Origin of the sequence: Cellvibrio zantedeschiae, from assembly GCF_014652535.1 — a bacterium.
GTDB classification, from domain to species: domain Bacteria; phylum Pseudomonadota; class Gammaproteobacteria; order Pseudomonadales; family Cellvibrionaceae; genus Cellvibrio; species Cellvibrio zantedeschiae.
On the sequence record NZ_BMYZ01000001.1, the window covers coordinates 1,497,580 to 1,612,922 of the forward strand.

At 44.2% G+C, this 115,343-nt stretch carries 108 protein-coding genes and 1 tRNA gene (1 of these 109 running past the window's edge); 67 read left to right on the forward strand and 42 right to left on the reverse strand.

Translation table 11 applies throughout. The annotated features are described in order from the left end of the window. Positions 1 to 410, forward strand: partial view of a 1-aminocyclopropane-1-carboxylate deaminase/D-cysteine desulfhydrase gene (locus IE104_RS06590; RefSeq protein WP_229837658.1) — the 3' end only. Its footprint begins 544 nt before the window's first position; only the last 410 of its 954 coding nucleotides appear in the window; the start codon falls outside the window, past its left edge; the stop codon is at positions 408 to 410. Between the two features lie 57 nt (positions 411 to 467). Beyond that, on the forward strand, positions 468 to 1,601 hold the full coding sequence (locus IE104_RS06595) for a cyclic nucleotide-binding domain-containing protein (protein ID WP_229837660.1): 1,134 nt from the start codon (positions 468 to 470) through the stop codon (positions 1,599 to 1,601). A gap of 97 nt (positions 1,602 to 1,698) precedes the next feature. On the opposite strand, the gene IE104_RS06600 is transcribed toward IE104_RS06595, so the two are convergent. After that, positions 1,699 to 2,031 carry a DUF2845 domain-containing protein gene (locus IE104_RS06600; protein ID WP_189416889.1) on the reverse strand — a complete coding sequence of 111 codons (333 nt, stop codon included), beginning with the start codon at positions 2,029 to 2,031 and terminating at the stop codon, positions 1,699 to 1,701. A 166-nt stretch (positions 2,032 to 2,197) separates the two neighbouring features. Here IE104_RS06600 and fliS (IE104_RS06605) point away from each other — a divergent pair, with 166 nt between their 5' ends. The 4 genes from fliS (IE104_RS06605) to IE104_RS06620 all read left to right on the forward strand — a co-directional run bounded on the left by fliS (IE104_RS06605) (position 2,198) and on the right by IE104_RS06620 (position 5,010). After that, positions 2,198 to 2,587, forward strand: a complete 390-nt coding sequence (fliS, locus tag IE104_RS06605; RefSeq protein ID WP_189416890.1) for a flagellar export chaperone FliS — start codon at positions 2,198 to 2,200, stop codon at positions 2,585 to 2,587. Position 2,588: 1 nt separating this feature from the next. Continuing rightward, positions 2,589 to 2,864 carry a hypothetical protein gene (locus tag IE104_RS06610; protein ID WP_229837661.1) on the forward strand — a complete coding sequence of 92 codons (276 nt, stop codon included), beginning with the start codon at positions 2,589 to 2,591 and terminating at the stop codon, positions 2,862 to 2,864. A gap of 56 nt (positions 2,865 to 2,920) precedes the next feature. Next, positions 2,921 to 3,325, forward strand: a complete 405-nt coding sequence (fliS, locus tag IE104_RS06615; protein ID WP_189416891.1) for a flagellar export chaperone FliS — start codon at positions 2,921 to 2,923, stop codon at positions 3,323 to 3,325. Between the two features lie 239 nt (positions 3,326 to 3,564). Continuing rightward, positions 3,565 to 5,010 (forward strand): sigma-54-dependent transcriptional regulator, encoded by a 1,446-nt coding sequence (locus IE104_RS06620; RefSeq protein ID WP_189416892.1) that lies wholly within the window; start codon positions 3,565 to 3,567, stop codon positions 5,008 to 5,010. 65 nt (positions 5,011 to 5,075) lie between these two features. On the opposite strand, the gene rhlE is transcribed toward IE104_RS06620, so the two are convergent. Both rhlE and IE104_RS06630 read right to left on the reverse strand, forming a co-directional pair. Further along, entirely contained in the window at positions 5,076 to 6,455 is a 1,380-nt protein-coding gene (gene rhlE, locus IE104_RS06625) for an ATP-dependent RNA helicase RhlE (protein ID WP_189416894.1), read from the reverse strand. Between the two features lie 177 nt (positions 6,456 to 6,632). Next, entirely contained in the window at positions 6,633 to 7,205 is a 573-nt protein-coding gene (locus IE104_RS06630) for a TMEM165/GDT1 family protein (protein WP_229837664.1), read from the reverse strand. Positions 7,206 to 7,533: 328 nt separating this feature from the next. Between IE104_RS06630 and IE104_RS06635 the strand changes: the two genes are divergently transcribed. From IE104_RS06635 to IE104_RS06645, 3 genes are read left to right on the forward strand one after another with little or no spacing between them, the layout of a single operon-like run. Next, positions 7,534 to 8,034 (forward strand): pyridoxamine 5'-phosphate oxidase family protein, encoded by a 501-nt coding sequence (locus IE104_RS06635; protein ID WP_189416895.1) that lies wholly within the window; start codon positions 7,534 to 7,536, stop codon positions 8,032 to 8,034. 35 nt (positions 8,035 to 8,069) lie between these two features. Beyond that, positions 8,070 to 8,318, forward strand: coding sequence for a hypothetical protein (locus tag IE104_RS06640; RefSeq protein ID WP_189416897.1), 249 nt, complete (start codon positions 8,070 to 8,072; stop codon positions 8,316 to 8,318). Between the two features lie 38 nt (positions 8,319 to 8,356). Further along, positions 8,357 to 10,369, forward strand: coding sequence for an AsmA family protein (locus tag IE104_RS06645; RefSeq protein ID WP_189416898.1), 2,013 nt, complete (start codon positions 8,357 to 8,359; stop codon positions 10,367 to 10,369). 2 nt (positions 10,370 to 10,371) lie between these two features. Here IE104_RS06645 and IE104_RS06650 read toward each other — a convergent pair whose 3' ends face one another. Continuing rightward, positions 10,372 to 11,016 (reverse strand): acyltransferase, encoded by a 645-nt coding sequence (locus tag IE104_RS06650; RefSeq protein ID WP_189416899.1) that lies wholly within the window; start codon positions 11,014 to 11,016, stop codon positions 10,372 to 10,374. Positions 11,017 to 11,320: 304 nt separating this feature from the next. Between IE104_RS06650 and IE104_RS06655 the strand changes: the two genes are divergently transcribed. The 3 genes from IE104_RS06655 to IE104_RS06665 all read left to right on the forward strand — a co-directional run bounded on the left by IE104_RS06655 (position 11,321) and on the right by IE104_RS06665 (position 14,266). Further along, the gene (locus IE104_RS06655; protein ID WP_189416901.1) at positions 11,321 to 12,016 is read left to right on the forward strand and encodes a TIGR01621 family pseudouridine synthase; all 696 of its coding nucleotides are present in this window, start codon (positions 11,321 to 11,323) and stop codon (positions 12,014 to 12,016) included. Between the two features lie 305 nt (positions 12,017 to 12,321). Next, positions 12,322 to 13,458 carry a methyl-accepting chemotaxis protein gene (locus IE104_RS06660; protein WP_189416903.1) on the forward strand — a complete coding sequence of 379 codons (1,137 nt, stop codon included), beginning with the start codon at positions 12,322 to 12,324 and terminating at the stop codon, positions 13,456 to 13,458. Position 13,459: 1 nt separating this feature from the next. Continuing rightward, on the forward strand, positions 13,460 to 14,266 hold the full coding sequence (locus IE104_RS06665) for a nitrate- and nitrite sensing domain-containing protein (protein ID WP_189416904.1): 807 nt from the start codon (positions 13,460 to 13,462) through the stop codon (positions 14,264 to 14,266). 25 nt (positions 14,267 to 14,291) lie between these two features. Here the strand turns inward: IE104_RS06665 and IE104_RS06670 are convergent, their stop codons facing one another. Next, positions 14,292 to 14,765, reverse strand: a complete 474-nt coding sequence (locus IE104_RS06670; protein WP_189416905.1) for a DUF6882 domain-containing protein — start codon at positions 14,763 to 14,765, stop codon at positions 14,292 to 14,294. Positions 14,766 to 14,945: 180 nt separating this feature from the next. On the opposite strand from IE104_RS06670, the gene IE104_RS06675 reads away from it, so the two are divergent. After that, positions 14,946 to 15,386, forward strand: a complete 441-nt coding sequence (locus tag IE104_RS06675) for a polyribonucleotide nucleotidyltransferase (protein ID WP_189416907.1) — start codon at positions 14,946 to 14,948, stop codon at positions 15,384 to 15,386. A gap of 34 nt (positions 15,387 to 15,420) precedes the next feature. On the opposite strand, the gene IE104_RS06680 is transcribed toward IE104_RS06675, so the two are convergent. The 6 genes from IE104_RS06680 to IE104_RS06705 are packed head-to-tail and all read right to left on the reverse strand — an operon-like array spanning position 15,421 to position 22,686. Next, on the reverse strand, positions 15,421 to 17,139 hold the full coding sequence (locus tag IE104_RS06680) for a BatD family protein (protein WP_189416909.1): 1,719 nt from the start codon (positions 17,137 to 17,139) through the stop codon (positions 15,421 to 15,423). 31 nt (positions 17,140 to 17,170) lie between these two features. Further along, a complete protein-coding gene (locus IE104_RS06685) occupies positions 17,171 to 19,123 on the reverse strand; it encodes a vWA domain-containing protein (RefSeq protein ID WP_189416910.1) in 1,953 nt (650 codons plus the stop codon). Next, complete coding sequence (locus IE104_RS06690) at positions 19,120 to 20,139, reverse strand: vWA domain-containing protein (protein WP_189416912.1); 1,020 nt, start codon at positions 20,137 to 20,139, stop codon at positions 19,120 to 19,122. The genes IE104_RS06685 and IE104_RS06690 overlap by 4 nt, the downstream gene beginning before the upstream one ends. Then, positions 20,132 to 20,725 (reverse strand): DUF4381 domain-containing protein, encoded by a 594-nt coding sequence (locus IE104_RS06695; RefSeq protein WP_189416913.1) that lies wholly within the window; start codon positions 20,723 to 20,725, stop codon positions 20,132 to 20,134. Before IE104_RS06695 ends, IE104_RS06690 begins: the two co-directional genes overlap by 8 nt. Before the next feature lie 5 nt (positions 20,726 to 20,730). Continuing rightward, positions 20,731 to 21,696, reverse strand: coding sequence for a DUF58 domain-containing protein (locus IE104_RS06700; RefSeq protein WP_229837666.1), 966 nt, complete (start codon positions 21,694 to 21,696; stop codon positions 20,731 to 20,733). A 30-nt stretch (positions 21,697 to 21,726) separates the two neighbouring features. After that, positions 21,727 to 22,686 (reverse strand): AAA family ATPase, encoded by a 960-nt coding sequence (locus IE104_RS06705; RefSeq protein WP_189418344.1) that lies wholly within the window; start codon positions 22,684 to 22,686, stop codon positions 21,727 to 21,729. A gap of 256 nt (positions 22,687 to 22,942) precedes the next feature. On the opposite strand from IE104_RS06705, the gene IE104_RS06710 reads away from it, so the two are divergent. The 4 genes from IE104_RS06710 (at position 22,943) to IE104_RS06725 (ending at position 31,217) form a co-directional block, all read left to right on the forward strand. Next, on the forward strand, positions 22,943 to 27,808 hold the full coding sequence (locus tag IE104_RS06710) for an NAD-glutamate dehydrogenase (protein ID WP_229837667.1): 4,866 nt from the start codon (positions 22,943 to 22,945) through the stop codon (positions 27,806 to 27,808). 39 nt (positions 27,809 to 27,847) lie between these two features. Next, the gene (locus IE104_RS06715; RefSeq protein ID WP_189416915.1) at positions 27,848 to 29,863 is read left to right on the forward strand and encodes a methyl-accepting chemotaxis protein; all 2,016 of its coding nucleotides are present in this window, start codon (positions 27,848 to 27,850) and stop codon (positions 29,861 to 29,863) included. 14 nt (positions 29,864 to 29,877) lie between these two features. Continuing rightward, positions 29,878 to 30,099, forward strand: coding sequence for a DUF2835 domain-containing protein (locus tag IE104_RS06720; protein WP_189416916.1), 222 nt, complete (start codon positions 29,878 to 29,880; stop codon positions 30,097 to 30,099). Between the two features lie 95 nt (positions 30,100 to 30,194). Continuing rightward, positions 30,195 to 31,217 (forward strand): quinone-dependent dihydroorotate dehydrogenase, encoded by a 1,023-nt coding sequence (locus IE104_RS06725; RefSeq protein WP_189416918.1) that lies wholly within the window; start codon positions 30,195 to 30,197, stop codon positions 31,215 to 31,217. A gap of 127 nt (positions 31,218 to 31,344) precedes the next feature. Here the strand turns inward: IE104_RS06725 and rmf are convergent, their stop codons facing one another. Beyond that, entirely contained in the window at positions 31,345 to 31,578 is a 234-nt protein-coding gene (gene rmf / locus IE104_RS06730) for a ribosome modulation factor (RefSeq protein ID WP_189416919.1), read from the reverse strand. Between the two features lie 288 nt (positions 31,579 to 31,866). On the opposite strand from rmf, the gene rlmKL reads away from it, so the two are divergent. The 3 genes from rlmKL (at position 31,867) to msrQ (ending at position 35,847) form a co-directional block, all read left to right on the forward strand. Beyond that, entirely contained in the window at positions 31,867 to 34,122 is a 2,256-nt protein-coding gene (gene rlmKL / locus IE104_RS06735) for a bifunctional 23S rRNA (guanine(2069)-N(7))-methyltransferase RlmK/23S rRNA (guanine(2445)-N(2))-methyltransferase RlmL (protein ID WP_189416921.1), read from the forward strand. A gap of 97 nt (positions 34,123 to 34,219) precedes the next feature. Beyond that, a complete protein-coding gene (msrP, locus tag IE104_RS06740; protein ID WP_189416922.1) occupies positions 34,220 to 35,230 on the forward strand; it encodes a protein-methionine-sulfoxide reductase catalytic subunit MsrP in 1,011 nt (336 codons plus the stop codon). 14 nt (positions 35,231 to 35,244) lie between these two features. Next, the gene (gene msrQ, locus IE104_RS06745; protein ID WP_189416923.1) at positions 35,245 to 35,847 is read left to right on the forward strand and encodes a protein-methionine-sulfoxide reductase heme-binding subunit MsrQ; all 603 of its coding nucleotides are present in this window, start codon (positions 35,245 to 35,247) and stop codon (positions 35,845 to 35,847) included. Positions 35,848 to 35,849: 2 nt separating this feature from the next. On the opposite strand, the gene IE104_RS06750 is transcribed toward msrQ, so the two are convergent. From IE104_RS06750 to earP, 6 genes are all read right to left on the reverse strand, one after another. Continuing rightward, a complete protein-coding gene (locus IE104_RS06750) occupies positions 35,850 to 36,563 on the reverse strand; it encodes a LytR/AlgR family response regulator transcription factor (RefSeq protein WP_189416925.1) in 714 nt (237 codons plus the stop codon). Then, on the reverse strand, positions 36,563 to 37,597 hold the full coding sequence (locus IE104_RS06755) for a sensor histidine kinase (RefSeq protein WP_189416926.1): 1,035 nt from the start codon (positions 37,595 to 37,597) through the stop codon (positions 36,563 to 36,565). The genes IE104_RS06750 and IE104_RS06755 overlap by 1 nt, the downstream gene beginning before the upstream one ends. A 250-nt stretch (positions 37,598 to 37,847) precedes the next feature. Further along, entirely contained in the window at positions 37,848 to 39,050 is a 1,203-nt protein-coding gene (locus IE104_RS06760; RefSeq protein ID WP_189416928.1) for an acyltransferase family protein, read from the reverse strand. Positions 39,051 to 39,068: 18 nt separating this feature from the next. Then, on the reverse strand, positions 39,069 to 39,341 hold the full coding sequence (locus tag IE104_RS06765; RefSeq protein WP_189416930.1) for a hypothetical protein: 273 nt from the start codon (positions 39,339 to 39,341) through the stop codon (positions 39,069 to 39,071). A 268-nt stretch (positions 39,342 to 39,609) separates the two neighbouring features. Then, positions 39,610 to 40,176 carry an elongation factor P gene (gene efp, locus IE104_RS06770; RefSeq protein ID WP_189416931.1) on the reverse strand — a complete coding sequence of 189 codons (567 nt, stop codon included), beginning with the start codon at positions 40,174 to 40,176 and terminating at the stop codon, positions 39,610 to 39,612. 113 nt (positions 40,177 to 40,289) lie between these two features. Then, positions 40,290 to 41,423 (reverse strand): elongation factor P maturation arginine rhamnosyltransferase EarP, encoded by a 1,134-nt coding sequence (gene earP, locus IE104_RS06775; protein ID WP_189416933.1) that lies wholly within the window; start codon positions 41,421 to 41,423, stop codon positions 40,290 to 40,292. A gap of 70 nt (positions 41,424 to 41,493) precedes the next feature. On the opposite strand from earP, the gene IE104_RS06780 reads away from it, so the two are divergent. Continuing rightward, positions 41,494 to 42,036 (forward strand): DUF2058 domain-containing protein, encoded by a 543-nt coding sequence (locus IE104_RS06780; protein WP_189416934.1) that lies wholly within the window; start codon positions 41,494 to 41,496, stop codon positions 42,034 to 42,036. Positions 42,037 to 42,119: 83 nt separating this feature from the next. Then, a complete protein-coding gene (locus IE104_RS06785) occupies positions 42,120 to 43,589 on the forward strand; it encodes an inorganic phosphate transporter (RefSeq protein WP_189416935.1) in 1,470 nt (489 codons plus the stop codon). A gap of 113 nt (positions 43,590 to 43,702) precedes the next feature. Here IE104_RS06785 and IE104_RS06790 read toward each other — a convergent pair whose 3' ends face one another. Continuing rightward, entirely contained in the window at positions 43,703 to 45,532 is a 1,830-nt protein-coding gene (locus IE104_RS06790) for an ABC transporter ATP-binding protein (protein WP_189416937.1), read from the reverse strand. 163 nt (positions 45,533 to 45,695) lie between these two features. Here IE104_RS06790 and IE104_RS06795 point away from each other — a divergent pair, with 163 nt between their 5' ends. Beyond that, positions 45,696 to 46,088: a hypothetical protein gene (locus tag IE104_RS06795; RefSeq protein ID WP_189416938.1), complete on the forward strand. Its 393-nt coding sequence runs from the start codon at positions 45,696 to 45,698 to the stop codon at positions 46,086 to 46,088. 12 nt (positions 46,089 to 46,100) lie between these two features. Beyond that, positions 46,101 to 46,622, forward strand: coding sequence for a hypothetical protein (locus IE104_RS06800; protein ID WP_189416940.1), 522 nt, complete (start codon positions 46,101 to 46,103; stop codon positions 46,620 to 46,622). A gap of 40 nt (positions 46,623 to 46,662) precedes the next feature. On the opposite strand, the gene IE104_RS06805 is transcribed toward IE104_RS06800, so the two are convergent. The 3 genes from IE104_RS06805 to IE104_RS06815 are packed head-to-tail and all read right to left on the reverse strand — an operon-like array spanning position 46,663 to position 48,603. Then, on the reverse strand, positions 46,663 to 47,517 hold the full coding sequence (locus tag IE104_RS06805; protein WP_189416941.1) for a pirin family protein: 855 nt from the start codon (positions 47,515 to 47,517) through the stop codon (positions 46,663 to 46,665). Between the two features lie 59 nt (positions 47,518 to 47,576). Then, the gene (locus IE104_RS06810; RefSeq protein WP_229837668.1) at positions 47,577 to 47,948 is read right to left on the reverse strand and encodes a 4a-hydroxytetrahydrobiopterin dehydratase; all 372 of its coding nucleotides are present in this window, start codon (positions 47,946 to 47,948) and stop codon (positions 47,577 to 47,579) included. 52 nt (positions 47,949 to 48,000) lie between these two features. Continuing rightward, positions 48,001 to 48,603: an FMN-dependent NADH-azoreductase gene (locus IE104_RS06815; protein WP_189416942.1), complete on the reverse strand. Its 603-nt coding sequence runs from the start codon at positions 48,601 to 48,603 to the stop codon at positions 48,001 to 48,003. Between the two features lie 153 nt (positions 48,604 to 48,756). On the opposite strand from IE104_RS06815, the gene IE104_RS06820 reads away from it, so the two are divergent. The 7 genes from IE104_RS06820 (at position 48,757) to IE104_RS06850 (ending at position 56,726) form a co-directional block, all read left to right on the forward strand. After that, positions 48,757 to 49,692, forward strand: coding sequence for a LysR family transcriptional regulator (locus IE104_RS06820; RefSeq protein ID WP_189416943.1), 936 nt, complete (start codon positions 48,757 to 48,759; stop codon positions 49,690 to 49,692). Positions 49,693 to 49,769: 77 nt separating this feature from the next. Then, on the forward strand, positions 49,770 to 51,779 hold the full coding sequence (uvrB, locus tag IE104_RS06825; protein ID WP_189416945.1) for an excinuclease ABC subunit UvrB: 2,010 nt from the start codon (positions 49,770 to 49,772) through the stop codon (positions 51,777 to 51,779). A 63-nt stretch (positions 51,780 to 51,842) separates the two neighbouring features. Further along, entirely contained in the window at positions 51,843 to 52,274 is a 432-nt protein-coding gene (locus IE104_RS06830; RefSeq protein ID WP_189416946.1) for a hypothetical protein, read from the forward strand. Then, positions 52,274 to 52,966, forward strand: a complete 693-nt coding sequence (locus IE104_RS06835; protein WP_189416948.1) for an HTTM domain-containing protein — start codon at positions 52,274 to 52,276, stop codon at positions 52,964 to 52,966. The genes IE104_RS06830 and IE104_RS06835 overlap by 1 nt, the downstream gene beginning before the upstream one ends. A gap of 116 nt (positions 52,967 to 53,082) precedes the next feature. After that, on the forward strand, positions 53,083 to 53,700 hold the full coding sequence (locus IE104_RS06840; RefSeq protein WP_229837669.1) for a hypothetical protein: 618 nt from the start codon (positions 53,083 to 53,085) through the stop codon (positions 53,698 to 53,700). Then, a complete protein-coding gene (locus IE104_RS06845) occupies positions 53,666 to 55,312 on the forward strand; it encodes a methyl-accepting chemotaxis protein (protein ID WP_189416949.1) in 1,647 nt (548 codons plus the stop codon). The genes IE104_RS06840 and IE104_RS06845 overlap by 35 nt, the downstream gene beginning before the upstream one ends. A gap of 88 nt (positions 55,313 to 55,400) precedes the next feature. Further along, positions 55,401 to 56,726 (forward strand): RsmB/NOP family class I SAM-dependent RNA methyltransferase, encoded by a 1,326-nt coding sequence (locus tag IE104_RS06850; protein ID WP_229837670.1) that lies wholly within the window; start codon positions 55,401 to 55,403, stop codon positions 56,724 to 56,726. A 72-nt stretch (positions 56,727 to 56,798) separates the two neighbouring features. Here IE104_RS06850 and IE104_RS06855 read toward each other — a convergent pair whose 3' ends face one another. The 7 genes from IE104_RS06855 to IE104_RS06885 form a co-directional block, all read right to left on the reverse strand. Beyond that, positions 56,799 to 58,886 (reverse strand): alpha-L-arabinofuranosidase family protein, encoded by a 2,088-nt coding sequence (locus tag IE104_RS06855; RefSeq protein ID WP_229837672.1) that lies wholly within the window; start codon positions 58,884 to 58,886, stop codon positions 56,799 to 56,801. A gap of 322 nt (positions 58,887 to 59,208) precedes the next feature. Further along, positions 59,209 to 60,084, reverse strand: a complete 876-nt coding sequence (locus IE104_RS06860; RefSeq protein ID WP_189416952.1) for an alpha/beta hydrolase — start codon at positions 60,082 to 60,084, stop codon at positions 59,209 to 59,211. A gap of 17 nt (positions 60,085 to 60,101) precedes the next feature. Further along, entirely contained in the window at positions 60,102 to 62,438 is a 2,337-nt protein-coding gene (locus IE104_RS06865) for a bifunctional serine/threonine-protein kinase/formylglycine-generating enzyme family protein (RefSeq protein WP_189416958.1), read from the reverse strand. 44 nt (positions 62,439 to 62,482) lie between these two features. After that, the gene (locus IE104_RS06870; protein ID WP_189416959.1) at positions 62,483 to 63,349 is read right to left on the reverse strand and encodes a PP2C family protein-serine/threonine phosphatase; all 867 of its coding nucleotides are present in this window, start codon (positions 63,347 to 63,349) and stop codon (positions 62,483 to 62,485) included. Between the two features lie 178 nt (positions 63,350 to 63,527). Continuing rightward, on the reverse strand, positions 63,528 to 66,440 hold the full coding sequence (locus tag IE104_RS06875) for an insulinase family protein (RefSeq protein ID WP_189416961.1): 2,913 nt from the start codon (positions 66,438 to 66,440) through the stop codon (positions 63,528 to 63,530). A gap of 10 nt (positions 66,441 to 66,450) precedes the next feature. After that, positions 66,451 to 67,095, reverse strand: a complete 645-nt coding sequence (locus IE104_RS06880) for a tRNA-uridine aminocarboxypropyltransferase (protein ID WP_189416962.1) — start codon at positions 67,093 to 67,095, stop codon at positions 66,451 to 66,453. After that, positions 67,088 to 67,393 (reverse strand): GIY-YIG nuclease family protein, encoded by a 306-nt coding sequence (locus tag IE104_RS06885; RefSeq protein ID WP_189416964.1) that lies wholly within the window; start codon positions 67,391 to 67,393, stop codon positions 67,088 to 67,090. Before IE104_RS06885 ends, IE104_RS06880 begins: the two co-directional genes overlap by 8 nt. Before the next feature lie 33 nt (positions 67,394 to 67,426). On the opposite strand from IE104_RS06885, the gene IE104_RS06890 reads away from it, so the two are divergent. The 9 genes from IE104_RS06890 to yajC all read left to right on the forward strand — a co-directional run bounded on the left by IE104_RS06890 (position 67,427) and on the right by yajC (position 74,414). Beyond that, positions 67,427 to 67,753: a nucleotide pyrophosphohydrolase gene (locus IE104_RS06890; protein WP_229837682.1), complete on the forward strand. Its 327-nt coding sequence runs from the start codon at positions 67,427 to 67,429 to the stop codon at positions 67,751 to 67,753. Positions 67,754 to 67,763: 10 nt separating this feature from the next. Continuing rightward, a complete protein-coding gene (locus IE104_RS06895; protein WP_189416967.1) occupies positions 67,764 to 68,579 on the forward strand; it encodes a methyltransferase domain-containing protein in 816 nt (271 codons plus the stop codon). 94 nt (positions 68,580 to 68,673) lie between these two features. Next, positions 68,674 to 70,431: a hypothetical protein gene (locus tag IE104_RS06900; RefSeq protein ID WP_189416969.1), complete on the forward strand. Its 1,758-nt coding sequence runs from the start codon at positions 68,674 to 68,676 to the stop codon at positions 70,429 to 70,431. Between the two features lie 11 nt (positions 70,432 to 70,442). Next, complete coding sequence (locus IE104_RS06905; protein WP_189416970.1) at positions 70,443 to 70,973, forward strand: hypothetical protein; 531 nt, start codon at positions 70,443 to 70,445, stop codon at positions 70,971 to 70,973. Positions 70,974 to 71,046: 73 nt separating this feature from the next. Further along, on the forward strand, positions 71,047 to 72,087 hold the full coding sequence (locus tag IE104_RS06910) for an agmatine deiminase family protein (protein WP_189416972.1): 1,041 nt from the start codon (positions 71,047 to 71,049) through the stop codon (positions 72,085 to 72,087). A 57-nt stretch (positions 72,088 to 72,144) separates the two neighbouring features. Then, a complete protein-coding gene (locus IE104_RS06915; protein WP_229837812.1) occupies positions 72,145 to 72,843 on the forward strand; it encodes a GGDEF domain-containing protein in 699 nt (232 codons plus the stop codon). A 22-nt stretch (positions 72,844 to 72,865) separates the two neighbouring features. Next, positions 72,866 to 73,339, forward strand: coding sequence for a thioredoxin-dependent thiol peroxidase (gene bcp / locus IE104_RS06920; RefSeq protein ID WP_189416975.1), 474 nt, complete (start codon positions 72,866 to 72,868; stop codon positions 73,337 to 73,339). 192 nt (positions 73,340 to 73,531) lie between these two features. Next, positions 73,532 to 73,975: a helix-turn-helix domain-containing protein gene (locus IE104_RS06925; protein ID WP_189416977.1), complete on the forward strand. Its 444-nt coding sequence runs from the start codon at positions 73,532 to 73,534 to the stop codon at positions 73,973 to 73,975. A 91-nt stretch (positions 73,976 to 74,066) separates the two neighbouring features. After that, positions 74,067 to 74,414: a preprotein translocase subunit YajC gene (gene yajC / locus IE104_RS06930; protein ID WP_189416979.1), complete on the forward strand. Its 348-nt coding sequence runs from the start codon at positions 74,067 to 74,069 to the stop codon at positions 74,412 to 74,414. An 8-nt stretch (positions 74,415 to 74,422) separates the two neighbouring features. On the opposite strand, the gene IE104_RS06935 is transcribed toward yajC, so the two are convergent. The 6 genes from IE104_RS06935 to rne form a co-directional block, all read right to left on the reverse strand. Beyond that, positions 74,423 to 74,755 (reverse strand): TusE/DsrC/DsvC family sulfur relay protein, encoded by a 333-nt coding sequence (locus tag IE104_RS06935; RefSeq protein ID WP_189416981.1) that lies wholly within the window; start codon positions 74,753 to 74,755, stop codon positions 74,423 to 74,425. 1 nt (position 74,756) lies between these two features. Continuing rightward, positions 74,757 to 75,065, reverse strand: coding sequence for a sulfurtransferase complex subunit TusB (tusB, locus tag IE104_RS06940; RefSeq protein WP_189416983.1), 309 nt, complete (start codon positions 75,063 to 75,065; stop codon positions 74,757 to 74,759). A 1-nt stretch (position 75,066) separates the two neighbouring features. Beyond that, a complete protein-coding gene (tusC, locus tag IE104_RS06945; protein WP_189416985.1) occupies positions 75,067 to 75,441 on the reverse strand; it encodes a sulfurtransferase complex subunit TusC in 375 nt (124 codons plus the stop codon). 2 nt (positions 75,442 to 75,443) lie between these two features. After that, entirely contained in the window at positions 75,444 to 75,836 is a 393-nt protein-coding gene (gene tusD, locus IE104_RS06950) for a sulfurtransferase complex subunit TusD (protein ID WP_189416986.1), read from the reverse strand. A 124-nt stretch (positions 75,837 to 75,960) separates the two neighbouring features. Further along, a tRNA-Ser gene (locus IE104_RS06955) sits at positions 75,961 to 76,051 on the reverse strand. A gap of 163 nt (positions 76,052 to 76,214) precedes the next feature. Beyond that, the gene (rne, locus tag IE104_RS06960) at positions 76,215 to 79,028 is read right to left on the reverse strand and encodes a ribonuclease E (RefSeq protein ID WP_189416988.1); all 2,814 of its coding nucleotides are present in this window, start codon (positions 79,026 to 79,028) and stop codon (positions 76,215 to 76,217) included. An 875-nt stretch (positions 79,029 to 79,903) separates the two neighbouring features. On the opposite strand from rne, the gene rluC reads away from it, so the two are divergent. Then, on the forward strand, positions 79,904 to 80,902 hold the full coding sequence (rluC, locus tag IE104_RS06965) for a 23S rRNA pseudouridine(955/2504/2580) synthase RluC (protein ID WP_229837683.1): 999 nt from the start codon (positions 79,904 to 79,906) through the stop codon (positions 80,900 to 80,902). Positions 80,903 to 80,946: 44 nt separating this feature from the next. After that, the gene (locus IE104_RS06970) at positions 80,947 to 81,591 is read left to right on the forward strand and encodes an HAD-IA family hydrolase (protein WP_189416991.1); all 645 of its coding nucleotides are present in this window, start codon (positions 80,947 to 80,949) and stop codon (positions 81,589 to 81,591) included. Here IE104_RS06970 and IE104_RS06975 read toward each other — a convergent pair. After that, complete coding sequence (locus IE104_RS06975) at positions 81,584 to 82,186, reverse strand: Maf family protein (RefSeq protein ID WP_189416993.1); 603 nt, start codon at positions 82,184 to 82,186, stop codon at positions 81,584 to 81,586. The two genes, IE104_RS06970 and IE104_RS06975, sit on opposite strands and share 8 nt — an antisense overlap. Before the next feature lie 125 nt (positions 82,187 to 82,311). Between IE104_RS06975 and IE104_RS06980 the strand changes: the two genes are divergently transcribed. The 12 genes from IE104_RS06980 (at position 82,312) to IE104_RS18980 (ending at position 93,697) form a co-directional block, all read left to right on the forward strand. After that, entirely contained in the window at positions 82,312 to 82,848 is a 537-nt protein-coding gene (locus tag IE104_RS06980; protein WP_189416994.1) for a YceD family protein, read from the forward strand. 60 nt (positions 82,849 to 82,908) lie between these two features. Then, a complete protein-coding gene (rpmF, locus tag IE104_RS06985; RefSeq protein WP_189416995.1) occupies positions 82,909 to 83,091 on the forward strand; it encodes a 50S ribosomal protein L32 in 183 nt (60 codons plus the stop codon). A 23-nt stretch (positions 83,092 to 83,114) separates the two neighbouring features. Further along, a complete protein-coding gene (gene plsX / locus IE104_RS06990; RefSeq protein WP_189416997.1) occupies positions 83,115 to 84,134 on the forward strand; it encodes a phosphate acyltransferase PlsX in 1,020 nt (339 codons plus the stop codon). Positions 84,135 to 84,145: 11 nt separating this feature from the next. Continuing rightward, positions 84,146 to 85,084 carry an ACP S-malonyltransferase gene (fabD, locus tag IE104_RS06995; protein ID WP_189416999.1) on the forward strand — a complete coding sequence of 313 codons (939 nt, stop codon included), beginning with the start codon at positions 84,146 to 84,148 and terminating at the stop codon, positions 85,082 to 85,084. A gap of 39 nt (positions 85,085 to 85,123) precedes the next feature. Further along, positions 85,124 to 85,867: a 3-oxoacyl-ACP reductase FabG gene (fabG, locus tag IE104_RS07000; protein ID WP_189417000.1), complete on the forward strand. Its 744-nt coding sequence runs from the start codon at positions 85,124 to 85,126 to the stop codon at positions 85,865 to 85,867. Positions 85,868 to 86,068: 201 nt separating this feature from the next. After that, positions 86,069 to 86,305: an acyl carrier protein gene (acpP, locus tag IE104_RS07005; RefSeq protein ID WP_189417002.1), complete on the forward strand. Its 237-nt coding sequence runs from the start codon at positions 86,069 to 86,071 to the stop codon at positions 86,303 to 86,305. 165 nt (positions 86,306 to 86,470) lie between these two features. Beyond that, positions 86,471 to 87,709: a beta-ketoacyl-ACP synthase II gene (gene fabF, locus IE104_RS07010; protein WP_189417003.1), complete on the forward strand. Its 1,239-nt coding sequence runs from the start codon at positions 86,471 to 86,473 to the stop codon at positions 87,707 to 87,709. Positions 87,710 to 87,788: 79 nt separating this feature from the next. Further along, positions 87,789 to 88,646, forward strand: a complete 858-nt coding sequence (pabC, locus tag IE104_RS07015) for an aminodeoxychorismate lyase (RefSeq protein ID WP_189417005.1) — start codon at positions 87,789 to 87,791, stop codon at positions 88,644 to 88,646. Positions 88,647 to 88,688: 42 nt separating this feature from the next. Beyond that, a complete protein-coding gene (gene mltG, locus IE104_RS07020) occupies positions 88,689 to 89,741 on the forward strand; it encodes an endolytic transglycosylase MltG (protein ID WP_189417007.1) in 1,053 nt (350 codons plus the stop codon). An 89-nt stretch (positions 89,742 to 89,830) separates the two neighbouring features. After that, the gene (locus tag IE104_RS07025) at positions 89,831 to 91,543 is read left to right on the forward strand and encodes a glutamine--tRNA ligase/YqeY domain fusion protein (RefSeq protein ID WP_189417008.1); all 1,713 of its coding nucleotides are present in this window, start codon (positions 89,831 to 89,833) and stop codon (positions 91,541 to 91,543) included. 30 nt (positions 91,544 to 91,573) lie between these two features. Then, complete coding sequence (cysS, locus tag IE104_RS07030; protein ID WP_229837814.1) at positions 91,574 to 92,971, forward strand: cysteine--tRNA ligase; 1,398 nt, start codon at positions 91,574 to 91,576, stop codon at positions 92,969 to 92,971. Positions 92,972 to 92,992: 21 nt separating this feature from the next. Beyond that, positions 92,993 to 93,697, forward strand: coding sequence for a tetratricopeptide repeat protein (locus IE104_RS18980; RefSeq protein ID WP_229837689.1), 705 nt, complete (start codon positions 92,993 to 92,995; stop codon positions 93,695 to 93,697). A gap of 9 nt (positions 93,698 to 93,706) precedes the next feature. On the opposite strand, the gene IE104_RS07040 is transcribed toward IE104_RS18980, so the two are convergent. Beyond that, a complete protein-coding gene (locus tag IE104_RS07040) occupies positions 93,707 to 94,507 on the reverse strand; it encodes a cytochrome C assembly family protein (protein WP_189417017.1) in 801 nt (266 codons plus the stop codon). A gap of 238 nt (positions 94,508 to 94,745) precedes the next feature. On the opposite strand from IE104_RS07040, the gene ffh reads away from it, so the two are divergent. Next, entirely contained in the window at positions 94,746 to 96,134 is a 1,389-nt protein-coding gene (gene ffh, locus IE104_RS07045) for a signal recognition particle protein (RefSeq protein WP_189417019.1), read from the forward strand. Between the two features lie 57 nt (positions 96,135 to 96,191). Here the strand turns inward: ffh and IE104_RS07050 are convergent, their stop codons facing one another. From IE104_RS07050 to IE104_RS07060, 3 genes are read right to left on the reverse strand one after another with little or no spacing between them, the layout of a single operon-like run. Then, positions 96,192 to 96,611 carry a secondary thiamine-phosphate synthase enzyme YjbQ gene (locus IE104_RS07050; protein WP_189417021.1) on the reverse strand — a complete coding sequence of 140 codons (420 nt, stop codon included), beginning with the start codon at positions 96,609 to 96,611 and terminating at the stop codon, positions 96,192 to 96,194. A 9-nt stretch (positions 96,612 to 96,620) separates the two neighbouring features. Next, a complete protein-coding gene (locus IE104_RS07055) occupies positions 96,621 to 96,926 on the reverse strand; it encodes a hypothetical protein (RefSeq protein WP_189417023.1) in 306 nt (101 codons plus the stop codon). A gap of 42 nt (positions 96,927 to 96,968) precedes the next feature. Beyond that, the gene (locus IE104_RS07060) at positions 96,969 to 97,316 is read right to left on the reverse strand and encodes a HopJ type III effector protein (protein WP_189417025.1); all 348 of its coding nucleotides are present in this window, start codon (positions 97,314 to 97,316) and stop codon (positions 96,969 to 96,971) included. A 172-nt stretch (positions 97,317 to 97,488) separates the two neighbouring features. On the opposite strand from IE104_RS07060, the gene IE104_RS07065 reads away from it, so the two are divergent. The 8 genes from IE104_RS07065 to IE104_RS07100 all read left to right on the forward strand — a co-directional run bounded on the left by IE104_RS07065 (position 97,489) and on the right by IE104_RS07100 (position 106,209). Beyond that, complete coding sequence (locus IE104_RS07065; RefSeq protein WP_308429271.1) at positions 97,489 to 99,189, forward strand: NAD-dependent malic enzyme; 1,701 nt, start codon at positions 97,489 to 97,491, stop codon at positions 99,187 to 99,189. A 43-nt stretch (positions 99,190 to 99,232) separates the two neighbouring features. Then, the gene (locus IE104_RS07070) at positions 99,233 to 99,928 is read left to right on the forward strand and encodes a YecA/YgfB family protein (protein WP_189417027.1); all 696 of its coding nucleotides are present in this window, start codon (positions 99,233 to 99,235) and stop codon (positions 99,926 to 99,928) included. Positions 99,929 to 100,023: 95 nt separating this feature from the next. Beyond that, positions 100,024 to 100,386: an MmcQ/YjbR family DNA-binding protein gene (locus IE104_RS07075; protein ID WP_229837690.1), complete on the forward strand. Its 363-nt coding sequence runs from the start codon at positions 100,024 to 100,026 to the stop codon at positions 100,384 to 100,386. After that, a complete protein-coding gene (locus tag IE104_RS07080) occupies positions 100,379 to 100,966 on the forward strand; it encodes a helix-turn-helix domain-containing protein (protein ID WP_189417029.1) in 588 nt (195 codons plus the stop codon). Before IE104_RS07075 ends, IE104_RS07080 begins: the two co-directional genes overlap by 8 nt. Positions 100,967 to 101,123: 157 nt before the next feature. Continuing rightward, the gene (fadB, locus tag IE104_RS07085) at positions 101,124 to 103,277 is read left to right on the forward strand and encodes a fatty acid oxidation complex subunit alpha FadB (RefSeq protein WP_268247514.1); all 2,154 of its coding nucleotides are present in this window, start codon (positions 101,124 to 101,126) and stop codon (positions 103,275 to 103,277) included. A 12-nt stretch (positions 103,278 to 103,289) separates the two neighbouring features. Further along, entirely contained in the window at positions 103,290 to 104,468 is a 1,179-nt protein-coding gene (gene fadA / locus IE104_RS07090; protein WP_189417042.1) for an acetyl-CoA C-acyltransferase FadA, read from the forward strand. A 244-nt stretch (positions 104,469 to 104,712) separates the two neighbouring features. Beyond that, positions 104,713 to 105,879 carry a PilT/PilU family type 4a pilus ATPase gene (locus tag IE104_RS07095; RefSeq protein WP_189417043.1) on the forward strand — a complete coding sequence of 389 codons (1,167 nt, stop codon included), beginning with the start codon at positions 104,713 to 104,715 and terminating at the stop codon, positions 105,877 to 105,879. A 69-nt stretch (positions 105,880 to 105,948) separates the two neighbouring features. Beyond that, on the forward strand, positions 105,949 to 106,209 hold the full coding sequence (locus IE104_RS07100; RefSeq protein WP_189417044.1) for a hypothetical protein: 261 nt from the start codon (positions 105,949 to 105,951) through the stop codon (positions 106,207 to 106,209). Between the two features lie 67 nt (positions 106,210 to 106,276). Here IE104_RS07100 and glgA read toward each other — a convergent pair whose 3' ends face one another. Both glgA and glgB read right to left on the reverse strand, forming a co-directional pair. Next, complete coding sequence (glgA, locus tag IE104_RS07105) at positions 106,277 to 107,728, reverse strand: glycogen synthase GlgA (protein ID WP_189417045.1); 1,452 nt, start codon at positions 107,726 to 107,728, stop codon at positions 106,277 to 106,279. An 11-nt stretch (positions 107,729 to 107,739) separates the two neighbouring features. Next, a complete protein-coding gene (glgB, locus tag IE104_RS07110) occupies positions 107,740 to 109,950 on the reverse strand; it encodes a 1,4-alpha-glucan branching protein GlgB (protein ID WP_189417046.1) in 2,211 nt (736 codons plus the stop codon). 415 nt (positions 109,951 to 110,365) lie between these two features. Between glgB and glgC the strand changes: the two genes are divergently transcribed. From glgC to IE104_RS07130, 4 genes are read left to right on the forward strand one after another with little or no spacing between them, the layout of a single operon-like run. Beyond that, positions 110,366 to 111,637 (forward strand): glucose-1-phosphate adenylyltransferase, encoded by a 1,272-nt coding sequence (gene glgC / locus IE104_RS07115; protein ID WP_189417047.1) that lies wholly within the window; start codon positions 110,366 to 110,368, stop codon positions 111,635 to 111,637. Continuing rightward, a complete protein-coding gene (locus IE104_RS07120) occupies positions 111,627 to 113,354 on the forward strand; it encodes a glycoside hydrolase family 57 protein (RefSeq protein ID WP_189417049.1) in 1,728 nt (575 codons plus the stop codon). The genes glgC and IE104_RS07120 overlap by 11 nt, the downstream gene beginning before the upstream one ends. Positions 113,355 to 113,410: 56 nt before the next feature. After that, positions 113,411 to 114,943 carry a 4-alpha-glucanotransferase gene (gene malQ, locus IE104_RS07125; protein ID WP_189417050.1) on the forward strand — a complete coding sequence of 511 codons (1,533 nt, stop codon included), beginning with the start codon at positions 113,411 to 113,413 and terminating at the stop codon, positions 114,941 to 114,943. A 32-nt stretch (positions 114,944 to 114,975) separates the two neighbouring features. Continuing rightward, a complete protein-coding gene (locus IE104_RS07130; RefSeq protein WP_189417052.1) occupies positions 114,976 to 115,335 on the forward strand; it encodes a hypothetical protein in 360 nt (119 codons plus the stop codon). Positions 115,336 to 115,343 lie beyond the last annotated feature (8 nt).

A 115,343-nucleotide genomic window follows, 5' to 3' on the forward strand; every position in this document is an offset into this window, starting at 1 on the left:
GCGGTACAGCAAATACTCTGGCGGGCGTTGCAGCAGGACTGCAGCGAGCTGGGGATTTGGCGCAAAAGGTTATAGGTTTTTCGGTGCTTAAAGACGCAGGAGATCGTGGCTTCCAAAGCTTGGGTGCGCAGGTCATTAATTATCAAAAAGCAATTAATGAATCCACCTCCAATTGGTGTTTGATCAATGGATTTCATGGTGGTGGATATGGAAAGAAACTCCCCACTAATATGCGCCAGTTTATGACAGGCTTTGAGTGTGAAACTGAATTGCAACTTGATCCGGTGTACACAGCAAAAATGTGTTGGGGCGTTGCGCAATTATTGGCTAAAGATTATTGGCAAAGCGGTAGTCGGTTGGTGTTGATTCATACCGGCGGGCTACAAGGTAGACGTGGTTTTGATTTATAAAACCACTAAAGTGTTTAAACGAATACTCTCTATTGCTGTACAGCGAAGGAATATTTTATGCAACCGCAAAAAAATATGATGCCCATGCGTGTTGAGTTTGATTTATCCTTAACTCGCACTCTGGTTCCGCTCAAAGACATGAGCGAGGCCCATCTATTGGAATTATTGAGTAATTCGGATTCAGATGTTATTTGCGCAGGGCAAACTATTTTTACTCGCGGTAGTTATGACGCCCACCATGTTTATCTTCTGCATGGCAACGTGAGTTTGGTTGATGAAAATAATGTAACCACGCTTATCAAAGGCCGTTCAACTTTGCTGCCAATTGCTCATCACCAACCGCGCTTGGTAACGGCCGTGGCAGAATCTGATTGCAGCATTCTACGGTTGGATAGTGATCGTTTGGACAAGCTTTTGGCCTGGAGTCAGGTTGCAGATTATTTGCAGCTCAACATTTCTCGCCAACGTGATTTGGATGAAGATATTGATTGGATGATGACTGTATTGAAATCCAACTTATTCTTTAAAGTTCCGCCGATTAATGTAGAAGAAATTTTCTCGCGGTTAACGCCACAAGTTGTTTATGCGGGCGACGTTGTTATTCGCCAGGGCGAGCTCGGTGACAAATGTTATTTTATTAAGGAAGGTGAAGCTGAGGTTTGGCGGCACAATGAATCCGGTCGCCAACATCTTGCGAGCATTGGTGTAGGTCGCTGTTTTGGTGAAGACGCTTTGGTGAATGAAGCAGCTCGTAATGCGTCAGTAATTATGGCAACCGATGGTGTGCTAATGAGCTTGAACAAACAAGATTTCTTTCGTTTGTTGAAAGAGCCACAAGTTGCTTCTGTGACTTTGGAGTCATATGAGGAGCGAATCTCCGCAGGGGCCGTTGCAGTTGATGTTCGCAGCGAAGAAGAATACTCAGAGTTACATTTAAATTCTGCTGTAAATGTCCCTTTGAATTTGTTGGGCATTAAATCTCGTATGCTGGATAAAAATCGGCCTTATATTTTTTACTGTAATACAGGGCGCAGAAGCCGTGCCGCAGCACATTTATTAACGCAGCAAGGCTTTCAGGCATTTGCGTTGGATGATTGTGTTAATTTATTTGCGCAATCGCGTTGGCAAACATTATTGGATGATTCTGCAGATTTCCTGCTGCGCGATGGCATTGCTCAAAAGGGCGTGTAATTTATAAATTGCACAGCTTTAATCTAAGGTGCGAAATTTTAGGAACGTAGTTTAGAATTAAAAAAGGCCGCATTGCGGCCTTTTTGTTTGCGAGTATTTATTCAACTCTGTCTCCGTAGCGCATTTCTCGCAGCCTGCCTTGTGAAAAATATAAATTGGTCCAAAACTGGCCTTTGCCGGGATTGTACGTCCACACGTCGATATTTTCACAGCGCTCTATAAGGTCGTAATTTCCATTTGATTGTTTGATTTTGATTGGCGTTCGTTCGCAGTAACTATCTTTCAGAACAGGTTCGCCACATTTGCGATACACATCCACCTTGGCGTCGCCTACTTCCACAATGTCGCCATTACAGCGTAATGACTCAGCCTTGACTACATGACTCAAGAGCAGGGCAAAACATACTGCAAATCCACTGATCACTTTCATATTGCATCCTTAAATTTGGGCTTGTAGTTAGTCATAACTTTAAATCGGATTTCGGAAGCGATTAGCCAGGAATTTCCTCCTAAAGAAATTTCTGGCTATGCCGCTAACTTAGTAGGCAGGTAGTTTTACCCTAATAACCTTAATGTTCACTGAAGAGAGAAGTCTTATGAACGCATACCAGGCGGCGCAACACTATTCATCCGTTAAAAACCAAGGCAGCGTTCTGGATGCATCTCCCCACAGGCTTATACAAATGTTGTTTGAGGGTGCGCTTGAGCGTATCGCCCAGGCAAAAGGTGCAATGTTGCAAAACCAGGTTGCGCGCAAAGGTGAATTGATTAGTAAAGCCATCAATATAGTTGGTGGTTTGCAGGGAAGCCTCAACGACAAAGAAGGTGGCGAGCTGGCCGCTAATCTTGAGGGGCTTTACGATTATATAGTTCGTCGGTTAATCAAGGCTAATTTGAGTAATGACCCGGAGATTTTGGATGAATGTGGCCGTCTCTTGGGTGAATTAAAGTCTGGTTGGGATGCCATTGCTCCCGAGGTGTCTTGATATGCGACTTCAACTGGTCGAACCAATTGATTACGCGGGGCAGGCGGGCGTTATGCAAGTTCGCAGCCTGCAACATGCCTTAAATGTTGCTTTAGAGGCTGAGGATTGGGAAAAGGTACGCCGTTTGGACCAGAGTTGCGCGGTTGTGATTGATAAGGTTATCTTCGCAAATGAAGGGGACACCAAAGCGATTGCCGAAGCTTTAAATGAGCTAAAAGGTGTATACGCAAGTCTCATTGTCCAATGTAAACGTGAAGTTGCTTTAATGGCGCATTGATTTAGTGCTAGGCTTAGCGGTATAACTAACAGCTTAGCCAGTAAAGGAGCGCCACATTGTCTAATTACAATTCGCAAGAAGCCCTTAAACAATACCGTCAACTGGGGCTGGAAACGCAAATCAACAACGCCAGTCCACATCGTTTGATCCAGCTTTTGATGGAGGGTGCACTTGAGCGTTTAAATGGCGCTAAAGCCGCTATAGATCGCGGCGATACAGCCACTAAAGGCGCGTTGATTGGCAAGGCAATGGGTATTATCTCTGGTTTACGAGCATCCCTCGACATGAGTGTTGAGGGTACTGAATTGCCGGAGCGCCTGGATAACCTTTACGATTATATGGGGCGCCGTTTGTTAGAAGCGTCTGCGTTTAATAAAGCAGAAATAGTTAGCGAAGTTATCGAATTATTGAAAACCATCAAGTCCGGTTGGGATGGAATAGAACCACAAGCTGCACCTTGATAAGCCTTTCTTTCTGCACGCCCTAAGCACTTACTTTGGTAGGTGTTTAGCCTTCTTCTCGTACAATTCAGTCAAAAAATCAGCGCTTTTTAAGCCGACCGCAAAAATCTTTTATTTATTCCTGCCATTAATTTGACTCGCTTCGTATCCTCGTCTAAACCTAAGCATTAATAGTCATATCTCCGACATTCATCGGATTAAAATCTAGCCTATCTGCATATTTACAAGGGTCATAAGACATGTGGCGTAACAACAAAGTCTTAGTCATTGATGACAGTGAATCGCGCCGGCACGATTTAAAAGTGTTATTAGAGTTTCTAAGTGAAACTACCTTAACGGCAGGTTCAAAAACCTGGCAGGAACTCGTACAAAATGAAAATAAAGGAGAAGATTACATCGCCGTTTTTGTAGGTGATTTCTTCCAATCAAAGCAAAGTTTTGAGCAGCTGCTTAAAAGTATTCGAGACTGGAATGATGAGTTGGCGGTAGTCTTAACGGGAGAAAATATTCCCAGTGAAGACGGCCTGGAAGACTCTCTGCGCCACATGATAATTGCCTCTCTCAGTATTCCCCCCACTTACAATAAACTTGTAGATACATTACATAGGGCTCAGCTTTATCGCGAAGCTCAATCCAGTAGTAAACGCCAGCCAACACGCCGCCCGGTGCATTTGTTCCGCAGCTTGGTGGGAACCAGTCGCGAAATCCAAAATGTCCGTGAGATGATGGCGCAGGTTGCGGAAAAAGATGTTTCTGTTTTGATTACGGGCGAGTCAGGTACGGGGAAAGAAGTTGTAGCGCGCAATCTTCATTACAATTCGCCACGCCGTGATAAACCTTTTGTTCCTGTAAATTGCGGCGCGATTCCAGCGGAATTACTTGAAAGCGAATTGTTTGGTCATGAGAAGGGCGCGTTTACCGGTGCAATTAATTCTCGCGCAGGTCGATTTGAGTTGGCGGAAGGTGGCACTTTATTTCTGGATGAAATTGGTGATATGCCCCTTAACATGCAAGTAAAAATTTTGCGTGTGTTACAAGAGCGCTGTTACGAACGTGTAGGAAGTAATAAAACTCAAGCTGTTGATGTTCGCATTATTGCGGCGACTCATCGCAACCTTGACGGCATGATTACTGATAACACCTTTCGTGAAGATTTGTTTTATCGCCTGAATGTTTTCCCCATTGAATTACCTTCATTAAAAGAACGCTCAGAAGATATTCCGTTGCTAATTAATGAATTGGTTACTCGCATGGAAAATGAGCAGCGCGGTTCAATTCGTTTTAATTCGGCAGCAATTATGTCTTTGTGTCAGCATGAATGGAGCGGTAATGTCCGCGAGCTTGCGAATTTGGTTGAGCGTATGGCAATTATCCATCCATATGGTGTAATTGGTGTGCAAGATTTGCCAGCAAAATATCGCCATGTAGATGTAAGTGCGGAAGATTTTGCTCCCGTTACCCAATCTGTTGGCCAGGCTAACACGGGTTACGTAAATATGAATGACAATCCTTTGTTGCCCGACCAAGGCATAGATTTGCGGGAATACATTACCAATTTAGAAATGAGTTTAATCCAGCAAGCCTTAAATGATTGCGGTGGTGTAGTTGCACGTGCTGCAGATAAATTATGTATTCGCCGTACCACACTCGTTGAAAAAATGCGTAAATACGAATTACAACGTTAGGCAACGATTGATTGTGAGCCATAAAAAAACCGCTAAGTTATAGCGGTTTTTTTATGGGCATAGAATTAACCGATTTTGACTACAGGTTTTTTCGGTTTACTTCTGCGTGTGGCACCTTGCGGTTTTTTTGCAGAAGGATTGTTGCCGCCGCTTGATTTTCCACCATTCCCGGCAGTTTTAGGTTTTGGTTTTGCGCCCAATGTTGGTCTGCGCGAACCACCATTATTACTGCCGCCATTTCCACCGCCATTGTTGCGACCAATGGTCATGCTGCGGCCTAACACTATGGGTTCAGGTTTAATACTTGGATCGGGTTCAAATCCTTCTATCACTTCTTTTGGAATGTCGCGCTTAATTAATTTTTCAATGTCACGCAGAAATTTATCTTCATCAACGCATACTAAAGAAACTGCAACGCCTTCGCTTTCTGCACGGCCTGTACGGCCAATACGGTGTACATAATCTTCTGGCACGTTTGGCAGCTCGTAATTTACAACGTGGGGTAACTGATCAATATCAATACCACGTGCAGCAATATCTGTAGCGACTAATGCGCGAATAGCACCTTTCTTAAAGTCGTCCAAAGCTTTGGTGCGTGCGCCCTGGCTTTTGTTACCATGAATCGCAGCGGCACTAATGCCATCGGTAGATAACTGTTCAGTTAATTTATTCGCACCATGTTTAGTGCGCGTAAAAATTAATACTTGCTGCCAGTCGCCTTGTTTAATTAAATGCGTTAGTAATTCGCGCTTGCGATTACGATCAACGGGATGCACAGTTTGCTCAATGCGTTCGCTTGCAGTATTGCGACGCGCAACTTCAATCAAGGTGGGTTTATTTAATAATTTATCCGCAAGATCTTTAATTTCGTTTGAGAAGGTTGCAGAAAATAATAAATTTTGGCGTTGCTTTGGCAGTAAAGCTAAAACACGTTTGATGTCGTGAATAAAGCCCATGTCTAGCATGCGGTCGGCTTCGTCGAGTACCAAGACTTCAACTTCTTTTAATACCACGGCATTTTGTTGAACCAAATCCAGCAAGCGGCCAGGAGTCGCTACCAAAATATCCACGCCGCCGCGTAGCTTCATCATTTGTGGGTTAGCGCTTACACCACCGAATACAACGGTTGAGCGAAGTGGTAAATATTTTCCGTAAGTGCGCACGCTTTCAAATACTTGTGCGGCAAGTTCGCGGGTTGGAGTAAGAATAAGTGCGCGTACCGGACGACGGCCAGTAACCACTTTAGGATTAGCGCTGAGTTTTTGTAACAAGGGCAGGGTGAATCCTGCGGTTTTACCGGTGCCGGTTTGAGCGCCTGCGAGTATATCGCCGCCTTTGAGAACGGCTGGAATCGCTTGGGTTTGAATGGGTGTTGGCGTGCTATAGCCTTCTTCGGCAATAGCACGAAGAATATCGGCGTTTAAGCCGAGGGAAGCAAATGACATAGTGTTTTCCTGTAGCTCGGCCTCCCGCATTGGGGATAGGTCTGGCGAGCAAGAGATTCCAGTTGGCGTGGCCATTAACCAGAAGAGAGAGGCGACGCTGACCTAGGAGCGTCGGGACGCGCATAGTACAGACATTGACTGCGTATAGCTAGCAGTCAATTCCGTGGGGTGCCGTGATTAACCTAGGTAGGCTTTTGCGATAGTCGCAAAGGCAAGTAAAAGAAATAATACGAAGGCACATCTATGGGCGAGCTTAAGGGGAATGCGTTGCATCAGCCACTTGCCCGCGAAAATGACGGGAACATTGGCAATCAACATACCGAAGGTTGTTCCTGCAATCACCCAGGCAACCTGCGTTTGGTATTGTGCGGCGAGTATCACCGTGGCTATTTGGGTTTTGTCACCAATTTCGGCAAGGAAAAACAACACGCAAGTGGCGACTAAAGGACCATATTGGCTGAATTTGCTCAGGTCATCGTCTTCTTTATCAGGCACCAACAACCAAATCGCCACTGCCACAAAGCTGGCGCTGATGATCCAGGGGATTAACTCTGCGGGTATTTTGTCGCCCAGCCATGCGCCAACCCAAGCGGATAAAGCATGATTCAAAAGAGTAGAGAGCAGCACTCCAAAGCTAATAACGTAAGGTCTGCCATATTTGGTAACCAGAAAGAGTGCAAGGAGCTGGGTTTTATCGCCTATTTCGGCAATGGCAACTGCGAGGGTAGAGCTAAGGAAGGCTTCCATCATAAGATCCGGGCGGGAATTTTAACCAGAGACATAGCAACCGTCCCGCCTATGGCGGTAGCTATGTCTCAGGTCTCATCAATCCAACGTAATTCGTTGGACGCCTTTACCATGCTATATGAGCAAGTTTGTTGATAAAGGCACCGGTTTTACACCGGTAGATTACTCCCCCGAGAGAAGTGCGCGCATTCTACTGCGGGCGCCTCGTTTACTCAACATCTGTCACTTCAATATGACCTCAGTGGGTTAACGTACAGAGATCTAAAACCAGTTTCCTTATGGTTATAAATAAGTAAATTCAGATTTTTTATACGTAATGGAGTAAATGAAAATGTCCCAGGTTACTGAAGGTGCGATAAAAGATTTGCGGTCAAAAATTTCATCCATACGTTTTGGCATGCTCACCACGCTTAACGATGACGAGAGTTTATCCAGTCGTCCCATGACGCAACAGAGTCTTGAGGATAGTGGCATCTTATGGTTTTTCATATCTGATACTTCACAGCTTGCAGCTGATATTAATCGTCATCCAAAAATTAATGTTACCTTCGCAAATCCTTCAGACAGTATTTACGTCGCTATTTCCGGGCATGCAGAAATAATAAAATTTAAAGAGAAAGCCGCAGAACTTTGGAACCCTGCTGTAGCTGTTTGGTTTCCGGAAGGTTTAGATGATCCCCATCTCTCGCTAATTAAACTTTCAATTTATAACGCTGAATATTGGGATTCACATACCAATAAAATGCTGAAAATATTTTCTATTGCGAAAGCTGCTTTTGTTGGTGAGCCTCCTGCAGATATTGGTGAACATCAAAAAATTAATTTTAAGTAATTCGGCTTTGAGCCCAAGTGAGCTTGGAGAAAAAAATGTCAGAAATAACTCAAAATGCAATTTTTGCTAGAGAAGTACAACGCAGGGTGGATGATTTAATTGCCTGGATTGTTGAAAATTCTCCCGACAAAGAACATCAGCTATCTATTAGTAATTTTCGGGATGTACGCCAGACTTTATTTGGCCTAGCCACCAACGGCTCTAACGTCTTGCAACACATTGAACCAGAACCTGAGCAGGGCGGAGCACAATATATAAACGATAATCCCGCTCCTTGGCCCTAAGTTGTCTTCACATTGATTTGAGATAATTAAGGAGCTATATGTTTTCTAAGTCAGTGCGGCATCACAAATTACTAACAGTAATCGGCGTTTTCATTTCAGTTCTTCTTATTGCTGTTTTGGTTTTAATATTATTTTCTGAACCGATTATTAAATCTTTGGTTCAAGGAAAAGGCAGCGAAAAATTAGGGCGGCAGTTAGTCATTGAAGGGGCATTCGACATTGATTGGCATTGGGGTTATACCCAAGTCAAAGCAGAAAAAATTCGCCTGTCAAATGCACCGGGTTATCCCGAAAAAAATATGATGACGATTGAGGGGCTCTACTTTAGTTTCAAAACCTTAAACATATTAAAAGGTTCGCTTGAATTTGGCGATGTAGTTTTCAACAAGCCTTTCCTTGTTCTCGATAGAAAAACAGCTACTGAGTATAACTGGAATTTTCCTGTCTTCTCTGATGCGAAGGTTTTGGATGAAACTGTGCTTCCAGATAATCGTTACGAATTTCCGGCGTTTCAAACCCTGGAGTTAAAAGCTGGCCAATTCATTTACCGCGACGCTGTTAAAGGCATGAATCTTGATTTAAAGCTTGATTCTGTTAACGGACAAGATGATAAAGAAAACGACAAGAACAAACGTGATTCGAAACAGCTAGCTGCTGACAAGGCGTTCAGAATTGCGGGTTCTGGTTCTATGCAAAAACAAAAGTTTTTAGTTGAAGCCTCCGGTGGTTCTCTGGACAGCTTGCGAGACTCTAGCAAAGACTATCCCCTTAAATTGCAAATCACTATGGGCGCTACAAAAGTTTTAGTTGATGGGGCTTTCAAAGACCCCGTAAAACTTGCAGGTGTTAATGCTTCCCTTGATATTCGCGGCAGCAATATGGCGGATTTGTTTTACTTAACCGCAATTCCTTTGCCTATTACTCCTCCATATGTATTAGAAGGGCGTCTGACAAAATCAGGAAATGTGTGGGCTTATGAAGGTTTTAAAGGCAAGGTTGGCGGTAGCGATTTGGCGGGTAACCTGTCTTATGATTTGGGAAGTAAGCGAGGTTTTTTAAAAGCTAATTTAGCTTCCAACCTAATGGACAGTAAAGATTTGGGCGGCTTCATAGGTTTAAGTCCGTCAGGGGAAAATGCAACACCAGAACAAAAAAAGGCAGCAGCAGAAAAAAAAGCAAGCCCAAAGCTTATTCCAGATGTTCCTTTAAAGCTTGAACGTCTGCGCGGTACGGATCTCGATGTAACCTTGAAAGCCGAAAAAATTGTTGCACCAGGAATACCTTTTAAAGGAATGGAAGTTCGTTTTTATTTAAAAAATGGATTATTAGATTTGGATCCTTTTAAAGTTGTGTTAGCAGATGGAACAGTCGATGGGAAAATTGAAATTGATGCAAACAAAGATGTTCCTCCGATGAAAATGAATTTGGGTTTGCATAAATTGAGTTTGGGGCAATTTTTTGCTAACACACGGTTTGCCAAAACCACAGAAGGTGTTTTCGGTGGAAAACTCAATTTAGCCGGAACGGGATCATCTTTAGCCGATGTGCTAGCTACGAGTAATGGTGAGTTCACAATCATAATGTCGGGCGGAAAAATCAGTCAGCTGTTAATTGAAGCTTCTGATTTGGATATCGCACAGGCCTTGCCACTATTTTTAGGGAAAGATAACTCAACAAGAATTCGCTGCGGTGTGACCGACTTTGATGTAAAAGACGGATTGCTCACGTCCAAAGTAGTCGTCCTTGATACCAATGATTCGCTGCTAACGGGCAAGGTCAGTATCAATATGAAAAAAGAAACAATTAGTGCGCGTTTAGACGCAAAGCCTAAAGATTCGAGTATTTTTTCTGCACAAATTCCAATTACCTTATCAGGCCAGCTCAAGTCACCAGCGGTAGGCTTGGATGGTAAAAAAGTAGGCTCAAAAGGAACAGCTGCCGCAATTTTAAGCGGTATTCTTGCGCCCTTTGCCGCGATCTTACCTTTTATAGAAATTGGCGATGCCGAAAATGCAGATTGCAGAGCGCTGATAACAAATGCGCGTAGGTAATATTATTTTTTATCGCGCCTGTCACCTGTAACGCGGGCAGGATTGCCCGCGACAATTTTGAATGCTTCAATATCTTTAGTAACTTGACTGCCCATACCAACCACCGCACGTTCATGTATGCTAACCCCATCTACCACGCCCACATTTGCACCCAACCAAACATCCTCCCCAATATAAATTCCGTGCGAGCGCGTGGGTTGTTCGCTAATTAATCTGTCTGCTGCCATGCCATGATTAAACGCGTATAATTGACAATAGGCCGCCACGCGAACGTTATTAGCAATGTGGATGCCTTTGGTTCCGCCATCCATAGTAACGTGATGATTGATGGAAACATTTTTACCTAGCGTAACTGGGCCATGAATTACTGCATCAGCCGCGATGTATGAGTCGTCACCGATAATGATAGGGCGACCGGGCTCAGCGAAGAGCTTTGCTTCCGGAGCTATAAAACAGTTGTTGCCGATTTTAATCGTTTCCATCATCTGGAAATAAGCTTGCACCTCCCGTTGCCATTCAATTGCCCAAGCCTTATGCGTTGGTTTTAGTTCAGCGTAAAGCCAGGGCATATAGCTTAACCGCAACTTGTGTTGAGTGCGGTAAAATTCCAGTGGTGGTTTGGAGAGATTGCTTTCGATGTCATTCATGGTTAATAGGCGCAAAAAAATATTTTCTGCATTATAAATTTATATGTAGAAAAAATGTGAGGATATTTCCGGAGCTGGACCATGATGAGTTTGGGATAGGGTATCCGCAGGTTGCAATGGTTAGGTAAATCCTTGATCTTCACAGTCAGGATTTAAGGAGCGTTTACATGAACGCTCTTGGGGGTTACCCGTTACTGTGCAACACTGCGGACACTTGTGTTAATTATAGTTAGCCGAGTTTTGTTGGCGAGTACCGGCTTAGTTTTTTATGCCGCAATAAAGTCACTGGATAGACGAATTATTTATGAATGAGTTTTACGAGCTGGTAGAAAATAACGAACATTTTTTGGTTGTTTATAAAAAACCTAATACTAGCTTTCATAGCGAAGATGGTGAGCGCGGCTTATTCGAGACGGTAAAGCAAACCCAAGGTTTGTCAGAGCTTTATCCGGTCCATCGTTTAGATAAAATCACTTCAGGTTTGTTGGTAATGGCGAAAACAGCCGATGCAAATCAGGAATTGGTTGATCAATTCAAGAACCGACAGATTGAAAAATATTACATAGCGATTAGCAAGAAAAAACCTAAAAAGAAACAAGGCCTTATAAAAGGCGATATGGGGTCGGCGAGGCGCGGAGCCTGGAAGCTTTTGCCTACCTTTGAGAATCCTGCCGTAACGCAATTTTTTAGTGCCTCCATAGGTAACGGCATGCGGCTTTTTATGGTCAAGCCACATACAGGTAAAACACATCAAATTCGTGTCGCTCTTAAAAGCATTGGCTCACCCATATTGGGCGATGCTCTATATGCTGACGCTGCAGATTGCGAAGGAGTTGATCGAGTCTATTTACATGCTTTCAGTCTTGCTTTTTCCCTGGGTGGGCAAGATTACCGCTTTACTGAAGCGCCGCGTGAAGGTGAAATTTTTGCAACCCCTGAATTTGTCATAGCTATGAATTCATTCCAATCTCCCTGGCTTTTACATTGGCCCCGCATCTAATAAGCATAAAGCTTAAAAAAAGCAAAAAAATATAAACACTTTTTTTCTCGTCCTAAACAATTCCACTGGCATGAAAGTTGAAGTTAATACATTTGTATTTACTTCCAGCTATTTCTGCGTTTGCGCGCACCAAAAGGCTGCAGTTGAATCGGTAGTGCGAACCAAAGAAGTGCTTGCGATTTTTTTTTGAGTTCCGAAATAAGTCACTTTTTTAATTATGGGTGGCTTAGCGAAATCTCGTTGTGCATTTTATTTTAATAAATTCAATGGGTGTTGTTTAGCCGTGTCCTGAATAGAGAGGCAATATGTGGATAAGTATTAAACAAGCTTTATTGATATTTGGCTTGGGGCGAACGCTCGTAGTTTTAGCATTATTAAGTTGTAGTTTATTTTTATTAGAACTAACAGCCTTTTCTAAAAATCTGATCTGGGCAAATTACACGTTCCTCATATTTCTTGGTGGATGCACCTTAATATCCTTGCTGGATGATGTTCGCGGGCTCCACCTGTATTTGATGTATTTAGGCGATAAAAAAAATCTGGAATGGAACAGCTATGTCAATGGCTTTTTGTCGCCCTTGCGTGAACCGCTGCATGAAATTTTGAAACCTTATCGCCGCACTTTAGATGCAAATCGTGATGCATTAAAAGAGATGGCATTTTCCTCCGCTGAGCTCGCTGCCAACGCTCGCCAATATTCAGAGAGTGCTGCAAATCAATCGGCAGCCACTACTTCGAGCGCTGCCGCTATTACAGAAATGAGTTATTGCTTGGATGATATAGCACAACGTATAACATCAACCCGTGATCGTGCTACAGAGGCTTTGCAACTCACCGAAAAAGGTAGCGCTGCATTGCGCGATGCCAATAGCGAAGTAGCGCAAGTTGCCGAGCTGGCGAAAGATACCGAACGACGTATAACGACGCTGGATGAGTTAATGCGGTCAGTTACTAGCATGTCACGAATCATTGGCGAAATTGCAGAACAAACTAATTTGCTTGCATTAAACGCTGCAATTGAAGCTGCGCGGGCCGGTGAATATGGGCGCGGTTTTGCGGTTGTAGCCGACGAAGTGCGTGGTTTAGCTATGCGCAGCCAGGGTTCTGCAACAGAAATATCAACCAGCATTGCAAAAGTGCAGGCAAATATGCAGCAAGTTCTTTTCAGTATGACCTCTGTGCTTGATAAAACGGTTTACTGCCAAAGCAGCGTTCAAAATGCAGATTCTTCACTAAAAGAAATTTCTGCCCGGACTAATGAAGTATTTTTATTGGTAGATGCAATAGCAGTGGCGGCTTCGCAACAAAGTGTGGCGGTAAGGGAGATTTCCGGTCACGTTGAGACTGTGGCTAATCATGCTCATGACAATAGCCAGCGCGCAGGGCAGGCTGCTGAAATTGCGGAGCATTTACATCGCTTAACTCGCCAAGCGGAGCTATAAAATGAGTTTACCTTTTTCATTTATTTTTATCTTTATAGTAGTGCCGTGCATAGCCTTATTCACTGCTATTTATGGTGTAGTTAAACGCAAAAAAATGGAAGAAGCTTTATTTAGAAGCGGCATTAGCTATTTAAAACGTTTACGTAGCCTGTTGATGTACATTCAACAGCACCGCGGCTTAACCAATAGCTTTCTCAGCGGTAACTTTTCAGTGGTTGAGGATATACAAAAGGTTGAAGTTTTAACCGCGCGCGAAATTTCTGAAATATCAACGATAAATGGTTGGATTAAAGAAAATCCAAAATGGGATAGCATTATCGATCACTGGCAAAGAATTCATGCACATTATCAAACAGTTGAAGCTGAGGTTAATTTAAAACAACACAATACCTTGATTGCCAATTTACTTTACCTGATTGATGATCTGGCTTATGCCCATCATTTAGGGAAGCTTGGGCTTATTGATGCAACAGAGACTGACTGGCGAAATCTGTTATTTATTGCGGAGTATGTTGGGCAGGCGCGTGCTTTGGGAATGGGCGTAGTTAGTAAAGGATTTTGTACCAGTGTATTGCGGATTCAGTTAAATCATTTGGTGGTAAAAATTGAATCCAATATAAATCCGTCCTGGTCTGAAAAAATACAAAAAGATTTTCGCAATTTTTTAAATGTTATTGAAGGGCAAGTGATTGTGGATACACCCACCATTTCTCCCGTTGAATACTTCAAGTTAGCGACAGGCTGCATTGAACATGTGTTGGTTGAATTTGATAGGCAAGTGGAAAAAATCCAATTTCATCGCACTTAATCATGCGCTATCCGTGCGGCTTGTATTAGTTAATCACTTTAACTTCAGTTATCGCAAAAAACATATTTACGTTGCGAGCAGATGAGAATGCGCGATAACAGCCCATGGCATTCAAGTGTTTTACCGCCATGGCTGCCAATTCCCAAGCGAGATACTCATCGGCTTCAACGGGTTCTTTTTCGCCAAAAATCACCAAATCGGTTATTTCTTCCAATTCTTTTATGCGAATTGAATCCGCTTTAAGTGCAGGGTTAATGGAATCGTAAGCCCAGGCCCATTTCCAGGTTCCGGCGGCAGGAGAGTAACTTCCTATGTCGATAATGTCTGCCTCAATAACAAGTTGATCATCCTGATTAAAAAATTGTAACTTGGCTTTGTCATTTTCAAACATCCAACGTTTGTGGCTACCGAATCCATAAGCAGATGTTAAGTGGGCTTGTTTCTCTTTTAGCTCGGCACTTGCATTGGTCAAAAAAAGTTCAAATTCTTCGTCTTTCATAATCTGTCCGTTCATCGGGTGCTAATAGGCGCGACTATATAGATTTAACTAATGTTTTCATACCGAAAATGCCAAATATTGCCGTTTTTTAAGAGCTATAATAAGGCAGACTTCACAGGGCTTGGCGCCTTAAACCTGTGGTTTTTGGCTTCGCGATTTAATCACTAAGAGGATCTATTTATGGCCGTAAAAACATTAAGTAAAGCAATTGTCATGAGCTTGAGCGTGGTGATGGTATTAGAGCTGACTGCCTGCGGAACTGTGTTTTATCCTGAGCGTAAAGGTACCAAGTCCGGTTCAATTGATCCCATAGTTGCTGTGGCAGATGCTGTGGGGCTATTGTTTTTCTTCATTCCCGGGATTATCGCGTTTGCGGTGGACTTCAGTAACGGCACAATTTATTTGCCTCACGGTAAACACAGCAGCTTGACGCCAGAAGAATTAAAGTCAGTGTCGCCGAATGGAAAAGTGGATAAGAAAGCCTTAAGTGAATTGGTTAGCAAAAAGGTGGGCTTAGCAGTCAATCTAAACTCAGCTGATCTCCAGGTAAAAGCGTTCAGCTCTGAAGCATCATTATTAACTTATTTGAATGCTAATGGTTTAACTCTGGCAAGTTTGTAAGTTGAAAAAAACGGCGCTTGTTAGCGCCGTTTTTTTAATTGTTGTAAAGTGGTTTTAATCCTTCAGACTTTTGCTTCAGATTTTTTTCCTTCCGGCATTCATTTAATAGTTGTAACAATTCGTTAGGTTCCCAAGCATCATCAGGATGGTTGCTGTAAAGTAATTCATCCAGTTTTTTTAACGCTTGTGTCAAGGCGGGTTTAGCCCCCAATTTTGCTACATCATCCAGGGAATGAATTGATTCTTTGGGCCATTGAAATTTTGCCCAACTCAACAAGCCTTTACGTAAACCGGGAGCATCCCTGTTGCTGGCTGCGTGCTTGAGTAGATCCCAAATATGTTTTTCTTTTTCCGAGAGCTGCGTGTTAGCTTCGCTTTGTTCGTTGATCAAAGCCTTTATTCGTTTACGTAAGCTAAGGACATATACCAAAAGTCCCAAAGATAAAAGTGCAAGGAAAATAGAGAGCCCCAACAGCCATGATGGAGTTTGAGTGACGACTTCTTTAGGGGTTACAAGTGCGTTCTTATCTGTTGTGTTTAATGTAGTAGCTGTTGGCTCTTGTGATGATTGAACTGCTGAGCTGCCAAGAACGTTCAAGATTTTTGCCGGTAATGTTGCAGAGCGCATAGTCTGGTTTTTACTATCCCACCAATCTACTCTTACTTCTGGCAAGATAAATTCCCCGCCGCGGTTGGGAACAATAGCCACTGTTTCAATCCGTGTGCCTTGAATCCCTTTGTCGGTTTTAGCTTCACTGTTTTGCGGTTGATCTGGATAAAACGTCAAGCCATCCACATTACTCGCGGGTAGCGGTGCAATTTGGCCGCCTGTTAAACCATCTGCAGAAATAGTGATAGTGCGTGTAACGGGTTCACCCATTTTTAAATGATCAAGGCTGGCACTCCAGGTTTCGTGAAGTGTCAGATTATTTGCTGGCTGCCAGGATGTTCCCTGAGCAATCGGCGGCACAGCTTTCACTGTAATATTTTTTTCTTCAGTGGGTAGACGCAAAATATTTGCACGATTGCGCCCAAAGGGATCGCTCCATAAATCTCTCTGGGTATTTGGCATGACTGAATAAATAACGCTGGGAATTATTAATTGCCCGCTATTTTGTGGAAATACAGCGTAATCGCTTTCAACAATTAAATGCTGCTTGCCATTAATATTTGCCACATATTGTTTAGGCTTATCTGACAAGGGGACAACCACGGCATCTTTAATTTCCAATGGTTGCATTTCTGCGCGACTTAAATCGACTTGTGAAATTAATTTTATTTTTACCAAGAGCTGTTCCTGAACGTAGATATCAGTTTTATCAATCTCTACTGATACCCGTACATCCTCGTCGCCGGTTGATTGCGATTGGCTTTGCTTGGTCACTCTAACTTCGATTGCATCGCTAATTGCACCATCGACATTAAAGGAGGGAATTAGCAATGTTCCAACTCGTTTTGGTGCGAGAGTTAACTGCCATACTTTTTTGAATTCAGAGCCCGCATTGGAGATGGATGCGAATTGGCTGACATTGTTGGATAGGATTTCAAAATCATTCTTAAGGCTTGCGATATCCGGTTGACCATTCGACTTGGCGTCAGCCGAAATCGTCAGCGTGAATGTTTCTTGAATACCAATAGTATCGCGATCAACGCTAGCGACTAATTGAGCGGCATTTGCAATGCTTGATACAAAAAAAGTGAGTATCAGCAAGCTGCGCCAAAAGAAAAGATATTTAAATGCTCGTGTAATCATAATCTTTACAGCCATATATTGACAAAGTTATCTATAAACGTTGATCAGCATTATTTTCTGGCGATTGTAACTCACCGTTTCGCTGCTTTTGGCGATTTAAATCATATTGGTACCTGAATTTGTTTCGCAATAATCCACCCGGATCATCAGGTACGCGACGCAACCATTGTTCAAGAGCTTGTTTTTGTTCCTCGGTTAAATTGCTCTGATCAATGCTAGCCTGCGGCTGCGCAGCTTGCGCCGAAGAACCGGCAGATGAAGCTTGAGCCGTTGATTGCTGTTGTGCACCAGCACTTGAGGATTGCCCGTTTTTTTCCTGATTACTGGCGGCGCTACTTGCAGCTTGCGATGAATGTTGGTCAGTTTGTTTTTGCTGATCACTGTTACCGCTTGAGCTTTGGCTATTTTGTTGTTGATCGTCTTTTTGTTTGTCGTTTTGCTGTTGATCTTTGTGTTCTTGATCTTGTTTGCTTTGGTCTTGCTTGTCCTCGTCTTGGTTATCTTTGTTTTCACCATCCTTTTTATCTTGTTGATTTTTGTTGTCGTCCTTATTGTCTTTATTTTGGTCTTTGTTCTGTTTGTTTTGATCTTGTTGCTTTAACAGTTGCTCGAGCAACTCGCGGTTCTTTTTTGCATCAGCCAAATTAGGATCACGCTTGATAGCTTCATCATAAGCTTTAATAGCATCTTGTAATTTTCCGGCTTTTGCCAAAGCGTTACCGCGATTGTAGTGCCCATCAGCTGTGTCAATTTTCGAGAAGGACTCTGCTGCCGCTGTGTAATCACCGGCGCGATATTGGGCACTCGCTTTCCAATCTGGTGATTTAAATTGTTCGGCAGCTTTTTTTGCGTCGCCATTTTTTAATTCGCGCTGTGCCTGCTGATCTTTAGTGAGCCATAGATCATCCCAACCCAAGGCATAACTTTTGGAAGGAGTGAATCCTAGTAGGGGAACTAGCAATAGAGATAATAAAACTCCACGCCTGAAACAAAAAAGTACAATTGGCAGGAGCAGGAATACCAACCAGTAACCCTGATCTATCCATTGATCAAAATCTCGTTCGATCTTCGGTGTGTCTGTATCGTCTTTTGACTCGCGCGGTTTTAGATATTCAATGTCTTTGTTGGAGTTAACTAGTTCGTGATAGCGGCTATTTAGGCCTTGTGCCAGTTGTGACAATTCGGTGCTATTCAATTGAGTGGTAAGAATTTTCCCTGATTCGTCTTTCAAGAATCCGCCATTGGTGATTGGTATAGGCGCAGGCTGGGTGGTTCCCACACCTAAAATGTCCAAATGAATTTTTTTGCCCGCTAACAAACGTTTAATTTTATTGAAAGCTTCTGGCACAACTCCGTCGGTAACCAAGAGCAGGTCGCCTTGGGTTGCCCCAGCGTCGTGCAGCAGCTGAATACCACGTTCAACGGCTGCTTCGGTATTGCTGCCTTGCAGCGGCATAATATTGGGGTGCATTGATGACAACAAACTCACAATCGTTGAGTTGTCATCACTTAATGGTGTGACGGTATGAGCTTCGCCTGCGTAGGCGATTAATGCTGTCTGGCCATCTTTTCTTTCACGCAAAATGTCTGCAATTTTCAAGCGCGCGCGCGCGATGCGTGACGGTTTTATGTCTTCACTGATCATTGAATAAGACAAGTCTAATAAAATAACCAACGCATTTTGATTTTTTTCTACAGGAGTAGGGCGCTTAACCCACGATGGACCTGCTATCGCGAGAGTGCTTAAAATCCATGCAAGTAATAATATCCACAATAAAGATTTTTTTGCTTGAACAGTTTTTCCGTCTAACAAAAATGGCAATAGATCGGGTGCGATGAGTTGTTGCCATTGGTACGCCTGGCGTTTTTGTCGCCATAGAAAAATGAATAACAGCAGGGCTGGAATAAGTGCAAGAAGCCAGTAGGGGCGAAGCCAATGGAATTGGGTATTAATTAAATGAAGCTGCTCTTGTAAAAAAATCATTGCACTACTCCTTCAGCTGCTTGCTGAGGGCGAAGGTGGCGCACGAGAGAAGCGAATGCCCAAATAAGGCTCAACAAAAATGCCAAGCCCAGCGGGTAGAAAAATAAGCTTTTTACCGGGCGGAATTTTTCTTCTTCGGAATCTATGGGCTCCAAGTGATTCAATGTTTGGTGAATCTCGCTCAGCTCTTCCAAATTACGCGCACGAAAATATTGGCCGCCGGTTTTATCGGCTATGGCGCGCATAGTGGTTTCATCCAAATCCGCTGAAGGGTTAACTGTGCGTTTACCAAAGAATCCGTTATCCACCACCATTTCATCTGCACCAAAACCAATGGTGTAAATTCTGACGTGTTCTTTCTCTGCCAATTCAGCTGCCTTGATTGGTTCTAACTCGCCGGCAGTGTTAGCGCCGTCAGTGAGCACTACGAGTACGCGCTGGGCATCAGGGCGGACGCGGAGTCTTTTAATGGCCAAACCAATTGCATCGCCAATTGAAGTTTGGTCGCCCGCAAAACCAATTTCGGTTTCTTGCAGTAAGGTATTCACTGTTTGGCGATCATAAGTCAGTGGTGCTTGCAAATAGGCTTGTGTGCCAAAAAGTACCAGACCCAAACGGTCACTTTTGCGATTTTTAACAAAATCGCCCACCACCATTTTTACCGCATCCAAACGTCTGATTGCTTGGCCTTGATATTTCATATCTTCAATTCGCATGCTGCCAGAAATATCCACTGCGATTAATAAATCACGACCACTATTAGGCATGCTAACGGGTTCGCCAATCCATTGCGGGTTAGCCGCGGCAACAACTAATGCGGCCCAAATGAGCCATAGTGATAGCAGGCTTACTTTCTTTTTTGAGCGCAATGAATGTGTTTGTGTTTCAATAGTTTTTACTTGCGCAAAAAAAGGTACGCGTAACGCGGCATCATCTCTTTTTTGTGCAGGTAAAAAATAAATGAATAGCGGTAACGGAAGTAAAGCGAGTAACCAAGGCCATTGCAATTCAAACATGATTATTGGCCTCCTTATTAGCAGTTTCTTTATTAACAGTTTCTTTTTTTGATTGCTGCCATTGATTACGATGTTCTTTAATCCACAGCAGGCTTAAGTTATGTAAATCATTGCGATCAAATTCCGGGCTTTTTTGATAAGGCCCCGTGAGTAGCGCAGTACCCACGCCTTGGCTGAATTGGTGTTTTGTGTTTGGACATTGTTTGTCCAGCCATTCAAGCCATTCAATTCCTTTCAAGCTCGCATTAAATCCTGCACCAAAGCCGCTAAGTGCAGTGCGACGTAAAATTATACTGAGCGCTTGCAAATATTCTGAATGTTGTTCTGCACCATATTTTAGGTTGATGTTATTTAATTCGGCAATCGCAAGCGACCTATAAGCATTGCGCGATTTTTTGCGCTTAACAAAAAATATTGTGGCCGCAAGAATTCCTATCAAAAGAATCGCGGTAACCCACCAACCCCACGCTGGTGGCCAAATCCCAATTTCTGCAGGTAAGTGAATATCTTGTAGCTGCGCGAGCGGGTCTTGCGCTTGGCCAGTTTGCGGAGAGGTTGTTGGTGATAATGGATCTTGTGAGTTCATAGCCGTTATTTTTTCGCTGCAAATCGTTCACGCAGCAATAGCTGCAGATTATCGGTAGTTGCATAGGAAAGTAGGGGAATACCCAAGCGCTTGGTGCTGTGAGTTAAAAAATCCAAATGATGTGTGTACGCATTTTGATAGGCCTGCTGGAAGCTCGAGTCGTCGGTTGGTAACTGCAAACGATTAAAACCATCGCTTACGCTTAGGCGCGAATTGCTTTGCAATTTTTTTTCCAGCGGATCAAATACGTGAATCAGGGTTACATCGGTGTGGCGAGCCAATTCAAATAGCTGTTGTTCGCAAGCCTGATTGTAATCATGAAAATCACTGACGATAAAAAGTGCACAACCGGGCTTGGCCATTCGGCGTGCATCACCAAACATAGCTTCAAGGTGTTTAGTGATTGTTGGCGCTATGGGTGAATTTAGTTGGCGATTAAATTCTTGTAGTTGATGCAAAAATTCTAATACTGCATGTTTGCTGCGGCGTGGTCGAATATCTCGTTGATTGTTATCACCAAAAACCAGGCCGCCGATGCGATCACTATTACTCAGCGCGGCCCACGCGATGTTTGCGCCAATGTGTGCGGCAAGTACAGATTTAAAGCAGCGCTGGCTGCCAAAAAACATAGGGGCTCGCTGGTCTACCAATACATACACGGGGCGTTCGCGTTCTTCGCGATAAAGTTTTGTGTGTGGGACCTGTGTGCGTGCTGTGACTCGCCAATCAATGCTGCGAACATCATCTCCGGCTTGGTAGAGGCGAACTTCTTCAAAATCCATTCCGCGCCCGCGAAAACGAGTACGCTCGGCACCATTGAGTTGGCTTTTAACCGCACGGGGTACAAATAAGCGCAAGTCCTGCGCGGCAAAACGCACACGCAACAAATTGCTCAGCTCTACATAAGTACCTTTCGGATTCAAATGTGCAAGTTGCTCGCTTATTTTTAAACCTGTTTGCTGCATATTCATCGCGCTCTAATGTTGGAAATGAATAGGCAATTAAGACAAGGGAACAGCACTCAGCAAGGTATCGATTACTTTATCGCTATTGATACCGCTGGCTTCTGCTTCAAAACTCAAAATTAAACGATGACGCAAACAATCGTGAATAACTGCTTGCACATCGTCAGGGCTAACAAAATCTTTACCCTGTAACCAGGCGTGGGCGCGGGCGCAACGATCAAGCGCAATAGTTCCGCGCGGGCTCGCGCCGTATTCCAGCATTTCGCCCAATTCAAGGCTGTAGTGTCCAGGGCGGCGGGTCGCGTTGATAAGTTGAACAATATATTCCTCCACACTTGCTGCCATGTGGATTTCCAAAATTTCTTTGCGTGCGGCCATAAGCGTGGCTTGGGTAATAGTTGCGGGCGTTGTATTCGCCACTGCAGCTGCTTCGTTACGCACTAATTGCAGAATGCGACGTTCAGCAGCAACATCGGGATAATCCACATTCACGTGTAAAAGGAAACGGTCCAGCTGCGCTTCTGGCAGTGGGTAGGTACCTTCCTGTTCAATAGGGTTTTGGGTCGCCATCACCATAAACAGTGAGGGCAAGGGGTAAGTTTTGCTGCCCACAGACACCTGGCGTTCTGCCATGGCTTCTAACAATGCGGACTGCACCTTGGCAGGTGCACGGTTGATTTCGTCGGCGAGAACGAGGTTATGAAATATAGGGCCGGGCTGAAATTCAAACGTGCCTTGTTGAGGGCGGTAGATATCCGTTCCTGTGACATCCGCTGGTAGTAAATCCGGAGTAAATTGAATGCGGTGAAAATCGCCCTCAATGGCTTGCGCCAGGGTTTTGATCGCTTTGGTTTTTGCTAGGCCGGGAGCACCTTCGACTAATAAATGACCGTCAGCGAGCAGCGCAATGAGCAAACGCTCAACCAAGTGCTCCTGACCAATAATTTGGTCATTCATCCAGAGTTTTAAGGTTTGGATCTGCTGGAAATTACTCATAACAAGATTGCCTTCAGTTAATCGAAAATAGCCGCTATTGAGGAAGTTGCCAATACTAACATCCATAGGCGCGGCGCATAGACCGCATCATTTGGTGTCAGTTCCTCGTTTTTTCAATGGGCAAGTGTGCATCAATAAACATTTATAAGCGCAAGTGAGCTGCCTAACGGCTCAGTGCATATTTATGGGCTAGGCTTAAGGCAAAGTTATGAATAAACGCTGACCAACACATTCTTGATGCTAAGGAGCTTTTATCGTGAATAGCCAATTGGCGGCCGCACAGGATCTCACTACATTTGTGCAAGACTTGCACAACTTCGCCAGGGAAAAAATACCAGAGGCTGAGCTTCCCGGGTTTATGAAATTTGTTGAAAGCTATTTTTCCCGTTTTCCCCTGGAAGAATTGGCTGGCCGTTATTTAGGCGATTTATTTGGCAGCGTTTATCAATGGTGGCGATACATACAACACTTTGATGGACAACATCCCAAAGTCAGCCTCGTCAATCCCAAGCTCGATACGGAAGGTTGGGTTTGCCCGCATACGGTTTTAGTTGTTCATCAAACGGATATGCCATTTTTAGTCGATTCAATTCGTATTGAGCTTAATCGCCGCAATATTGCCATTCATGCAATTAAAAGTACGGTGTTAAATATACAGCGGGACAGCAAACATCAACTGGTCGATATTCTTAACCGCGCCGATACCGAAACTTCGGGCACAAAAGAAGCCTTCGTTTATTTAGAAATTAATTTGCTTACACAAAAGTCGGAGCTTGAATCTATTACACAAAGTTTAATGTCTGTATTGGCAGAACTTAGCGTTGTAGTGAGCGACTTTCAGCCCATGTTAAATGCTGTAGCGGCAGCCGAAGAAAATCTAAGCCATGCAACAAAATCTGTCGCTGTTGCTAATGTTGCCGAAAGCCAGGAGTTTTTGGCTTGGCTGCGCGACAATAATTTCACATTTTTAGGTTATAGCGAATACGAGTTTGGCGAAGAGCAGGGTAAAAAGTTTTTACGGGAAAAGGTAGAAAAACGGTTGGGGCTTTTTGCTTACAAAGGTGGTGAGGCAAACTATTCTGAATCTGATAATTTAAATCCGGGGATGGCGAGATTCCATCTTGCACCGCAAGTATTAACCTTTTCAAAATCTGCTGTTAAGTCACGCATTCATCGTCAGGCCTATTCCGATTACATTGTCGTTAAGCAATTTAATGCGCTAGGGGATGTTGTGGGTGAAATGCGGTTCCTGGGTTTGTACACATCCAGTGTTTACACCATGATGCCGACCAAGATTCCGGTTATTCGTAACAAAGTTAACAAAGTGTTTGAGCGTTCAGGTTTAAGCGCCAAGAGTCACGATGGAAAATCCTTACAACAAATTCTCACAACCTTCCCACGCGACGAATTATTCCTAAGCAATAGCTCGGAGTTATTTGAAACAGTAACCGCCATTGCGCAAATAAACGAACGCTATATGGTGCGCTTGTTTATGCGGCGCGATCCGTTTGGAAAGTTCGTTAGTTGTTTAGTGTATGTTCCAAGAGATGTGTTCACTACCCAGATGCGTTTGCGGATTCAGGATGTTATCGGTCAAGCAATTAATGCAACGGAGAGCGAATTTAATACTTATTTCTCTGAATCTATTTTGGCTAGAGTGCATTTGGTTTTTAAGGTGGATCCAAAACTTCCGCTGGAATACAACCAGGAAAAGCTTGAACGCCAAATTCGTGAAATATCCCGTTCCTGGGAAGATCACTTGCAAAATTCGTTGATTGAATCCCTGGGCGAAGAAAAAGCTATGCGGTTGCTGCAAGAATACCGCGATGCTTTTTCATCTTCTTATAAAGAGCATTTCGAATCCCGCACGGCAGTGCACGATATAGCATCAATGGCTGAACTGAATACGCCAGACGATATTGCAATGAGTTTTTATCAGCCCGTGGGCGCAGAACCGAATGTAGTTCGTTTTAAAGTATTTAGAAAAACCAAAACCATAGAGTTGTCTGATGCTATTCCACTGTTGGAAAATTTGGGTTTACGGGTTTTGTCCGAGAATCCTTATGCCATTCATAAAAAAAGCGAGGGCATTATTTGGCTGCACGATTTCCAGCTGAGCTACAATCTTCCCGGAGTGATCGATGTGCTCAGGGTAAAAGATATTTTCCAGGAGGCATTTTCTGCTGCATGGCATAAAAAAACGGTTAATGATTCATTTAATAAGCTGGTATTGAGTGCGGAGTTAAGCTGGCGAGAAGTTTTTGTTTTGCGCGCCTACGCCGGTTATATGCATCAAACGCTATTTAATTTTACGCAACACTATATTGCGAATGCTTTGGTGAATCATCGCGATATAGCTCGGCTATTAATTAAACTATTCAGTTTAAAGTTTAATCCCAATGCCAACGCGGATACGCGAGCGGCTGAATTAAACCAATGCCGTGAATTAATCAACACTCATCTTAATGCAGTCGAAAATCTGAGCGAAGATCGTATATTGCGTCGCTTTTTAGTTTTAATCGATGGAAGCTTGCGGACAAATTATTATCAAGTGGCTGCTAATGGCGCTGAAAAAGATTATCTGTCTATTAAATTAAGCCCGCGTTCTATTCCCGAGATCCCTGAGCCTCGGCCACTTTACGAAATTTATGTGTACTCATTGCGTGTGGAAGGTGTGCATTTGCGCGGTGGAAAAGTTGCTCGTGGCGGTTTGCGCTGGTCAGATCGTTTACAAGATTACCGCACAGAAGTTCTTGGTTTGGTCAAAGCCCAACAAGTAAAAAATGCCGTGATTGTTCCCAATGGAGCAAAGGGTGGTTTTGTTTGTAAGCAGCCACCACTTACAGGAGGGCGCGAAGCTGTTCAGCAAGAGGGCATTGCGTGTTACAAAGTTTTTATTCGCGGTTTGCTCGATTTAACTGACAACTTGGTAGATGGCAAATTGGTGCCACCTAACAATGTGGTGCGCTATGACGAAGATGATCCTTATTTAGTTGTTGCCGCCGATAAAGGCACGGCAACTTTTTCAGATATAGCAAACAGTATTTCTGCTGAATATAGCCATTGGTTGGGTGACGCTTTTGCATCAGGTGGAAGCCAGGGCTATGACCATAAAGGAATGGGCATTACCGCGCGCGGCGCGTGGATTTCAGTAATGCGTCATTTTCGCGAAAAGAATATCAATATCCAAAAAGAAGATTTTACCGTAGTGGGTATTGGCGATATGGCGGGCGATGTGTTTGGCAATGGTATGTTGTTGTCAGAGCATATTTGTTTGCTTGCCGCATTTAATCATGTGCACATTTTTATCGATCCAACACCGGACTCAGCAAAAAGTTTTGTTGAGCGGCAACGTTTGTTTAACACACCAAAAACAAGCTGGATGGATTATGAAAAATCATTGATTAGTAAAGGTGGCGGCATATTTAGTCGCGATGCAAAAACAATTGCTGTCACGCCCGAAATGAAAACCGCTTTTAACATTTACGAAGATAACCTAACACCAGCCGAGCTGATCAGTAGCTTACTTAAAGCACCTGTAGATTTGATTTGGAATGGCGGCATTGGCACATATGTTAAAGCATCAAGCGAAACCCATGCAGATGTTGGTGATAAAGCTAATGATAGCCTGCGTATAAATGGTAATGAATTGCGCTGCAAAGTGTTTGGCGAAGGCGGCAATTTGGGAATGACGCAGCGTGGCCGAATTGAATATGCGTTAAATGGCGGCGCTTGCAATACTGATTTCATTGACAATGCTGGTGGAGTGGATTGCAGTGACCACGAAGTTAACGTAAAAATTCTGTTAAATGAAGTTGTGAGTAATGGTGATTTAACACCTAAACAGCGCAACCAATTGTTGGCGAATATGACGGACAATGTTGCAGATTTGGTGTTGAAAAATAATTATCGCCAAACACAGGCCATCAGTATTGCAGAGTTGGAATCTTTGGCCCGCGGTGCTGAGTATCGTCGTTTTATGTCTACGTTTGAAAGTCAAAAACGTTTGAACCGAAAGCTGGAATTTTTACCGGCAGACGACATTTTGGTAGAGCGACAATCACACAATCTTGGCCTTACAAGACCAGAGCTGGCAGTTTTAATTTCCTATGCGAAAGCAGTGCTGAAAGAAGATTTGGCGATAGCCAATATTGCTGATGACTCTTATGTCGCCAAAGCTATAGAAGGCGCATTCCCTAATCGTATTGCCACAGAATACCGCGAATCACTATATGCACATCGATTAAAGCGCGAAATTGTTGCTACGCAAATTGCTAACGATATGGTTAACAATATGGGAATCAGTTTTGCACAACGTTTGGTGGAGGCAACTGGTGCTACTGTAGGTGAGGTCGCCAAGGCTTATGTGGCTGCGCGCGATGTTTACCAAATGGAAAAATTCATTGTTGATTTGCAGGCGTTGGATCATCAGATTCCTGCAAAAATCCAATATGAATTAATGATTAATATGATGCGTCGTGTTCGTAGGGCGACACGATGGTTCTTGCGTAATCGCCGCAGTAATATTAATCCAGCCGCTGAAGTCGAATTTTTTGCGCCGGCAGTCAGTATTATTTCGCAGCAACTTCCGCAGCTTTTGTTGGGCGGGCAATTAGAAGAATTGCAAGGCCAGTATCAGCGATTACAAGAGAGTGGTGTGCCACAAGATTTAATTATCCGTGCAACTTCTGCTTCTTATTTATTCTCAGGCTTAAGTATCGGTGAAGCATCCAGACGCAGTAACCGGGAAATGGATGAGGTTGCAGAACTTTATTTTGCGTTAAGTGAGGCACTGAGTTTGCCCTGGTTTGCAAATCAAATTGCAAATTTGAAAGTAGAAACCTTTTGGCAGGCTATGGCTCGCGAAACCTATATGGACGATCTGGAATCGCAATTGCGTTCGCTAACTATATCCTTAATTAAATTTTCAAAAGGTAAAGGTAGTGTTACACAGGTCGTGGAGGCCTGGAGCCAACAGCAAGCGCTCTTGATAAATCGATGGAAGCTTATGGTAAATGAGCTCCAGGCTGCTAGTGGAACAGATTTCGCGGTGTTTTCTGTGGCCTTGCGTGAATTGTTGGATTTAGCCCAGGCAACCCAACATTGTGATGTGACTTTATAAGAGCGAAAAATTCAATAATTTATATTTTTGGGGTGTTCAATGAGCGAATTCTTACGGCCTGCCATTTATGCAGCTAACAGAATGTCATTTACTGTTAAGTTATTTCTAGCGGTATTAATATTTCTTATACCGTTTTTAGTGGTTTTATCTTTTAAGGTGCTGGATTCCTGGAGTGATATTCGAAAAATAGAGCGACAACAAACAGGCTTAAAACTGGTTGTTCAGCTTAAGCCCATGGCTTTGGATATCGCCAAACACCGCGGCAACATGGCGCAATACCTGTCAGGTGCTACTGATAAAGAAAGTAGCATAGTTGCTATTGAAAAAAATCTGGATGAAGAAATAGAAAAAGTTAAAAAATTAGCCACCGAAAATAATTATGAAATTACTAATTTGGGTGAGCTGGCCACCAAGTGGCAACAGCTAAAAATTAGCAGCAATAAATCCGCGACGGGTGGAAAGAACTTCCAGGATCACTCTGATCTGGTCGATAGTGTTCACCACATGATATCCACCATCACCGCCGATTTCGATTTAATCATGCAAAGCTCACATACCGATCATTATCTTGAAAGTGTCATGGCATACGGTATTCCAAAATTAGAAGAAGTGTTCGGGCAATTGCGTGGTAAGGGTGCGGGCTCTTTAGCAGATAAAGTGGTTACACCTAACGAAAGGGTGGTCATTGGAAGTTTGTTATCGACCGCTCAAAATTTGAATAGTACTTTAAACCGGGATTTGGAATTATTATTTAAGGATGCCGCAATCCATGAGCATCTAAACGCAAACGCGCAAAGCTATCGCAATATTGTGCAGCAATTTATCGATGTGACCAATAACCAGATCGTGATGGCTGACGATATTAGTATTTCCGGAACATCCTATTTTGAACACGGAACCAAAGCCATTGAAGCGCTTAGCGTGTTTGATAAGCAAGTTACTGAAGAATTCCAAAAAAGCATTCAAGAGCTTCACGACAAGCAATACACGCAAAACCTGGTGCTTATGTTTATTGCAGCATTAATTACCGGTTTGGGAGTTTATTTTTCATTTGGTATTCTCACCTCGTTGAACAACAACGCCAAGTTATTGAATGATGCGTCGCATAAGTTGAAAGAAGGGGATTTTTCTACACACATCAACATTGATACAGAAGATACCTTAGGGGACGCGGCTAAAAGCCTTCGGCTCATGGTGGGTAGCGTTGCGCAATTGTTAAATACTATTCAAAAATCTGCTCATGAAGTTAGTGAATTTTCAGTGAAACTACAATCAGTTTCCGATGCGAGTAAACATGAGCTTGATCAGCAAAATTCCCAAACGCAACAAGCGGCTTCTGCCGCAACTGAAATGGCTGCCACTATTCGCGAAGTTGCCAGAAGTTGCGTTGAAGTGAGCAGCGCAACGGATCATGCCCATGATTCTGCTCTAGAAGGGCAAGTAAAAGTTAATAGCGCAATCGCAAAAATAAATACCTTGGGTACGGATGTTGAGCAAGCTAAAAATATAATCAGCCAGGTGCAAAACGATGTTACGGATATAGGTGCAGTGCTTGAAGTTATTCGCAGCATTGCTGAACAAACGAATTTACTGGCTTTAAATGCGGCTATAGAAGCGGCACGAGCGGGCGAGCAGGGTAGAGGTTTTGCTGTGGTGGCGGACGAGGTGCGTTCCTTGGCGAAGCGCACGCAAGATTCCACAGCCGAAATTCGCGCAGTTATTGAAAAGCTCCAGGTCGGCGCGACCAATGCGGTCAATATTATTCATCAAAGTTCACTGGGCGCCCAAGACTCTGTTGCAAGCGCCGCCAGTGCGGGTCAATCGCTGGAAAAAATTGTGGTGGGCGTGGAGCTGCTGCGCGATTTAAATACGCAAATTGCAACGGCGGCGGAGCAACAGGCTGCAGTGGCTGAGCAAATGTCCCGCAATACTTTGCATTTGAGCGATTCATCTGAAAATATTTTGGGGCAAGTCGAAAAAACGGTAAGCTTCAGCAATAGTCTGCGTAAAAGTGCCATGGCTCTGCTCGAAAATGCCATGAAATTTAAAACCTGATAGGATCTGTTTCGTTGCGCTCAATTTATGTACAGCTCAATATCCCTCCCGAAGAGTTCCAGCGCTTATATGAAGGCGTTGCCAAAACCGTTAATGCTCGCAGCCTTGACGGGAGGAATGTTAATTTTCCGGCCAATATCCTACGTCCATTCATAACCCATTCCGGCATTACGGGTACTTTTGCCATCCATTTTTCAGACGAAAATCGTTTCCAACGCATTGAAAAAATCGACTAGCCGGAGCGATTCCAGTATCCTGCACGGCGTATTTTTCAACCACTAAACATGTGCTGATGTTTGGGCACTGTATTCGGGGCATTGGAGCGATAATTATGTACACCCACATTCGCGACTTACTATTCAAGTTAGACGCTGAAACCTCCCATGAATTTAGCCTGGATTTAATCGGTGCCGCCGAGCGTTTGAAGCTTGCAGGGCTTTTCCTGTCAGAAATCCCCCCAAATCCCGTAGAAGTTATGGGTATTACCTTTCCAAACCCGGTAGGTTTGGCCGCTGGCCTGGACAAGAATGGCGATTACTTCAATGCGCTGGGCGCTATGGGTTTTGGATTCGTAGAGATAGGCACCATTACACCCAAGCCCCAAGTGGGTAACCCAAAGCCACGTTTATTCCGCATTCCTGAAGCGCAGGCGATTATCAACCGCATGGGATTTAACAACAAAGGTGTTGACCATCTTGTTGCCCAAGTTAAACGCCGTCGTTACAAAGGTATTCTGGGGATTAACATCGGGAAAAATGCCCTGACTCCGGTTGAGAATGCGGCCGACGATTATGTAAAGTGCATGCAAAAAGTCTATGCCCACGCGGACTATATTACGGTCAACGTGTCATCACCCAATACCAAAGGTTTACGCGATTTACAGTTTGGCGATTCGTTAAATCGTTTATTGGAAATCATCAAAATCGAGCAAAGTAATTTGCAAGCAGAGTATGGTCGCTATGTTCCGGTTGCAGTAAAAATCGCACCTGACATGGATAATGATTCGATTATCCAGGTTGCCCAAAGCTTGGTTGCGCAAAATTTTGATGGTGTTATTGCTACCAATACCACCATCGGCCGTGAAGGTGTCGAGCAGTATGAAACAAGCGCAGAGACCGGTGGTTTAAGCGGTTTTCCTGTGCGTGATAAAAGCACGCGCGTCATTCGAGTCCTTCACGAAGAGTTGGGTGATAAGTTACCTATTATTGGCGTGGGTGGAATTACCGACGGTGCAAGTGCTGCGGAAAAAATTAAAGCAGGTGCGAAGTTGGTTCAGGTATACAGCGGATTTATTTATCGGGGTCCGGCTCTTATCGGTGAAGCCGCCGCCGCTATCGCGCAATTAAAAATATAGTTATTTGTTCGTAAAGAAAAAGGGCCTCATTGTGAGGCCCGTTTTTTTAGCTCGATTTCGCCAATCAGCGAATTAATTTAAATTGTCGAAAGATGTTTGCAATGTAGTTGCTGATGCAATGAGTTGATCAGCCTGCCGATGCCATGGTTGACATAGGTTGTAAATTGTTGAGTTTTTGAACTTGAGCCAACCGGTTCAGTCCATCCCATTGATCTACCCGTGATTCTCGCCACCCGTTTAGCCACTGCTGTCGGGCAACGCCTGTTTCGTGGGGACATAAGCTACGCGATCGACCGTCAATCCCGGCTTGGTAGCCTTTTGCAAAAGCGCGTTCTGTTTGATCTCGTTTCTGACTTTTCATCCTATAAGGCACCTCTTTATTAGCGCTATTAGATTTCAACTAAAGTTATATAGACATCACGAACGACTTGCTACAATACCTCCTCTTGGTTGCTTAACGTATTGGGTTTGACCAGTACACCAATAAAGGTTCCTCTTGTGAACGATTTTATTCTTCTAGATAGTTTCCTCTATAGCACCTAAAGCTCTAGTGAATTGGTTTGACAAGTTCTCTTAAGCCTACCTACGCACAAACTTTGGCCAGAATGGCCTAAATTACCTGTATAAGGTTATTAAACTGGCGTTATCAATGACTCAATTTCAATTTTTTGCGACATGTCCGAAAAGTCTTGAAGGACTTTTATTTTCTGAATTAGGCCAACTGGGTGCTACTGAGCTGCGTGAAACGGTAGCAGGTGTGTATTTTAGTGGCAGCATCGAAACAGCTTATCGCGCCTGTCTCTGGTCCCGTCTGGCCAACAAAATTCTTTTACCCCTAACGAGCTTCGAAGCCGCCAGTCAAGAAGACCTTTACGACGGTGTGCGCGCAATTCGCTGGGAGGATCACCTCAAACCCGATGGAACCCTATTGGTTGATTTCGTGGGTACCAGCGACACCATACGCAATACCCAGTTTGGCGCAGTTAAAGTAAAAGATGCCATTGTTGATTGTCTGCGCGATGCCACAGGCGAACGTCCGTCAGTAGCCAAACAAGACCCGGATTTACGCATAAACGCACGCCTCAGCCGTGACAAGGTTGTGGTAAGTCTGGATCTGTCGGGCGATAGCTTGCATCGCCGCGGCTATCGTTTAAAGCAGGGCAGTGCGCCCATGAAAGAAAACCTGGCGGCGGGGATTTTAATTCGCGCCGGTTGGCCTGAGATTGCCGCTGCTGGTGGAGCATTGCTCGATCCTATGTGCGGTTCCGGCACAATCCTTATTGAAGCAGCTTTAATTGCAGCAGACATTGCCCCGGGTTTGAGCCGTGTGAGTTTTGGCTTTGAACGTTGGTTAAAGCACGACAATGCTGTGTGGCAAGCATTGCGTGACGAAGCTCATGAGCGTCGCCGGGTTGGTTTGGAAAAAGAGCTTCCGGAAATTCGCGGTTACGATGCAGATGTTCGTGTGATCCGCGCCGCTGAAGAAAATATTGTTACCGCAGAGTTGGATCATTGGTTGCGCGTGAGCCGCAAAGAACTCGCTGAATTTAAAAAGCCGACTCATACAGAATTAAAAAATGGTTTGGTATTGAGTAACCCACCTTATGGTGAACGTTTGGGCGAAGTTGAATCACTCAAAATGTTGTACGCCCATTTGGGCGAGCGTTTACGAAATGAATTTCAAGGTTGGCGCGCTGGCGTTTTCACAGGCAATCCTGAACTCGGCAAACAAATGGGTTTGCGTGCCGATAAAAAATATAAATTGTTTAACGGTACTATTCCCAGCGAATTGTTAATGTTCAACATCGCCAGCGAAGCTTTTGTGCAAAGCCGAATTGAGCAAGATGATCGTTTTAGTCGGGATGAAGAAAAGCGTATCGCCGCAGAAGAGCGAGTGCGCGAAACTAATCGCCAGGAGCAGGCCGCTGCGCTTTCAAACGGCGCGCAAATGTTGGTAAATCGTCTGCAAAAAAATCTCAAACAACTTGAGAAGTGGGCGCGTAAGAATGATATCAATGCTTATCGCTTATATGATGCCGATATGCCTGAATATTCCGCTGCGATTGATGTTTACTGTGGCCAAACTCAACCCGGTAAGCCTGAACAGTGGTATGCGAATGTGCAGGAATATGCCGCTCCTAAATCTGTCGATGAAGATCGCGCGGCACAACGTTTTGCCGATATTGAATTAGCCGTGCCATTTGCGTTGGATATTCCCGCTGAGCGCATCAGTTACAAGCAACGTCGTCGCAATAAAGGCACTCAGCAATACGAAAAATTAACGGAACTGCCTACCGGCGATGTATTTAGCGTGCAAGAAGGTGCAGCCAAATTACATATCAATATGTGGCAATATTTGGATACAGGTTTGTTTTTGGACCACAGACCTGTACGAAAAATGATTGCAAGCATGGCAAAAGATCAACGTTTTTTAAATCTGTTTTGCTATACAGCAACAGCTAGCGTATATGCCGCTATGGGTGGTGCGCGTTATACGGTCAGTGTGGATATGTCCAATACCTATTTAAATTGGGCACGTAAAAATTATGCGCTTAATGGTTTGAGTGAATCTAAAAACCGCTTGGAGCAAGCCGATTGTTTAAAGTGGTTGGAAGAAAACGAACAACAGTTTGATTTGATCTTGCTCGACCCACCCAGCTTTTCTAACTCAAAACGCATGGAGGATGTGTTGGATGTGCAGCGTGACCACGTAAACATGATTCACAATGCAATGCGAGTATTGGCGGAGGGCGGCACGCTGATATTCTCAAATAATTTGCGCACCTTTAAATTGGATGCTGAAGCCCTGTCGGCCTATACCGTTAAAGATATAAGTGCAAAAACTATTGATGAAGATTTTAAACGTAATCCTAAAATCCACCAATGTTGGTTGATCACGCATTGATATCCAATTGGTTAATTTTTATTAAGCGTTGTAACAAATTGCAGATTGGTGCATCTAAGCTTTAACAAGTTCATCCTTTAATGTGTTAGAGGTCGTCATGTTAATTAAGAAACCAAGTGATATACCTGCGTCTGAAATCACGCCGGAATCCATTTATCTTGCTCGCCGTGATTTTATGCGCGGCAGTATCGCAACGGGACTTTTGGGGGCAGCTTCCTTAAGCTCGCAAAATCTTATGGCAGACCCAAGTTACAGCGCAGCAGAGGCTGTTAACAAAGGACCAGAATGGCTAAACACGCAAATTGCTCGCGCCAAGGCAGATACGCAAAAACTAACAGAATCATTAACGCCTTTTGAGCATGTAACAGGCCACAATAATTTTTACGAATTTGGTTACGATAAAACTGACCCAGCTAAATATTCAAAAAGGTTTAAGCCTGATCCATGGCAAGTTGAAATAGCGGGGCAGGTAGCCAAACCGGGAAAATATAATCTGGAAGATTTGTTAAAAGGCATAGATCTGGAAGAGCGTGTCTACCGGTTACGCTGCGTTGAAGCTTGGTCCATGGTTATTCCCTGGGTGGGTTTTTCGCTAGCAAGCTTGTTGAAAAAATTTGAGCCCAATAGCAATGCCAAATATGTTTCCTTTGTAACTCTGAAAGATTCAAGGCAATTCCCTGCGCAGGCAGGCTCACTTAGCACTATTGACTGGCCTTATCGCGAAGCTTTACGTATTGACGAAGCCATGCATCCGTTAACTATCCTGGCTGTTGGTTTGTATGGAAAAACGCTTCCAAATCAGAACGGCGCTCCATTGCGTTTGGTGGTTCCATGGAAGTACGGATTTAAAAGTATTAAGTCGATTGTGAAAATTGAATTTACCGATCGCCAACCAAAAACAACCTGGAGCCAAATCGCTCCCTCGGAATATGGGTTTTATGCCAATGTAAACCCTCAGGTCGATCATCCGCGTTGGAGTCAGGCACATGAGCGTCGCCTGCCGAGTAGCTTGTTTAGTCCTAATGTAATCCCCACCCAAATGTTTAATGGATATGCCGATCAAGTTTCTAATTTGTATACGGGCCTGGATCTACGAAAATTCTATTGAGTGAGGGAGCAGCAATGCCGGTGATGTGGCGAAGAGCTTTACTGTTTTGTGCGAGTTTAATTCCTGTAATTTTTATTTCTTTTGGTGCTGCCACTAATCAATTAGGTGCTGACCCAGCGAAAGCCATAGTGCTATTTACTGGAACCTGGGCTTTTTATTTTTTGTTGATTACCTTATCGGTGTCACCCTTAAAGCGTTTGGCGAACCAAAGTTGGTTGATGGTACATCGGCGTATGCTCGGTTTGTTTACGTTGTTTTACGCCGTATTACATATGCTTGCATATCTTATATTTATACTTGGGTTGAATTTTTCAATTTTCGGTGCGGAGTTGGTTAAGCGCCCTTATATTTTATTAACTATACCTGCGGTTATTTTACTCATAGTCTTGGGCATAACCTCAACAAAAGGCATGATGCGCAGGTTAGGAAAAAATTGGGTTAAATTGCACAAATCAATTTATCTTATTGCGATTCTGGCGTGGCTACATGTTTTACTACAAGTTAGATCCAGTTATGCTGATGCGGTGCTATTTGGCGTGCTTACCGCTGGTTTGTTGGGAATTCGCTGTTACTGGTTTTTTAAGAAAAAATCATCCATTTCAAGTTCAAAGCCATAAAACTAAAAGCTAAGAAGATCTTTTAGCTCCACAGCGTTGCGGCGGGAAATTTCCAGGGTTTTTCCGTCGCTCATAGTGATTTCGTAGCCATCGCTAATTGATTCCTCGATTTTTGTTACTTCATTGAGATTAACGACATATTGTCGATTAGCTCGAAAAAAATATTTCTTTGGTAGTCGCTCTTCAACGCTGTTTAAAGACTTACGCACAAAAGCATTATCATTGCCAAAAAAAATACGAACATGGTTTTTGCAGCTTTCAAAATAGCGAATAGATTCAAGTGGTACAAGATGGCATTTATCACCATCTTTTACAAACATACGGCTGTGAATATCCAGCGCAGGTTTGGGTGAGGTTTTATATTCTTCGCTATGCATGCTCAACTTTTCGATCGCTAATTTCAGGCGCTCGTGACTTATGGGTTTTAATAAATAATCGATAGTGTTGAAGTCAAAGGAGCGGATAGCGTATTCGGAGTAGGCGGTTGTGAAAATAATTTTGGGTGAATAGTCCAGCTTTTCCAGTAAGTCGAAACCGCTTTCACCCGGCATATGTATGTCTAAAAAAATAATATCCGGCTCATGTTCATGAATCAGTACCAAAGCTGTTGAGGGATGATCTGCTGCTCCTGCGATATCAATGTCGGGATATTCTTGCAGCATTTTTATCAACCCCTCGCGCGCCAGGCGAGAATCTTCAACCACTATTGCCTTCATTAAGATAATTCCTTGGGTATGCTTAGCGTTACCGTAAATTTTTCTGCCGTTTTGGAAACCAGCAATTCTCCTTCGTTCCCGTAGAGCAATTCAAGCCGACGGCGAATATTTTTTAGCCCTATACCGGTTGTAGGTGTTCTCACTACCGCAGTGTTGGCCAGATCGTTAACAATATGAAAGCGCAGCCTTGAATGTAAATCCTCACAGCTTACGCTGAGCTCGCCACCTTGTTTAATATTTTCAAGTCCATGCTTGATGCCATTTTCAATAAGCATTTGTAAAACCATGGGCGGGATTAAATAGTCGTACAGGTCTTCTGCTATGAGTAATTGGAAGTTTAAGCGCTCTTCCAGTTGGGATTTCACTATTTCAATGTAACGGTGAATAATATTAATTTCTTCAGCAAGAGTTACCTTTTCCCGGCGGCTGCTTTCGAGTGAGTAACGTAATATTTCCGATAAAGAAGTAATCATACTGTCGGCGCTTTTTTGATTCTCGTGAATCATAAAGCGAATATTGTTGAGGGCGTTAAAGAGAAAATGCGGGTTGAGCTGATTGGAAAGGCTATTTAAAGTAGCTTCTTTAAGATTGTGTTGAGCTCTTAAATAACGCAATTCCGTTTCACGCATTATTTTGGTAGATGTAATGCTGTTGTAAAGAAATATCCAGGCGGAAATAAAAATAGTCGTTTGAATCCAGTTGCCCAGAATTGAGCCCATAACAAATTTTGCAAGCGCACGTTTACTATTGTTGGGAGTGAGTTCCGTGGTGATTTCATGCCAGTAAAAGGATGAAAAAATAATCCACATGAAAATCGCGATGGTGAGCCCGGACATTAACGAGAAGACAAGGCTGTACTCTAGAAATTGTTTGCTGGAAAAAGATTCCCATCCCAATGTTTTGAACATATAGCGAAAAATAAGAACAGCCAGCGTGAAAAACGGGAACCAAAATAAATCGCAAAAAAACAAAAAACGCGCGTACTCGTGTAATGGAACAATAATGACCATTTGAGTGGCGGCGAGAAAAAGCATAAAAAGCCCATGATCTAACCAGAACCTTTGATCATGAGGAAAAAACAATACCTTCATAGGTGCACGCTAAGGTAAAAATTAAAAAAGCGGGTTTGCCAAAGCAAAGCCCGCGAAAATTTGATATGCCTGAAGTCAGTGGGAATCATGCCATAGTTCATTAAATATAGAACAAAAAATTGGCATGGACAAATTATGCAGACATACCAATAAGCTGTTCCTATAACTCAAACTCCTGCTGCCCTTAAGCTCTTTAGTTGTTTTTACTGAGCTCACTTTGGTCTACGTGTTTTGCTCGCGGATATTTTTTTCCATTGAGGAATTTCCCTAAAAAGGTTGGGCGCACAAGATAGTGATAACTGGCGATTAACACCAGGCTGGTAATTGTCAGTATCAGCGAAAGCTTTATTGACCAATGCAGCGGCCAGCGCAACATCCAGGCTTGTAGTAACCATACAATGGGAAGATGGATAAGGTACATCCAATAGGATGCGTCAGCGAGGTAGCGCCACCGCGCGCTGGGTGCAGACAGATAACGCACAGCCAAGCCGATCATGGCAAATGCCCAGCACCATTGCGCAACTACATATGCTATTGCAAAAATTGCACGCTCCCTATCGCTAAGGGCGATTGCTACAAATTTAGGTGTTATGCCTCCTATGTAAAGCGCTACAACAGTTGCCAATAAAGCAAAGGCAAAATATAAAAACCAATCTGCAGCAAACAAACGCAAACAATTTTGTTGCCTATGAATAAACCAGCCCATTAAAAATGCGCTTCCATAGGCTAATAATGCGGGAAAGTTGGGCACCAACCCCATAATAGGCGATGGAATTCCTTGCCATTGTATCCACCACGGGCTCGTAAATAATGAGATTGCAAGTGGCGCAGTCAATACAAAAACTGCGATGCGCGTTTTAATTAATGATTCGACCAGACCCGACATTTTGTTACGCAATGTTTGTTCAGGATCAAAACGCTCTACTATCGTGCGTAATCCCATTGCCAGCATATAAATGACCAGGAGAACATATAGAAACCATAAATGTCCCATAGGTACAGGTGGGCCGATAATCGGAAAGGGAGGCTGCATGTTTGGCGGGCTCTGGATTCCTAGCTGTCGAACACTCCAAATAATTGGGATAATCGTTAAAGGCATTATGAAAAAGAATGCTGCGATGAAAGGTAGACCAATACGCTTCAGGCGATTCTTTATGAAATTTTTTGTACCGAGGCGTTGATGAAGCAAGCGCGCAAAAAATCCGGCAATAATAAAAAATAACGCCATGCGGAAAATATGAATCACAAAATATAAAACGCCTAGCCCTGTACTTGTGGATCCATAAGTAAACGGCCAGCCGGGCATATATCCCATGATAGCGTGTAGCACTATTCCTGCTAGCAGCGCACAAGCGCGTACTGCGTCAAGGGAGTGGAAGCGTTCCTCAGCAGACATGGTTGCTCCTTTGTCTATTTATTGGTTTTTGTTGAGATGAAAAAGACTCACGATAAATGCCAGCGATAGAAATTGATAAGCCAGAATTTCCATGAGGTTGAAGCGATAAATCGAAGGTTTAATTTGAATAGCAATGGAATGTATGGAATCTTGCGATTGAAAATTTGTTGCGATAATTTCAACAGCACACAATCTTAATAAGGTCTTGTCGGGTTTTTGGTCGCTAGCCTGAGCCCAGCCGGAATAAGACAGAAAGAGGTACAACAGAAGAATATTAGATAGGTTGCGCATCTGACCCCCAGCCTGTAATGGTATTCCTGAGGCGAGAGCTTAAGTCAGTTGAACCTGATCAATGGATAAAGATGCCGAGAGGCAAAAATCAACTATGAATGGTTAAAAATATAAACGGTTAAAGATATGAACGGTTAAAAGGCAAGTAAGTTGTGGAAGATATTTTTAGGCAAAGCAGGAAGAGAAAGATAGAGGAAAAATCAGAGCGGAAATAGAGGAAAGATCTCAAGGCTACTCATAGTGAGTAGCCTTTAGTAACTAATATTAATTAGTCTTTAGCACGAGACTTATATTCGTGAGTACGAGTGTCGATAATAATACGATCACCGATTTCTACGAATGCAGATACTTGAATTTCAGTACCGTTGGTCAAACGAGCTGGCTTCATCACTTTACCTGAAGTATCACCACGAACTGATGGCTCGGTGTAAACAACTTCACGAGTAACTGAGTTTGGTGGAGTAATAGAAATTACTTTGCCATCATAGAATACAGCTTCACATACATCATCAATACCGTCTTCAATGTATGGACCCATATCGCCGAGTTCGTCAGCAGTCAATTCATATTGGTTGTAATCGCTATCTACGAAAACGTACATTGGGTCAGCGTAGTAAGAGTAGGTTACATCTTTACGATCAAGAACGATGTCTTCGAATTTGTCGTCTGCTTTGTATGGGGTTTCAGTCAAATAACCGTTCAGCAGGTTTTTCAACTTGGTTTTTACAACCGCAGTGTTACGACCTGAGCGGCTGATTTCTACTTTTTGGATTAACCAAGGTGAACCGTCGATGTTGATTACATGACCGGCGCGTAATTCTTGACCTGTTTTCATGATGACTCTCAATAAATGTAAATGGTATTGGTGAGCGAATACCGATTGCTGGGATAAATTCGGGCGCTACTATACCTTTTTTAGTGGATTTCTACAGCGTTTTTTTGGCCCTTTTAAATACAGCTGCGCACCATATTCGAGGCTAAATCCCCCAGGGAATTCAGGTGCTGGCACCAGTTTTTACTTTGTTCTTGCCAGTCTTGCAATTCTGAAAGGCAGTTTTCCCAGCTTTGACTGGCATTTTCGCCAAGGTTCCAGCGGTGCCAAAGGTCTGTGATCGTCGCGCGTGATTTAGGCGTTGCGCCCTGCAGGTAGTACTCCAAAAAGGCATCCAGCTTGACCATATGTATATCGTCATCTTGCGGGTAGATATGCCAGACAAAGGGTTTTCCTGCCCATTGTGCTCGTACAAAGGAATCTTCGCCGCGTATGAAGTTGATATCGGCTGCCCACAGAAGATAGTCATACTCGCGTTGGGTTAGGAACGGGATAATCTTGATGCGCAGCGAACCTTGTACAAACTCGTCGCCAATCGCGAGTGATCGTCCCAGGTGACTATTAACACTGGGAAGAATTTTGCTAGCCGGCACCAGACATAAAACCGGTTGGGTTGATTGAATCCAGCTATCTATTAATGAAGCTACAGCGGGATTCTCATAGCCGAAAAGTGAAATGACCAGCTCATTTTCTGTGGGGATCACGCCTAGGTTTTGCCAGAATCGGTTTTGGGATTCTTTATTGGCTAAAAAGCTATCCCTAACTTCCAGCAAAGAACTTTCTTTTAATAAACCGCCTGTTTTGGCGGTAAATCCGGGGAAGAAAAAGGTTTTTTTGAGCCCCAGCTGCGGGTGTACTGACGGCAATCCATGGCAACCCTCAACCCAGTCTTCTGCGCTTAGATACTCCAGGTTGAACCAATAGGGCGGAGTCGGGCGGCGTTTCATTGCGGCCAGATAATTTACGGGCAACTCACAAGCAAAGGCTTCGACAATTGCATCAGCGGGTATTACTCCCTCGAATTCTCCTTGCCAAATCCGAATCTCGACTCCCTCAACCTCTTGGCTAGCGGAGTTGGTGACACTTGGCCAAATATGTTGAAGGGCGGCAATTTCATCTACCCATAAACGCACTTGAATAGGGTATTCACGAGCGAGTTGTCGGGCCAGGCGCCAGCAGACTCCAATATCGCCATAGTTGTCTATAACGCGACAAAAAATGTCCCATGTTTTGACGGGCAGGTGGCTCATGTAATCTTCTTGCTGTTGGGAAAAAGAGGGCGCTATTATGCGCGACATTTCTCGAATTGGATGAATTTTTATGGCTTCCCTCCAAGACCAACTCTTAAAAGCAGGCCTGATTGACGGCAAAAAAGCCAAGCAAGCCAATAAAGAGAGGCGCAAGGAAACCAATGTTGCCCGCCGCTCTGCTGAGCCAGTAGTGGACGAGGTTAAGCAATCGGCCGAAATGGCCCGGCAACAAAAGGCTGAACGCGATCGCGAGCTCAATCGTCAGCGCAATACCGAGCAGGAACAAAAAGCAATCGCCGCGCAAGTAAAACAGCTTATTGAAAACCATCGCCAGCCGAAAGGTGCCGGCCAAAATGATGTTGAATACAACTTCACTGATGGCAAGCTGATCAAGAAAATGCGAGTAGCGCCCCTCATTCTGGAGCAAATCGCACGCGGTGTTTTAGCCGTCGTTAAATTGGGCGATGGGTATGAAGTCGTGCCCAGGGTTGTCGCTGATAAAATTGCCCTGCGCGATGCGAAATCTGTGCTGGTTGCGAATGTTAAGGCAGCGCAAACCGATGAAGAAGATCCCTATAAAGACTATGTAATTCCAGACGATTTAATGTGGTAACACAAACCTTCGGGTTTGGCTATTCTTAGAATCCATTTTAGCTTGTGTCATAATAACGTCATTACCATTACAGGCGATTACCTATGTTAGAAATGTTCACTGGACTCAGCTTTGCCCTTGGCTTGGCCTTGTTTTTATCTTTGGCGTTTGTACTTGCGTACGAATTTATTAATGGTTTCCACGATACGGCTAATGCCGTTGCCACCGTGATTTACACCAAAGCAATGCCGCCACATATGGCTGTTGTGGCTTCCGGTATTTTTAACTTTTTGGGGGTAATGATTGGCGGGCTTGGTGTTGCTTATGCAATCGTACATTTGCTCCCCGTTGATTTGCTGCTCAATATCGATTCATCCAAAGGGATGATTATGGTGTTTTCGCTGCTAACAGCCGCGATTTTCTGGAATTTGGGAACCTGGTATTTTGGAATTCCTTCATCCAGCTCACACACCTTAATCGGCTCAATTTTAGGTGTAGGCGGAGCTTACGCATTGTTAGAGCATTTGCCCTTGGCCGATGGGATTAATACCAAAAAGGCAACAGACATTATGTTGTCCTTGCTGATTTCTCCGTTGGTGGGGTTCATCATCGCCGCATTGGTTTTATTATTGTTAAAGCGCATTTGGCCGGGACAAAAAATTCATAAAACGCCGCAAGAACGTGAAAATATTGATGGCAAAAAACATCCACCTTTTTGGACTCGCGCAACTTTGGTTGCCTCAGCAATGGGCCTGAGTTTTGTGCACGGATCAAACGATGGTCAGAAAGGGATTGGTATGGTTATGTTGGTGTTGATTTGCATGGCACCTGCACACTTTGTTCTCGACTTGAACACTTCCGCAATTGATATTGATAAAACGCGCCACGCGGCAACTTACATCGAAAGTATTTATAAAAATAATCAGGAAGCTTTTGCAAAGAAAATCGATTTTGCCAAATCAGAAGCAACTCTAACTTCTGAAGAAAAATGTAGCTCCAAAAATGCGTTGGTTGCTATTAGCAGCTTGGGTGTGCAACTAAAAGATGTAACTGACTACAGCAAGCTCAGCATCGAAAATCGCCGCGAAGTGCGCCGTATTTTATTGTGCATTGATGATACGGCCAAAAAGATGACCAAGGTTGAAGGCGTATCTGGCAAAGATAAAGATGAGCTTAATAAACTTCGCAAAGAAATTACTGCAACAACGGAATTCGCTCCTTATTGGGCAATTGTGGCAGTAGCCTTGGCCTTGGGTTTAGGTACCATGACCGGCTGGCGCCGTGTAGTGAAAACCGTTGGCGAAAAAATTGGTAAAACCGGTATGACCTATTCGCAAGGTATGTCGGCGCAAGTTACTGCGGCAACTGCAATTGGTATTGCAAGTATTACCGGTATGCCAGTGTCAACAACACACGTACTTTCGTCCGCTGTGGCGGGCACAATGGTTGCCAACAAATCTGGTTTGCAATTCTCCACCATTAAAACAATTCTTATGGCTTGGGTGCTGACTTTACCTGCGACAATTTTGTTGGCGGGTGGATTGTTTTACGTGGGCGCAAAAGTTTTTCTTTGATGCCAATCTGAGTTTTAAAATAAAAAAGCCGAGCAATTGCTCGGCTTTTTTATTTTACTTTTACACGATTAACATTAGAGGTAACCGCACTCAAGCTATTAAGGGTGAGTTATCTAAAACTCCCCCAAGAACCCTCCCGATTGTCTTTCCCACAACTGCGCATAAATACCATGCTTGGCAATTAATTCTGCATGAGTGCCTTGCTCAATAATATGTCCCTTATCCAATACAATTAATCGATCCAGTGCTGCGATAGTTGATAGGCGATGGGCAATGGCAATTACAGTTTTACCTTGCATGAGTTTATTCAAGTTGGTTTGAATCGCGGCTTCAACTTCAGAATCCAATGCTGAGGTTGCTTCGTCCATAATCAAAATTGGAGCTTGCTTGAGTAGCACTCGTGCAATTGCGATGCGTTGGCGTTGGCCGCCGGAAAGTTTTACACCTCGTTCGCCCACATGCGCGTCATAACCTGTGCGACCCTGGTTGTCGCTGAGTTGCAAAATAAAATCATGGGCTTCGGCTTGTTTAGCGGCTTCAATCATATCTGCATCAGTTGCATCAGGTTTGCCGTATAAAAGGTTATCGCGAATAGAGCGATGCAGTAGGGAGGTATCTTGCGTCACCATACCAATTTGTGCGCGCAAGCTCTCTTGTTGAACCAAGGCGATATTGTGGCCATCAATTAAAATGCTACCACTTTCAACATCGTAAAAACGTAAAAGTAAATTAACCAAAGTAGACTTGCCTGCGCCAGAGCGACCAACCAAACCGATTTTTTCACCAGATTTAATATCAAGGTCAAATTGATTGAGAAGGCCGCCATTTTTGCCGTAGTTAAAATTCACATTTTTAAATTCAATGCGGCTTTGTGTAAGTACCAAAGGCTTGGCATTTTCTACATCCTGAACTTCGCGCGGTATTGAAAGCGTATTTAAACCGTCTTTTGCTGTGCCTATATTTTCAAAGAGTGCGGATACTTCCCACATAATCCACTGCGCCATACCGTTTAGTCGCAAAACCAAACCTATAGCGGCAGCAATGGCGCCGGTAGTGATGGCCACATTGCTCCACAGCCATATTGAAACAAATGCCACCGAGAAAATTAATGCGGCGTTAATTGCCCACACGCTTGAGCTCAGGGCTGTAGCCAAGCGCATTTGCGGATGAACCGTTGATAAAAAATGTTCCATACCTTGTTTGGCGTATTCTGCTTCGCGGTTGGAGTGCGAAAATAATTTCACGGTAGAGATGTTTGTGTAAGTATCTACCAAGCGACCTGTCATGTCAGACCGGGCGTCCGCTTGGCGCATTGCGGTTTTCGCCAGTCTTGGTAAAAAGTAATAAAGCAGACCTGCGTAACTAAATACCCAGAGCACAAGCGGCACCGCCAAGCGTAAATCCAGGCTGCCTAATAAAACCAGGATGCTGGAAAAATAAACGAATACATACAACAGCACATCAAGCAGTTTCATTATTGTTTCGCGTACTGCCAGTGCCGTTTGCATAACTTTGGTTGCAACTCGGCCAGCAAATTCATTTTGATAAAACTGGTAACTCTGCCCCAACAAATAACGGTGTGCTTGCCAACGAATGCGCATGGGGAAATTGCCCAATAAAGTCTGGTGCATAACCAATCCATGCAATAAAACGGTCACAGGTAAACCAATGAGAATTATGGCGCCCATCTTTAATAACTGGTGTTGCGATTCACTCCAAAAACTTTGTGGAGTGTGAGTATTTAACCAGTCAACCAATTGCCCTAAAAAACCAAAGAGTGATACTTCCATGACTGCTATAGCACCGGTTAGCAAAGCCATAGAAATCAGGAATGGCTCAGCGCCGCGCGCGTAGTGGCGACAAAATGCAAACAAGGTTTGCGGTGGCGCCTTGGGGTGTTCGGGGGGGAAGGGCTTTATCAGGCTTTCAAAAAAACGATACATAGAATTTGTCACTTGAATGCAGTTAGAACGCCTTGGCAGGGTGCGCAGAGAATGCTCAAAATTTTATCATCTATTGTTCCTATAAGCTTGTCTCAAAATGTTAATATTGGCAGCGTACTGACAATAGTCACAAATAACCTTTTGATTTATTCAGGGAATCTCAATGAAAAACGCGCTGGTTTTCTTTGCTGCGGGTTGTGTGGGCGCTGTAATCCAATGTTTGATTATGTGGTTGTTTACGCACTACGGAATTACTCACGCTCTTCACGTAAATTTAGCGGGCTCCTTAGCGCCAGCATGGATGTACCCTCGCATTGTTTGGGGTGGGTTGTGGGGCTTATTATTTTTATTGCCTATATTGGCGAGTAGCCTCGTAGCGCGCAGCTTTGTTATCGCCCTTATTCCTGCAGGCGTGCAATTATTTGTTATCTACCCATTTTATGAAAGCAAAGGTGTTGCAGGATTATCTTTGGGGTTATTGACACCTTTTGTTGTTTTGTTTTTTTTCTGGGTATGGGCTCTGGCAGCTGCTATTACTATAAAGGTCGCCAAATAAGAGAATAATTTAATGACGTTTTTAAAGAAATTTATATTCTTGATATCAGTGCTTTTAAGCGCTCAATCTTTTGCGCAATTCTTACCAGACAATGCAACGCTTAATGTGCAATCCGTTCAGCGTTGGATGACGTCCAATCGCGATTTTGTGAGCGTTGTGCAGGTGCTAGAGCCAATGTACAAGTCAGAAGAAGACATGAAAAAGTTCGAGGCCTTACCTGCGAGCGAACAAGATGTACGTATTGCAGCCTTCCTGCAAAAAAATGATTTGTCGGGAGTAGTCAATCCAATTGTTGCACGCCATGGATGGAAATCTGTTGGCGAGTACATGCGCTTGAGTACACGGCTTGGCAATGCTATTGCAGCTTATTTTTTTACACAGGAAATGTCGAAGTTAACTGAGGATCAAAAGAAGGCATTGCGTGCAAAAACAGACACAGCTGTATTAAATGCACCGGCTGAGGATATAGCTTTTGTGAAATCCCACGAAGTTTTATTAAAGTCTTACATTCAGGCTTACGCACAAGGGCGTTAATGAGCCTTTGCTTTTATACAAAGGCTCATTAGTTTGCCGATTAATAATTGATTAAAGCACCGCTGCGATAATCCTGGATTGCCTGTTCAATTTCGTCGGATGTGTTCATCACAAAAGGGCCGTACTGTGCGATAGGCTCTTTGAGTGGAATGCCTGCCAACAAAATAAAACGTGTAGCGTCGTTAAGTGCCGTTACAGAAATTTCATCGCCAGCACCTAGCAATCCTGCATTGCCAGCTTCAAGTTTGCGCTTATCTTCACCAATCGCAATCGCTCCCTCATATACATAAATAAAGGTATTGTGAGTAGCCGGAATAGCGTGGGCGAAGCTTTCGTTCAAAGGTAAATGCACATCCCAATAAATTGCCTGGGTAGTTATGCCTTGAATCGGGCCGCTGATCACTTTGCCATTAACAACCGCGCTATTGGCAATCACTTTTATGCTGCCACCATTACCTAATTGCGCAACGGGAATTTCACTCGCTGGTATATCTTTGTAATGCGCAGGCTTCATTTTTTCTGCTGCGGGTAAGTTTAACCACAATTGAAAACCGCGCATTAACCCGTGTTCCTGTTGCGGCATTTCTGAGTGGATAATTCCTCGGCCTGCAGTCATCCATTGCACATCGCCATTGCGCAAATGACCTTTGTTGCCCATGTGATCTTCATGTAACATGTGGCCTTCAAGCATATAGGTCACAGTTTCAAAACCGCGATGGGGATGAGAAGGAAAGCCCGCAATATAATCATTGGCACTTTCTGAACCAAATTCATCCAACATTAAAAAAGGATCGAAACGTGCTTGTTGCGTTTGCCCCAGGCTGCGCTTGATGCGCACGCCTGCACCATCGCTGGTGGCGCGGGCAGGAATAATTTGCTGGAGTTGCTTTTGCATTTTGTTCACCTTAATAGTTGTGAATTTGTGTGTGGGTTTTTAAAATTTCACTAACTCATCTACAAATTCGTTGAATCAATAGCTTGAAAAATCTTTTCTGTTTTTGCCGCCATGATTAAATCATTTTCATGTAAGCCTTTGATTTTGTGCGTCCACCAATTGACCGTGACTTTTCCCCATTCCGTTAAGAGCGCCGGGTGATGACCATATTCTTCCGCTACAGCGCCAATTAGATTGGTGAACTCCAGCGCAGCTACAAAATTTTTGAATTTATAGATGCGCGTCAATTGCTGAATACCATCAACTTCAATTGCAGACCAATGCGGTAAAGCGTTTAATACATCGGCTATTTCTGTTGCGCTTGCCAGAGGCGCACCCACACGGCAGGCGCTACAGGTTTTTTCGCTCAATTCGTTAATTAACTGGGCCACGGTTTTTTTTCCTCGCGAAAATTTCTTCGCGCTATCATAGCCCGATTAATCCTTAAGCGGCAGCAGCTTGTTCAATCTCACGACGAGCTTCTGTTAAGGATTTATCTTTCGCATCAGTAATGCTCAAGCCTTCGGCATAAATATACTGAATGGATTTGATTCCCAAAAAGTTAAAGAACGAATTCAAAAACGCTGTTTGTGAATCGGATTCCTTACCAGCATGGAAGCCTCCGCGCGCTGCAATAAAATACACAGGTTTGTCCGCCAAAAGTCCAACAGGGCCGGTTTCAGTGTATTTGAAGGTGATACCTGCACGCGCCAATTGATCGAAGTAGGCTTTAAGCGTTGAAGGCACGCCAAAGTTATACAAAGGTACGCCAATCACAACGGCATCGGCATTTGCCAGTTCAGCTACCAAACTATCAGAAAGTGCTACCAGAGCTTGTTGTTCGACAGTACGCGTTTCTGCTGGAGTAAAGAATGCCTGTACGGTGGCAGAGTCCAAATGTGGAACAGGGTTCTTAGCCAAATCGCGTACAACAACTTTGCCATCGGGATGTTTTGCCAACCAGTTTTGAACAAACTCATTTGCCAATGCGCTTGAATTACCGTGGTCGCTAAAAAGACTGCTGTTGATCTGTAATAAAGTGCTCATTTCTATAGTCCTCAGATTTAAGTTCAACTTGTTCGTTGTCAATTTCAGGCTTGGTTGCCATGGAGCTATTAAATGATTTGACGAATGAATGATAAATAGCGATATTTGGCTGTATTTGATCGAAAAATTGGATTGAACGAGAGAAAATCCCTAATGAATACACCAACAAGCTCTGCCGTTACCGAAAATAAAGTCACTTTAGAGCAGTGGAGGGCGCTGCTTGCGGTTATAGATGCAGGTGGTTACGCCAAAGCGGCAGAGCAATTAAATAAGAGCCAGTCAGCGGTTTCTTACGCAATTGCCCAGCTCGAAACGGCGCTTGGGGTGAAAGTCTTCAACCTGCAAGGGCGTAAAGCCGTGGCTACGCCATCAGGAGAGTTGCTTTATCGTCGTGCAAAGCAGCTGCTGGAACAGGCAGAACGCCTTGAAAAATCCGCTGAATGCCTAGCCGTGCACGTCGAACCCCTTGTAAAAATCGCAGTCGACATCATTGTTCCCCCAGAGAAAGTGCTCTATTGCTTGTCGTTGTTCGCCAAAGACTTCCCGGATACGCGGGTTGAATACTATGAAACCGTGCTGAGCGGGACTGAGGACATGCTGCTAAAACGGCAGGTAGATTTGGCCATTGGTGGTTTTGTGCCGGCGGGATTCATTGGCGACAAGGTGATGACAGCCAAATTCCACGGCGTTTCCAGCGCAGATCACCCCTTGCAGCAGCTTGGACGGGAGGTTAGTTACGAAGATATGCGTCAGCATCGCCAAATAGTCGTACGCGACTCGGGGCAATATCGTCGCCACACCGTTGGCTGGCAAGAAGCTGACCAGCGCTGGACGGTTAGCCACATTAAAACCTCATTGCAGGCGATTCGTATGGGCCTGGGCTACGCGTGGCTTCCAGATGCATACACTAAAGATGACATTACCGCGGGCACCTTAAAGTATTTGCCCGTGGAAGTAGGCTCCGAGCGCGAGGGGCCTGTTTATCTAACATTTGCAGATAAAGAATTCACCGGTCCGGGCGTAAAACGCTTGGCGGAGATTTTTAAAGAGTGTTTGCCGATTGCCTGTTCGGGAGAAAATCACTGCTGACACTGATTGTCAGCAAATCTGGCTATTATTGCTCGCTGCAATTAACTCAATGAATTTGATTGGAACATATCGACCCCATGAATAAACTTTTTCAAGTGCAAAGCGAATTTCCTCCCGCTGGTGATCAGCCTGCGGCTATAGCGGGCTTGGTGGAAGGCATTAATGCAGGCCTTGCTCACCAAACCCTGTTGGGGGTAACCGGGTCAGGTAAAACTTTCACCATCGCCAATGTAATTGCCCAAGTGCAAAGACCTACCTTGGTGATGGTGCATAACAAAACTCTTGCAGCACAACTCTACGGGGAATTTAAAGAATTTTTTCCAAAAAATGCGGTGGAATATTTTGTTTCCTACTACGACTATTATCAGCCGGAAGCTTATGTTCCCTCGTCAAACACTTTTATTGAAAAAGATTCATCGGTTAACGAACACATTGAGCAAATGCGTTTGTCTGCCACCAAAGCATTAATGGAACGCAAAGATGCAATCGTAGTTGCAACGGTTTCAGCGATTTATGGTTTGGGCGACCCGGATGCTTACATGAAAATGTTGTTGCATTTGGTGCGTGGTGAAAAAATTGACCAGCGTTCTATTTTGCGTCGTTTGGCCGAGCTGCAATACACTCGCAACGATGTCGATTTTTATCGCGCCAATTATCGCGTTCGCGGTGATGTGATTGATATTTACCCAGCTGATTCGGATTGCGATGCAGTACGTGTTGAATTGTTTGATGACGAAATTGAAAGCATTTCAATATTCGATCCGCTAACTGGCGAAGTGCAGCACAAGGTTCCGCGCGTTAGTATTTATCCAAAATCACATTACGTTACACCGCGTGAAACAATTGTGGAGGCTATTGACCAAATCAAAGAAGAGTTGCGCGAACGTCTTGCGCAATTACGCGAGAATAATAAATTAATTGAAGTCCAGCGTTTGGAAGAGCGCACGCGTTACGATTTGGAAATGATGCAAGAGCTCGGTTATTGCAACGGTATCGAAAACTACTCACGGTATTTGTCGGGCCGCCAACCTGGTGAGGCACCACCAACATTATTTGATTACTTGCCACCTAATGCATTACTTGTGCTGGACGAATCCCACGTAACGGTTCCACAAATCGGAGCTATGTATAAAGGTGACCGTTCGCGCAAAGAGACGCTTGTACAGTATGGTTTTCGTTTGCCATCAGCTTTAGATAATCGCCCCATGCGTTTTGACGAGTGGGAGCGTTTGGCACCGCAAATGATTTTTGTGTCTGCCACACCCGGGAAATACGAATCAGAATATGCAGGGCAGGTGGTTGAGCAAATTGTTCGTCCCACAGGTCTGGTCGATCCGGAAATTGAAATTCGTTCGGCGGGCACACAAGTGGATGATTCGCTCTCGGAAATTCGCTTGCGAGTGGAAAAAGACGAACGTGTGCTTATTACTGTTCTCACCAAACGCATGGCGGAAGATCTTACCGAATATTTAACGGAGCATGGTACCCGCGTGCGCTATTTGCATTCGGACATAGATACGGTTGAGCGCATGGAAATTATTCGCGATTTCCGTATGGGCGAATTTGATGTGCTAGTGGGTATCAACCTTTTGCGTGAAGGTCTGGATATGCCGGAGGTATCGCTCGTTTGTATTTTCGACGCTGATAAAGAAGGTTTCTTGCGTTCCGATCGTTCACTGATCCAAACCATAGGTCGCGCCGCACGTAATTTAAACGGTAAAGCTATTTTGTATGCCGATAAGATTACCGATTCCATGAAGCGTGCGATTGATGAAACCGAGCGTCGCCGTGAAAAGCAAATCGCGCATAATACTTTGCACAATATTACCCCAAAAGGTATTCGCAAAAATGTGCAGGATATTATGGAAACCTCAGTGGTGCCGGGCGCTGGTAGCCGCGCAGCGCGCAATCGTGCTGCAGTTGCTGAGAAGCAAGCGAAGTATTCTGTCGCTGTAGATCCAAAAAATATCTGGAAGTCTATTGAGTTGTTGGAGAAACAAATGTTCCAAGCCGCTAAAGATTTGGAATTTGAAGCAGCGGCAAAATTGCGTGACCAAATTGAGCAGTTAAAGAGGAAAGCGATTTAACGAATCATGCACAAGGAGGTGGTTCCTGGAATTTAAGTTGATGTTCAGCCGGTAATAATATTCATGATAAAAATAATCCTGCCTGCACTTTTTCCTTCATGGCGTTTTTTTAGCGGTATAGGTCCGTCACCACGAATTTATTATGCCTTGCTACACATTGAATCTGATGAGCCTACGCAATGGTTAGAGTTTCGTCCTAAACCAAAAGTACTGTCTGTAAAAGAGCAGGTTTTGCGTTTGTTTCACAATCCACAGTGGAATGAAACACTTTATATAAACACTTGTGCGGAGCGATTGTTTGAAGGCTACGCAGAAATGCGTGCGCGAGAAATTATGCACCGGCTTCTGGCAGCAGTTGCACGAAAGGAAATTCTTGTTGGCGAAAAGGATAATTACCTGGTTTATCGCATTGGTGCAGTCATGCGCGAAGAAGAACACGTATACGAGCAAATCACTTTTACATCTTCACCTGCATTATTAAAAGGATTTTGCTAATGCTACTGGAACAAGCGGTACGCGTATCAGAAATTATTCTGGCATTCGCCTTTGTTTTACAAAGCCTGGAATATCTACGCGGATTGCAGCCTGAAAAAAGTATTGCTGCAATTCGTCTATTGCTTTCATTGTTGTTACTTGTTGGTATTCAACCTGTGTGGGTAGAGCTAGGTTTATTGTTAAGCTCTGTGTTTTATTTATTTCGCTTTCAGGGGCCGTACAATGGCGGTAGTGATGCAATGGGGATATTGGTCCTGTTTAGCCTGTTCTTATCGCATCTAGCCTCCACACATTTTTGGCAGGAAATTGCATTGGGATATCTTGCTTTCCAGTTGACCTTTTCTTACTTCCAATCCGGCTACATTAAAGTTATCAATGTCGAGTGGCGAAATGGCCGTGCGCTGCAGGATGTATTTTCGATCACCGCTTATCCTGTCAGCGATAAAATAAGACTATGGGGTAAATCGACACGGCTTATGTGCATTATGAGTTGGGTGGTGATTTTATTTGAATTAGCGTTTCCGTTTTCATTGCTAAATCAAATAACATTTCTAATCGCATTAGTTATTGCAGGAATATTTCATTTTGCGAATGCATGGCTTTTTGGGCTTAATCGATTTTTTTGGATATGGCCTGCCGGTTTCCCCATTCTTTTTTGGTTCCAATCCCGCGTAATTTTTCCTTTCGTTTAATTAAAAAATATACTTGATTTCTATTATTTTCTGTCCTTGACACAGTCCTTGTTACTGCCTTTACTTTATTAAGTTAGGCGTAGCTTTGGCACATTAATCATTTATGGGAGCAGGAAATGAAAGCGTTTATTTATTTCGTACAATTGGGAGTGGCAGGGATATTTGGCTTGTTAACAGCAACAAGTGCTATGGCTGAAGATGTTCCTCCGGCTGTTACTGCTTTGCTTCCAGTAATTAAAAAATGGGGTGAAGATCCAATTTTAGTTGCCGCTGTAAAAGAACAGAATGCCAAGGCTATGACACTCGATCAAATACAAAAGCGGGATAAAGAATGGATGGCGACGACAGGTATGGATGACCAAATGAAAGCCATGATGAAAAATGCTGGTGCTCAGGAGTTGGACAAGCTCGAGGCAACCAAACCTTATTTCTTTGAAAGCATTCTTATGGATAATCAGGGTGCGAATGTTGCAATGACTAATAAGACATCTGATTACTGGCAAGGTGATGAACCCAAATTTACCAACGCGTTTAAAGTGGGCGGCGTGGATATAGGTAAAAGTAAATTCGATGACAGCGCCAAAGCTTATTTGATTCAGGTTTCTGTCCTGTACTTGATGGCGGTAAAGCCATTGGCGCTTTGTGTGTTGGTATTAATCTGGATGAACTCGATAAAGCGAAATAATTATAGGCCCAAGCATGGATTGGTTTTACGGATTAAAAATTCGCAATAAAATAATGGTTCCCATTGCCATCATAGGTTTAATGATGTTGGCAATGGGAATCCTGGTGCTTTATAAGTTTGAGCTCATTGATAACAAAGTCCGGCAGTTGGGCGAAGTGAATTTATCGGCTACTAATTATTTGTTAGTAGCCGATGCTGATGTTCATAAAGTCCTGGTTGAAGAACGCAGTATGCTGTTTCTCAATCCAGATTCCCCTGAATTTTCTACATCGGTTACTAATCACCAAAAAAGTCTGCAAAGTGCCCACGAAAAAATGGCTGCCTTTAATAAGTTGATGCATGAAGAGGAATTTAAGGGCGCATATAATCAATATGAAATAGCACGTGATAAATGGGAGCAGCTAACTAAAACAGTTGTATCTGCTCGCCAGAGTAATACGCGTGAGGGCAGGACTACGGCAATTGAAATAAGCTTTAAAGATGGTAACGCCGCATTTGAAGATATGCGTGTAGCAATTTATACGCTTAAGGGAAACGTGCAGTCAAAAGCGTCAGAGGCAATGCAGCAGTCTCACGATGCTGTTAAACGTAGTTATTTCGTCATTATCGTTTTTATTGTTATCAGCATAGCGGTAGCACTGGTAATGCTCTATTTAATACCTCGCCTTATTCTTGAACCTGTTTACAAGATGCAAAAATTCATCAAATCACTTGCGGGTGATGGTGGTGATTTAACACATAAAATCCCCATCCAGTATTACGACGAAATTGGTAACTTGGGCGAAACTATCAATGAATTTATTGAAAACTTGCGCGGCTTGCTTGCACGAGTTATAGGAATGGGCGAAGTTTTTGACAAGCAGGCTTCAACTCTCGCTGCGCTCGCCAATAAAAATTCAACCTTGGTCCAAAAAGAAACACATGAAGTTGCCTTGGTAGCAAGTGCCATCACAGAGCTTTCAACGTCCGTTCAAGCCATGGCAGATACGGCTATTCAGGCGGCTGATCGAACTCAGCTTGCCCAGCAAGAAAGCAAGAATGGATTGGGCGTAGTCAAAAATACCATTAAAGCGATTGATCGTTTAGCGAATGAAGTACAAAAATCTGCCAGTGTTATTGTTGAACTCAACGCAGAAAGCGGAAGCATTGCCAGTGTTGTCAATGTTATTAAAAGTATCGCTGAGCAAATTAATTTGCTGGCTTTAAATGCCGCTATTGAAGCCGCGCGTGCGGGTGAGCAGGGTAGAGGTTTTGCGGTAGTGGCAGATTCAGTGCGCGAACTTGCATTTCGAACTGCGGAATCAACCCAGGAGATACAGGCAATGATCGGCCGCTTGCAAGCGAGTGCAACTTCAGCGGTAAATGCCATGCAGGCAAGCCAGTCAATTGCGCAGGAGTCTGTCACTGAGGCCAGTGCAGCGGGCGATGCCCTGCAAAAAATAGATGATGCGGTTAGTCAGGTTACCCAGTTAAATTCACAAATTGCTGCGGCGGTTGACCAGCAATCGCAAGTTGCAGGTGAAATAAGCGAGAACACAAATAATATATCGCTTTATGCCCAGGACGCAGATGGTTTAGCGAAAAATGTCGAAGGTGCGTCGGAAGAATTGGCACAGGTAGCCAGTTCCCTGCATGAAGAACTCTATAAATTTAAAATTTAGCAATATTTAAGCTTAAGAATTCCGCTAAAACGTACAGCAGGGCATTTCGCTGTTAAAATGGGCGCAATTTCAGCTCATGGTTCCCGCAATGGCAATTCCCAACAAAATCCCTTATGACACTTTATTTGATTTATGGCGCAACTGGCTTTCACAAAATGAATGGGGTGCGCTCGATAAATGGTTAAAAAATCAGCTCCGTAAAAATACCAATCCTTATTCCGAGTTTGCGTCTTCAAAAAACCAAAACCGCGAACTCAGCTTATGTATGTTTTCTGCCATGCGCTATTTTCAATTGGCCTGCGCGATGGAAGAAAGCTACCAGAAGCAAGAAATTCCAAACTGGAACGAGTGGGATAAAGCCTGGGAAAAATCCAGCGCAAAAAAGATTCCTGTCGCCGCGTTTTGGTTTTGGATTGCCTTGCGTGAAAAAAATGAGAACGCAGCGCCGAAAGCGTTGCGTGACGCTACGGCACGCAAAGAATGGTTTGATAAGCTGGAAAAATATTTTAGCGTGAGCGAACAGCCAGAAGATTTGCTCTTGTGGGCGGGATTGCGCCCACAGTGGTTAAATTTGTTGGAGGAGCGAAAAGACGCATCGCAATGGACTCATGAGCAGCTTACGGATTTTATTGAGCAGCAAAATTCAACACCGCCACTATGGTTGCGAATTCAAAAAAATATACCACTTGAGGATGTTATCAAAAAACTCCAACAAGATTCGGTTCACGTAGAGTTGGATGAAGCAGGCCGTTTATTTGCTGCAGGTGGAAAACATTTATCTGGAGCGCAAGCGCATAAAGAAGGTTGGATTGAAATCCAGGATTTGGCTAGCCAGCAAATTGCACTGGCTGTTGATGTTAAGCCAGGCCAAAAAGTGTGGGATGCCTGTGCCGGTGCCGGTGGAAAATCGTTGGCCATTGCGGCTAGAATGAATAACAAAGGTGTTGTGATAGCCACAGATTTGCATGGCTATAAATTGGAAGAATTAAAGCGCCGCAGCAAGCGCGCAGAATTTCACAACATTCGCAGCTTTGAATGGTCTGGCGATGAGCCTTTGCGCCTACCAAAAGAAATTGCACAGCAGCAAGGTTTTGATTGGGTGCTGGTTGATGCGCCCTGCAGTTCATCCGGAACCTGGCGACGCAACCCTGATGCACGTTGGCGTTTCAACGAAAAAGATACGCAGGAGTTGGTGGAGCTACAGCAACAAATTTTGCGTAATGTTGTTACAGCAGTACGAGCTAATGGTCATGTTGTCTATGCAACCTGTAGTTGGCAAGCGAGTGAAAATGAAACGCAAGTAGATTGGTTTTTGAAAGCTCACCCTGAGTTCGCACTGGTGTCGCAAAAAATGTTGGGTTCACCAGAACAAAATTCAGATGCAATGTTTGTTGCAGTGCTAAAAAAGAATTAAATCCCAATACAAAAAATGGCGGAAGGTGATAAGCCTTCCGCCACTTTTTTATCTTTCGCTAAAGCTTAATCCTTATGCTTTTGGAAAGTGAAAGATTTTGATGGCAGCTGGTGCAAGCTGGAAGCGGGTAGAGCGTGCATCAAAAGATGATTCCTGAATAACAACATCAGGTTTTTTTCCAACCACGTTTGTTGCCTCAAGATTTTTGCCAATCAAACTCCAGGCTTTGCCTTGAGCGCTTGCGCTAAAACCTTCGAAAAATAAATCGAGGCTCTGCGTAGTTTCTGTCGGGTTAACAACAGCAACTGTCAGCGTTTTCCCATCTTTGGTCAATGCAGCCATTACATCCAAAGGATAGGTTGCGCTTCCGGTATTCACTTTTGGTTGATCGCCGCCTGCAGGATATTGCGGTGCAGGTTGCGGAGAGTTGCCACTTACACCAACAGGAATACTTCCAAAATGTTGGTTGTACAGCTGGAATACGCGACCTTTGGCACTAATGGTTGAACCTGTAGGTGTAACATTAAGCCACGCGGTCGCCATGGTATAGCCGGCCATATCAATAAAGTCGGTATGCTTGAAAAATTCGTGGAAAGCGATTGCAACTGCCAAAGTGCCTTTCATGCTATCGCGGAAACTGAACGCCCATTCATCAAAAAATACTTTCACTTTCCCATCGTTTAATTCAGGGAAAGCTTTTTTGTATTCTTCCCATGCGTCAGCCATTGTCGCAACACGTTGTGCGGGCTGTCTGGCCCATTCAGTTAATGATTGCTTAACATCGAACAGCTTTCCGGTTTTTAAATCAAAGCGTTTGTTTTCTGGTGGATAAGCGTGAGTCGCTAGAGCATCAAATTTGCCTTTGGAGTTTTTGAACATCCCATAAGCCCAATCGCGCTCAGAACCAACTTTCACTTCGGGTTGCCCTTCAATGAAAATGCCTTGGCCTGTTGTCATTTCATCCACAAAACCACCAGGGGCGATGATGTAAATGGAAGGATCAGCTTTGCGCATCGCATCGGCAAACAGATTGTGCTTAATGACATATTGTTCACGAGACATGTGACCAAATTGCCAGTGTCCGTACATCTCGTTGCCGATGTTCCAATATTTAACTTTGTAAGGTTCTTTGCGACCATTTGCGGCGCGTTTTGCGCCCCAGAATGTGTCAGCGGCACCATTCACATATTCAACAATTTCTGCACCGGAGCGAGGTTCACCGTAGCCGGTGTTAACACACCAGTAAGGTTCGCAATTGATGAGTTCGCACATTAACAAAAGCTCATCCAATCCTGCGTCGTTAGGTTGCAGTGCTTTCCAAACAGGATCAAAAACGGGTGGGCGTTTGTCCGGATCACCAATGGTGTCTTTCCAATCGTAAGCAGAAATGAAATTACCGCCGGGCATGCGCAAAATTTTACAATCCATCTCTTTCATCAGCGCAATGGTATCGGCGCGGAAACCTTTGATATTGTCGGCAGGCATTAAGGAGACTACGCCCACACGGAAGCTACCGGAACCAGTGGCGGTAATTTCGAATCGTGCTTCAGTGGTATTGGTTTTTGCAGTGAATTTAAAAGGAAGGGTATTCCATTCTTTGGATGCTCTTACCTTTACGGTTTGTTTGTTTTTTCCTTCCACGAGCGATATTGAAATTTCGGTGTCTTGCTCTGCACTAACAACAATTCTGCCTGTATAAGCTTTTCCGCTGGTGAGTGCGACATGGGATTGCGCAATACCTGTTGGAGTTGAGGAAAGCTTAACAACCGGGCTGTGCTTACCTACATAAGCATTAGTTTCATCCAATGAAATATCAGATGGTGAACCTATGGCGGTCCATTTATGGATATAGGCCATTGCTGCACGGAAGTTCGCCGGATCTGGTTTTGGCTCTTCAACTTGCAAAATGCCGTAATAAAATTTGCGATCGTGTAGAACTTCTGCCCACATTGTGTGGTTGATAATATTTGCGCCGTGTTCGAGGAATCCACCGTAAATGTAGGGATTAATCGGAGGAAATTTTTGGTTGGTATCAATAACACCTTTAAGCGGTGCTGAAGTTGACGCTGCGGCAGCATAGGGTGGAACACTCAACGCGCCTGCAAGCCCTGCAGTTCCCAAAAGCATATTTCGTCTTGTGATTGCTGATAATTTATCCACGATTTTTTCCTGAAAGTAATTTTTATTAAACGAAAATAGATAAGTTTTGCTATCTATTTCTCGATCATTAACGTGAAGAGTGAAGCCTGGCCGGAGATTTTATGAGGTGCTTTTCCAAGCACTATTTATAGGGCGAATAAGTGTTGGTTATTGCCCATTTATGTTCAAATGCTAACAGCATTGTTTATACATTACTATAGTAATTCTATAAGACAAATTGGTGTGGATGTAAAGAATTGCAGCGGAATTATTCAAATAAAAAGGAAGTTTAAAAGTGGGGTAGACACGCTGAAGGCAAGGGCGCCTTCAGCGATAATTAGGCTTATGGAGTGGCAATCGGGGCAGGGATAAATTGTGAGTCAATTAGCCAATCGGCCAATCTCTGTGGCCAATCGCGAAGGCCTTTGAGGCTTGTGCGTTTGCCCATGTTGAACGCGTGATCACCCTTTGCATAAAGATGTATCTCTGCGGGGATTTTGGCGGCGTGGTACAGCTGGGCTAAATCAATAATAGGTTTTGCGCAGCAGGCATCGTCCATAGCGGCAACCATAAAGGCGGGTGGTGCCTTGTCATCAAGACTGGTTGGAACCCAAAGTGGTCCCGGATATACCAAAATCTGGAAGTTGGGTTTGCCATTAACGCGATCAATAGGATCTTTAGCTTTGGCATCGCCATCGCCTGAACCATAGGCAACACTCGCAACAACTTCTCCACCGGCAGAGAACCCCATGATTCCAATTTTGTTGGGGTCAATACCAAATTCAGCAGCGCGGCTGCGAATGGTGCGCATTGCGCGATAGGCATCTTGTTGCGGATGTATATCAAGCGAGTAGGGTGAATTTTCTTGTCTGGCTAAACGATATTTCAATACGAATACGGTAATACCCAACTTATTCAAAAATTGCGCAGCATCGCGGCCCTCTGAATTAAATACCAGGTTTCTGTGGCCACCACCGGGTGCAACTAAAATTGCAGTGCTATTCGCAATTTCTTTTGGAGGTTTGAATACGACGATGGAAGGATTGTTGATATCCCTGACCCACCAGTCTTGCGCAGATTCTGGTTTATCTTTTAGTTTTTCGAAACCGGGAGCGCCTTTTTTCCACAAATAAATAACTTGTGGTTCGTCGGCCATTGCAATATTGGTAAATACTAAAGCTACGGCTGTAATAATGAGATTGAAAAAAAGTTTATGCATACATTTGTTCCTCGTGTTTAGTTCAATTCCATCACGATTCTGAAACCCAGGGTTTCATTTAAATATCCTGAAGGAATATTATCGCGAGCACTTGTGCTCAAATGTTGCACGTTATCTTTTGTAGAGCCGCCACGAACAACGCGACCCGTACATTGTTTTTCGTCCGTTGCTGCGCCAGTGCTGCTGGCATTTTTATAATTGTCCTGGTAACAATCCTGTACCCATTCCGAAACATTTCCAGATACATCGTAAAGCCCAAATGCGTTGGGCGTATAGTTGCCGACAGGTGCTGTTTTACTGCCGAACAAACCGGAATAATTACTGGAGCAGCCTCTACGACAATTTGCTTTGCCTTTTGCATCCAGCTCGTTGTCGCCCCACCAGTAGGTTGTAGTGCTTCCTGCGCGCGCGGCATATTCCCATTCTGCTTCGGTAGGCAGCCTGAATTTTTTGCCGGTGGTTTTGCTCAACCATTGTGTATAAGCCACAGCATCATTCCAACTGACATGAATGACGGGCCGATCTTCACGGCCCCAACCATTATCTCCCGGTAAAGGTTTGTTGGTTGACTGCGCGAAAAAATCATACTCTGCAAAAGTCACTTCGTATTTGCTTATCGCAAAGGCTTTGATTGCTACTTTGTGCGCAGGTGCAGAGTGCATATTGTTATCGTTACCCATGGTAAAACTACCGGCGGGAACACGAACTAGGGCAGGCGCATTTTTGCCGCCATAAACAATATTGGGGATGGTTGCTTTGGCCGGGTTGCTAAGATCCAATTCCGCTTCAAGCGTAAATGAAACGCTGAGAGGTTCATTTTTAATTTCAATCCATTCAGTTCTGGTTTTGTATCCGGTTTTTGAAAGCTCAATATTGTAACGACCAGATGTTAAGGCAATACCTTCTTTGTATTTCTCAGGAATATTCATTAAGCGAATGCGCGCATCTTCCGGTGTTGTCTTAATCGTTAAAGCATAAGTCGGTAGCGCAATAGAGGATGCCTGACTGGATACTTGTTGAGATGATGCAACTGAAGATTGTTCCGTAACCACTGCAACCGAACTTGTCGCGCTTGATTGGGTTTTAGATGAAACGGAACTGCGCGCATTATTCTGCGTTAATTTTGCAGTTACGGGTTTGGGTGAAATAAATAGGCTTGCCGTTGCTCGCGTTGCTTTATTTAAAAGCTGAGGCCCTTGCGCGATCTGCTGCGCAAAAATGGATTGCAAAATCACACTCAATACACACCATGAAATTATCACTGCGCCTGTAATCAGCAACAATTTTCTCAAGCTGCGATTGTGGATAATTAGCGAAGGATTAATGTGGGTTTGCTGTTGGATACGCGTAGCAAAAATGGTTGGCGCAATTTCACTGCCAAACACGGAATCATTGAATGATTTGCGCGTGTGGAATCCTTCATCTTTGTTCCAGCGTAAATTCGTTAATCTGTTCCAGCGCCACTTAATCGCCTGGCTGGTAGCCGCAAAAAGTGCGCGGATCAATGCCATGACCGATAAATCTTCTGGCGCAGCATTTGGAATGTAAGGTGTTCTTGCCGCAGCTTCCAGTTGGTCAATAGCAGTGCTAACTTCCTGGCCAGATTGGAAACGTTGGTCGGGATCTTTTGCAAGAAACTTCTCCAACATTTTTTGATAGGCCTGGTATTGCAGTGGCAATTTTGGAATAGGTGCGCTTATATGTTTTAGCGCAATGGTAACTGTGTCTTCGCCTTGATAAGGCAAAAAGCCTGTTAGCATTTCAAAAAATAAAACACCCAAGCTGTAGAGGTCAGAGCGCGAATCAACTGTTTGGCCACGAGTTTGTTCCGGGCTCATATAATGTGGCGTGCCTACTACTGTGCCAACATGGGTCATGCGCGACACGCCCACAATTCCTTTGGCGACACCAAAGTCAGATAAAACGGCAGAGTTATCAGCGCGGAATAAAATATTTTCCGGTTTTATATCGCGGTGTATGTAACCTTTCTCGTGAGCATGATCCAGAGCATTGGCAATTTCTTTAGTGACACGCAGGGCTTCTTCGCCGGTCATGCCATTAATCATTTTGTCGTGCACAGAGCCGTTGGGTAAATAATCCATGGCAATGTAATTCAAATCCTCAGCGCGACCTATATCGTAAATAGCCACAATATTCGGATGCGACAATTGTCCAACAATCGTGGCTTCACGCTGAAAACGTTCACTAAAAGCAGGATCACTGGTCAAGCTGGGATTCATTACTTTAAGTGCAACAATACGCCCCACGCTGATTTGGATCGCGAGGTAAACGGTGGACATTCCACCCTGATTTATTTTACGGATTATTCGGTAACCCGGTATTTGTAGTGCCATATTGTGCGAGCTTTCTTCTACTTAAAATGCAAATGTTTCGTTGGTTACTTTAGTGTGTTGACCAGCAATCCTAGCAAGGCGGTAATGGCGCTAAAAAAAATAATAACGTCTATCGCTCTGTTGTTTGTAATTGACGGAATCCAGTTCCAAAATAGGCTGCTAAACGATTCAGCAACAATCGGGGATTCAATAATTTGTATGGTGATGTTGTCGTGCCCACCACTGGTTAGCGCTTCGTGCAGTAACTGATCCACAGCCGTTAAACTGTTTGGACTATGTTCTAAAATTTGTGCAATGGAAGAATCGCTCAGCTCATCGGTGAGGCCGTCGCTGCACAACAGAATCCACTGATTTTTTTGCCATTGTCCCTGTGCTATATCAACTTTTACCTGGGCAAGTTCCTGCATACCCAAGCATTGGGTAATGATGTTTTTATCCGGATGGGTATCTACGTCATCTGCTGTAATTGCGCCTGATGCGTAAAGCATTTGTACATAGGAGTGATCTGTTGTCAGGCGCGTTAACTGGCCACCATATTCATCCGGTGTCCACAAATAAGCACGGCTATCGCCTACCCATGCAACCTGGTAATGCTTTTTCTGGCTAAGCAATGCGACTACTGTAGAACCCATGCCAATGGCTCCAATACCCTTATCGGCAGAGCTTAAAATGTCTTCATGGGATTTTTGGATAAGATCAGGAAGGGAAAAAGGGAGACCCTGTTGTACAAACTCCTCGAAGGTGTCGCGCACTATTGCGCTTGCGACTTCACCGGCCTCGTGGCCACCCATACCGTCAGCCACCACCCACAAATCGGCATTAGGCGCACTTAGAAAACAATCTTCATTGTTTTCGCGCTTAAGGCCCGGGTGGGTCGCGGCACTGTATTCGAGTGGATGGACTAGCGTCATTGCAAGGCTCTGTTATTAAGATTATTGCGCCATAATCGCTGATTGTGTGACTTTTTGCCATTCTTCAATTCCCGCAATTTGCGAAAGCTATAAAAGCTTTGCAAAAGCGCAGAATTGATCACACTTAGGTCCTTAGGCGAAATGCTTTTCCTAATTAAAACATCAAGTATTTAAAGGTTTACAGCTGGTGAATGTCTAAACCAAGCGCCTGCAGTTTCTCCTGTTGCCCCGCATAGCTAACGATTCCCACGCTGGCTTTTTCACTTACCAAATAGTGTTTAGCAACTCGCAACAGGTCATCAATAGTCACTTTCACGACACGATTGCGGAAGGTTTCGCGTTTTTCACGAGTGCGACCAAAAAGCTCTGCCTGATAGGTGGTTTTAGCTTCACCGGCAGGTGATCCTGGCTTATCAATACTGCCGATAACTCCCAAAATGGCTTCTTCCAAAGCCTGGTGGCTATGCTTTGTTTCCTGCAACCAGCTTAAGCAAGCGTCAAAGTCGGCGAGGGTTTCCGTCAAACGTGGGTCGCGGTAAGAATAGAAGCGGAACGCAGCGATAGTATTGTCCTGGCTTGCACCACCGCCATAGGCACCGCCTTGCTCGCGAATTGCACGGTGCAGATAACCGTTGCGCAAAAAACCTCCCAATACCGTAAGCGCCGCTGCATCAGGGTGATCGGCGGGTACCGTTGGATAGGCTTTTGCGCAAAAATTAACTTGTGTGTTGGTTATCCAGGCTTGTTTGATTTGCTCACTTACCGCAGGAATTGCAAAGCTGACAAATTTGTCGGTTGCCGATGTTGCTGGCCACAAGGTCTCCAGGGTTTTGCGATAAGTATTCAAATGCTCATCCTCACCCACAATTAAAAATTGTATGGGGGCGTTCAACATAAGTTGATGAATTTGCGTGAGGCCCTGAGCAAATTCGGTAAGCTTGTCTTTATAGTCTAATAAATTATCAAGTAGTTTTAATTCAGCAATGCCAATTAAGCCGCCTAACTCATGTGCAAGTTTTGCTGCAGGGCTCATGCCGGCACTTGCAAGAGTCATCGCCAGACTATGGCCGTGGCCCGTTACACTTTGTTCGGAGCGCGCACGCTTTTGCGCAATTAATTCACGCAATCTTTCGTGCTCATCGAAACGAACTTGCTTTAGTGTGGCTTGCATTAGTTCGCTCATGGCGACTTGATTGCGACTTAGGGCTTTTGCGGACAAGGTGACATAAGCATCAATTTTTTGTACGTCATCACCAGTGCCGCGAATGCTACTGAAAGCGCGGATTCCACCAACGACTTCTGCTTGCCAGCGTTGCACATCCAAATAATCTTTATCACCTAAAGCAAGTTCGGTTAGGCATGAGCAATAAAATGGCAAAAGCTTTTTCTGTGCATCAGTTATTGCAGGCATTTTGAAGGTAATTTGCTGGTACACCAAACCATTAGTGCCCGCGCTGTAACAGCGTAGCGGATAGCCATTAAAAATTTCGTGGGTGCCGGGAGTGTAGTGCAGGTGTTCTGGAATATCTTCCAAGCCTACTTTAGGAAGAATGGTTTCATCATCTTGCTGTAACTGACGCGCTTGTAAAGCGTGCGAGCGAGCAATGATATTTTGTTTGTCGGCAGGCGTTAACTCTGATTTTAATTTGGCCAGACGTGCCGCCTCAGCGAGTTGTACACGAGCATTTAATTGCGTATCGGGCTTCATGATTAAACGTACACGATGGTTATTCTCCAATAACCATTTCTTAACCAAGGTTTGAATAAAGTTTGGTTGATGAATTTTTTCGTGAAGGCTTTTAAGCGCAGCATCCATATCCAAAAGCGCAATAGGATCACCACGATGGGTAGCGGAGGTTAAGCCTGTTAAAATAAGCTGTAAACCGTAGGGATAACCATCGCCGCCGACTTCGCGCTGCTGTAATTCAAGCTGGTGTAAAGCAGCTTCAATTTCAGATAAGGCTACGCCTTCTTCAGCCACTTTTTGCAAGGTTGTAAAAATTAACTCTTCAATTTTTTCAGCATTTTCAATTGCGCAACCTTCAAGCCCACACACAAAAGCCATTTCGCGCGATGAATCGTCCATTCCACACAAAGGCGAGGGTGCCTGGCCTAAATCGGTTGTTTCAAGCGCTTGCTGTAGGGGTGATGCAGAATTGTCCAACAAAATATTGGAAAGTAATTGTGCCTCAAGGCTCTCTTCAAGATTTGTTGTTTTACCCAACAGCCATGCAATGACTAAATGGTTTTTATTTGCGATATCTTCATCATCTTCTGCAGGATAAAACTCTTCAACAGCTATAGGTGCGTGATAACGTTTTTCATCAGGTACGCTAATGATCGAGTCGAGTTTTTCAAAACGAGATAAGGCTTGGTTTTCAAATTTTTCTTGGTGTACAGATGCAGGAATATTTCCGTAGGTCATGAATATCGCATTAGTAGGGTGATAGTGTGTGCGATAAAAATTTTTCAATTGTTCATAAGTTAAATTGGGAATGTCTTCCGGCTCGCCGCCACTATTGAAATGATAAGTCGTAGTAGGGTACAAATATTTACAGAGTGTATGCCATAACTGTGAGGGCACCGAACTCATAGCACCTTTCATTTCATTGAAGACCACACCTTTAAAAACTAAATCAGAATTTGGGTTATCGGTTTCAGAAAATTCTATCCGGTGACCTTCTTGCGCAAAATCCAGCTCGTCAAGACGTGAAAAGAAAACCGCATCCAAATAAACATCCAACAAATTATTAAAATCTTTCTGGTTCTGGCTGGCAAAAGGATAGGCGGTCCAATCCGAACTGGTAAACGCATTCATAAACGTATTTAACGAACGGCGCACCATCATAAAAAAAGGATCGCGAACCGGATATTTTTCGCTACCACACAATGCAGTGTGCTCAAGAATATGAGCCACTCCCGTTGAGTCATGGGGCACGGTCCGGAGGGCAACTAAAAATACATTCTCTTGATTATCCGCAACCATATGAATGTGTTGTGCGCCTGTAACCTTGTGGCGATATTCCTCAACACTTATTTTCAAAGCATCAATTGTTTGGCTGCGAATAAATTCAAAAGCGGGATGGGTCATAGTTGTTCCGTCACAAAGATGAAGGTAATTGGAATAAAGATACGAATGAGTGTTGCTCTGCTACAAAATCAGCAAAGGCTTTAAGTACCGGGGAATAGTCCACCTTGCCGGCCTCTAACTTCTGCAAAGCGTAACAACTTGCTTCCAAGCTGGAAAGTTGATTTTCACTATGCGCTTTACGAATTGTGTATAAAGAAGGAGGACAATTATCCAGACATAAGCGAGGCATTGTTTGCAAGGCCGGATTGAGATAAAGCATTTTACGACTTTTACGCCAGGTCGCATCCAGCACCCATAGGCGAAGTGATTTAAATACGTTCGGGTTTTGATCATTGTTTATGCGCCAATTTTCGACTTGGGGAGGAGTAATAATCCCCAGGGATTTCTCTTCTGGCGTTTCCGGGTAGAGCAGCAGGTCGTAATATTGATCATTTCGTAACTGCTGGAAAAAGTCGTCCCCAAAATTTTCACCCATATGAATTTGGCTGTTTTTTAAACACAAATGCGCAAGGCGACCACTATTTTTAACTTCGTGCACTTCTTGGGGATGCTGCAAAATCACTAATGAAACTAGATTGTTAACGCTGCGAATGTGTTTACAGATGCAGGTTTTCAAAGGTCGTAAACACAGTTTACAGGATGGACGTTTAGTCATTGAGTTCAGGGCTTCCCGATAGTAAACCTAAGGTGGTGAGAAGACGACTTGTCACCAAGGCCTCTTTTGCCTGTTTCGATAACTTTTTAATTTCTGCTTCGCGCTTGCTGGCGCTGCTGCGATCAGGATGTATCTCCAGGAGCGCTATAGCATCCGGTGTACGTGCGCGAAAATAGCGTGCGCCGCCTTTGCCGCTGCTATGCTCTTGCCAGCGCCTTTGGATATCCGTGGTGATGCCGGTGTACAATTGGCTATCGGTGGTGCGAATCATATATACGAACCAATTTTTCGCATTCATGCAAGCAGACCGGGTATCAGAGGTGATCAAAAGGTGCAGTCATTAAAGCCATTGGATCTTGCGGAAATTAACCGTGAATTTCGTGCAATTGCCGCTGCAAATAAATGGCAAGCATACCATACTCCCAAAAATCTCGCGTCCGCAGTTGCGGTGGAGGCGAGTGAGCTATTGGCGGAATTCCAATGGTTAACTGCGGAGGAATCGGTCGAGCTCACTGATGAAAAAAGAACCCAGGTTGCTGATGAAATTGCCGATATAGTTATGTACCTAACAGAACTGTCGATGCAGTTAGATATAGATTTGGCGGCGGCCTTGGGTGCTAAAATTCAAAAAAATAAAATCAGATTCAAACAACCTTAAGAAGTTATCAATGGCGAAGCAACCCATTAATCAGGATCGAAACTTTGATGATCTTGCCAAACGTTTTCAAAAGAATATTTATGGTGGATTAAAAGGCGACATTCGCTTGGCTGTGCTCGAACGGGATTTTCGCGAGTATTTTTCAGCATTACCTTTCGGCAACGAAAAGCCTGCAAAACCCTTACGCATTTTGGATGCCGGTGGTGGACAGGGGCAATTTTCTCTTCAGTTTGCGAAAGCGGGGCATTCGGTGGTGATCTGTGATATTTCAGCCGAGATGCTAAAACTCGCAGAGCAAGAGGTAATGCAGCAAGAGCTTGAATCTCATGTACAACTAATACATTGTGCGATTCAGGATGTCTCCCAGCATATAGGTGTGTCTGAAGACAAATTTGATGTTGTTCTTTGTCATGCGGTGATGGAATGGGTAGCAAACCCTGCTGAACTCTTAGGCTACTTGCTTGAACAATTAAAACCTCAGGGGTATTTGTCGCTGACTTTTTATAATTTGCATTCGCTCATTTACAAAAATTTGTTGCGTACAAATTTTAAAAAAATTCAACAGCAGGATTTCGGCGGTTCTAAAGGAAGCCTTACACCCATTAATCCCTTGTACCCTGAACAAGTGTTTGAATGGCTAAACCAGTTGCCATTGCAGGTTCTTGCAACGAGCGGCATCCGGGTTTTTCACGATTATATTTTTAACGAAGAGCATCGCGAACGTGATCCGCAAAGTGTCATAGAGCTCGAACTGGAGTTGTCTCGCAAACAACCCTATCAATTGTTGGGGCGTTATATTCACGTGTTGGGCCAAAAACGCAGTTGATTCAAGAGAAGTCCAGGCAAACGAGTTTGTTGGTTGTTAATGTTTTAGAGTTGAATCCACTTTACAATTATTTTGTAACTGATGAGGGTTTTTCATGCAGCAAATGATGCTGAAACTTGCGTTGCAACCGGGATGCATCATGCTTATGGCGATTATGCTTCTCATTTTATCCTCCTGTGGCGGCGGAGGTGGCGGCAGTGGCAGTAACCAGCTTAATCCTGTATCACAAGCTCCGGAATCTTCTTCATCAAACTCAAGCGCATCCTTATCCTCAATCAGCTCATCCAAAATTAGCTCAACATCCAGTTCTTCATCCCAATCCTCTGACTCAAACGTTATAGATACAGTTACATTAAGTGGAACAATCACTTACGACTTTATTCCACACAACCTAAATCACATTGGATTAAATTATTCTGCCATTGAGCAAAGGCCGGTTCGTGGGGCAGTAGTAGAGCTACTGGATGATGTGGGGCAAGTTAAATCAGTTACTAGTACCGCTAATGATGGAAGTTACTCATTCACCTTACCCAAAAATTCTTTGGTGAAAGTGCGGGCCAAAGCGCATTTGTTTAAAAGCTCCGCGCCCAGCTGGAATTTTAAAGTTACTGATAACACCTCGAATAATGCTTTGTATGTTTTAGATGGTGCGCTCGCATCAGTAGGCTCGCAAAATTCAAAGCGAAACCTGAACGCGGTATCGGGTTGGGATGGTATGAATTATTCAGCTGCGCGGGCCGCAGCACCTTTCGCAATTCTGGACAATATTTACACTGCAGCAAATCGTGTAGTCGCAGCAGGAAATACTAAAAACCTAAGTTCATTAGAGTTGCGCTGGAGTACAAAAAATTCAGTTGCAGAGGGAGACGCATCCAGAGGTGAAATCGGAACAAGTTATTACGATGGTTCGGCAATTTATATTTTAGGCGATGCTAATAATGATACCGACGAATATGATCCGCATGTTTTGCTGCACGAGTGGGGTCATTATTTGGAGAGGGAAATCTACCGCTCCGACAGTGTTGGTGGCTCCCATGCAGATGGTGATTCATTGGATTTGCGCGTAGCTATGTCAGAAGGATTTGCCAACGCTTTTTCAGGCATGATGATTAATGATGTGAGTTATGCAGACGCATCCGGCGTTTCGCAAGCCTCTGGCTTTTTCTTTAGCATTGGGCGGAAAAACCGCATTAATAAAGGCTTTTTTAGTGAAGGATCAATCGGGTCAGTTTTATTCAATTATTACAGCAGTAACGAAAACAAAACGGCTAATGATTTTTCGCCAATACACAAGGTATTAAGTAGCGCTTCCTACATAGAAAATGACGCACTGACGAGCATTTATTTGTTTTATCATCAACTTAAAAATCAATTTCCTAACCACTCAGCCCTGTTTGGCAATTTGCTTCAGGAACAAAATATATTTGGCACTGATGAGTATGGGTTGAATGAATCTAATAGCGGCGGCTCGACATATACTTTGCCTGTTTACAGAAGTTTAACCACCAATAATGTGGCGGTGAACGTTTGCAGTACCGCAGATTTTGGCAAGCAGAACAAGCTCGGAAATTCCCAATTCTTAAAGTTGAATATCGCTCAAGCGGGTATTTATAACCTTCGCCTAAACAAATCGGGTGGGGCAGATGTTGCATCGAAACCTGAATTTATTCTCTATCACAAGGGCGCAGTGCTTTATTATCTCCGCAATAATGTGGTGGATACAAATTCGGGCAACCTGAGCTTGGCGCAAGGTAATTATATTCTTGAAGTGTATGATTCAAATAATCAGGATGCCGAAAATACCGAAGAGAATACGACTTGCTTTAACGTTCGCGCAACGGCAACTATATAGGTGACTACACAATGAATTTGACCTATCCAAAAATCATTTTATTGATAAGTTTACTGCTTATTGGGTTGTCAGGCTGCCATGAGCAAACCTCAGAAACAACTCCGGGAAATGCAATAAATGCAGTTAAGAAAGCCAAACCCGGAGCCGCTATCAAGCTCGCTTCCAGCCCAACTTTATTCATTAATGCTAATGAAATTGTAAAAACTGAGTTGTTGTTTGACGTCGCCGATACAAGCGGGCAATTGCATTTGGAGTTTTTCCCGTCGAATGGACTGGATATCCTTGATACATCTACGCGAGCCAGTGTTGATCTTCAGGGGACTAAGCCGGTAAAAATTCCGGTGGCTTTACGTGCATTGGAAAATGGACGTTATTATTTAAATATTCACGCAAGTATTGATTCCGGGGAATCGGTGTCTAGCCGCAGTTTAGCCGTAATCCTTCAGGTGGGTCCGCTCCTTGAAAAGTCGACGCAATTCAAAAAAACATCCGGTGAGCAAGTTATTTCATTGCCCGCGCAGGAAACCATTTCTAACCAATAATTCACGTCTGCAAAGATAGCTCAGCTCCGTTATAATTAACTTATTTGCTCTCATTAGAGGTTGTAACTTAATTATGACAAATCGACGCCTTCCCGCCGAATGGGAGCCGCAAGATGCCATTCTTCTCGCCTGGCCACATAAAGATACCGGATGGAGCGGACAACTTGACGAATTGACACAGCTTTACGAAGCGCTGGTTTCAGTCATCTGTGATTTTGCTGACCTGGTGATTGCAATTCCCGAAGGCGAAATTGAAGATGTTCGCGCTCGCTTGGCTGCGATGGATGTCCCGCTCGAATATGTTTATTTCTATCCGGTAGTTTCTAATGATACCTGGGCTCGCGATTTTGGTCCCGTCACTGTTCAAACAGAAGAGGGTATGAAATTAATAGACTTTGGCTTTAATGCTTGGGGTGGAAAATATCCATTCGATTTGGATAGCAAAATCACTCAAAGACTCCGCGAGCTTGGCGCATTTCCTTCCGCACAGTATGAAGCGCTTGATTTTATTTTGGAGGGCGGTTCGATTGAAAGCGATGGCAAAGGGACGCTGCTTACCACTACTTCATGTTTGCTAAACAAAAATCGGAATCCGGGTTTATCCAAAGAGCAAATTGAAGAGCAACTAAAAAATACCTTGGGCATCAAAAAAATAAATTGGATTAGCTCGGGCTATTTGGCTGGTGACGACACTGATGGTCATGTTGATGTGTTAGCAAGATTTTGTCCGCAAGATACTATTGTCTATACAGCATGTGATGATGAGCAAGACGAGCATTATGCGGCACTCAAACAAATGGAAGCAGAGTTAAAAGCCATGACAAACGCGGAAGGGCAGTCTTACCGTTTGCTTGCTTTACCTTGGCCAGGTGCCAAATTTAATGATAGTGATGAGCGCGTGCCAGCAACTTACGCTAATTTTTTAATCGTTAATGAAGCAGTTTTAGTCCCTATTTACGATTCATTAAGCGATGAAGACGCGCTGGATGTTATATCGCAAGCTTTCCCCGGTTATGAAATTTTTGGTATTCCCTGCTCGTCATTAATCGAGCGTGGCGGAAGCCTTCACTGTATTACTATGCAATTACCAGAAGGTGTGCTTTTACAGGCCTAGATTCATTTAAACGCTATACTCAATTCTTATTAATAAACATATGGTTTTTTAGTGATTATGGATGCAGCTTCAGACGAGAATGGTACGCAAACTTTGGTTTGTAAACGCAGTGATGATACTTGCCAATTTTTAAGTGAAATTGTCGAGTTGCGTAAGGAAGTGAATTCATTGACCGAGCTGGTGCGAACCGATGCGCTTACCGGGTTGTATAATTTTCGTTTTTTCAATGAAACTATCGCGCTTGAAATGGAGCGCACTCGTCGCGGTACCCAACCGCTCTCCATGATTCTGCTCGACATAGACCACTTTAAAAAGTTTAACGATACCTGGGGGCATGAAACAGGTAATCATGCTCTGGTTCACATTGCCAACTTAATCAAAGTGGCAGTGCGTAAGCTGGATTTCCCTTGTCGTTTTGGCGGTGAAGAGTTTGTCATACTCTTACCCAACAGTGATTTGCGGCAAGCTGCAAATGTAGCGGAGCGTTTGCGCGAGATGATTGCAACAACTCCATTGCACCTAACCGGGCAAGCCCCTATAAGCATAACCGCAAGCTTGGGTGTTGATCAGTTCTCATCCACTCACAGTGAAACCAGCCAAGATTTTGTCCAGCGAGTCGATTCATGGCTTTATAAATCCAAGGATAAAGGTCGCAATCAAGTGACTTATCCTGATCTAACAACCCAGGCACGAACTGAGTCAGTAACGCAGGAAGAAAAAAATGCGTTGTTTGGTGCGGTAGGTAACGAAGATTAATGCGCAACGAGGTTAGAATTTCATGGCGTTCCCAAAGATAGGAAACATAGCACCTGATTTTTCACTGTTAAATCAATCTAATGAAATTATTCAGCTGAAAGATTTTAAAGGTAAAAGTAATGTTCTCGTTTATTTTTACCCCAAGGCCGCTACTCCTGGCTGCACTGTACAAGCATGCGGTATTAGGGATTACGCCGCGGAATTTAAAAAATTAAATACCCGCGTGTTCGCTATCAGCCCTGATAGTCCAGCAAAGTTGCAGAAATTTGCTACCAAGTATGATCTGGAATTTGATTTGCTTTCAGATGAGGATCATGCAGTTGCTGACGCTTATGGAGTATGGGGTCTTAAGAAATTTATGGGGCGTGAATTCATGGGGATAATACGCACCAGTTTCATCATTGATCAAAGTGGTCGACTGGTTAAGATCCTCGAAAAGGTGAATACCAAGACCCACAATGATGATGTGATTGATTATATCAAAACGTTGCCCTAAGTGCGTAATGATATATAAATCACAAAATTAGTGATTACTTGAGGTTTTTCACGCTTAATTGATGGCGCATAAAATTTATTGACTATAATCTCACCAAGTGCGAAGGCGTGCCTTGATGATATAAGCAGTAACTTAGTTTCTAACCGAGTTTTTATTTAAACACCATGCCTGGTGGCGTAAGGAGAGGCCTGAATGATTCAGCTACAGCGTAATTACCGTAATGACACCATTTCATCTGAAGGTGAATTTAGCCAATCAGATGTACGTTCTTACGAAGAGTACTTATCTCTGGCCAGAATTCCTCACTGCGAGGGAGTATCTGCACGAGTTGTTAACGCACTGCACGCTCGTGTAGGGCACGCTGATTTGTCTATCGATAAAATCGCAGATGATATTGGATTATCCAAACGAACCTTGCAACGTCGGCTTCAACAGCAAAACGCAAATTTTGCACAGCTGCGTGATGACGTAAGATTCCATTATTCGATCAAATACTTAATTGATGATCATATGAGTGTTGATCTGGTTTCCAAAGCGCTGGATTTTTCTGACAGAACCAGTTTTACCAATGCATTCAAGCGTTGGACTGGCCTGTCACCCAGCGTCTTCCGCAAGCTGTTCCGCGATTACGCCTAACTGCTAATTCACCTCTCTAACGATTAGCGCTAATTGCTTGCCCTATGCAAAACGGGTACAGTTAGCGCTTTTTAATTGTTAGGGGTTTCCCATGAGTTTTTTCGTTTCTTCCGCTGTCGCACAAACAACTGCCGCCCAAGCTAAACCTGCTGGTTTCGATCCAGTCATGATTATCATGATGGTAGGTATGTTTGCGTTTATGTATTTCTTTATTATTCGCCCGCAACGCAAACGTCAAAAAGAACATCAGGATTTGGTCAGCGCTTTGGCGAAAGGTGATGAAGTGGTGATGACCAGTGGCATGCTCGGCAAAGTAGTAAAGGTTGATGAAAATTATGTGGTAATTGAAACTGGTAACAATATTGAGCTCAAGTTTCAAAAAGTTGCGGTTCACGCAGTTTTACCAAAAGGCACTATCAAATCTATTGAAGCGGCTTAATCAACTCATCACAGGCAATTAGCCGGTTTTGGAAGCCCTGCAATTTTACTAACAAATTTTGCAGGGCTGATTGGAAATAATTGTAATAAATAAATACTTTTCCCTTTTTCTGCCCCAAGCATTTGTTCTGTTCGTTTCACCAGTGCGCGCATAGACGGTGAAATTTGAAATGTCTGATAAAAATCCCGCACCAGATAAATAATTTCCCAATGCGCATCTGTTAAATCAATGTTGTCGTTTGTTGCGAGAGCATGAGCAACAGATTCATTCCAGTCTGTCAGGTTTTTCAAAAATCCTTCTTTATCCAGCTCTATTAATTGCCCATTTACGGCGAGTTGCATATCAATACCAGCTTTGCACACAATTGTGTTCAATGCTCAACTGAACGAAACCATTGTAATCTGTCAGGGATATATCATCGCGCACTTTTTCTTTCAGGCCTCGCGCAATTACGTCACTCGTGAGTGCATAAACTTTAAGGCCTGAATTAATTAGTGTAGAAAGTTCTTCAGCGCAAGGTGCTGTACCTAGCGCGCCAAAAACACCGTCTTCCAACAGCAGAATACCATCTTGATTGCCGCACACCTGTAAGCAAGACGCCAGGGTTGTGTGGGAAAATGGTGATTTATTTATTGTATGTAAAGTGCTCATATTAAAAGCTCAGCAGCTGATCTTGCTGTGCCAGTAAACTGCAGACAGCTTTGCTATCTATAATCTGGACACTATCTAAAACAAGTTCATTTATTGTTATTTGTCGTTTTATTAGCGATTCATAGTGTACATAAATCGAATTAATTTCATAGAGCGGCAGTACCGGCAAAATGGCCGAAAAGTTTTTTTGCCCAATTTGTTCAGTGTTTTGATTTGCCAATAGCTGGAAAACGCCATCATCCATAAACAATAAACCCAGCTGTTGCTCATAAGCTGAAGCAGCAAGAATTGCATCCAGAGCGTCCTTGGCAAGTGATGAGCCGTAGGGGGCGTGGCGACTAATAAATAATAATTTTTTTGATGGAACACCGCTCATGACTAGCTCCCAAATGTGATGAGTCGGTCAGATACAACTGCAGCATCAACCAGTTGGCCAAGGCCGCTAATCTCAAAGCCTTCTGCTAAATTTGCGGCATGCTTTTCATAGCGCGCGGCTTCTTGTTCATTTAGTAAGCCACGTTTTAAGGCTGCAGCAATACACACTACCAAATCCACATTATATTTTTGTGCGAGCTGCTGCCAATTTTGTGTGTAGTGTGATTCATCTTGCTGTGGTGTTGCGAGTGAGGATGCAGCATGAATTGCGTCGTGATAAAAAAATACACGGTAAAGCGAGTTGCCGCTTTCCAGCAACGCTAGCGCAAACCTGTAAGCGCTATCGCTTGCCTGGGAAGAATAGGGAGCAGCGTATATGGCGATTGAAAAAATCATCGTGACTCAATGCTTATGGCAAAAGATGATTGATAACACAAGGAATGATTAAAGCAGCAGTGTAATCTGTGCGGCACAAATAAAAAAGGCACCATTTTCATGGTGCCTTTTTTATTTGTAAATATGGCGGAAGGGCAGGGATTTGAACCCTGGGTAGGCTATAAACCTACGCCGGTTTTCAAGACCGGTGCATTAAACCACTCTGCCACCCTTCCGTTGAGGCGCAAATTATACATAGGTTTTTCAGATCAGCAATACGCAATGAACAAAAAAATGCATATAACAGTAAGATTTTTTCCAAACAAAAATCTCTAAAAACAAAAGCCGAACAAGATGCTCGGCTTTTGTACTAACGCGAATAACGAATGAGCAAAAATCTTATTCGTTAGTTTCTGTAGCTGACGATTGTCCTTGCTTTGCAAGGCGTGGATCATTTGCCGGACGAGCAATTGGGCGCGGGTTGTGCTCAACACTTGGCGGTAAGCTGGTGTCCAGTGCGCGCGCTTGTTGACGAACCGGGGCTTCAGTCACGATTTGAATGTTAGCAACAGGTTTTGGTGCGCGACGCGGATCATTGCTTGCGCGCTCACCTGATGCGTTAGTGTCTGTTGAAGTTGTAGTCGCCGTTGGTGCGATAGTTTGTGCGATAACAGGAGCTTGAGTCACCGGCTCATTCACACTTGCAGTCTGCGCTTCAAGTGCAGGAGCTTCCTCGGCAACCACTTTTGATTCAGGAGTCTTAACAGCAACTTCTGTTTCTACAAGAGGTTCAGCTTGTGTTGTTTTGGTTTCAGCAATCGCAGCGGCCAAATTAGATTCAAGCGCACTAAAGTCTTGACGCTCAACAGCGGGTGCAACAGCAACTTCTTCTACAACACGGGCAGGGCTCGCTTGCGCCGCTTCCTGGGAATCAATAGCATCGTTCACTTGCTTATTCAGCTCGGCAGTTTCAAGGCTGACAAATTCAATTTCAGCTTGTTGCTCTACAGGTTGATCTGCCGGTACAAAATCATCACGACGCGAACGACGACGTTGTTGAGAGCGTGTGCGACGACCTGCTGGACGTTTTGCAGGACGATCATCATCACCATCAAATTGTGCAGCATCTGCATCATTGACAACTGTATTATTTTCAACAATTTCTTCTGCAGGTTGGTGTGCCGGGCGACGATTGTCTCCACGAGCTTCGCGATTTTCGCGGCCTTGGCGATTGTTACGATTATTACGATTTTCGCGGCTTTCACTGTTATTTTCAGTATTGTCGCGTTGGTTATCGCGCTGATTTTCACGTTGATTATTGCGTTGTGGACGCTGTTCACGCGATTCATTTGTATCGCGCTCAGGGCGTGCATTGGTATTCGTACGCGGCTCTAAGTTATCGCTAATTTCATTGCTATCTTTGCGCTCACGGCGACCGCGGGTATCGCGACGATTACGGTTTTGTCCGTTGCGGTTACGGCTGTGGCCACGGTTATTATCGCGTTTTACACTCTTTTCTTTCTCTTCGCTTTCTGTGCCGAAGATTGAGGAAATTGAGCTCAACAAACGTGAGAACAAACCTTTTTGTTTTGCAACTGGTTGTTCCGGTGCTGGTTGAGTGGGTGCAGTTGGTTGCACGGCCGGCTTGTTTACAACCAGAGGTTTTGCTTCTTCCTCTTCTTCTTTGGCTTCGTCAATGTGCGAAACAATTTTGTAGCTGGTTTCGAGTGTGCCTTCATCGTCATCGCGTAAGCGTTGAACTTCAAAGTGCGGGGTCATCATGTCAGCATTTGGCACAATCACTACGCGAGTGCTGTTGCGCATTTCAATGCTGGAAATGGTTTTGCGTTTTTCGTTCAGCAGATAAGTCGCTACAGAAATAGGGCAGATCGCACGAATTTCTACGCTGCGTTCTTTTTGTGCTTCGTCTTCAACCAAGCGCAAAATAGAAAGTGCAAGTGAACGAGTGCCACGAATAGTACCTTGGCCTTCACAACGTGGGCATACTTTTGAATGTGTTTCACCTAGTGACGGACGCAGACGTTGGCGTGACATTTCCAGCAAGCCGAAACGAGAAATGCGACCGATTTGAACGCGGGCGCGGTCCATCAAAAGTGCATCGCGCATGCGGTTTTCAACTTCGCGTTGATTGCGTACGGGTTGCATATCAATGAAATCGATAACTACCAAGCCGCCCATATCGCGCAAGCGCAATTGACGTGCAATTTCGTCGGCAGCTTCAAGGTTGGTCTGCAGGGCAGTCTCTTCAATATCGCCGCCTTTGGTGGCGCGAGATGAGTTGATGTCGATAGCCACCATAGCTTCGGTAACGTCGATAACAATCGAGCCGCCAGAAGGCAATTTCACTTCGCGTTGGAACGCAGTTTCGATTTGGCTTTCAATTTGGTAGCGATTGAATAGCGGAATATCGTCTTGATACAGCTTCACTTTGCTGCGGTAATTCGGCATAACTTGTTGGATAAAGCCGGAAGCCAAATCAAAGGCTTCTTTGTTATCAACAAAAATTTCGCCGATGTCCTGACGCAAATAATCGCGGATCGCGCGGATGATTACGTTACTTTCCTGGAATAGGAAATTTGGTGCAGGATCTTTTTTCGCAGCAGCGTCAATCGAATCCCATAGCTGTAACAAATAGTTTAAATCCCATTGCAATTCTTCAGCGCTACGGCCAACACCGGCGGTACGAATGATTACACCCATACCTTGTGGAACTTCAATTGCGCCCAGTGCGTCTTTAAGATCTGCACGCTCATCACCTTCGATGCGACGTGAAATACCACCAGCACGTGGGTTATTTGGCATCAACACCAGGTAGCGGCCAGCAAGGCTGATAAATGTGGTTAAGGCTGCGCCTTTGTTGCCGCGCTCTTCTTTATCAATCTGCACAATCACTTCGGTGCCTTCTTTCAGCACGTCTTTGATTCTTATGCGACCGTCGGAATCGCCGGAGTTTTTAGTGAAGTATTCGCGAGAAATTTCTTTAAGCGGGAGGAAGCCGTGACGCTCTGCACCGTAATCGACAAACGCAGCTTCAAGGCTGGGTTCAACGCGGGTAATACGGCCTTTATAAATGTTTGATTTTTTTTGTTCGCGATTGCGATTCTCAATATCCAGGTCGTAAAGCCATTGGCCATCAACCAGTGCAACGCGCAACTCTTCAGGTTGGGTTGCATTAATGAGCATTCTTTTCATGTTGTACCTAATCACTTGTCATTAGTAATGCGCTAGCAAAACCAAGCGGTCAGGTTAATTGAAATGATTTGTGCAACCTTGTGGACTATTGCGCTACAAATATTGCTCGCAATAGCGGTTGGTGAGGCCAGTCACAGGTGAGTCGCTACACAGCGCCTGCGCCAATTGAATCAAGCGTGGCTTGGTTCAACCCCATTTAACTCGCGGAGGTAAATCGCGTTTACCTTACATCTACTTGTTGTTGGCGTAATCGCGTTGTTTTGGCTGGCATCGTGGCCAGTTAGCAAATGGCGTTCATCCATTTGCGACACAGCTTAAACAGCTGAACCAGCTTATTGCTCTGCTCCTCTAAAGGAGTGCGGCAATCTAAAGTCTGGTTAGGAGTTACGCATTTTATAGTGACTTTTTATAGTGGCTATGTAACGCATGACTCAAGTTTAAAGAATCAAAATGTCTCGGATTAATTGGGCGCTTTCACCAGGTGTTTGCGCCTCGAATCCATCATAAACAATTACGAATTAACAAATAGAAAGCGGAGTTCAACAAAACATTCAAACTAACAATAACGGCCAGATTATCAGCGCGATTGTTAAGGTGCCTAAACTACTCATAGCCAGGTCACCGAGTTGGTTTCGCTTGTAAGCCAGCGTGCCTTTTGCTCTAGGGCGTGACAATGCCGGATCACTCTACTGTCAGCGGTATTTCCTCGCGGTGCGCCTTAGCTTAAATCTGTTTGGATGCTTATTGAGCATCTGGATCTGAAGCAACTGCGCGACCCGGAAACCAGCCTGGATCAGCCGAATGACTATAGCAGCAATCAGCAATTGCAGCAATCTCAAGTGCTTAGCTCGCTTGCTTAAGGTATTATGCGCGCCATGAAAACTCCTTCTGCTAGCAATAAACCATCTGCTGACCAAGGTTTGCCTACCCAGGTAACCTTTGTTTCGGTAGATGAAGATCAAGCGGGCCAGCGGCTCGATAATTTTCTTATGGCGCGCCTTAAAGGTGTACCCAAGTCCAAAATCTATAATGTAATTCGTAAAGGTGAAGTGCGGGTTAATAAGGGGCGTACCAAGCCTGATTACAAGATTACTAAGGGCGATGAAATTCGAATTCCGCCGATCAGGATTGCCGAGCGGGAGCCGGCGGCAAAAGCCAGTAATGTGATGACCAAGCTACTGGAAAGCTCAATTCTGTTTGAGAATGAAGGGCTGTTGGTGATCAATAAGCCGCCAGGCCTTGCGGTTCACGGTGGTAGTGGTGTCAGCCTTGGTTTGATTGAAACTTTACGCCAAATGCGTCCTGATGCTCGTTATCTTGAGCTTATTCATCGGCTGGATCGCGATACGTCTGGTTGCATCATGATCGCCAAAAAGCGCAGCATGCTTCGTCACTTGCAGGCAGCGTTGCGAGAGAAAAATACTAGTGGTATTACCAAGGTCTATCAGGCGCTCGTGATTGGTCAATGGCCAAAGACTTGTCGACGCGTCGACGCCCCCTTGCTTAAAACCGAGGTTGCTGATGATGAGCGCGTTGTTCGTGTTCATGCGGACGGCAAGCCCAGTTTGACCGAGTTTAAGCTGCTTAATTCATACGCCAACTGCTCGTTGGTTGAGGCCAGGCCAATTACCGGAAGAACTCACCAAATCCGTGTTCATGCGAAACATATGGGGCACAGCCTGGTAGGGGATGAAAAATACGGTGATGATGATTTCAATAAAGAAATGCGTGCGCTAGGTGTAAAACGATTATTTTTGCATGCGGCTGAGCTTGGTTTTTATCTGCCTGAGGCTGAAGAAAAAACCATCGTAAAAGCGCCATTGGCGGCCGATTTGGCAGATGTCATTAAAAAACTGTCACCTGCTCAAGTGTAGTAGCCATTAGCTCAGTGCAATAGCCCTTATTTGGAGAAGTAGATTTGCTGTTTATTTTCGATTGGGATGGCACCCTTGTAGATTCCAAAGCCATGATTACACGCTCCATGCAATTGGCGGCAACAAATATGGGCTGGGAGCCGCTGGAAGATGCGTTGATCCACAATATTATCGGCCTTGGTTTACCTGAGGCTATTTTGCGTTTGTATCCGCAGGTGAGTGATCAGGAACGCGCGCGTTTACGCGATTTTTACGCAGGCAATTTTGTTCGTCTGTACGAAGAAAAGTCTTCGGATTTTTTCCCGGTTGTTCCTGAAACCCTGGAAGCTTTGCGCAACCAGGGACATTTGCTAACAATTGCAACGGGTAAGAGTCGTAAAGGCCTGGATCGTATTTTGGCTGATTTGGGAATGAGCACTTATTTTGATGCTACACGCTGTGCCGACGAAACTGCCTCAAAACCACATCCGCTAATGCTGGAGCAGCTGCTGGCGCATTTTGATGTTGAAGCTCGAGAGGCGGTAATGATTGGCGATACCGAATACGATATGGAAATGGCTCGCAGTATTTCCATGCCTCGAATTGCGGTGAGTTATGGAGCGCATCATATAGATCGTTTGCATCCCTATGAGCCTGAATTGTGTCTGGACCAATTTGATCAGTTGCTTGGGTGGCACAGAATCAACTAGTTTGTTTGCTGGCAAAAAGCAGGGGGTCTATACCTGCTTTAGTCAGCATATCTACCAATCGAATCAGTGGCAGCCCAATCAGTATGTTCGGGTCATTTCCTTTTAATTCTTTAAACAAAGCAATTCCCAATCCCTCGCATTTAAAGCTGCCGGCGCAATCGTAAGGTTGTTCGTAGGTTAAGTAGTGGTGAATTTGCTCATCCTTAAGCTCGCGAAAGCAAACCTCAAATTCCTCCACGCTAATTTGCGACTTCCCTGTTCGCGCATTTAGCAGGCACAAGCCCGTTTTAAAGATAACTTTTTTCCCGCTCGCGGCCCGGAGTTGTTCGAAAGCGCGTTCGTAGCTGTGTGGTTTGCCCGTGATTCGGTTATTTAGAACGGCAACCTGATCCGAGCCAATAATAAGATGCTGCGAATATTTCGCAGATAAGGCTTTGGCTTTAGCGATGGATAGGCGAGCTACCAATTCGTCGGGGGTTTCATTAGCTAGAGGGCTTTCATCGATGTCCGGGCTGGCGTATTCAAAAGCCAAACCTAGTCGAGCCAAGAGCTCTCTTCTATATATGGAACTGGAAGCAAGTAAAATGGGCTGCATAAGTACTCTTTATTGTCGTGAAAACCATAAATAAGGGGTCAATTCTACTCGCAAGCCACTAAATAGCGCTATTTCAAGAGTTTTTCTTTGACAGACGCAGGGCAGATCCCTATTATGGCGCGCTTATGTTTAAGACCCCCTCATTAAAGCCTTTGCCGAAGCAGGGCGATCCTCGAAAATTTGCCCAACAAGGCATTTCACTCGATGGATTTGTACCCGTAGCTGCTTTGCCAAGATTGGTAAGTGCAGTTCAGGAAGCCGCCGGGAATATCCAGGTTGATCTGGCATTTGGCATTAGTGAGGAGAAGAAAAAGGTCGTTACCGGACATGCATCTGCCGAGCTTGTATTAGTTTGCCAGCGCTGCCTTGAAAACGTAACTGTACCGGTTGAAAGTAATATCTCGTTAGGTATTGCGTGGGATGAAGAAGAGGCAGAAAAACTGCCGGATTATCTTGACCCATGGATTACTGGCGAAGGTGTAGCAGATCTCTACGACATGATCGAAGAAGAAATGCTGTTGAGTTTACCTAAGGTTGCCTACCACGAAAAGCAGTGCGTTGATCGCCAATTGTTTTCTAGCGGTAAGCCAGTCGAAGTAAAGAAAACAAAGAACCCATTTCAGGTGTTGGAGCAACTTAAGAGCTCGCCGAAAAAAGATTAAGCTTTGCGAAATCCAAGAGGCGCCTCGGTTCCAACGAGTAAGTAAATAGGAGTAGATCCCATGGCAGTACAACAAAACAAAAAATCTCGTTCAAAGCGCGACATGCGTCGTTCGCATGATGCATTGACTGGCCCGACTTTGTCAGTAGATGCAACTAGCGGCGAAAAGCACCGTCGTCACCACGTTACCGCTGACGGTTTTTACCGTGGTGTTAAAGTGATCGACAAAGGCAGCAACGAGTAAGTTCTGAACAAGACGATTACATCTTGTCTGAAAGAATTCGAATAGCGGTAGACGCTATGAGCGGGGACTTAGGTCCCCGCGTTGCTATCTCGGCTGCGCAAAATTTTACCGCCCGTTTTACTGATGTTGATATTGTGCTTGTCGGCAATGAACAACAACTCCTCACATTTTCTTCTGTTAAAAAACTATCTCGCCAACGCATAAGCATTCTTAATGCAACTGAAGTTGTTGCCATGGATGAAGATCCTTTGCACGCCTTGCGCCACAAAAAAAGTTCTTCCATGTGGTTAGCAATACAAACGCTCAACAATAATGATACCGATGCGTGCGTAAGTGCAGGTAATACCGGTGCGCTGCTGGCCATGGGAAAATATTTACTAAAAACGTTTCCTGGTGTTGAGCGTCCCGCTATTTGCAAAGCGATGCCGGTAGAGCAGGGGCAAACCTATTTATTGGATTTAGGTGCAAATACAAATTGCACGCCAGAGCAACTTTACCAATTTGCTTTGATGGGAAAAATTTTAGCCTCTTCGACCAATACAAATCCTCGTGTTGGATTGTTAAATATTGGTACAGAATCCACCAAAGGCACGGAGGTCATCAAAGCAGCACAAGATTTGTTGCAGGATGATTCGCGTTTGAATTTTGCCGGTTATATAGAAGCGAATAAAATTTTTACCGGCGAAATGGATGTCATTGTATGTGACGGTTTTCACGGCAATGTTGCCTTAAAAACCTGTGAAGGCACTGCACGTTTTATCGCAAAAAAAATACAGGCGGCATTTAAACGTAACTGGTTTACCCGTATTGCAGGTGGAATCATTTGGCCGCTGTTAAAACAGTTGCGTACTGAGCTAGATCCATCCATGTATAATGGCGCCAGTTTTTTAGGTTTACAGAAAGTGCTAGTAAAAAGCCACGGCAATGCTAATAAAAGAGCTTTTATGCAAGCACTGATTGTCGCGCGCGAACAAGTTATTCAAAACATTCCTGCGCGTATTCAGCAGGAATTATCTAACGAATCTTTTTCTTCTCAGCAATAAAGTAACTATTTATGACTCAACAAAATCTTGCATTTGTATTTCCTGGTCAAGGCTCGCAAAAAATTGGCATGTTGGCTGATTTAGCTGCAAATTATCCGGTTGTCGCTCAAACGTTTGCAGAAGCTTCGCAAGTATTGGGATACGATTTATGGGATCTCGTACAAAACGGTGCGCAAGAAGATATTAATTTAACCGAGCGCACTCAGCCGTTATTGTTAACGGCAAGTGTTGCTGTTTGGCGCGTTTGGCAAGAGAAAAATGGTGTACAGCCTGCATTGGTTTCTGGTCACAGTTTGGGTGAGTGGTCTGCCTTGGTTTGTGCTGGTGTGGTTGCGTTTACCGATGCAGTAAAGCTTGTTCAGCAGCGCGGAAAATTTATGCAAGAAGCTGTGCCTGCCGGTCAGGGTGCAATGGCTGCAATTATTGGTTTAGATGATGCATTAATTATTGAAGCTTGTAAAAATGCCGAGCAAGGTGAAGTTGTTTCTGCAGTGAATTTCAATTCACCTGGTCAGGTTGTTATCGCAGGTACGGCGGCGGCTGTTGAGCGTGCAAGCGCACTTTGTAAAGAGGCCGGCGCAAAACGTGCATTGCCTTTACCAGTAAGCGCACCATTTCATACTTCGTTAATGAAACCTGCTGCAGATCGTTTGGCAGAACACATTAATGCTACTGAATTTAAAGCACCGCAAATTCCTGTTGTGCATAACGTAAGTGCCCAAACAGAAACTGATCCCGCAAAAATTAAAGCGTTAATGATTGAGCAAATTTACAGCGCGGTTCGCTGGGTTGAGTGTGTAAATACAATGAGCCAAGCGGGCATTACAGCTACGATTGAGTGTGGTCCGGGCAAAGTATTATCAGGTTTAAACAAGCGCATTAATGCAGAATTAACTACGCTTTCGATTGAAAAGTCGGAAGAAGTCGATGCTGTTTTGGCTCAATTTTAATCCATCAATTTACTAGAAAGAATTATATGGGAATCAACTATGAGCATGAATGATAAAGTTGCTTTAGTCACTGGCGCAAGCCGTGGTATCGGCGCTGCAATTGCTGAGCAATTAGGTAAGGCTGGTGCGATTGTTGTTGGTACAGCTACCAGTGAATCGGGTGCAGAAAAAATTACTGCGCGTTTCGCTGAGCAAGGTGTTCGCGGTGTCGGTAAGGTATTAAATGTTACCGATGCAGATTCTGTTGCTGAATTATTAAAAAGTGTCACTGAAGAGTTCGGTGCGCCTTCTATTCTGGTTAACAACGCAGGTATCACTAAAGATAATTTATTGATGCGCATGAGTGACGATGAATGGTTTGATGTAATTAATACCAACCTCAGTGCGATCTATCGCTTAAGCAAAGGTGTTTTGCGCGGCATGATGAAAGCTCGTTGGGGTCGCATCATTAACATTAGTTCTGTTGTTGGTGCTATGGGTAATCCTGGGCAGTCTAACTACGCCGCAACTAAAGCTGGTGTAGCAGGTTTCGCGCGCTCATTGGCAGCTGAAGTGGGTTCGCGCAACATTACTGTTAATACCGTGGCGCCAGGGTTTATTGATACCGATATGACCAAGGTATTGCCAGAGGAACAAAAACAACAATTATTGTCACGTATTCCTCTGGGTCGCTTAGGTGCACCTGAAGAGATTGCTGCGGTTGTTGTATTTTTAGCCAGCGATGCCGGCGGTTACATTAGCGGGGAAACTATTCACGTAAATGGCGGCATGTACATGTCTTAAATTTTGCGTGTAAGTAGCTGTTTTTTAAAGAAAAATTTGGTTTTATTAAGTTTTTTTGGTTCGATGCGTTACAAGTCATTTAAATAGATGTAAAATGCGCGTCGATTTTGCCGAATCATATGTCGGGCAATCAGCTTCCGGCGACTGTCGGCTCAACTAACTGACGGTTTTGTCATAAACATTTAGGAGTTACATAACATCATGAGTAGCATTGAAGAACGCGTAAAAAAGATCGTTGCTGAGCAATTAGGCGTTAAAGAAGACGAAGTGAAAAACGAAGCTTCTTTCGTAGAAGATCTGGGCGCAGATTCTTTGGATACCGTAGAGTTGGTAATGGCTCTCGAAGAAGAATTCGAAACTGAAATTCCTGATGAAGAAGCAGAAAAGATTACTACTGTTCAATTGGCTATTGATTACATCAATTCAAACTTGGCGTAATTTCCAAAGCTGATTACTTATCTTCTCGAAAAGCCGTATTATTGCGAAATAGTACGGCTTTTTCTTTTGCCGCAATTTGGTTTCAATAAATTATTTTGTGGTCAAGAATTTTCCCTGCATTGAGTGTTATTCTGGCTCAAGTGTCAAACTGAGGAGTTTCAAAACGTGTCACGCAGAAGAGTTGTCGTTACTGGTCTAGGTATGATCAGTTCACTGGGAAATACAGTTGCTGATACCTGGCATGGCATTGTAAATGGTAAGAGCGGTGTTTCTACCATTTCTAGTTTTGATGCTTCTGCATTCACAACTCAATTCAGTGCTTCAGTTAAAGATCTCGTTGTCGATGATTATTTTCCCGGCAAAGAAGCGCGCAAAATGGACGCGTTTATTCAGTACGGTATGGTTGCGGGTATTCAAGCTATTCGTGATTCGGGTCTTGAAGTCACCGAAGCTAATGCCGACCGTATAGGTGTTTCTATTGGTTCCGGGATTGGTGGTATTGGCACCATTACCGAGGGCGCAATTACCCTTAACGAAAAAGGCCCGCGTCGCATATCACCATTTTTTGTTCCCAGCGCAATTATTAACATGATTTCGGGAAATCTCTCGATCATGCATAACCTGCGCGGCCCTAATATCGCTATCACCACCGCTTGCACCACCGGTACTCACAGTATTGGTTTTGGTGCCCGTATGATTCAATACGGTGATGCCGATGTGATGGTGGTTGGTGGTGCAGAGATGGCGACTACGCCACTTGGTTTGGGCGGTTTCGCTGCTGCGCGCGCGCTTTCTACCCGCAACGATAATCCGCAAGCGGCAAGTCGCCCATGGGACAAAGACCGCGACGGTTTTGTTTTGGGCGATGGGGCGGGTGTATTAGTTCTAGAAGAATATGAACACGCGAAGGCTCGTGGTGCGCGCATTTATGCTGAGCTTGTTGGCTTTGGTATGAGTGGTGATGCTTACCACATGACTTCCCCACCAGAAAACGGCTCTGGTGCAGCGGCATCTATGTTGAATGCAATTCGCGACGCGCAAATCGATGTGTCTGGCATTCACTACGTAAACGCTCACGGTACTTCAACGCCCGCTGGTGATAAAGCGGAGTGTCAGGCAGTTAAGTCGGTGTGGGGTTCATCTGCGAATAATGTTGCCGTGAGTTCGACTAAATCTATGATTGGCCATTTGCTTGGGGCTGCCGGTGCGGTCGAAGCAATTTTTAGTGTGTTGGCAATTCGCGATCAGGTTGCGCCGCCCACTATTAATTTGGACAATCCAGAAGACGGTTGCGATATCAATCTTGTGCCGCATACCGCACAAGAGCGAAAAATCGATGCAGTGCTTTCCAACTCATTTGGCTTTGGTGGAACTAACGGTTCAATTATTTTTAGAAAAATTTAATTATTTTTCTTTGAGTCAAAAACCAAAAACGCCGAACCACAGTTCGGCGTTTTTGTATTAATAATATCAAGAGTGAATTATGCAGCACACACTTCCTGTCATCGCTGTCAATGGAGTTATTGACGCCCAAGTGTCTCCACTTGATCGTGGATTCGCTTATGGCGATGGTGTGTTTGAAACCTGTAAATTACAGAATGCAAAAATTCCTTTGTGGGATCTGCACAAAGATCGCTTAATCAAAAGTTGTGAAAAATTATTTATTCCTATCGCAATTGATGTGCTGGAAACCCAATTAGCAGAATTAATTTCAGGACTTTCGATAGCAGATACGCAAAATGCTGTTGTAAAAATTACTGTGACACGCGGCCAGGGTGGTAGGGGCTACAGTGTGCCAACTCTCGTAACGCCAACAATCGTTATAGGTATTTTTCCGGCAGTCAATTATCCGCCACATTATTTTTCTGACGGAATTACTGTCAGGTATTGTAAGCAGCGTTTAAGTGTTAACCCCGGCTTGGCAGGTTTAAAACATCTTAATCGCCTTGAACAAATATTGGCTCGCGCTGAATGGAATGATGGATCCATTGCAGAAGGTATTATGTTTGATACGAGGGAGCGTTTAATTGAAGGCGTGTTTAGCAATATATTTTTGATAAAAAATGGCGAGATATTTACTCCCGACTTGTCAGAAGCGGGTGTGTCAGGGGTAATGCGACGTTTTATCATTGAAACTATAGCGCCTAAGGCAGGTCTTAATATCCAGGTGAAATCGCTTTATGTTGATGACTTGCTTAATGCGGATGCGATTTTTCTGTGCAATAGTCTTTACGGGGTTTGGCCTGTCGCAAATTTAATCGATGAAAAAGTCTTGAGTTTCCCAATTCATAAAATAACTTGCAGCTTACAAGATTTAATAACCGAAGCCTTGGCCTCGTAATACCACAGCCCCATCAATGCCAGGATTAATTGTTCGAATTAAATGAAATTAACATTATCCACAACTAAAGGCCGTGTCCTTTCCGGATTTCTGGCTGTTATTTTATTGGTCGCTATTGCGGTTGGCTTCCTGTGGTTTAGTTTTCAGCAGTGGCTGCAATCACCATTGAACGTACCGCATAGCGGTTTCCATTATGATCTGGATTCCGGTAAATCCTTAAGCCATTTGTCCAATGATCTTGCCAAGCAAAAGGTATTAACCCATGCGCGCTGGCTCAATTGGTATGCACGTTATTATCAAAAGGAAAAAATACATCCGGGCGAATATTTATTGGAAGAAGGAATCACTCCTTTAGGCCTGCTGGAAAAGTTGAATAAAGGTGACATAGTTCTGCACCAGGTCACGTTTTTGGAAGGATGGAATTTCAAGCAAGTGATGGCGGCGCTTAATCAGGAGCCCAATCTTAAGCATCTACTTTCGGATAAATCTGATACCGAGCGTTTGCAGATTTTAAATTTACCCATCAGTCATCCGGAGGGTTGGTTTTTTCCAGACACTTATCGTTTTTCACGCGGCACCACTGATGTTGAAATATTAACGCAAGCCTACAGTGCCATGCGCAAAACCTTAAATGAGCTCTGGGCAAACAAGGCTGAAAATTTGCCTTACGGCTCGGATTATCAAGCGCTGATCATGGCGTCGATTATTGAAAAGGAAACCGGCAGCGCAAGTGAACGTAATCAAATTGCAGGTGTTTTTGTGCGCCGTTTACAGCTAGGTATGAAGTTACAGACTGACCCCACGGTAATTTATGGAATGGGCGAGGCATACAGCGGAAAAATCGGGCGTGATCATCTGACAACACCAACTTTGTATAATACTTATGTTATCCAGGGTTTACCGCCAACACCCATCGCCATTCCCGGTAAGGCATCGCTTTACGCCGCCCTGCACCCTGATGCAAGTAAGGCGCTTTATTTTGTTGCAAAGGGTGATGGCACCAGCGTGTTTTCGGATACTCTGAGCGAACACCAACGTGCGGTAGCGCGTTATCAACTGCAGCGCAGTTCTGACTACCGCTCAACGCCTAAATAGCACCTCATAGCAATGACAATCATGGGGTGCTTACACTACAATAACCCCTAATTTTCGTCACTTGTCCTTATTCTGGAATTTATAGCAGCATGACTGACCACATTGTTTCTCCCGACGCAAACGCATCCCCCGAAAACAAAAAACCGCTGCATTTTTTGCAACAAATTATTCGTAAAGATTTAGAGCAGGGCACACATCAATCTATCGCGACCCGTTTTCCTCCTGAGCCTAATGGCTATCTCCATATTGGCCATGCAAAATCTATTTGCCTGAACTTTGGTTTGGCAGAGGAATTTGGCGGTACTTGCAATCTTCGCTTCGACGACACTAATCCTGAAAAAGAAAACGAAGAATTTGTTAATTCCATTAAACAAGATGTTGAGTGGTTGGGTTTTAAGTGGAATGGCAATGTACGTTACACATCCGATTATTTTGACCAATTACATGCATGGGCGATTCATTTAATTGAACAAGGCTTGGCGTTTGTATGTGATTTAAATGCAGAGCAAATGCGGGAATATCGTGGCACTTTAATTGAGGCTGGAAAAAACAGTCCATTCCGTGACCGCTCTGTTGCCGAAAACCTGGCTTTGTTTGAAAAGATGCGTGCCGGTGAATTTGAAGAAGGCGCCTGTTCATTGCGTGCAAAAATTGATATGGCATCGCCCAATATTAATTTGCGTGATCCTATTCTTTATCGCATCAAGAAGGCCCATCACCACCAAACTGGTGACAAGTGGTGCATTTATCCTTCCTACGATTTTGCACACGGCCAAAGCGATGCAATTGAGGGCATTACGCATTCCATTTGCACCCTGGAGTTTGAAGATCACAAACCACTGTACGAATGGTTTATTCAAAATCTTCCTGTGCCTGCAGTTCCGCGTCAGTACGAATTTGCACGTTTGAATATCAATTATTCGGTAACAAGCAAGCGCAAATTAAAACAATTGGTTGATGAAAATCACGTTGATGGCTGGAACGATCCACGTATGCCAACGATTTCCGGTATGCGTCGTCGCGGTTATACTCCAGCAGCCTTGCGCGATTTCTGTGATCGTATTGGTGTTACTCGTTCAGATGGTATCGTGGATGTTGGTGTGCTTGAATTCTGCGTGCGCGATGATCTGGATAAAAATGCTCCGCGTGCAATGTGTGTATTGCGCCCGCTAAAAGTTACTTTGACTAACTATCCTGTTGATCAAGTTGAAACCTTAAGTGTTCATAATCACCCTAATCGTGATGATTTGGGTGATCGCGTAGTTCCATTTACACAAACTGTTTTTATTGAACAGGAAGATTTCCGCGAAGAAGCCAATAAAAAATATAAGCGTTTAGTGTTGGGTAAACGTGTACGCTTGCGCGGCGCTTATGTGATTGAAGCTGATGAAGCGGTTAAAGATGAGGCTGGAAATATCGTTGAAATACGTGCACGCATTATTGAAGGCACTTTGGGTAAAGATCCTGCTGATGGTGTAAAACCTAAAGGCGTAATTCATTGGGTTTCTGCCACGCAAAATGTTGATTGCGAAGTGCGAATTTTTGAGCGCTTATTTACTGACGAAGCACCAGATGCTGGCGGTAAAAATTTCCTGGATTCGATTAATCCTAACAACCTGGAGATTTTAACAGGTTGTAAGGCAGAGCTGAGTTTAGGTAAAGCTAAGTTAGATGATCGCTTTCAATTTGAACGCCAAGGTTATTTCTGTTTGGATAGTAAATATTCCAGCGCTGACAAAATCGTGTTTAACCGTACCATTGGTTTAAAAGACAGTTTTGCAAAAATTGATGATCAAGAATAATTTTATATTTCGCTATTTGTTACGGATTAAATAATGCTTCAGATATACAACACACTCACACGTCAAAAAGAAATTTTTAAACCCATGCAGCCGGGAAAAATTTCTATGTATGTCTGCGGCATCACCGTTTACGACTATTGCCATATAGGTCACGCTCGCGTATTGGTCGCGTTTGATGTAATTACGCGCTTTTTGCGTAGCCAAAGTTGGGACGTTAATTACGTTCGCAATATCACCGATATTGATGACAAAATTATCAATCGCGCCAAAGAAAATGGTGAGGAATATACTGACCTCACAAAACGCTTCATTGACTATATGCATGAAGATGAAGCTCGTTTAGGTATTGCCCGCCCGGACATTGAGCCGCGTGCGACCGGCTTTATAGACGGCATTATTGATATGAGCAAAACGCTTATTGATAAAGGCCATGCTTACGCCGCAACTAATGGCGATGTTTACTACCGTGTAACCAGCTTTAAAGATTACGGCAAACTTACCAATAAAAATGTGGATGAGTTGCTTGCGGGTGCACGTGTTGAAGTTGATGAAGTTAAAGAAGATCCGCGTGATTTTGTACTTTGGAAAGCGGCCAAAGAAGGCGATCCATCATGGCAATCACCTTGGGGTAATGGTCGCCCAGGCTGGCATATTGAATGTTCAGCAATGAGTAAAAAATGCTGCGGCGATACCTTTGATATCCACGGTGGAGGCCCTGATTTACCTTTCCCGCATCACGAAAATGAAATTGCACAAAGCGAAGCCGCCAACGGTTGCAAATATGTAAATTATTGGATGCACGCCGGCGCTGTGCGCGTCGATGGTGAAAAAATGTCGAAATCACTCGGCAATTTTTTCACGATACGCGATGTGCTGGAAAAATATCATCCAGAAGTTGTACGTTTTTTATTGGTAAGCAGCCATTACCGTAGCCCAATTAATTATGCAGAAGATAATTTAATTGAAGCGCGTGCGGGGCTGGAGCGTTTCTACGGTGCGTTGCGCAATTACACCAATATTGCTCCCCTGGCTTTTGCCGAGATGCAGGATAGTGTTTATTACAAAGCCTTTGTCGAGGCTATGAATGATGACTTCAATACTCGCGTGGCCTTGGCGGGCATGTATGATTTGGTGCGCGATTTAAATAATGCCAAAGACGAACCGGAAGTAGCAAAAAACTTGGCTGCTCAATTGAAAGCTTTTGGCTTGATCTTAGGTGTATTGCAAGAGAATCCAGAAGTGTTTTTACAAGCGGGTGGTAATGATGTTATCGCTGCTGAAAAAGTCGAACAATTAATTGCTGAGCGTATACAGGCGAAAGCCGACAAAAATTACGCCCGTGCAGATGAAATCCGTAAATATCTTCTTGAGCAAAAAGTAGTGCTTGAGGATTCCAAAACCGGTGGAACTCTTTGGCGTAGAGAATAACTTCATAAATAGGGATATAAAATGAAAAGCATGTTTGCGTTGTTGTGTGTGTTGGGGCTGGCTGGTTGTGCAACTGGGAAACAAAATCCAGCCAGCACTATCAATGATGATGAATTGCTGAGGAAAGGCACGGCGCTGGTTGCAAATGGATCTGCCCAACGGGCTATAAATGAATATTTCAATCCTATCATTGAACGCTGCAATACACAGAAAGCGAATTATAAGGGAAAGATTTATGCGGCGCGTAATCAGGTTGAAACCATTTTCTATCTTGGTTTAGCCGGTGCCGAAAATGTGGATGCGCAAGTCATTTCGGCAACATGCCCTGAAGCTCTTTTTATGAAAGCCTACTCCAGTTTTGATTTGGGGCAGTTGGAAAACGCAATTAGATTTTTAAATGAAGCCTTGGAGTGGTCGCCGCTTAATGCAAATTATTTGGCTGAACTTGGAAATATTTACCAAACCCAGCGCGATTGGAATACTGCCTTAGAAAAGTATTCACTTGCTGAAGACTACGCGTTAACTTATTCGCCAGAATCCATTAGAACGAGGGAGTTAGCGCGAGCCAAACGTGGAGTTGGATTTGTGCTGATTGAGTTGGGTAGATTGGATGAGGCGGAAAAGAAGTTTAAAGAATGTCTTGAGCTGGATAAGAATGATAAAAATGCATTGAATGAGCTTGAATACATCAAGCAACTTAAAAGCAAAGACAAAAAAGCCTCTTAAGAGGCTTTTTTATACGCGTTGCAAAATAATCTCTAAGACCAATTTGCTGCCGAAATAAGCCAGCATCAAAAACAAAAAGCCTGCCAGTGTCCAGCGAATTGCGGTGTTGCCGCGCCATCCCAATTTATATTTACCCAGCAATAAAAAGCCGTACACAATCCAGGCAGCGATTGAAAACACCGTTTTGTGTACCAAGTGTTGTGCAAAAATATTATCGAGAAAAATAAAACCGCTCAGTATGGATAGCGTAAGTAAAATTTGCCCGACCAAAACAAACTCAAATAATAAGGCTTCCATGGTTTGTAGCGGCGGCAAGTAACGCAAATATTGCAAGCCGGTTCTGCTTTTCAGATGACGATTTTGGTAGGAGAGGAGCATTGCTTGCAAAGTCGCAATCGTTAACAGGCTGTAGGCGATAATGGATAAAATAACGTGGCTGGCCAAGGTGTAATTGAGTTGCAAAATAGTGCTTTCGGTATGCGAGTACAAGGTTGTAACTATGGCCAGGGCAGAGCAAGGCAGTAAAAATATAAATAGATTATGCAGCGCTTTCTTCAAGCTACTTAAAAGCACTATGGCATTGATCACCCAAAAAATTTGGGAAGATACCGTGAAAAAACTTAGTTGAACTCCCTCAGGCTTTACGCTGATTCCATAAATTCCAATGGCATGTATCGCCAGGGTCAATCCAATTCCGGCAAGAAATTTCGTCAGGTGTAAATCTTTCTGTTGGATCAATTGACGCGCCAGATAGATACCTAAAGCGGCATAAAGAACTGCGGCGGTAATGTTAGCTATGACAAACAGCATAAACAGGCTCAATAAGAATGTAGCTATAGATTTATAGTGATGTTAAGAACGCGGCGCAATGATAAACAATCTCAATAGCGAGTTTGTCATAAGGGAAGCCTAATTGCCATGGCTGCCGATAATTCAGCAAGAATTGTCCATCAAACTCGCCTATAAACATGGGTTTAAGGTTATAATCGCGGCCATTTTTCGGCGGCTAGCCCGCTAATTAAGCCCACATTGAAGATCGAGACTAGCTATGTTTGAGAATCTAACGGATCGCTTATCCCACACATTCCGCAGTATTACCGGCAAAGCCCGCCTGAGCGAAGATAATATTAAAGATGCCTTGCGCGATGTACGTAAAGCCTTGCTTGAGGCAGATGTTGCGTTACCGGTAGTTAAATCTTTTATAGACACAGTTCGCAGCCGTGCATTGGGTGCGCAAATTAGCAAGGCGCTTAATCCCGGTCAGCAATTTCTCAAAATTGTTGAGAATGAACTTATCGCTACCATGGGCCAAGCAAATGAGCGCTTGAATCTTGCCCAGCAACCTCCAGCAATTGTGTTGATGGCCGGTCTACAAGGTGCGGGTAAAACCACATCTGTTGCTAAATTAGCCAAGTTTTTGAAAGAGCGTGAAAAGAAAAAAGTTTTAGTGGTGAGTGCGGATGTTTATCGTCCAGCCGCGATCAAGCAATTGGAAACCTTGGCGGGCGAAGTAGAAGTCGATTTCTTCCCTTCCAATATTGAACAAAAACCGGTGGATATTGCACGAGCCGCTATTGATCACGCCAAGCGTCAATTCTTCGATGTGCTGTTAGTGGACACCGCTGGCCGTTTGCATGTCGATGAAGAATTGATGACCGAAATTAAAGATTTGCATGCGGCGATCAATCCCATTGAAACCTTGTTCGTGATCGACGCCATGATTGGTCAGGACGCAGTGAATACTGCCAAAGCGTTTAACGATGCCTTGCCATTGACCGGTGTAATTCTTACGAAGGCAGACGGTGATGCGCGCGGTGGTGCTGCGCTTTCTGTTCGCCATATTACTGGCAAGCCAATTAAATTTTTAGGTATGGGCGAAAAGGTTGATGCACTTGAGCCTTTCCATCCCGAGCGTGTTGCTTCGCGTATTCTTGGTATGGGCGATGTTATGTCGCTGATTGAGCAAGCTGAACGTTCAATCGACAAAGAAAAAGCAGACAAGTTAATTAAGAAAGTAACTAAAGGCCAAAAATTTGATTTGGAAGATTTGCGCGATCAATTGCAGCAAATGCAAAACATGGGCGGCCTAACATCTATGTTGGATAAGTTACCCGGTATGGGAAATGTTGCACAGCTTGCTCAAAGTTCCAACATGAATAAACAATTTAAAACCATGGAAGCTATCATCAGTTCCATGACGCCGGAAGAGCGCCGCAATCCTGATGACTTAAGTGGTTCACGCAAACGCCGTATTACTTTAGGTTCTGGAACACAAATCCAGGATTTGAATCGCTTGTTAAAACAACACAAACAAATGGCGAAGATGATGGGCAAAATGAAAGGTGGTGGCATGGCCAAAATGATGCGTGGCATTGGCGGTGCAATGGGTGGTTTGGGGGGAGCAGGTGGCTTGCCCGGATTACCACCAAAGCGATAAGTTCAAGATTAAAAAAAGGCGCAGAAAATGCGCCTTTTTTATTTTATACAGTGTGAATTATTCGCCTTGCAAGGTAATTACAATGGAGCGGCTGCCGCCATGATTACGATGCTCACACAAATAAATTCCCTGCCAAATGCCCATGTTCAATCTGCCTTTGGTAACGGGAATATTTACGTTGGAACCCAAAATACTCGCCTTTAAATGTGCGGGCAGGTCATCGCTACCTTCATCCATATGTTTGTAATAGGGTTCGTCTTCAGGAACTGCGCGATTAAAAAAACTTTCAAAATCTTGCCGAACTGTTGGGTCTGCATTTTCGTTAATACTTAAAGATGCCGATGTGTGTTTGATAAAAACATTTAGCAATCCAATATTGATACTTCTCAGCTCTGGAATCTGTGCAAGGATTTCATCGGTTACCAAATGAAATCCGCGGTTGCGCGGCTTTAATTGAATTTCTTTTTGATGCCACATAGAAAATCCTTAGTTGTTTGTTTTTTTCACATCTGCCTCGCAGGCACCCGCGCGATATTCAATAACTTTTGCATCCGCACAAGCTGAGCATCCGTTGCCATAAGTTTTTTCTTCAGTTGAGGGGCAGGGTGCTGTTATGCAGCGCACTCCAGTGTCGCGAGTGGCGCATACCGGAAGATATTCCCGAGTACACATTTGCACGCGCTCTTCCGGGCATTTAGTAGCTTCCGGATTTGTTGTCGGCTTGCTAGTTGGTGCGGAGGTGCAAGATACGATTGTTAGTAAGAAGCTAGTCACCACCATTTTTCGCAACATATTAATGACCTCAGCTGAACCTAATGGATTATCGCGCTGGATTTAATTTTTTGCAGTTAATGCTGAACCTTCAAACTTCACTCCATTCCAACCGTGGCGAATAAAGTTACGGATGTTTTGATGATCTGTTGCATCCGGGTGCTGTAAAACATCAACGCGGTAATAATCACCAAAGCAATGTAAGGTTTGCTCAACGGATAAGTTGTGTAATTTTGCAAGCGATAAAAGCTTGCATGAGCCAGAATTTTGTCCTGCAGCATTTTCAAGATCGCCATTGCGAAAAGCGGTCGGTGTGAAGTCATAATTTGCATCGACAGTTGCGATAGTATCCGCAAAACTAATTTGCTCGGGGGCTGTCTTTAGTTGAGTTAAAAAGTCGTCAAGTTGCATGGTGTTATCCTGATAAAAGTCAGGCATTATTTTACGGCCTGCGTTTAAAAGCATCTAGCGTTTAATACCGGTTACAGCGGATGTTTTTACAAATTAATCAACAATATCAAGTAGCTATTCGCTTTTATGTAGACTATGTTATTACTACAGCCCACGGATTCAGGTTCATAAAGTGACAATCAAAAAGCGCCCCATTTATATTCCCTTTGCCGGACCAGCGTTACTTGAGGCGCCGTTGTTAAATAAAGGAAGCGCATTCAGCGAACGAGAGCGCCAACAATTTAATTTGGAAGGTTTGCTGCCTTATCGCATTGAATCCATTGACGAGCAAAAAACTCGCGCCTATCACCAGTTGAATGCATTTCAATCAGATATCGATAAACACATATACCTTCGCAATATCCAGGACACTAACGAAACGCTTTATTTTCGCCTCTTGACTGAGCACCTGGAAGAAGTAATGCCCCTTATTTATACACCTACCGTGGGGCAGGCGTGCCAACAGTTTTCAAAAATTTATCGCCGCAAACGTGGATTATTTATTTCCTACCCCGACCGCGACCGCATGGATGACATGCTGCAAAACGCTACCAAACAAAATGTGAAAGTCATCGTAGTCACCGACGGTGAGCGTATTTTAGGTTTGGGCGACCAGGGTATTGGCGGTATGGGAATTCCTATTGGCAAGCTCGCGCTCTATACCGCCTGTGGTGGAATCAGTCCCGCTTATGTGTTGCCCGTTACGCTTGATGTTGGTTGTAACAATCCCGCAGTGATTGATGACCCTATGTACATGGGTTGGAAAAATCAGCGCATTACGGGCGACGATTATTATGCGTTTGTTGATGAGTTCATCCAGGCGGTAAAAATGCGCTGGCCCAAGGCATTGCTACAATTCGAGGATTTTGCTGGCGACCATGCCACCCCCTTGTTGAATCGCTACAGGCACGAACTCTGCTGTTTTAATGACGATATTCAGGGGACTGCAGCCGTTGCCATAGGCACGCTTTTGGCTGCCTGTTTTGCCAAAGGGGAGCGCCTGCGCGATCAACGTATCGCTTTTGCCGGGGCAGGCTCTGCCGGATGCGGGATTGCTGAACAGCTGGTCAGGCAGATGATGATTGAAGGTTTAACGGAACAGGAAGCTCACGATCAGATTTTCCTGGTTAGTAAAGATGGGTTGCTGCAAACCAGCTCCAAAGGTTTATTTGATTTCCAAAAACACCTTTGCGTTCCGGATGCGGTTGTTAATCGATGGACGCTCACCCATGAACGCAATGAGGGTGTAGTTAACTTGCTTGACGTGGTGGTGAATGCGAAACCGACAGTTCTCATAGGTGTATCTGGTCAGCCCAATCTGTTTACCAAAAGGATTGTGGAGACTATGCAGTCTTATTGCGAGCGCCCCATTATTTTTCCTTTATCCAACCCGACATCCCAAGCCGAAGCTCAACCCGTAGATTTATTGCGCTGGACAGCAGGTAAGGCGTTAATCGCAACTGGCAGCCCTTTTGCAGCAGTAGATATGGGCAGTCGTCACTTTGAAATTGCCCAGTGCAACAACAGCTACATTTTCCCGGGGTTGGGTCTGGGTGTGATATCGGCGAAAGCCAAACGTATTACCGACAATATGATGACTGCCGCAAGCCAGGCTTTGGCCGATGCATCACCAGCGCTGAGTAGCCCGGGCGCTGCTTTATTGCCGCCGCTTAACGAAATTCGGGCGCTTAGCCAAACCATTGCGTTGGCCGTATTCAAGCAGGCGGTTGCTGATGGTGTGGCCATGCCGATTCCAGAAGACATTATGCGGGAAAAGATCGCCGCCGAATTTTGGCAGCCAGAATACCGTGAATATAGACGCACCTCATTTTAGGCGGCTATCTACTGAATTATTTTTAGCTTTAACAGGATTGCAAATGTCATTAGTTGAAGACGCACCCATAAGTTTAACGGGAGCTGAAACCATAGGAGATATGGCGGGCGACGCGGGTGCACGGAGATTTATCGCTGCATTATTGATGTCGCCAGATTGCCCGGCTTATAGCATGAATCCAGACCAGCTTGACGGTTACTTACGTGCCGTTGCTGCCGAGCCTAAACCCACAGATATCAAAGACTGGATGCCGCTTGTATTTGGTGGCGAACTGCCCGGTTTTATTAGTGGTTACCCTATAGATATGATTACTAATGCACTGATAAGCCTCTATAATTCTCATAGAGCTCAGGTGTTAAACAACCAATGCACCTTATCTTTTCCCTACGAGTATGCAGAAGATAGGGCGTCTCGTATCCAGGCCGAACAATGGGCCAGGGGATTCATGCAGGGGTACATATTTTGGCAGGATATTTGGAGCCAATATTTAGATGAAAACCAGACGGGTTCCAATCTAGCTGTTATACTGCCAATATCGACAAATGATGAAATAGACGACATTCTCGCTACGATAAGTGCAGTTGCCGATGCGAACTATGCCCTGCAAACGGGTGTCACAATCCCTGATTTGACACAAATGTTTAACCGGTTACCGCAAAAAGTAATTGAATATGGTCGAATTGCCCATATTATCCGTAGTAATAGCTATGCTGAAGCTTGTGAGAGAGCAACACCGTAGCCTTAGTCGTCCACAGAATCAGGTGTTGATAACACGTTTTATGCAATACAAGTACTTTCAACCGTTACCTTATCGAGATGTTTAAAAAGGACTGCATGATGGATTTTTCTTCTGCGCAAAAATATCTATTAAGTAAAAACCAGGCGGTACAGACATTTCCGCAAGACCCCAATGTTGGTGTGTACAAGGTCTGCCACAAAATGTTTGCCACCCTGACTTCAGGCGTTGCTTTTGCACGCATTAATTTGAAATGTGACCCGGACTTGGCGCTGGAGTTACGTGCTCAATATGATGCGGTTCAGCCTGGTTATCAAATGAACAAAAAGCATTGGAACACCGTAATTTTCGACGGCAGTATTTCTGACGAAGAAATTTATGAAATGATTGACCATTCTTACAATCTGATTGTGAGTAATTTGTTAGATCACGAGCGTGAACGTTTGTTGAAAAATGGCTGATCTTCCGCAAGATGACACTGTTTTAAATCAACAATCGGTGGATTTTGGCACTCGTCTAAAATATATCCGCGAGTACAATGGGTTATCCCAAAGGGAATTGGCAAAGCGGGCAGGAGTTCCGCACAGCAGCATTTCAATGATTGAGCAAGGTGTTAACAGCCCGTCAATCAACTCCCTCGCCAAAATTCTTGGCGGCATCCCTATGAGCGTTGCACAGTTTTTTAGCTGTGACTTATCTTTGTTAAGCCAACAAATTTTTCGCGCTGAGGATTTGCGCGCAAAGCAGCGCACGGTTTCAAGTTCTATCAACTCCCAGAACATTCCACTTCAAAACGCTAGTACGCAAACCCGTTTTGAGCGACTTGCTTACGCCGTAAATTCAGATACAGGTGAAGTACCCCAATATTCCGCACAGGCAGTCAGCGGCTATATTCTGAGTGGTAGCATCGAGTTAACCCTCAACACCGAAGTCGTTATTTTGGCAAGCGGCGATGCTTTTTCCCTCGGCGCTATGCAACCATTTCGTTTTCGCAATATATCAACTACAGAAGAATGCTTGATTTTGACCTGCACCCTGTAAAAAGCGTGTCGCCTCTAACAACATTTGTTTGCCATAAAACCAACCATTTATCCCTCGCAATTCCACTTTTGGTGCATGCTTTTCACCTATGTGCATTTGCCTGCTACACTAAATCCAGCTTCAGCATTTTTATATCAACCTCTAAGAGAAGATGCTTATGTTTCAAGGAAAAGCGCTATCCCTCACCAAACACTCCGATGGCATCGCCGAATTAATTTTTGATTTACAAGGCGAATCGGTTAATAAATTTAATTTGTTGGCCGTCTCTGAACTCGATCAAATCCTGACTCTGCTTGAGCAAGCTAAAGACATTAAAGGCTTGTTGGTTACCAGTGCGAAAGATGTATTCATAGTCGGCGCAGACATCATGGAGTTCGGCGCTGTTTTCGCTGCAGGCCCTGAGCAAATTATTGGGCACCTCGCTAACAACAACCGCAACAATTGCCGACTTGAAGATTTACCATTCCCAACAGTGGTTGCCATTAACGGCATCGCATTGGGTGGCGGCTTGGAGTTTTGTTTGTCCTGCGATTATCGTATCGCCAGCACAGCAGCCAGTAAAATTGGTTTACCGGAAACCAAACTCGGCATTATTCCGGGGTGGGGCGGAACGGTTCGCTTACCTCGCGTTGCAGGTTTGGATACTGCTGTTGAATGGATTGCCGCTGGCAAAGAAAATACTGCTGAACAGGCGCTCACTGCGCGCGTAGTTGATGCAGTGGTAGAGCCCGCAAAATTACGCGATGCTGCATTGCACACCTTAAATCAAGCCATTGCGGGCAAGTTCGATTACAAAGCCCGCCGCGAACAGAAAAAAGGCCCGCTGAAGTTAAACTTTATTGAATCCATGATGGCTTTCGAAACTTCAAAAGCATTCGTGGGCGGACAAGCAGGGCGCAATTATCCCGCCCCAGTTTCTGCTATCAAGGCTATGCAAAAAGCTGCAGATAAAGGTCGCGATGAAGCGCTGCAAGCAGAAGCCGAAAATTTCGCAAAAATGGCGCAAACACCTGTTGCACAATCTCTCGTGGGCATTTTTGTTAATGAGCAATTGCTGACGAAAAAAGCCAAAAGCTGGGAGAAAAAGGCAGATAAGAAAATCGCTCGCGCTGCGGTATTAGGTGCGGGGATTATGGGGGGCGGCATCGCTTACCAATCTGCACTTAAAGGCACTGCAATTAAAATGAAAGATATAGCGCAAGCGGGTATTGATCTTGGTCTTTCAGAAGCCAATAAATTATTGAGCAAGCGCGTTGAACGCAAAAAAATGACTGCCGCTGAAATGGGGGATGTGCTCAATCGTATTGAACCCACTTTGGTTTACGATGGCTTTGATAAAGTTGATATTGTTGTTGAAGCTGTTGTTGAAAATCCAAAAGTAAAACAAAGTGTGTTGGCCGAAGCTGAAACAAAAGTGAGCGCAGATACTGTGCTTGCCTCTAATACGTCGACAATTTCTATCACCTATCTTGCAGAAGCTTTGCAGCGCCCCGAAAATTTTTGCGGCATGCATTTCTTTAACCCTGTGCACATGATGCCATTGGTAGAAGTTATTCGCGGTGCAAAAACATCTGATAACGCTGTCGCTCGTACAGTTGCTTACGCAAATGCCATGGGCAAAAAAGCAATTGTGGTGAAAGATTGCCCCGGCTTTTTGGTGAACCGTGTGTTGTTTCCCTATTTGGCTGGTTTTGCAATGTTGGTGCGCGATGGTGTTGATTATCAACGCATCGATAAATTAATGGAAACCTGGGGTTGGCCTATGGGCCCGGCTTATTTGTTGGATGTAGTGGGAATTGATACTGCTGTTCACGCTGAAAAGGTAATGGCCGATGGTTTTCCTGATCGCATGAAACGCGATTTTAAATCTTGTACAGATGTAATGTTTGCAGCGGGTCGTTTAGGGCAAAAAAATTCAAAAGGTTTTTACAATTACGAACTTGATAAAAAAGGCAAACCAGCAAAAGTTGCGAGCCCAGAAGCACTCGAACTATTGAAGCCGATTGTTGCTGCAACTCCATTAGAAATTAGCGATGACGATATCATCGCGCGCATGATGGTGCCCATGGCAACTGAGCTTGCTCGTTGCCTGGAAGAAGGTATTGTTGAGACGGCAGCTGAAGCTGATATGGCGTTGGTTTACGGAACAGGGTTTCCGCCGTTCAGAGGTGGCGTGTTCCGCTGGATTGATTTTATCGGCGCACAAACCTTTATCGATATGGCTGCAAAATTCAGTAGCCTAAGTGCGCTCTACGAACCACCTGCGAGCTTGAAAGCAAAAGCCGCTAACAACCAACGCTTTTACGGTTAGGAGAAAACAATAATGAGCTTACAACCACGTGATGCCGTAATCGTCGACTATGCCCGCAGTGCAATGGGTAAATCAAAAGCAGGTTGCTTCCGCAATGTTCGCGCTGATGATATTTCTGCCGCAATTATTAAAGGCTTATTGGCGCGCAATCCAAATGTTGATCCAGCCACTATCGACGATATGTTGTGGGGCTGCGTTATGCAGCGCGAAGAGCAGGCTTTCAATATCGCGCGTAATATTTTATTGCTCGCCGGTTTGCCACATACAATTCCTGCGCAAACCATTAACCGTTTATGCGGTTCGTCAATGGCTGCTTTGCACACGGCAACTGCAAATATTCGTGCAAATATTGGCGATGTTTATTTGATTGGCGGTGTTGAACATATGGGACATTTGCCCATGTACGAATCAGTTTCTATTAATCCATTGCTTGGTCTTTCTGTTGCAAAAGCAGCGGGCAACATGGGGATGACCGCCGAGTATCTCGCACTTTTGCATGGTATTAATCGCCAGCAAATGGATGAGTTCGGCGCACGCTCGCATCAACTCGCTGCTGCCGCTCGCGCTGAAGGTCGTTTCGCGCGCGAAATTATTGCAGTGGAAGGTCACAATGCGGATGGTTATTTAATTCAAGTTGAAGAAGATGAAACCATTCGCCCTGAAACAACAGTTGAAGCACTTTCAAAATTGCCGCCCGTGTTTAACCCGAAAGATGGTCAAGTTACTGCGGGTACCTCATCGCAATTAAGCGATGGTGCATCGGTAATGCTAGTGATGTCTGCAGAGCGCGCGCAATCGCTTGGTTTAAAACCTATCGCAAAAGTTGTTTCAACAGGCTTAGCGGGGGTTGATCCATCCATCATGGGTTACGGTCCTGTTCCTTCTACAGAAAAAGCATTGAAAGTTGCGGGCCTAACAATGGATGACATTGAAGTTGTAGAGCTCAACGAAGCTTTTGCTGCGCAAGCTTTGCCTGTATTAAAAGATTTGAAGCTGCTCGACAAATTGAATGACAAAGTAAACCTCAATGGTGGTGCAATTGCACTTGGGCACCCGTTTGGATGTTCAGGTACGCGCATCACTGGTTCGCTCTTGACTGTGATGCAACAAAAAAGTGCGACGCTAGGTGCATCGACAATGTGTATTGGTTTAGGGCAGGGGATTACGACAATTTTGGAACGTTTAAATTAAGTTTCGTTGCTTAAAAGTTATTTGAGTTAATCAGAAGCTGTCTTTAAAACAGCATCTGTTTTAAACAGGGGGGCGTCATCCTCGTAGAGGATCCAGTGACTTAAAAATTTTTAAGTCACTGGATCCTCTACGAGGATGACGACTCCCAATAAAATACAGTAAAGCGTTAGATATCTCTGCATGTTTTTTTCTCTCTAAATTATCTCGCCGTAACGAAACAGAATTTATAGAAGGAATTGCTTTCATGCCTACACCTATCGACCAATATCTCAATATCCTCGCCAAAAAAGATGGCTCAGATTTATACCTGAGCACAGGTGCTCCTCCTTGCGCAAAATTCCAGGGCACCTTAAAGCCTTTATCGCAAGACGTATACAAAGCAGGTGAAATTGAAGCCATTGCCAATGAAATTATGGATGAAGAACAGCGCGAGATTTTTAAGCACGAGCTGGAAATGAACCTGGCGATTTCAATTCACGGGGTTGGTAGATTTCGCATCAACATTTTCAAGCAACGTAACGAAACATCGATTGTTGCTCGTAATATTAAAACCGATATTCCACAGTTCGATAGTCTTGGCTTACCTGAAGTTTTGAAAGATGTGGTTATGAGTAAGCGTGGCTTGGTGCTTTTTGTTGGTGGGACGGGCTCAGGTAAATCCACTTCTTTGGCAGCACTAATTGATCACCGCAACAGTTCAAGCGGCGGGCACATAATTACCATTGAAGATCCTGTTGAGTTTGTTCATAAACATAAGAAAAGCGTGATCAACCAGCGTGAAGTTGGTGTGGATACACGCAGCTATAAAGCGGCACTGAAAAATACATTACGCCAAGCGCCTGATGTTATTTTGATTGGGGAAGTTCGCGACCGCGAAACTATGGAGCATGCACTGGAGTTTGCTGAAACGGGCCACCTGGCAATATCAACGCTTCATGCCAATAATGCGAACCAGGCATTAGAGCGCATTGTCAATATGTTTCCCGAGGAACGCCGCCCTCAATTGCTCATGGGGTTGTCACAAAATTTGCGCGCTTTTGTGTCACAACGTTTATTGCCAACTGTTGATGGAAAACGCTGCGCCGCTATTGAAATTTTGTTGGGGTCAAAAACGATTCAAGAGTTGATTTTGAAAGGCCGCTTTACCGAAATAAAAGAAATTATGGAAAAGTCTGAAAATTTGGGAATGCAAACCTTCGATGGCGCACTTTTCAAGCTTTATATGGCCGGTAAAATCAGCCTGGATGATGCGATTACTAATGCGGATTCACCCAATAATTTACGCCTGCGCATTAAATTGGCTGGCGATTCTACGGTCGCACCCACACCTGAAGCCGTGAAAGCCGCGAGTGCACCCGCCAGTTTTGCCGAGTTGAGCCTCGAAAAAATAGATGACGACGAAAACACGTAGCTAAAAGCGATTTGAACACAGGCAATGATCTTCTGATAGAATGCCGCCTCCTTTGTGTCTGGAGTGGTTATGTCGTCCTCTTTTTACGAAATTCTTGAGCTGTCATCTGGCGAAATTGTATTAAAGCGCAGTGGCGATGAAAGCTCAGTTGAGCCTTTGGTAACGCTCAAATTTTCAGCAGAATCTATAGCATTTTTAGGTGCAGCACGCTTTGAAGTTGCCAAGGCAATGATTGAGGCAGGGATGGAAGCCGCGAGTGAATTAGCGGAACAAAGTCATGACGACATAACGGCCGATTTAAACGATATAGAACACCATATTTTGCATTAACAGCTGCGTATTTTTAAACATCCCTGTTTATTTTTGGACGATGAATGATTGAAATTCACCGGCCTGTTTAATCAGCATTCACAATGGCTGAATAAATTTCCTCATAACGCTCCGCACTTTTCTCCCACGAAAAATCCTGGCTCATGGCATTTTGCTGCAATTTTTTCCATATCTCAGGTTGCTGATAGCATGCAAGTGCGCGTTTGATTGCCAAATGTAATTCTTCCGGCGTTGCCAAATGAAATACAAAGCCGTTGCCGTCGCTACCAATATCATCTAATGGTTTTTCGATCACCGTATCACGCAATCCGCCGACTGCATTTACAATAGGCAGTGTTCCGTAACGTAAACTGTACATTTGATTTAAACCGCAAGGTTCAAACATAGAAGGCATTAAAAAAATATCGGCGCTCGCTTCAATTTGATGCGCGAAATCTTCGTTGTAGCCCAGGGTTACAGATACTTTATGCGGGTGTTGCTGCGCAATATTTTTTAACGCTTGTTCGTAGCTGGCGAAACCACTACCCAAAATTACAAGTTGGCAATCTTGTGCCAGCAGCTGATTCATTTGATTCAAAATTAAATCAATGCCTTTTTGCTCTACAAGGCGTCCGATGAATCCGATCATTGGCACAGTCTTATCCACCGGCAAACCCAATTGCGCTTGCAAGCTTGTTTTATTTTTATGCTTTTGGCTAAGTGTACGACGATTATAATTGTGGGCAATGAGTTTATCGGAACCGGGGTTCCATTCATCCATATCAATTCCGTTTAACACGCCGGATAAATCGTCAGCACGTGCACGCAAAACACCATCCAAACCACAACCGAATTCCGGCGTTTGAATTTCGTTAGCATAACTTTGACTTACGGTTGTAATGGCATCTGCAAACGCGAGCCCGCCTTTAATAAATGACATTTGCCCGTAAAACTCAAGCTTTTCATGGTGCCAATAATCACTTGGCAATCCCAACTCAGAGAAAACTTGATAAGAAAATAAACCCCGATATGCCATATTATGAATGGTAAACACTGAAGCGGGTTTTTGTTCATACTGCGCGAGTAATGCGGGAATTAAACCGGTTTGCCAGTCGTTGCAATGCACAATATCAGGCTGCCATTCCAGATTGGCCTGGTTTAATGCAATAGCTTCTGCTGCTTTTGCGAACACAAAAAAACGCCAGTGATTATCGCTCCAATCGCTGCCATCGGGGCCGCAATAGGGGTTTCCTTCGCGCTCAGAAAATTGTGGGATATCGACTAATATGACCGCCACGCGCGAGCCAGGCAAACGGGTTTGTTGCAGAAAAATAGTTTGGCCAGAAATGTTCAGTTCTGCGACTTTTTTAACTCCAGCCTCCTTGGCTTTTTCCATCACGCTTGCATAGGCAGGTAACAAAATTTTTATATCGTGCCCGCGTTTTAAAAGTGCGCGCGGCAAGCTCGATGCTACATCTGCCAAGCCGCCGGTTTTAATTAATGGATGCGCTTCACTGGTTGCGAATAATATCTTGTGCATAGCAAATCCTTTTAGTGATCACACTTCAACAAAATTGCACCCAATGGTGGCAAGGTAAGTTGAATTGATTGCGCGTGTCCCATCCAGCTAATGTGTTCGGTAGGTATTTCATTGGCATTGCCTTTATTGCTGCCAGCGTAATATTCAGAATCAGAATTGAAAATTTCGTGATACTTGCCTGCGACCGGAACACCAAGACGATAATTCTCGCGCAGCGTTGGTGTGAAATTTAAAATGACCAACGTAAAACCTGTGCTGCCTTTGCGCAAATAACTCACAACGGATTGCGTTGAGTCATGGCAATCTACCCATTCAAAACCGTCATGTTGAAAGCTCCGCTCATAAAGCGATGGTAGCGTTGTATAAAGTTTATTTAAATCTTTTACCAATGTTTGCAAGCCGGAATGATAGGGGCCTTCGCCGAGCAAATGCCAGTCCAACGAACGGCCGTGAGCCCATTCACTCCACTGGCCAAACTCGCAACCCATAAATAATAATTTCGAACCCGGATAGGTATAAAGATAGGTGTAAAGCAAACGCAAATTCGCAAATTTTTGCCAATCGTCACCGGGCATTTTCCGAATCATACTGCCTTTACCGTGCACGACTTCATCGTGGGAGAAAGGCAGTTGGAAATTTTCGGTGAAGGCGTACATCATCCCAAAGGTTAACTGATTGTGATGATACTGACGGAAGATGGGATCTTTGCTGATGTATTCGAGGGTGTCGTGCATCCAGCCCATGTTCCACTTCATAGAGAATCCCAAACCACCCACATAAGTCGGGCGAGTTACTTGCGGCCATGCGGTGGATTCTTCAGCCACCACTATGGCGCCGGGGCATTGGCCGTGGCAGAGCACATTGAGCTGGCTGAGAAAAGCCATGGCTTCGAGGTTTTCATTGCCACCGTAAATATTGGGAATCCACTCACCATGATTACGCGAGTAATCAAGATGCAACATGGAGGCAACCGCATCCACACGCAAACCATCTATGTGAAATTCTTTTAACCAAAAAAGCGCATTCGCTAACAAAAAGTTGCGCACTTCATTGCGGCTGTAGTTGTAAATCAAAGTGCCCCAATCGCGATGCTCGCCCAAACGAGGATCTTCATGTTCATAAAGCGCGGTGCCATCAAAGCGGGCGAGGGCGTGGGCGTCTTTTGGAAAATGCGCTGGCACCCAATCCAACATTACGCCTATGCCATGTTGGTGAAGGTGATTTACAAAATAGCGAAACTCATCGGGCGTACCAAAGCGACTGGTCGGCGCATAGTAGCCAGTTGTTTGGTAACCCCATGAATCATCCAGCGGATGCTCGGTTACTGGCAGGATTTCGATATGAGTGAAGCCCATGTACTTAACGTAATCGGCCAGCTGGTGGGCCAGGTCACGATAATTGAGAAAGCTATTGCCTTCACCGCGGCGCCAGGAGCCTAAGTGGACCTCATAGATAGAAATAGGCGAGCGCTGCCAATCCCAATTGGTCCGTTGATTCATCCAGGATTGGTCGCTCCACTGGAATTCGCTAGGCGCGGCCACTATGGATGAAGTTTTGGGTCGTTGCTCAAAAGCCTGGCCGTAAGGGTCGGCTTTTAGAAAGGTTTGGTGCGTATGGCGGTTGCGGATTTCGTATTTGTAATTGGTACCCGGTTTTACGCCAGGAATAAATACTTCCCACAAGCCACTTCCGCCACGCACTCTCATGGGGTGATGGCGACCATCCCAATCGTTGAAATCGCCCACAATGCTAATGCGTTCAGCGCCCGGTGCCCATGTTGCGAACAAAACACCCTCGATACCATCTACTGTTTTGGGATGGGCGCCTAATACTTCATAGATTCCCCAATGCTGTCCCTCGCCAAACAAATGCATATCCAGCTCGCCCAATTGTGGTGCAAAACTGTAAGGGTCATATTCTATGTGCACTTGATTATGTCGATCAGTCCATTGGACTTGATAATGTACAGGTACATCTTTAGCCAAACCGTACCATTCAAAAAAATCTGTGCCTTCAATACGCTCTATAGAAATAGGTCCGGTGTTCAACTGCAAACTAACTGCGCTTGCGCCCGGAATAAAAATGCGAACGAGGGTATCGGCAAGGGCGGTGGGAACGCTTAAATGATGCCTTCCCAGCACCTCAAAAGGATCGTGGTGAGCGGCGTTGATGATACGCAGTAATTCATTGGGCAAACGTTGTGCTGGCTTGGCACTGAGCATGGAAAGTGTCCTGTTTCAAAGCGAAATTTACGGTCAAAAAATGACTAAATTTCAGGTTTTTATCTATGCCGATAAGAATGGCGTTTAAGTTTATAGACGCAAGCAATTTATTTAGATTAACTCAGTCTGTCTTAAATACTCTTACACGAAAGCGTCACAGGTTAAGGATAAAGTGAGGCAGCGTTATGACACAACGTAGAGTAAAAAATAATTTCACACAAACGAAATATTTGCAGATTCAATGCCACTATTGAGTCTACACTTGTATTGCCTTATTGAGGCAAACTAATTCTCGCCGAGAGTTAAGTTTATAAACGGATTTTTTCTCTTGGCATTGATATTGCTCAATGTAACAAAAGAGAAATCAATTTATTGTCAAATACCCAACTTTTGAAATAAGAAGAAAGGAGTTTTAATGAGCACTAACCAGACCTCTGGTCGTTTCGTCAGCCGCCTAACGCAAAAAACTTTAGCTGTTATTCTTGCCGGAGGCCGTGGCTCGCGCCTTCATCAATTGACTAACTGGCGTGCAAAACCAGCTGTGCATTTTGGCGGAAAATTTCGCATTATCGATTTCCCTTTATCCAATTGTGTTAACTCGGGCATTCGCCGCATTAGAGTCTTAACGCAATATAAATCCCACTCATTAGATCGACACATCCAGCGCGGCTGGGGCTTCCTTGGTGGTGAATTAGGCGAGTTCGTGGAGCTGCTGCCTGCACAACAACGTTTAGATGAATCATGGTATGTAGGCACTGCTGATGCGGTCTTGCAGAACCTCGATATTATTCGTCGCCACAATCCAGAATATGTTTTGATTTTAGCGGGCGATCATATTTATAAAATGGATTACGGCACCATGATCGCGGCTCACGTTGAGCGCGGTGCAGATATCACCGTAGGTTGTATTGAAGTTCCCTTAGAAATCGCAAGCTCTTTCGGCGTAATGGATATCGATAAAGACAATCGTGTTATTCGTTTTACGGAAAAGCCAGCTAACCCGGAGCCTACGCCCGGTAAAACCGACAAAGCCCTTGCCTCAATGGGTATTTATGTATTCAGCACCAAAGTGTTGTTCAGTGAATTATTAAAAGATCAAAAAAATCCTGATTCAGAACACGACTTCGGAAAAAATATTATTCCCGCCATGATTAAAACTCATCGCGTAAACGCCTTCCCATTCCGCGATCCTATTAGTGGCGGTGACGGTTACTGGCGCGACGTGGGAACCGTTGATGCTTTGTGGGAAGCAAACCTTGAGTTGACTGCCGTAATTCCTGAGTTGGATTTATACGATGCGGAATGGCCAATCTGGACCCATCAGGAACAAGTGGCTCCTGCAAAATTTGTATTTGATGATGAAGGTCGTCGCGGTTACGCGGTCGATTCATTAATTGCAGGCGGATGCATTGTATCTGGTTCAGTTGTTAAACATTCCCTGTTGTTTCCACGCGTGCGTGTTCACTCCTATTGCGACATTGAAGACTCCGTGCTTTTCCCCAGTGTGGAAGTAGGGCGCAACTGCAAAATTCGCAAAGCCTTAATTGATCGTCGCTGTAAAATTCCTGAGGGCACAGTCATTGGTTACGATGAAGAAGCTGATCGTAAACGTTTCTTTGTGTCACCCAAAGGTGTGGTTTTAGTTACACCCGAAATGCTGAGCGAGGATCATCCGCATGCCCTTTAATGGCAAAATGAAGGTCGTATTTCTCTGGCACATGCATCAGCCAGATTATCGAAACATAATGACCGGCGAATATTATTTTCCCTGGACTTATCTTCATGCTTTAAAAGATTACGTGGATATGGTTGCGCATTTGGAAGCGCAACCAAAGGCGCGTGCGGTATTTAACTTTGCGCCGATTTTGTTGGAGCAATTGGATGATTACGCTCAGCAAATTGGAAATTTTTTTGCCCGTCAGGAAAAAATTAAAGATGCGGTCCTGTGGTCATTGGTAGATTCAGCTCTACCTGTCGCAGGCACCCCGGAATTTATTTCACTCGCAAAAAAATATTTGCGAGCCAATCGCCAGCGCATGATTGAACGCTTTCCCATTTACCGCGAATTGGCAGACATTGCTGAAAAACTGGATGAACATTCCACCATTGCAAAATACCTTAACGAACAATTCTTAATTGATCTTGGATTTTGGTATCACTTAAGTTGGCTGTCGGAAACTTTGCGCCGCTCGGATTACCGTGTTCAGGCTTGGCAAAATAAAGGTCGTGGATTTAGTTGGCAAGATCGTTTGGATTTAGTCAAATTAATCGGCGAGGAAATCGCCTCTATCGGGCCCCGTTATAAAGCACTTTATGATAAAGACCAAATTGAATTGTGCATGAGCCCCTATGCGCATCCCATCATTCCCTTGCTGCTTGATATAAATTCGGCACGCCAGGCATGGCCTGAAGTTACGCTTCCCATTGCAACCAATTATGCCGGTGGTGAAGAGCGTGCAAAATGGCATTTGACCCAAGGTGTAAAAACATTTGAACATTACTTTGGTCACAAACCTAGAGGATGCTGGCCATCAGAGGGAAGTGTAAGCGACGACACATTAAAGCTTATGCAAGAGGCAGGCTTTGATTGGGTTGCAACAGGTGATTCAGTTTTACATAACAGCCTGCGCCATGTTGATAACAAAACTATTGCGGACGATCTTCACGAGCGTAAAGCCTGTTTACATCGCCCCTATAATTTTGCTGATCATAAAGTAAATTGTTTTTTCCGCGACGACGGGCTTTCAGATTTAATTGGTTTTAAATACGCCAATTGGCATTCAGACGATGCGGTAGGTGATTTAATTAACCACATGGTCAATATTGCCAACGCCTGTGACAACCCCAAAAATTCCGTAATCTCAGTCATTATGGATGGTGAAAATGCGTGGGAATATTTCCCTGAAAATGCCTACTATTTTTTGGCGCAACTTTATCAGCGCATCGGCGAACATCCGCAATTAGAACTAACCACCTACAGCGAATTAATCGACAAGCAAAAACCGGAACCACTCGCAATGCCACACGTAGTTGCCGGTAGTTGGGTTTATGGAAACTTTTCCACCTGGATTGGTGACAAAGATAAAAACCGTGGTTGGGATATGCTTTGCGAAGCCAAGCTTGCCACTGACCACGCACTTGCCACAAAGAAATATACCAAATCAGAACATATCCAAATTGAAAAACAATTAGCGTTGTGTGAAGGTTCGGATTGGTTCTGGTGGTTTGGTGGTTACAACCCAGCGCAAAGCGTAAGTGATTTTGAATATTTGTATCGCCAACATTTAAAAAATTTGTATCACTTGATTCGCGTTCCCGAGCCTGAATATTTAAATACTGTAATCAGTATCGGCGGCGGCGATCCAGCAACGGGTGGCGTCATGCGTCAAGGCCATGAGCACTAGGTCATGAACAAGCGTAACCTTTAACAAAGGTTACGAACAGAAAGGATAGGGCACAGATGCCAAACAATGCAGCAAATGTTTTTCCGCTCTTTCAAGCTCGACGAGCCGGAGTTTTGTTACATCCCACATCGCTTCCCAACGCTTCGTCCTTCTTTCAACATAAACCTTATCCACAAATGCATGGCACCTTGGGAAAAGATGCATATTTGTTTGTGGATTTTTTAGCGCAGTCTGGCCTCAGCGTTTGGCAAATGCTACCCACTACGCCAACCCATGCAGATCTATCTCCCTACCAATCTGTTTCTGCTCACGCGGGTAATCCAGAATTAATCAGTATTGATTGGTTAGTTCATCATGGTTGGGTTGATGCTAATGAAGATTGGAATCATGTGGCAGCAACGAAAGAAAGCCTTCAAAAAATTCGTTCAGCCTGTGCTGATCAGTTTTATCAACGCCTTGGTCAATCGGAGCACTTGTTAGAGCGGTTGAGCAAGTTTTGCGATGAAAATCGTTATTGGCTTGATGATTTCGTTTTGTTTATGGCGCTGCGTAAACACTTTGGCAATTCCCCCTGGAGCCAGTGGCCCAATGTATTGAAGCAAAGACAAGAGGGCGCACTTAATGAGTTCCGCGAATTTTTAGCCCTGGACATTTCTCTCTACGTTTTTGAACAATTTGCATTTGCTGAACAATGGAAAGCCTTAGCTGGTTATGCAAAAGCAAAAAACATTTATTTGTTTGGCGATATGCCAATTTTTGTAGCCCACGACAGCGCAGATGTTTGGGCAGGACAAAAATTTTTCAATTTAGACCACGATGGAAACGCGCTTACAGTTGCAGGTGTGCCGCCCGATTATTTTTCTGAAACGGGCCAGCACTGGGGTAACCCTCATTACAACTGGCAAGAAATGGAGCAGCACCAATTTAGTTGGTGGATTTATCGCTTGCGTACCCAGCTCAACCAATTTGATTTGATTCGCATCGATCACTTTCGCGGCTTTGAAGCCTTTTGGGAAATTCCAGGTGATAGCCTTGATGCTCGCGGCGGGCGATGGGTGAAAGCGCCTGGCGAGGCTTTCTTATCGGCCTGCTTTAAGGCGTTTCCAGATCTACCTTTAGTTGCAGAAAATCTGGGATTAATTACACCTGAAGTTGAAGACTTGCGTCATCAATTTAATTTGCCGGGCATGTTGGTTTTGCAATTTGCTTTTGATGGTAACAACAAAAATCCTCATTTACCCCATCGTCATTCAGTAAGCGATGTGATCTACACCGGTACGCATGACAACGATACAACGGTGGGTTGGTATGAATCGCTAACCGATGAACAACAATTATTTGTACACAATTATTTATACGCCAGTAACCAACCAATTCATTGGTTATTAATTGAATCTGCACTGGCATCCGTCGCACCATTGGCTATTATTCCTCTACAGGATTTTTTGGCCCTGGATGGGGAACACAGAATGAACATGCCAGGTACTACAGGAACCAACTGGCAATGGCAGTTTACATGGACACAGTTTCCGGATGAGTTAGGAGAACAAATTCACAGCAGGCTTTATCGTTATGATCGTTTAAGTTAACTGTAAATTACCACTGAAACTAAGGAGATCCTATGGAACACAGATGCACAGAAAGAATTAGCAGCGAGCTAAAGATTTTAATCTATAAACACAATCATCCTATAGCTATAGGACGGGTTAAAAATGGAAGTCGAACTGGCGTATTTGTTGAAACAGACTTTGTAGATATTGATTGCGAACATCAATTGAAACTTGAAGTTTTACTTAACAAAAACAACGCGACAAAGTTACAACGTATTGAAATGAAAGCCATTGTAATTCACAAGACAAGTAAAGGCTTTGGTGCAGAAGTTGATTTTCAAAATACCGCACAAGCTGATGTATTTGTAGAAATGTTGCGCGGCACCCAAGTTGGTTTGGCTGAAGAACAAACCTTAGCAATGGTAGTGTGAGATTGGCT

Coding starts and splice junctions, on each gene's coding strand:
- IE104_RS06705 (WP_189418344.1), bottom strand. CDS start 22,686: ATGAGTAATTTCCAGCAGATCCAAACCTTAAAACTCTGGATGAATGAC.
- acpP (WP_189417002.1), top strand. CDS start 86,069: ATGAGTAGCATTGAAGAACGCGTAAAAAAGATCGTTGCTGAGCAATTA.
- IE104_RS06715 (WP_189416915.1), top strand. CDS start 27,848: ATGAGCGAATTCTTACGGCCTGCCATTTATGCAGCTAACAGAATGTCA.
- msrQ (WP_189416923.1), top strand. CDS start 35,245: ATGCCGGTGATGTGGCGAAGAGCTTTACTGTTTTGTGCGAGTTTAATT.
- IE104_RS06820 (WP_189416943.1), top strand. CDS start 48,757: ATGAATACACCAACAAGCTCTGCCGTTACCGAAAATAAAGTCACTTTA.
- IE104_RS06695 (WP_189416913.1), bottom strand. CDS start 20,725: ATGAACTCACAAGATCCATTATCACCAACAACCTCTCCGCAAACTGGC.
- IE104_RS06840 (WP_229837669.1), top strand. CDS start 53,083: ATGAAAGCGTTTATTTATTTCGTACAATTGGGAGTGGCAGGGATATTT.
- IE104_RS06980 (WP_189416994.1), top strand. CDS start 82,312: ATGTTTAAGACCCCCTCATTAAAGCCTTTGCCGAAGCAGGGCGATCCT.
- IE104_RS07100 (WP_189417044.1), top strand. CDS start 105,949: ATGTCGTCCTCTTTTTACGAAATTCTTGAGCTGTCATCTGGCGAAATT.
- fadA (WP_189417042.1), top strand. CDS start 103,290: ATGAGCTTACAACCACGTGATGCCGTAATCGTCGACTATGCCCGCAGT.
- uvrB (WP_189416945.1), top strand. CDS start 49,770: ATGAATAAACTTTTTCAAGTGCAAAGCGAATTTCCTCCCGCTGGTGAT.
- msrP (WP_189416922.1), top strand. CDS start 34,220: ATGTTAATTAAGAAACCAAGTGATATACCTGCGTCTGAAATCACGCCG.
- efp (WP_189416931.1), bottom strand. CDS start 40,176: ATGAAAACAGGTCAAGAATTACGCGCCGGTCATGTAATCAACATCGAC.
- IE104_RS06785 (WP_189416935.1), top strand. CDS start 42,120: ATGTTAGAAATGTTCACTGGACTCAGCTTTGCCCTTGGCTTGGCCTTG.
- IE104_RS06595 (WP_229837660.1), top strand. CDS start 468: ATGCAACCGCAAAAAAATATGATGCCCATGCGTGTTGAGTTTGATTTA.
- IE104_RS06910 (WP_189416972.1), top strand. CDS start 71,047: ATGACAAATCGACGCCTTCCCGCCGAATGGGAGCCGCAAGATGCCATT.
- IE104_RS06885 (WP_189416964.1), bottom strand. CDS start 67,393: ATGAATGCGAAAAATTGGTTCGTATATATGATTCGCACCACCGATAGC.
- IE104_RS06860 (WP_189416952.1), bottom strand. CDS start 60,084: ATGCATAAACTTTTTTTCAATCTCATTATTACAGCCGTAGCTTTAGTA.
- IE104_RS06700 (WP_229837666.1), bottom strand. CDS start 21,696: ATGAATATGCAGCAAACAGGTTTAAAAATAAGCGAGCAACTTGCACAT.
- malQ (WP_189417050.1), top strand. CDS start 113,411: ATGCCAAACAATGCAGCAAATGTTTTTCCGCTCTTTCAAGCTCGACGA.
- rlmKL (WP_189416921.1), top strand. CDS start 31,867: ATGACTCAATTTCAATTTTTTGCGACATGTCCGAAAAGTCTTGAAGGA.
- IE104_RS07060 (WP_189417025.1), bottom strand. CDS start 97,316: ATGCAACTTGACGACTTTTTAACTCAACTAAAGACAGCCCCCGAGCAA.
- IE104_RS07120 (WP_189417049.1), top strand. CDS start 111,627: ATGCCCTTTAATGGCAAAATGAAGGTCGTATTTCTCTGGCACATGCAT.
- rne (WP_189416988.1), bottom strand. CDS start 79,028: ATGAAAAGAATGCTCATTAATGCAACCCAACCTGAAGAGTTGCGCGTT.
- IE104_RS06600 (WP_189416889.1), bottom strand. CDS start 2,031: ATGAAAGTGATCAGTGGATTTGCAGTATGTTTTGCCCTGCTCTTGAGT.
- bcp (WP_189416975.1), top strand. CDS start 72,866: ATGGCGTTCCCAAAGATAGGAAACATAGCACCTGATTTTTCACTGTTA.
- glgB (WP_189417046.1), bottom strand. CDS start 109,950: ATGCTCAGTGCCAAGCCAGCACAACGTTTGCCCAATGAATTACTGCGT.
- IE104_RS06830 (WP_189416946.1), top strand. CDS start 51,843: ATGATAAAAATAATCCTGCCTGCACTTTTTCCTTCATGGCGTTTTTTT.
- IE104_RS07040 (WP_189417017.1), bottom strand. CDS start 94,507: ATGCTGTTTGTCATAGCTAACATTACCGCCGCAGTTCTTTATGCCGCT.
- ffh (WP_189417019.1), top strand. CDS start 94,746: ATGTTTGAGAATCTAACGGATCGCTTATCCCACACATTCCGCAGTATT.
- rmf (WP_189416919.1), bottom strand. CDS start 31,578: ATGAAAAGTCAGAAACGAGATCAAACAGAACGCGCTTTTGCAAAAGGC.
- IE104_RS06895 (WP_189416967.1), top strand. CDS start 67,764: ATGGCGAAGCAACCCATTAATCAGGATCGAAACTTTGATGATCTTGCC.
- IE104_RS06975 (WP_189416993.1), bottom strand. CDS start 82,186: ATGCAGCCCATTTTACTTGCTTCCAGTTCCATATATAGAAGAGAGCTC.
- IE104_RS06755 (WP_189416926.1), bottom strand. CDS start 37,597: ATGCTTTTTCTCGCCGCCACTCAAATGGTCATTATTGTTCCATTACAC.
- IE104_RS06640 (WP_189416897.1), top strand. CDS start 8,070: ATGTCAGAAATAACTCAAAATGCAATTTTTGCTAGAGAAGTACAACGC.
- IE104_RS06780 (WP_189416934.1), top strand. CDS start 41,494: ATGGCTTCCCTCCAAGACCAACTCTTAAAAGCAGGCCTGATTGACGGC.
- IE104_RS07070 (WP_189417027.1), top strand. CDS start 99,233: ATGTCATTAGTTGAAGACGCACCCATAAGTTTAACGGGAGCTGAAACC.
- fabD (WP_189416999.1), top strand. CDS start 84,146: ATGACTCAACAAAATCTTGCATTTGTATTTCCTGGTCAAGGCTCGCAA.
- IE104_RS06875 (WP_189416961.1), bottom strand. CDS start 66,440: ATGACCCATCCCGCTTTTGAATTTATTCGCAGCCAAACAATTGATGCT.
- IE104_RS06870 (WP_189416959.1), bottom strand. CDS start 63,349: ATGACGCTAGTCCATCCACTCGAATACAGTGCCGCGACCCACCCGGGC.
- IE104_RS06880 (WP_189416962.1), bottom strand. CDS start 67,095: ATGACTAAACGTCCATCCTGTAAACTGTGTTTACGACCTTTGAAAACC.
- IE104_RS07025 (WP_189417008.1), top strand. CDS start 89,831: ATGACTGACCACATTGTTTCTCCCGACGCAAACGCATCCCCCGAAAAC.
- IE104_RS06900 (WP_189416969.1), top strand. CDS start 68,674: ATGCAGCAAATGATGCTGAAACTTGCGTTGCAACCGGGATGCATCATG.
- IE104_RS06790 (WP_189416937.1), bottom strand. CDS start 45,532: ATGTATCGTTTTTTTGAAAGCCTGATAAAGCCCTTCCCCCCCGAACAC.
- glgA (WP_189417045.1), bottom strand. CDS start 107,728: ATGCACAAGATATTATTCGCAACCAGTGAAGCGCATCCATTAATTAAA.
- fliS (WP_189416890.1), top strand. CDS start 2,198: ATGAACGCATACCAGGCGGCGCAACACTATTCATCCGTTAAAAACCAA.
- tusC (WP_189416985.1), bottom strand. CDS start 75,441: ATGAGCGGTGTTCCATCAAAAAAATTATTATTTATTAGTCGCCACGCC.
- IE104_RS06645 (WP_189416898.1), top strand. CDS start 8,357: ATGTTTTCTAAGTCAGTGCGGCATCACAAATTACTAACAGTAATCGGC.
- IE104_RS06935 (WP_189416981.1), bottom strand. CDS start 74,755: ATGCAACTCGCCGTAAATGGGCAATTAATAGAGCTGGATAAAGAAGGA.
- IE104_RS06750 (WP_189416925.1), bottom strand. CDS start 36,563: ATGAAGGCAATAGTGGTTGAAGATTCTCGCCTGGCGCGCGAGGGGTTG.
- IE104_RS06665 (WP_189416904.1), top strand. CDS start 13,460: ATGAGTTTACCTTTTTCATTTATTTTTATCTTTATAGTAGTGCCGTGC.
- IE104_RS06765 (WP_189416930.1), bottom strand. CDS start 39,341: ATGCGCAACCTATCTAATATTCTTCTGTTGTACCTCTTTCTGTCTTAT.
- IE104_RS06795 (WP_189416938.1), top strand. CDS start 45,696: ATGAAAAACGCGCTGGTTTTCTTTGCTGCGGGTTGTGTGGGCGCTGTA.
- IE104_RS07075 (WP_229837690.1), top strand. CDS start 100,024: ATGATGGATTTTTCTTCTGCGCAAAAATATCTATTAAGTAAAAACCAG.
- IE104_RS06835 (WP_189416948.1), top strand. CDS start 52,274: ATGCTACTGGAACAAGCGGTACGCGTATCAGAAATTATTCTGGCATTC.
- IE104_RS06650 (WP_189416899.1), bottom strand. CDS start 11,016: ATGAATGACATCGAAAGCAATCTCTCCAAACCACCACTGGAATTTTAC.
- yajC (WP_189416979.1), top strand. CDS start 74,067: ATGAGTTTTTTCGTTTCTTCCGCTGTCGCACAAACAACTGCCGCCCAA.
- IE104_RS06620 (WP_189416892.1), top strand. CDS start 3,565: ATGTGGCGTAACAACAAAGTCTTAGTCATTGATGACAGTGAATCGCGC.
- IE104_RS06915 (WP_229837812.1), top strand. CDS start 72,145: ATGGATGCAGCTTCAGACGAGAATGGTACGCAAACTTTGGTTTGTAAA.
- rpmF (WP_189416995.1), top strand. CDS start 82,909: ATGGCAGTACAACAAAACAAAAAATCTCGTTCAAAGCGCGACATGCGT.
- rluC (WP_229837683.1), top strand. CDS start 79,904: ATGAAAACTCCTTCTGCTAGCAATAAACCATCTGCTGACCAAGGTTTG.
- IE104_RS06805 (WP_189416941.1), bottom strand. CDS start 47,517: ATGCAAAAGCAACTCCAGCAAATTATTCCTGCCCGCGCCACCAGCGAT.
- IE104_RS07080 (WP_189417029.1), top strand. CDS start 100,379: ATGGCTGATCTTCCGCAAGATGACACTGTTTTAAATCAACAATCGGTG.
- IE104_RS06660 (WP_189416903.1), top strand. CDS start 12,322: ATGTGGATAAGTATTAAACAAGCTTTATTGATATTTGGCTTGGGGCGA.
- mltG (WP_189417007.1), top strand. CDS start 88,689: ATGAAATTAACATTATCCACAACTAAAGGCCGTGTCCTTTCCGGATTT.
- IE104_RS06815 (WP_189416942.1), bottom strand. CDS start 48,603: ATGAGCACTTTATTACAGATCAACAGCAGTCTTTTTAGCGACCACGGT.
- IE104_RS06865 (WP_189416958.1), bottom strand. CDS start 62,438: ATGGCACTACAAATACCGGGTTACCGAATAATCCGTAAAATAAATCAG.
- IE104_RS06845 (WP_189416949.1), top strand. CDS start 53,666: ATGGATTGGTTTTACGGATTAAAAATTCGCAATAAAATAATGGTTCCC.
- IE104_RS07130 (WP_189417052.1), top strand. CDS start 114,976: ATGGAACACAGATGCACAGAAAGAATTAGCAGCGAGCTAAAGATTTTA.
- IE104_RS06850 (WP_229837670.1), top strand. CDS start 55,401: ATGGCAATTCCCAACAAAATCCCTTATGACACTTTATTTGATTTATGG.
- IE104_RS06680 (WP_189416909.1), bottom strand. CDS start 17,139: ATGATTACACGAGCATTTAAATATCTTTTCTTTTGGCGCAGCTTGCTG.
- glgC (WP_189417047.1), top strand. CDS start 110,366: ATGAGCACTAACCAGACCTCTGGTCGTTTCGTCAGCCGCCTAACGCAA.
- fadB (WP_268247514.1), top strand. CDS start 101,124: ATGTTTCAAGGAAAAGCGCTATCCCTCACCAAACACTCCGATGGCATC.
- IE104_RS06690 (WP_189416912.1), bottom strand. CDS start 20,139: ATGTTTGAATTGCAATGGCCTTGGTTACTCGCTTTACTTCCGTTACCG.
- tusD (WP_189416986.1), bottom strand. CDS start 75,836: ATGATTTTTTCAATCGCCATATACGCTGCTCCCTATTCTTCCCAGGCA.
- IE104_RS06670 (WP_189416905.1), bottom strand. CDS start 14,765: ATGAAAGACGAAGAATTTGAACTTTTTTTGACCAATGCAAGTGCCGAG.
- tusB (WP_189416983.1), bottom strand. CDS start 75,065: ATGAGCACTTTACATACAATAAATAAATCACCATTTTCCCACACAACC.
- pabC (WP_189417005.1), top strand. CDS start 87,789: ATGCAGCACACACTTCCTGTCATCGCTGTCAATGGAGTTATTGACGCC.
- IE104_RS07050 (WP_189417021.1), bottom strand. CDS start 96,611: ATGTGGCATCAAAAAGAAATTCAATTAAAGCCGCGCAACCGCGGATTT.
- IE104_RS06925 (WP_189416977.1), top strand. CDS start 73,532: ATGATTCAGCTACAGCGTAATTACCGTAATGACACCATTTCATCTGAA.
- earP (WP_189416933.1), bottom strand. CDS start 41,423: ATGAGCCACCTGCCCGTCAAAACATGGGACATTTTTTGTCGCGTTATA.
- IE104_RS06635 (WP_189416895.1), top strand. CDS start 7,534: ATGTCCCAGGTTACTGAAGGTGCGATAAAAGATTTGCGGTCAAAAATT.
- IE104_RS18980 (WP_229837689.1), top strand. CDS start 92,993: ATGAAAAGCATGTTTGCGTTGTTGTGTGTGTTGGGGCTGGCTGGTTGT.
- IE104_RS07055 (WP_189417023.1), bottom strand. CDS start 96,926: ATGTTGCGAAAAATGGTGGTGACTAGCTTCTTACTAACAATCGTATCT.
- IE104_RS06760 (WP_189416928.1), bottom strand. CDS start 39,050: ATGTCTGCTGAGGAACGCTTCCACTCCCTTGACGCAGTACGCGCTTGT.
- fabG (WP_189417000.1), top strand. CDS start 85,124: ATGAGCATGAATGATAAAGTTGCTTTAGTCACTGGCGCAAGCCGTGGT.
- IE104_RS07095 (WP_189417043.1), top strand. CDS start 104,713: ATGCCTACACCTATCGACCAATATCTCAATATCCTCGCCAAAAAAGAT.
- IE104_RS06610 (WP_229837661.1), top strand. CDS start 2,589: ATGCGACTTCAACTGGTCGAACCAATTGATTACGCGGGGCAGGCGGGC.
- IE104_RS06725 (WP_189416918.1), top strand. CDS start 30,195: ATGTACACCCACATTCGCGACTTACTATTCAAGTTAGACGCTGAAACC.
- rhlE (WP_189416894.1), bottom strand. CDS start 6,455: ATGTCATTTGCTTCCCTCGGCTTAAACGCCGATATTCTTCGTGCTATT.
- IE104_RS06800 (WP_189416940.1), top strand. CDS start 46,101: ATGACGTTTTTAAAGAAATTTATATTCTTGATATCAGTGCTTTTAAGC.
- IE104_RS06685 (WP_189416910.1), bottom strand. CDS start 19,123: ATGATTTTTTTACAAGAGCAGCTTCATTTAATTAATACCCAATTCCAT.
- IE104_RS06905 (WP_189416970.1), top strand. CDS start 70,443: ATGAATTTGACCTATCCAAAAATCATTTTATTGATAAGTTTACTGCTT.
- IE104_RS06675 (WP_189416907.1), top strand. CDS start 14,946: ATGGCCGTAAAAACATTAAGTAAAGCAATTGTCATGAGCTTGAGCGTG.
- IE104_RS06655 (WP_189416901.1), top strand. CDS start 11,321: ATGAATGAGTTTTACGAGCTGGTAGAAAATAACGAACATTTTTTGGTT.
- IE104_RS06630 (WP_229837664.1), bottom strand. CDS start 7,205: ATGATGGAAGCCTTCCTTAGCTCTACCCTCGCAGTTGCCATTGCCGAA.